Source organism: Rahnella victoriana, assembly GCF_004330295.1.
GTDB classification, from domain to species: domain Bacteria; phylum Pseudomonadota; class Gammaproteobacteria; order Enterobacterales; family Enterobacteriaceae; genus Rahnella; species Rahnella victoriana.
The window spans coordinates 56,221-171,563 of the sequence record NZ_SJOJ01000008.1 but is presented as its reverse complement, the minus strand read 5'-3'; the positions used below and the strand labels follow the sequence as shown (position 1 = coordinate 171,563).

Genomic DNA, 115,343 nt, shown 5'->3' with positions numbered 1-115,343 from the left:
CATTCACTGCGCTTGCCCGGCAAGCGGGTCAGTGCGTTGCTGTTCGCGTTATGCTGGCTGATCCTCAACTCGCAAATCGCCCTCGCCAGCCATCAGTGCGACATGCGCCCGCCGGTGGAAAACACCGCGATGGCGCATAACATGACCATGCAAATGCCTGATTCTCCTGAGCATATGCAGAGTCAGTCGCTGCTGTGTGAAAAACATTGCGTGCCGGAAAGAACCTCGTCTGACGGCGGTTCTGTCCCGCTGCTGGCGCTGCCCGTCGTGCCGACCCTGGCGATGATCACTGTCGATGCCAGTATCGCCGTCACCACTGCAGACTGGGTCGCGCCGCCGGTAACCGCCCCTCCCGCTGAAGTTCAGTTCTGCCGATACAGAGAATAGCCCCTCCTGTCCTGAGTGTTTTTCTGCACTCATTATTCAATGAAATGAATTAGCCATTTATTTTCTGAACAATGGCAATCTTTTATCTGATGACAGTATTGGAGTTATTCCCATGCGTGCTATTTTAAATTTAACTTTGTTTAGTCTTTTCTTTATTTCCGCTTATTCTTTTGCCGATGCCATGCCAATGGATCACGATCATAACGCGATGCAGCAAAATGCGCAGATCTATACCTCCGAAGGTGTGATCACCCAATGGCAGTCTGACCGTGTCGGTATTTCCCATCACGCCATTCCCGCGCTGAAATGGCCGGCCATGACCATGAATTTCCGTCTGCCGCCGGCGATCACCGCCAACGCCCTGCCCGCCGGGACACCGGTCGCTTTCAGCTTTGTCAAAACTGACACCGCGTATCAGTTACAGACACTGACACCGCTGAATCGCTGACAGGGAGCGCCATCATGTTTGATTTACCGCGTCACCGCCGGGTGACGTGGCAATGGCTGCTGGCTTTTATGCCGGTCAGCGCCTTTGCCACACCTGTTTCCCTGCCACAGGCACTGGTCGCCGCGCAGGATTATTCCGCAGAGCTTTCGGCCAGTCGTCATCAGATAAACGCGCTGGATAACCGCGCCGAATCGGCCATGCAGTTGCCCGATCCGAAGCTGAAATTTGGTATCGAAAACCTGCCGGTCAGCGGCGGCAATACCGACCGGTTCAGCCGCGAAGGCATGACCATGGAACGTATCGGCATCATGCAGGATTACGTCAGCAGCGATAAACGCCAGCGCAAAGCTGACACGCTGCGGGCGGAATCCCGTCAGGTGGCAGCCACCCGCCAGAGTATCCGGGCGCGATTGCAACGGGACACCGCGCTGGCGTGGATGGAACTGGCGACGGGAGAACAAACCGTCACGCAGTTACACACACTGGTGGATGAAAGTCAGCGGCAGATTGACGTACAGCGCGGCGCGGTCAGCAGCGGCAGTTCGCTGCCCGCCTCGGTGCTGGATGCCCGGCTGACGCTTGCCGGCATGCAGGACAAACTCACCGCCGCTGAACGGGATGTGCTGCTGGCGCGCACCCGTTTAAGCCAGCTGACCGGTATTGATCAGCCCGACATTCACGGGGCGATACCGGAAATCAGCGCGCTTCCGGCTCAGGCGACGGAAGCCGCCAGTGTCGAGCAGCATCCTGAAATTATTCAGGCGCGGCGGGAAGCCGATGTCGCGCAGGCAAAATCGTCACAGTCGGCCATTGCCGCCCTGCCGGATGTCGGCGTAGAAGTCTATTACGCCCACCGCGCCGACAGTTATGAGGATCTGGCGGGTGTGATGTTCACCGTCGATTTGCCTCTGTTCACCGCCTCACGCCAGGACAAAGATCATGCCGCCGATCAGTCGATGGCGATGGAAAGCAATGACCGGCTGGCGCAACTTGTCCGCGATCATCAGGCGCAGCTGACCACTTTGCTGGCGCAATATCGCGCGGCCAGCACAGTGTGGCAGCGGCAGAAAAACGACGTGCTGCCGTTACAGCAACAGCGCATCAGCGTCGTTCAGGCGCAGTATCGCGCCGGGAAAAGCAGCCTGAATGAGGTGCTCAGCGCCCGCCGTGACCTTATCGACAGCCAGATTGCCGAACGTAATGCCGCCCTTGAGGTCGCCCGCTATTGGGTCGCCCTGCGTTATCTTGCCCCTGTGGAGATGAATTAATGACTTCCGCTAAAACCTGCGGCCTGCTCGCCGCGTCCGTGCTTATCGCGCTTGCTGCCGGATTTACCGCCGGACGCCACAGCCAGCCCGACGCACCATCCGCTTCCGCCACGCCCGCAGAACGCAAAGTGCTTTACTGGTACGACCCGATGACGCCGGATCAGCGTTTCGATAAGCCCGGCAAATCACCGTTTATGGATATGGATCTGATGCCGCGCTACGCCGATGAGGTGGCCGACGACGGCGGTGTGACGGTCAGCGCCCGCCAGCAGCAAAATCTCGGTATGCGCAGTGAAAAGGTGCAGATGCGGATGATTTCCACGCCGCTGAATGTTTACGGCACGGTCAGCGCCGATGAACGCAGCCTGCGCACTGTCGCCGCGCGGGCGAACGGGCTGGTGGAAAAATTGTATGTGGCCGCCAGCCAGCAGCAGGTGAAAAAGGGTCAGAAACTGGCCACCCTGTGGATACCCGACTGGACTGCCGCGCAGCAGGAATATCTGGCGGTGCGCCAGCTGGGCGACCGCAGCCTGACCGCTGCCGCCCGTCAGCGTCTGGCGTTGCAGTTTATGCCGGAAGACGTTCTGCGCCGCGTCGATAAAACCGGCCAGCCGCAAACCCGCACCGATGTGCTCGCACCGGAAGACGGTTATCTCAGTCAGCTTTCCGTGCGCGAAGGGGCACAGGTCAGCGCCACGCAGCCGCTGTTCGAACTGACCAGCCTGAAACAGGTATGGATGGTGATGGATTATCCGCCTTCCGCCGCCAGCCAGATCCACACCGGCAGCAAAGTCACCGCCAGCACGGACAGCCAGCCGGGCGAGGTGTTTCACGGCACGGTCAGCGAATTACTGCCGGACGTGGATGCCGTCAGCCGCACGCTGAAAGCCCGCGTGGTGATGGATAATCCGCAGCAAAAACTGCGTCCCGGCATGTACCTGAATCTCTCGCCAGATATCAGTACGCAGAAACCGGTGCTGGCGATCCCGCAGGAAGCGCTGATCCAGACCGGCAGCCGCAATACCGTCCTGCTCAACGACGGCAACGGACATTTCACCCCGCAGGCGGTGATCACCGGCGCGACCCGCGATGGCTGGACGCAGGTACTTTCCGGTCTTGAGGAAGGTCAGTCTGTGGTCACCTCCGGCCAGTTCCTGATCGACTCGGAAGCCAGCCTGCGCAGTGCGCTTCCTGCCACCGAAGCTCAGCAACCGGACGCACATCAGCACGGAGGTGATTTATGATTGCCGCCGTGATCCGCTGGTCGCTGAAGAACCGGCTGCTGGTGTTACTCGCCGCGCTGATGATGGCGGGCTGGGGCATCTGGTCATTGCAAAAAGCCCCGCTGGATGCCCTGCCGGATCTCTCCGATGTGCAGGTGATCGTGCGCGTGAGTTACCCGGGCAAGGCGCCGCAAATCATTGAAGATCAGGTGACCTATCCGCTGACCACCACCTTGCTGTCGGTGCCGGGCGCAAAAACCGTGCGCGGCTTTTCTATGTTCGGCGATGCCTATGTTTACGTGCTGTTCGACGACGACACTGACCCGTACTGGGCGCGCTCACGGGTGCTGGAATACCTGAGTCAGGTGCAATCCTCATTGCCTGCCGGTGCCAAAGCCTCGCTGGGGCCGGATGCCACCGGTGTCGGCTGGATTTATGAATATGCGCTGACTGACAAAACCGGTAAACACAGTCTGGAGCAACTGCGCGCCCTGCAGGACTGGACGCTGCGTTATGACCTGAAAACCGTGCCAAATGTCTCCGAAGTAGCAAGTCTAGGCGGGATGGTGCGCCAGTATCAGGTGGTCGCCGATCCGCAGCGGATGCGCGCCCGTGGCGTGACGCATCAGCAGTTAGTCAGCGCCTTACAAAGCGCCAATCAGGAAAGCAGCGGTTCATTACTGGAAATGGGCGAAGCCGAATACATGGTGCGCACCTCCGGCTATCTCAGCAGTCTGGCGGATTTCAACAATGTGGTGGTGACGGTTAACAGCGGCATTCCGGTATTGCTGGCAGATGTGGCGACCGTGCGCACCGGCCCCGAACTGCGCCGTGGCGTGGCGGAACTGAACGGCGAAGGCGAAGTGGCGGGCGGCGTAATTGTGATGCGTTCCGGCAAAAATGCGCTGGAAACCCTGAAGGCGGTGAAAGCGCGGCTGAATGCCCTCGCCCGCACGCTGCCCGCAGGCGTGGAAATTGTGCCGGTTTACGATCGCCAGCCGCTGATTGAGAACGCGGTCGACACCCTGTCGCATAAACTGCTGGAAGAATTCGTGGTGGTGGCGGTGGTCTGCGCGCTGTTTCTGTTCCACTTCCGCTCGGCGCTGGTGGCCATCATCACCCTGCCGCTCGGTATTCTCGGGGCGTTTATCGTCATGCATTATCAAGGGGTCAGCGCCAATATCATGTCCCTCGGCGGTATCGCGATTGCCATCGGCGCAATGGTCGATGCGGCGATTGTGATGATCGAGAATATGCACAAAGTGCTGGAGCAATGGCGGCATGATCATCCCGGCCAGCAGCCTGCTTCAGCGGATTACTGGAAGGTGTCTGAGCGCGCCGCCACGGAAGTCGGTCCGGCGCTGTTTTGCAGCCTGCTGATCATCACCCTGTCGTTTATTCCGGTGTTTTCACTGGAAGCACAGGAAGGCCGGATGTTCTCACCGCTGGCATTCACCAAAACCTATGCGATGGCGGTGTCTGCCGGACTGGGTATCACGCTGGTACCGGTGCTGATAGGGTATTTTATTCGCGGCAAAATCCCTGACGAGAACGCCAGCCCGATCAACCGCTGGCTGATCGCCGCCTATCAGCCGGTGCTGTCCGCGGTCCTGAAACGCCCGAAAACCACGCTGGTGTTCAGCGGTCTGTTTCTGCTGGTGTCACTGTATCCGCTGGCGAAACTCGGCAGTGAATTTATGCCACCGCTGGATGAAGGCGACCTGCTGTATATGCCCTCGACGCTGCCCGGCATTTCCGCCCGTGAAGCCTCGCGGTTACTGCAACAGACGGACCGGCTGATCAAAACCGTGCCGGAAGTCGCCAGCGTGTTTGGCAAGGCCGGACGCGCCGACAGCGCCACCGACCCCGCGCCGCTGACCATGATCGAAACCACGATCCGTTTTAAACCCCGTGACCAGTGGCGGTCAGGCATGACGCCGGACAAACTGGTGACGGAGCTGGATAACGCGGTGAAATTACCGGGCATCGCCAACGTCTGGGTGCCACCGATCCGCAACCGTCTCGACATGCTGGCGACCGGCATCAAAAGCCCGGTCGGTATCAAGGTGAACGGTAATAACATTGCGCAGATCGGGCAGGTGGCGCAACAGATTGAGCACATCGTCAGGCAGGTTCCCGGCGTCACTTCGGCGCTGGCCGAAAGGCTGGAAGGCGGCCGTTATGTTGATATTGATATCAACCGGCGTGAAGCTGCACGTTACGGTGTCACGGTTGCTGAACTGCAATCATTGGTCTCGACGCTGGTCGGCGGGGAAAATATCGGCGAAACGCTGGAAGGCCGCGAGCGTTATCCGATCAACCTGCGCTATCCGCGTGAATTGCGTGACAACGTGCAGGCGCTGCGCGATTTACCGGTGCTGACCGCTTCCGGTGCGCAGGTGCCGCTGTCGGCGCTGGCTTCCGTCAACATCACTGACGGCCCGCCGATGCTGAAAAGCGAGAACGCCCGCCTTTCGGACTGGATCTATGTGGATTTGCGCGGCCGGGATTTGAAATCTGCCGTCGAAGACATGCAGCAGGCGGTGAATCAGCAGGTGACCTTGCCGGAAGGCGTCACGGTGAGCTGGTCCGGGCAATTCGAATATCTCGAACGCGCCACGGCAAAACTGAAAGTCGTGCTGCCGGTGACATTGATGATCATCTTCGTGCTGCTGTACGTCACATTCAGCAACGTGCGCGACGCATTGCTGATCATGGCGACCCTGCCGTTCGCCCTGACCGGCGGCGTCTGGCTGTTGTATTTACTCAGCTACAATCTGTCGGTCGCTGCCGCCGTCGGATTTATCGCCCTCGCCGGTGTCGCCGCCGAATTCGGGGTGATCATGGTGCTGTATCTGAATCAGGCCGTACAGCGCCAGCAGAAAACCGGTGATGCGCTGAGTGAAGCCGAACTGTGCGACGCCATACATCACGGCGCGGTGCTGCGCGTGCGTCCGAAAGCCATGACGGTCGCCACCATTATGGCGGGTTTGCTGCCAATCATGTGGGGCGGAGGAACCGGTTCGGAAGTGATGCAGCGCATCGCCGCACCGATGATCGGCGGCATGGTGAGCGCCCCGTTATTGTCGATGGTGGTGATCCCGGTGGTGTATTTGCTGATGCATCGGAGGCGAAGAAACAAAACGGGTTAAGGAAAAGCAGAATGGGGGTTGCTTTGCTCCTCCCCCTGCGAAGGGGGAGGACGGGAGGGGGTTTTAAGGGCTGACACCGGGTCAAAGCATACTTCAACCTATTGATTTTACTTTAATACCCCACCCCAACTCTCCCCTTCGCAGGGGAGGGAGCCGACCGGATCATTCTTTGGGTTTTACTCCGCTACCGGGCCCCCCCTCTCCCCCGGTTTCTCCAGAATCATCGTCTGTGTCTGGCTCAGACTGATCCCCGCTGCGCGCAGCATTTTGAGGATTTCGTACAGCAAGTCACTGCGCGTGGCGCTGACCATACGCGGGCTGTTGACGTAACCGGTGACGCTCAGCACGATCCCGGTCGGGCCGAGTTCTTTAAAACTGACCGACGGCGCAGGCGCTTCCAGAATGGATTCATGCAGGTTGTAGGCTTCCAGCAATAACGTGCGGACCTGCTCGGGGTCGATGTCCAGCGGGAACGTCAGGGTGATGGTCGCCACGCCCTGCGCATTCCCCATGGTGGCGTTGCGGACGTTCTGCGAAATCAGCTGTGAGTTCGGCACAATCACCGTCGATTTGTCACCCAGCTGAATTTCCGTTGCGCGGACGTTGATACGACGGATATCCCCTTCCACACCGCTGATGCTGATCAAGTCGCCCACTTTCACCGGACGCTCCGTCAGCAGGATCAGGCCGGAGATAAAGTTCTTCACAATCTCCTGCAAGCCGAAACCGATACCGACCGACAAGGCGCTGACGATCCACGCCAGTTTGTTCCACTCGATGCCCAGCGACGACAGCGTCAGCAGGATCACCAGCACGTAACCGACGTTGGTGAACAGCGTCACCAGCGAGGCGCGCATACCGCGATCCATCATGGTTTTTGGCAGGAAATCGTTATCCAGCCAGCGGCGTGCGGAACGTAAAATATACCAGCCGACCACCAGACACAGCACCGCATTCACGGCATGTGCCGGAATGATGTTCATGCTTTCGAGGCCCTTTCCGCCCCAGATGTCGATGATTTTTGCCAGCAGTTCCAGCGGCGTGGTGGTTCCGAAAGTGCCGTTGAGCAGCGCCACGGCAGCCATCAGTAACAGCGCGGTTTTACCGATCGCCGAGAATAGCGTCGCGGCCAGCGATAAATGGCGGTCATTGACGCTCAGCGTGCTTTTGAGGATTTTGCCACTGTGGGTCGCCGGCGCAAACACGCTTTCACACAGGTCAACGACGAAGTGAATCAGCAGATACAGGCAACTGACCACCAGTCCAATCCACAGCAGTTCGAAGGTCACAAAGCGCGCCAGCGGAATATAACCAATCAGCAGCGCCATCAGGATCACGAACGCCGTCAGGCTGATCACCAGGTGAATCAGCCCGGCCAGCGTGGAACGGGCTTCGGTCTGCTCGCCCTCCGCCTTCATTTTGCGGCGCATACGGTTTATCCGCACCGGTGCAATCAGGCAATTGAGCGCAACCAGCAGGGCCGCTAATCCGTTACCAAACAGGGTGGCGGAAACGCTGGCACCGACCAGATTGTTCAGCTGTTCGACAATACCGAACAGGAAAATAAAGCCCGCCAGCAGAACCGGGAAGGATGCCAGCGTTTTTGCCAGCGGATCGGCGATGCCCGGCAGACGCCATGACGGGTGATTATTGGAAAGCAAGGCGATACCGAGACCGGCAATCACTGCGCTGAAATAGGTCAGTTCAACCAGCTGTTCGGCAAATTCATTCACCCACGGCGAGGTGTCCGGCAGGCGGGTAAAAATGTAGCCCAGCAGCTGCACGCTGATGCCGAGCGTAAAGGTGGTGCTCAGCGTGGTGAAACAGGCCAGGAAGCTGCGGCGGAAACGTCCCTGCGGCAACCAGCGCGGCAGGATCCAGTTCATCGGTTTGTCCAGCACGCGGCGACCGAACAGACCAATCACCAGCGCCAGCAGCAGATAAATGCCGGTGCCGATGCGCCAGTCTTCGCTCCACGCCTGACTCCAGGCATCACTGACTTGTGAACCGAACTCCTCAAACCGCGCCGCGTCGTTGTCGTTTGGCGTGATCAGCGGCGACCAGAAATTACCGCCAAGAATGCTGCCGGTGTTCAGCGCAATCTGGGTTTTCAGCGCGTCACGGCGCAATCCGGAGATTTGCGACGACAGGTTTTGCGCGCCGACGGCGATGGCTTTGCTTTGCTCGATTTGCGTGGTGAGCAGCGTCTTGTTGTTGTTGAGCTTATTACGCTGGCTGATCACCTGCGGCGTTTCGGTCAGCGTGCCCGGCGCGGGGGCTGGCCCCAGCACATCAAGCTGCGCCTGAACCTGCGCAAGCTGAGGCGTCAGCGCGGCGGCCAGCTTGTCGGCTTCTTCCGACAGTTTCTGCGCGGCATCCGTCAGACCGGTAAATTTCTTGTCGGTTTTTGCCGAGGATACCTGCTGTTTTAGCTGGTCGAGACGTTTCTGCAATGCCGGTAAGGCCGTCGTGGCATTAACTTTAACCGGTTGTTCTGTCGTGTCAGGCTGACCTGTACTTTCATCCGCCTGACTCAGCGCAGGCGTTATCAGCAGACATGACAATAATGCCAGCAACAACGGCACTCTTAACATTTTTTGCATAGAAGGAGGTTTCCGGGAGTTCGGGAAATTAGTGTTTTAAAAATCCGGCTAAGAATACGCTTTCTCAGCCGGAAAAATAGCGTTTATCACTCCGAAAAGGGATCCGAATTCAGTTCTTCTGGCCAAGCATCATTCTGAGTATAGCCGCCGAATCCGCTGGCTGGAGCGCCAGAATGCCTGAGTACAGGCTGATGGAGATTTCGCACACTTTCTCGCGATCCACATCCGGTTTGGTCAGGTCACTGAACATCTGCAACTGCTCACCGTACATAGTGGCCAGCGCCTCACGCACCGGTGCCATCAGTTGCACCACTTTTTCGGTGCTGACCGGCGCGGGCTGAACGGTCTGGTTGCTGCCGGTCGCCAGCAGCAAATCGTTCATGGTGCTGAGGTCTTTCTGGAACAGCTGTGGCGGCAGCACTTCTGCGGTATTCACCCCGCCGCTGACCTGCGGATAGAGAAATTTAAAGCAACTGCCGTCTTTGCGCGCCTGCAAGGTTTGCATCTCTTCCAGATTGACCTGCATTGCCTCGTTCACATTGGCATCCGGCGCGTGCGTGATGCGCTGCGAAAGCAGCACCGACACCATCGGTTTCACGGTATCAATGGCTTCCTGCTGCGATTTACCCTCTTTCTTCATGTTCAGAATGTTGCTGCGGATCTGCGCATACAGCGCCGGTTCCTGCGCTTTGATGGTGTTGTACATCGGCAGCGCCGCCAGCGCCTGATCGATTTTCTGCTCTTCGCTGTTGCCTGCCAGACGCGGCTTGATCACGCCGCCCCACAGCAGGTTGCCGCCGATGATCACCACCAGAAATAAGATCACCGCCGGGATGCGGCCGATTTTGCCTTTTTTATGCAGCGCCGCGATCAGCGAGCCAGCCACCACGCCGATGACACCCCACACCATCACTTCAGTCCAGTTCATTTTCCAATGCCTTCCGTAAACAATTTAGTGACTTCCAATCTGTGCGACCGCATCGCGGCTGGCGTCAATGCGCGCCTGCCCGTGCAGTTCGTGTAATTTGCCCTGTCGCATTTCCAGCAGACGATCGGCGTGTTCAAAATAGTGATCATCGTGGCTGATTGCCAGCACGGTTTTGCCCATATCCCGCAATTGCGGCAACAGTTCGCGGTAGAAGGTACGGCGGAATTGCGGATCCTGATCGGCGGCCCATTCGTCGAGCAGCAGGAAATCGCGCCCCTCGGCGGCAGCCAGCAGCAGCGCCACACGCTTACGCTGCCCGGCGGACAGTTGCAGGTTGGTCACTTCGTTGCCGCTGAAGGTCAGTTTTTCTTTCATTTTCAGGCGTTGCAGCCAGTCTTCCACCAGCAGCGGATCCGGCTGTTGCCCTTGCGGCCCCATCAGCTGGCCGAACAGATGGAAATCGGTGAACACCGCCGAGAACATCTGCCGGTATTGTTCGGCAGTGTCAGCGGTGACCGGCACGCCGTCGAGCAGGATTTGCCCGGCGCGCGGCTGATACAGGCCGGTCAGCAGCATCGCCATGGTTGATTTGCCGCTGCCGTTGCCGCCAATCAGAAACACCAGTTCGCCACGGGTGATTGTCAGGTTAAGCGGACCGACGCCAAAACCGGCGTCCTCTTCTTTGCCCGCATAACTGAAGCTCAGGTCGCGCAGCTCAAGGGTTTGCCATTTTTTAGCGACAACCGCAGGCGTAAAGGCCTCGTGGTATTCCGCCAGTTTCAGGGCTTTCAGTTTGCCAAACGCCACCTGTGCGCTGAGCAATGTCGGCAGCGCCCCTACCGCCTGTAACATCGGCGTGCGCAGGAACAGCAACGTCAGGGAATAGGTCGCGGCGACGTCAGTATTCGACCAGCCGAGCGTATTCGCCATAAAGAACACCAGACCAATCGCGCCCAGCATCATGATATTCGACCAGTTCACGGCGCTCAGATGGAAGGTATCGGCGCGGATAATATGATGGCGATACTCTTCGGCATCTTTGCGGTAGACATCATCAAACAGATGGCGTGCGCGTTCGCGGTTCAGCGCCAGCTCCTTGCGCCCTTCGATCACTTTCTGATAATCGGTTTGCAGCTTGTCTTCCGCATCACGCACTTTCGCCAGATGGCGGTAAACATGCGACACCAGTTTGAAACCGCCGAATATGGTGATCAGCAGCCAGACAACCGTCACCAGCAGCATTTCCGGTGACAGCCATGCCAGATAACCCGCACAGCCAATGGTCAGGATAATCCCCTGCACCAGCTCCGGCAGGCGAACAAACGCCAGTGTGATGTTACGGATGTCGCTGCCGAGGCTGGCGAGCAGTTGCGCGTTACCGATTTGCTCGATGCGTTCGATGTCGGTATCGAGAATACGTTTGATGAACTGGCCGCGCAGGCGGTAAATGAAGTGGTGGCCGAGCACGGTCAGCGCCAGTTGCGAACCCAGCGTGACCGCCATCAGCAACAGCAGAAGCCCGAGGAATTGCGGCAGAACCATCAGGGAGCCTTGCGTGGTTTCAATCAGCTTAAGATTGATAAACGCGATCAGCCCGATACCCAGAACGGCGCTGAGCAAACTCAGCGCCATAACCCCTAAAAACGGCCAGCGATATTGCTTAAAGACAACGCGTAACAACTCCATGAATTTTTCTCGTTCTGAATGCAGGTAAATGATGCTGCACGCAGTTTAATGACACACATTGTCATATCAAGAACAATTCTCATTTTAGGCGCGTATCCGGACGGATCACCATGCGTTCGAACTTTCCGGCCACCACCAGATAGCCAAACATGCCCAGCAGGCCGTGCGCGCCGACAAACCACAGCGCGAGGTTAAAGGAGCCGGTGGCCGCCACGATATAACCGATCACCACCGGCGTGATGATCCCGGCGACATTCCCGAGGCAGTTAAACACCCCGCCGCTCAGGCCGATCATTTTCTCCGGCGCGGTATCCGACATCACCGCCCAGCCGATGGCCGACAGCCCTTTACCGAAGAACGCCAGCGTCATCAGCGCAATCACCGCCGCATCGGTGGAGACAAAGTTCGCCATCGCCAGCATCGCCGCAAAGAACATGCCCAGCACAAACGGCGTTTTACGCGCTTTCGACGGGCTGATCCCGCGGCGGATCATGTAATCGGACATCACGCCGCCGAGCACACCGCCGGAAAAACCGCAGATGGCGGGCAGCGCCACCACCCACCCGGCTTCCATGACCGTCATCCCGCGCCCTTTGATCAGGTAAATAGGAAACCAGGTCATGAAGAAGTAACTCATCGACGTGATGCAATATTGCCCGATATAAATGCCCCACAGCGTGCGGCTCTGGAACAGTTGCATCACTTCACGGAAGGTGAATTTCTGGCGCGAGGCGCGGCGGTTCAGCTCCAGATCGACCAGCGCACCGTTGGCGCGGATGTGCTCGAGTTCAGCGGGTTTGATGTGCGGGCTGCTGTGCGGTTCTTTGTAGAAGGCGAACCACAAAATCCCGGCGATCAGCCCGACGCCGCCCATCCACAGGAAAACATGCTCCCAGCCGAGCGCGTGGGTCAGCCACGCCATGATCGGCGTGAACACGCCAATCGCCATGTACTGCGCCGAGTTAAACAGCGAGGTTGCCGTGCCGCGCTCATGGGTCGGGAACCAGCAGGCGACGATGCGCGCATTGGCCGGAAACGCCGGAGACTCCACCAGACCGAGCATAAAGCGCAGAAAAAACAGCATGATGGCCGCCGACAGCCCGCTGACACCAAACCAGCCCACGGTGCCCTGCAACATGGTGAACACCGACCAGAGCACCAGACTGCACCCGTACACCCGCCGTGCGCCGAATTTATCCAGCAGCCAGCCGCCGGGGATTTGCCCGATCATATACGCCCAGGCAAACGCCGAAAAAACCATGCCCAGCATCACCGGATCCAGACTCAGCACCCGCGAGACTTCCGTACCGGCGATCGACAGCGTGGCGCGGTCGGCGTAGTTGATCACCGTGATGGCAAAAATCATCCCGAGCACCACGTAACGGAAGTGACCCGGTTTCGCCGCCTCTGCCGCTGTTTCACGACACTGCGGTTTCGCGTTATCTGACACATCTGTAGGGGACGTCATGTTTTCTCTCCAGACTTATGATTGCATTCCCTGCTTTTTGTGACCGGATGCACACTTTTTACCGTTCCGGCCACGCCATTGAGATCTAAAAAATCCAAATTAATTAACAGAGTAGAAACATTTAACGATACGGTCTAAGTTAAAAAGACAATGGAACAAGTCAAAAATTGAATGATTGAATTAAACCAGTTGCGCTGTTTTGTGGCGGTGGCAGAGGAATTACATTTTGGCCGGGCGGCCAAAAGATTGTTTATGACGCAGCCGCCGCTGAGCCGTCAGATCCAGCTCCTTGAGCACGCGCTGGGCGCCCGACTGTTCGAAAGAAGCAACCGGCATGTCAGCCTGACCGCCTCCGGCAAAACGTTTTTGCGCGATGCCAGGCTGATCCTCGAATTCACCGGGCAGGCGCAGGAAACGGTAAAACGGGTGGAGAAAGGGGAAATTGGCCGGCTGATGCTCGGATTTACGGCCGTCAGCGGATACTGGCAAATTCCGCAGATCATTGCGCTCGCCGCAAAGACCCTGCCGGAAATCACCCTGGTGATGAAAGAAATGGTGTCGTCGGCGCAGCTGCAGGCCCTGGCGGCGCGGACGCTGGATATCGGCTTTGTGCGTCAGCCGGTGGCGTTATTTCCGCTGGCTTATCATCGGGTGTTGCGCGAACCGTTGTGCGTCGCCCTGCCCGCCGCCTGCGCGCTGGCGGCCAAACCGCGACTCCGTCTGCGTGATTTTGCCGGGCAGCCCTTCATCATGTATTCCGCCACCGAGGGGAAATACTTTTACGACTGTATCGCCGGGCTGTTTGCGCAGGCCAACGTCGTGCCGCATTACGTGCAACATTGCAGCCAGACTCACACCATTCTCGGGCTGGTGCGTGCCGGTGTCGGGCTGGCGATTGTGCCGGACAGCGCCCGCCAGCTGGGCTTTCCCGATATTGAATTTCGTCCGCTCAGCCACCCCGACGCCTTTGCTGAAATCTACATGGCCTGGCGACAGGACGGCGAAACCCCTGCCCTCGCGGCTTTCCGGGAGATGGTCAGGGAACATTGTTCAGCGACCGGCGCGTCAGAAAGAAAAAAGCTGACAGGCCGCCGCACGCTTCCTAAACTGAGGTAATGGATAAAGAACAAGAACTTCGCCGAAGTAAACGTAACGCGCTGGGGCTGCTGCTGATTGCCGCCGCCCTGTTTGTCATCACCCTTTTCCTGCCGCCCAATTTTTGGGTGTCCGGGCTGAAAGCCATTTCTGAAGCCGCAATGGTCGGGGCAATGGCCGACTGGTTTGCCGTCGTGGCGCTGTTCCGCCGCGTGCCGGTGCCGTTTGTTGCCTCGCACACGGCGATCATCCCTAAAAACAAAGACAAAATTGCCGACAATCTGGCGGTGTTTGTGCAGGAAAAATTCCTCGCGCCTGCGACGCTGATCACCCTTATCCGCCAGCACGACCCGGCGCGGATGCTGACCGACTGGCTGAACGCACCGGATAATGCCCAGCGGTTCGCAAAATATGCCGTAAAGATGATCCGCGGATTTCTGGATGTCACCGACGATCAGCGCATCGCGCAGCTGATGCGGCGTGCGCTGTATCGCGTGATCGACAAGATTGATCTGTCGGCGTCCATTGCGACCCTGCTGGAAAGCCTGACCAAAAATGGCCGCCATCAGGAACTGCTGGATCAGGCGATGGATCAGCTGGAAATCCTGCTGGCGAAAGACAGCACGCGGCAGTTTATCTCCACCCAGATCGTCGGCTGGATGAAACGCGAACATCCGCTCACCGCCAAACTGTTACCCACCGGCTGGCTGGGACGTAACGGCGCGGATCTGGTGTCTAATGCGGTGAATTCTGTGCTGGATGATATGGGCAACGACAAAACCCACGCTTTCCGCAAAGGCTTCGATCAGTCTGTTCAGCGTTTTATCTGGAAACTGCAAAACGACCCCGCAACCGCGCAGAAAGCGGAAGAGATCAAGCAGTACCTGAAGGATGACGAGAAGCTGAATATTTACGTCTTACAGCTGTGGAGCGACATGCGCAACTGGCTGAAAGAGGATCTGGAAAGCGAGGATTCGCGGGTGTTTGCCAAAGTCACCGAATCCGGCCAATGGCTGGGCAACGCGCTGGCGCAGGATGAAAAGCTGCGTATCTCGCTCAATCAGCAGCTGGAAACTATTGCAGAAAGAGTCGCCCCGGAGTTCGCTGAATTCCTGACGCGCCACATCAGCGACACGGTAAAAGGCTGGGATGCGCGCGATATGTCACGGCAAATCGAGCTGAATATCGGCAAGGATTTACAGTTTATCCGCATCAACGGCACACTGGTCGGCGCCTTTATCGGCCTGATGCTGTACCTGCTTTCACAACTGCCGGTGGCGCTCCCCTGGATAATGGCGCGGATTTAATATTTTAGCGCCTCCCCCTTCACAGCGGGAGGCGCTAAAAGCGAAAGCCAAAATAAGCAGCCGCACTTTTTAATCGGATAACCTGATTGCCCGATGAATTCTAAAAGAATAGAATCACCCGGCTTAAATATAACAAAACACTTTTATTCAGATTTTTATTATCAGCAAGGATGCGGAAATATGATGTATTCATTCAGGAAAGCCTTCCTGTTTGTCGCGATTATATTATCGGGATGCAGCTCGCAACCCAATTTATCGCAGCAAAAAGCATTACAGCCTTCTGTCAGCACCTCGACATTACAGATGCAAAGACTGTCCACGCTGGAGGGGCAGGATGCGATCGCGATCGGTGCGGAGCAGCTTCAGCCGGGGGATATCCTGCTTTCCTCCGCGACCGGCGTGACGTCACTGGGTATCCGTTTATTCAGCCTGACCGGCGTCAGTCATGCCTCGGTCTATCTGGGCAAGGGCGAAGTTGCTGAGGCCGTCGGCAGCGGAGTGCAGATTATTTCTTTAGAAGAGGCATTAACCCACAGTAATTCGATGGTGAGTTTACGTAATCAGAAATTAACGGACTTGCAGGCGGAGAAATTAAGAATTTTCTCTCAGAATAATCAGGGTAAGAAATATAATTATAAAGGCATTGTGATTATTGCGCCTTATACATTGACGCGAAGAGTGTGTGATTTACCCCTGTTTTTCGGCAAAGGACGTAATACCTGCTTTGATACGCTGGCGACCGTTCAAATCGGTGATACGCCAGCGCCACAGGAAACGTTTTTCTGCTCCCAGTTTGTCATTGAGGCGTTCAATTTTGCCGGCAACCCAATTACCGCCTCGAATGCCCTGTGGATATCACCGGCCGACCTGTTGCATATGCGCGAAGGCGATGTGTCTTCTTTCGCTCCGGTTCAGCCGCTGCAATATGTCGGTCATCTCAAAAAGTGGAATTTATACGACGCGGTGTTTGGTTAAGCATGATGGCTCCCCTTGTCAGGGGGAGCCGTGACAACCCTTACTTCACGGTTTTACTGAACGCATCCACGGCCAGAATGGCGTTAGCCACGTCTTCGGCGGACAGATTTTGGTTCAGGTTACCCAGCGTATCGCCCTCACCGCCTGCCAGCGCACCGACTTTCACCAGGTTGGCGAAAGATTCGTTTTCCAGATGCATCTCTTTCAGCGTGGTCGGCATTTTGATGGCGCGGTAGAAACGCACGTATTTCGCGATTTCTTCGTCAGGGCGCTGTTCCAGTACCATTTGCGTCAGCGTGCCGTACGCCACTTTTTCACCGTGGGTCAGGTGATGGATATCACCGGAAATGGCGGTGAAACCGTTGTGGATCGCATGGGCGCCCGCCAGACCGGCGTTCTCAAAGCCAAGACCGGAAAGCAGCGTGTTGGCTTCCACCACGGCTTCGACCGCTGGCGTCACCAGTTTCTGCTCAACCGAGGTGTAGGCGCTGTAGCCGTAAGTCAGCAAGGTCTTCTCGCAGGCTTCGGCAATCGCCATCCCGGCAATGGTCGGCGCGCCGCCTACCATGGATTGCGAATGGGAACGCAATACCGCCTGCGCTTCGACAAAGGTCGCCAGACCGTCGGCGATACCGGAAGCGAACAGACGTACCGGTGCCTGCGCGCAGACATGGGTATCGACCAGCACCAGATCCGGGTTTTTGTTGTAGAAACGGTAGGATTCGAACACGCCTTCATCGGTGTAGATCACCGACAGTGCGCTGCATGGCGCATCGGTGGACGCGACGGTGGGCACGATCACCACATTCTGTTGCAGTTCATCGGCAATCGCCTTGACGGTATCGAGGGTCTTACCGCCCCCCAGACCGACCACCACCTGCGTGCCGGCTTCACGGGCGATACCTGCCAGACGGGTAATTTCGCTGGCGGAAGCCTCGCCGTTAAAGCGTTCGTAATGGAATTCTACATCGGCTTTTTTCAGTGACGTTTTTACGCGATCACCGATAATTCCCCAAACAACATCATCAGCAATCAGGAATGATTTTCCGCCCAGCGCAGGCAGATAATCCCCTAATTCATCCAGAACACCGCTGCCCTGAACGTATTTCCTTGGCGAAGAGAAGATAAATTTACTCATGATAAAAACCTCTTTTCGTTGATAATGCGAAAGTGAACTACTCATCCGAGGGTAACGCAGCACGACAGGAAGCCCAACCCCTTTCATTCACTTTAACAGCATGACGCGCAAAGAATTTTTTCAATCAGTGCGGAGGGTTAAAATAATATGGCCAGATATTTTCGTTCGATTTAATACCCCTTAATGATTATTAAAATCCGCATGATTCCAGCCTGATAGAAAATATCCAGACTGTTAGCTTTTAACTATTGAATACATCAATAAAAGCGACTTCCGCTTATCAGCGAAATCCGTAGAATTCATCGCATTGGCAGCACGTCGTAAGCAGTGGTCATTAGCCAGCTCGCTGTTAGCCATTCCATTAATATTTCTGAGATTAATAAGGAACAGCATGTACAACTTTCAGCGCTACAACGCCAAAGAACTGGCGCTTGCCTATATGAGCAGCAAACCACACGACTTTTCGCCACAAGAATTTTTACAACAGTTGAAAGAGGTCGAGAAATCTTTCGACGCGGCGCTGAGAAACCCTCAGCAGCAACCGCAGAACGGCATGCTGGTTAAGGCGTTTTGATTGCCATCTTGGTCTTAGCCAGTTGAGTACCGTGCGTTACCCTTGCTTTACCCATGGAAGCAATTTGCAAGATCCTGTGTCTGGTTCATCTGCAAAAATAAAATAGAAAAAAAGCAAAAGCCCCGAATATTCGGGGCTTTTTGTCTTTATTAATGACAACTCCGCTAAAGCATTCAGGTTGCAGAAGGCGGCAAACGAACGAATCCCGATGCGCTGACTAAAGTCAGTGATTCGGGTGAGCGAATGCAGCCAACGCACCTGCGGCTTGAAGGATGACGGGGACTACTTCGTCATCTGGCGGTCATCAACGTACTTGCGATTTTCCGGTGCCGGCGGGAAATACTGATACAGCCAGGTTTCAGACAGCGCGGTCTGGCCGGAGCGCAGGAACATCCGCAGTTCCACCGGCGCGACAGAATCGCTGTCCGGATACCAGTCGAACAGGATGCGGTACCCGTCGAACGGCTGCACATACAGAATTTCGATGTTTTTGATTTGTCCGTGAGAGACATTGATCACCGGCTCGATGCCTTTATCGGCAAAGGCTTTCAGCTCGCCGCCGACAAAATCAATGGCGAAACGACGCGCCCAGACCTGCGGATAATTCTCGCCCGGTGCCCAGCCTTCCGGGAAACCGCCCATGCCAGTGCGGGTCGCCAGCACATTAGCCAGCGGGCTGCGGTGCGGCGGTTCGGAACTCCAGTACAGTTTGTAGCTGAAGCTGAATTCTGCCCCCGATTTCACCGGTTTTTCCGGCTGCCAGAAGCACACCACGTTATCCAGCGTTTCACCCGTCGTCGGGATTTCCATCAGGTTAACGCTGCCCTTCCCCCAGTCGCCGACCGGTTCGACCCACAGGCTCGGACGCTTGTTGTACCAGCCAATCACGTCCTGATAATTATTGAACTCGTGATCGAGCTGCAACAGGCCAAACCCTTTCGGGCTGTTATCGCTGAAGGCATTGAACTGTAAACGTTGCGGATTGTTCAGCGGACGGCAGATCCATTCCCCCGTTCCGGTCCACATTTCCAGCCGGTCTGAGTCATGGATTTGCGGGTGAATGGTGTCGCAGCGGCCACGCTCGCTGGTGCCGCAGCTGAACATACTGGTCATCGGCGAAATGCCCAGCTGTTTGATGTCTTCACGGGCATGCAGATGGTTTTCGATTTCCATCACCACGCGGGTCGGCTCGCAGTGGATCACGAATTTATAGGCACCGGTGATGCTCATGCCATCCAGCAGGGCGTAAACCGTGAATGTGGTGTCGCCCGGTTTTGGCGTATCAAACCAGAACGCGGTGAAATCCGGGAATTCTTCCGGCTGATCGGTGAAGGTATCCACCGCCACGCCACGGGCTGACAGACCATACTGATAGGTGTCATCCACCGCACGGAAATAGCTGGCACCGAGGAAGGAAACCACATCGCGACGGGTCAGTTCAGGCGCTTTGTTCACCTTAAAACCGGCAAAGCCGAGATTAGAGAAGCCTTCCAGCTGTTTGGTGTCCACACCGGCATCGTGATAGTTAAACAATTCCGGGCGGAAGTGAATTTCGCGCGCCATGTGTTTCACCGGATCGACGGAATACATGCGCACACGGCGTTTAAAGCCCATGCCGACGTGGAACAGTTCCACATCCAGCTGACGTTCCGGCAGGCCATTCCACAGGGAATGTGCGTGATCGTACTGAATCGCGTTGTAAGCCTGCGGTGTCAGTTCAGCCAGCGTTTTAGGTAAGGGTTGTGGCGCGCCGCCGTAAGGGTTGTCGGCGAGATCTTTCGCCATCTTTTTCAGCGCGTTGAAATCAAATGACAGTTCGCCGCCGTCTGCCACATTCGCCTCTGCCGCCTCAGCGGAACGGGTGAACAGTGTGGACATAGCCGGCACACCACACCAGGCGGCGAGTGCCATTGATGCTTTAATAAATGCTCTTCGTTCCATGCCAGAATCGTTTCCTGTACTGGGCAAAAATCTGGAGACATCGTGCTGTGACGCCGTCCCCCGCGTATTCAGAGTTTTCGACCCTAAGGCTAACGTAAAATTCACAAGCCGAGTACAAGAAATTGAATGCATTCAGCTAATATTTTGCTTGAAAAAGTAAGCAAGCCTGACTGCGCTCATGCCCCGTATGACAGGGGCTGAGGCGGTTTTCAGAAACGAAGATTTTACCAGCAATTCCTGCCCCGTTTTGGGGCGCAACAGGCCGGAGACTTTAGGAGCATTCTGTTACCGGCAGGTTATTATTCTTCATAACCTGGCGTGTCATCTGCGCCGGGTTAACACGCCTTTGTGCCCGTCCTGCTATGCTGAAATCTTATTGTTTTATGCTTATTTATTTTACTGCATGGAGGTTTCTGCATGTCCGATGAACTGATTCAGGAGAAAGCGCGTGAGCTATACGCGCAGTTAACCGGCAAGCTTTCGCTTCCCTGCCTGCTGCATGTCAGCGGCGACGGCAACCTGCCTGCGTATTATCCGGTGACGCCGTTGATTGCGGCCTCGGTGGCGCTGGCCGGTGTGGCGCTTTCGCGTCTGGTTGCGCTGCAAAGCGGCGTGCATGATGCCGTTACGGTCGATCGCCGTCTGGCCTCGCTGTGGTGTAAAACCAGTATCCGTCCCGAAGGCTGGGAAATACCGCCTGCGTGGGACAGTCTGGCTGGCGATTACGCCACCGCCGACGGCTGGATCCGTCTGCATACCAATGCGCCAGCGCACCGCAAGGTGGTGGAGACTCTGCTGGGGAAAGCAGACAACCGCGAAGCACTGGCGCTGCGGGTGGTGATGTGGAAGAAGGCCGGGCTGGAACAGGCCGTAGTGCAGGCTGGCGGGTGCGCGGCGCAGATGCTGAGCGCCGCCGAATGGCAGAACCATGTGCAGGGAAAATCACTGCTGACGGAACCGCTTTTTCAGTCCTCGCTGTCTCCTGAGGCGGCGGCACCGCAGTGGAAATTATCCCCTGAACAACCGCTGGCGGGCGTGAAAGTCCTCGATCTGACGCGGATTATCGCCGGGCCGGTCGCGACCCGTTTTCTGGCCGGGCTGGGGGCGGATGTGCTGCGCATCGATCCTTTCGGTTGGGATGAAACCAGTCAGGAAGCGGATGTCACCCTGGGTAAACACTGTGCACGGCTCAACCTGCACAATCCGCAGGACCGCCACCGTTTTGAGGAACTGCTGCGTGACGCCGATGTGATCGTCCACGGTTACCGTGCCGGGGCGTTGCATAAACTGGGTTATGGCAGCGAACAACGCCGGTCGATTGCGCCGGGGCTGGTGGATGTGTGCCTTAATGCGTATGGCTGGAGCGGTCCGTGGCGCGAGCGGCGCGGTTTCGACAGTCTGGTGCAGATGAGCTGCGGTATTGCGGAACACGGGATGCAGAAATCCGGCAGCCAGAAACCCGTCCCGTTGCCGGTTCAGGCGCTGGATCACGTCACCGGTTATCTGATGGCGGCGGCCGTGCTTCAGGGGCTGGCGCAGCGCGTGGAAACCGGTCAGGGCAGCGAAACGCGGTTGTCGCTGGCGCGCACGGCCCGCGAGCTGACGGAAGATAACCCGCAGGCAGACAACGAACCGCCGATCGGTTCCGCCGGACAGGCCGATTATTCTGCTGAACCGGAACACACCGTCTGGGGAACCGGCTGGCGCTTACGGCCGCCGGTCTGGCTGGAGAACTCCCGGCTGGCGTGGGATCTCCCCGCCTCATCACTCGGTTCCTCGCCCGCGAACTGGCGTTAAGCCGTCAGCGAAAACGCCGCCTTGCGATATTGCAGCGGCGTTTTACCGATCAGCTTTTTAAAACGGGTAATGAAATACGGCGCATCGGCGAAGCCGCATTGCAGGCCGATCTCCTCCACCGACCGGTCGGTCGAGCGCAGTAATTCACAGGCCCGTTTCACCCGTCGGGTGGCGAGATAATCCTGGATCGAGCCGCCGGTTTCCTGCCCGAATACCCGCGAAATATAACTTTCCGATAAGCCGATGGCGGCCGCCAGTTCGGCCAGCGAAAATTTCTGCACGTAGTTTTCTTCAATCCACTGCATCACTTTTGAGGCCGTCGTGCGGCTGATGGTTTTGGTCTGCGCATTATCCGCAGGCATAAATGCCATCAGCTGCAAAATCAGCATGGCGATTTCTTCCCACTGATCGGCCAGCGGTTCGGGTAACTGATTGAATTGTTCCAGTATCACTTCAATGTGGCTGGCCTGTTCGCTGAGATCGAAAATGTGCGCGGCGCGGTCGGCATCCCACAGGCTGGCGAAACGGGCACGGCGCTGCGGAAAGGATTGCAGCCAGCCGTCGAGCAACTGGTGATCAAGATGAATGGTGGTGCGCAGGTAGAGATTTTTGTCGCCGGACTCAACAAACACTTTATGCAGTTTGAACGGCGGAAACACGAATAACCTTCCCGGCCGCAGCGTGTATTGCTGGTTATCGACAATCACAATGCCGTAGCCCTGACTGACAAACAGTAATTCCAGACACTGATGCCAGTGAAAATAATTGGCACTGCCGCGACTCATCCGGTTAAAAGAAACCTGACGTTCATTAAGGGCAATACGTTCAAGATAATCCGATACCGGCATTGCTGTTTTTCTCCGTTCATTTTTACGCCGCTGACAGCCAGGACAACAAAACACAATTTTCGGTCTGCTTTTTATAATTTAAGCCGTTTTGCCGCCCGTTTAATAATCACAATGTTGAAAATCAGCTCATTCTGTGAGGCACATAACAATCAGCGTTTTTCAGTTCTCTATATTTCCTTCGCGGCACAGAGAATTGAAATACTATTTCAAATTATTCATTCCTTATTTTACTGGTTCCCACTCACGTCACCGGGAGAACTTTTATGACGCTGAAAAAAGTGAACACCCATAATCCGTTGCGAACCCGCGACGATGTGCAGCAACTGTTGAACGACATGCTCGCGGCGGTGTCGCCTTATACGGAAGAAGGCAAAAGCGGAATCGATCTCGGCAATTCCACCACCCACTACGGGAAAGAGATTGCCAAAATGGAAGCACTGTCACGCATGCTGTGGGGGATTTTCCCGCTGCTGGCCGGTGGCGGTGACTGCCCGGATTTGCCTTTCTATCTGAATGCCATTCGTTACGGCACCGACCCTGAACATCCGCAGTACTGGGGCAACATCCGCGATTTCGATCAGCGTTGTGTGGAAATGGCCGCTTTTGGCGTCGGGCTGACGTTGCTAAATCACCGTCTGCTCAGCCATTTCAGCGAACAGGAACAGCAAAATCTCGTCCGCTGGCTGGATCAGGGACGTAACGCCACCATTCCGAATAACAACTGGAATTTCTTCCCGGTCATGGTGCAGATGGGCTTTAAGACCGCCGGTCTGGCGTGGGACAAAGATGCCGTTGAAGCGCGGTTTGCGCTGATGGAAGACTATTATCTGGGCGATGGCTGGTATTCCGACGGTCCGGGAAGACCACGTGATTACTATATTTCGATGGCCTTCCATTATTACGGATTGCTGTATGCGCAGAATATGGCCGATGTCGATGCCCCGCGGGCGGCCATGCTGCGTGAGCGGGCGCAGCGTTTCGCCCAGGACTTTATCACGATGTTTTCCACCGGTGGCGCTGCCGTGCCTTTCGGCCGCAGCCTGACCTACCGTTTCGCTGAAGCCGCTTTCTGGAGCGCCGCCGCGTACAGCAAGCTGGACGTCTTCACGCCGGGCATCATTAAAGGGCTGATCCTGCGCCATCTGCGCCACTGGCTGAAAGAGCCGATTTTCGACCGCGACGGCGTGCTGAGCATTGGCTATCACACGCCGAATCTGGTGATGGCCGAGGATTACAACGCGCCCGGTTCGCCTTACTGGGCGTGCAAACTGTTTCTGGTGCTGGCACTGCCGCAGGACGATGCGTTCTGGCAGGCCGAAGAAGCGCCGCTTCCGGTACTGCCCGCCGCGCACTGTATTCCTCATGCTAACCAGATCCTGACCCGCGATGCCGAAGGCCAGCATGTGGTGATGCTCACCTCCGGCCAGCTTGAGCTGAATAACTTCGTCAATACCGAAGCCAAATACACCAAATTCGCCTATTCCAGTCAGTTCGGTTTCACCTTAGATCGCGGACGTTACGGGCTGAACCACGCCGGTTGCGATTCGATGCTGATGTTCTCTGAAGGCGACGGTTATTTTCGCGGACGCCGCGACTGCGCCGACACCCGAATCACCGGCGAGATGATCTGTTCCCGCTGGCTGCCGTGGCATGACGTTGCCGTGCGTACCTGGCTGATCCCCTGCGGTGACTGGCATCTGCGGGTTCATCACATTGAGAATCAGCGTCCGCTGGATACCGCCGAAGGCGGATTTGCGGTGATGCAGGAACCGGCTACCCGGACGCAACACACCGCAGACAAGCGGGCAGTGACGGTAACGGCACGGAACGGCATCAGCCGGATTGTCAGTCTGGATGACAGTTCACCCCGCGAGGCCGCCACCGTTATCACGCCGCCAAACAGCAGCATCATGTTTGCTGAAACCGCATCCATTCCGCTGCTGAAGTCGTCACTGCCTGCCGGTTCTCACTGGCTGATAAGCGCCGTGTGTGCGTCTGCCACCCGTGATATCCGCGCGCTGGCCGTGCCGGAAGTCAGTCGTCAGGGGCAACAATTGCGCTGGCAATATCAGGGTAACAGCGGGCACATCACGTTAGGTTAATCCTCAGGATCCGTTTCAGGAGTCACTATGAAAGCCATAAAAACAGCCAGTAAAACGGCTTACTATAAAATGAGCAGCTTTATATTCCTGTATTTCTTCACCTGGTCATCGAGCTTCGGGCTTTACGCCTTGTGGCTCGGACAAAAAGCCGGGCTGGACAGCGTCAGCATTGGCACCGTGTTCGCCATTAATGGCGTATTTGCGGTGATCATGAAGCCGGTTTACGGCTATATCATGGACAAAATCGGCATGAGCAAATCACTGCTCTATTTTGTGGTGCTGGTTTCCGCCCTGATGGCGCCGTTCTTTATCTTCGTCTATCAGCCGCTGCTGGACAGCCATCTGATGGTCGGGATTGTGGTCGGGGCGCTGTATCTGAGTCTTGGCTGGTACGCCGGGGTCGCGGCATCAGAATCGTACGCCGACCGTTTCAGCCGTCTGTATCACATGGAATTTGGTCAGGTGCGCATGTGGGGATCGCTGGGCTGGGCGCTGGCCGCCTCGTTCTCAGGCGTGTTGTTTAATCTGTCTCCGGCCTGGAACTTCGGGCTAAGCAGCGCCACCTCGCTGGTGATGCTGGCGGTATTGCTGTCGCTGAAAATCGGCGATGAGCAACTGAGAAATAACGATGTGATCTCGCAACAAAAAATCGTCTTCAGCGATGTGATTTTGCTGCTCAAAAACCGCAAGTTCTGGATGTTCTCGCTGTATGTCGCCGGTGTGGCGTGGATGATGTTTGTTGCCGAACAGCAATTCTCACGCTACTTCGTCACCTTCTTCGCCACCAAAGAGCAAGGCAACGCCTGGTACGGCTATCTGAGCACCGTACAGTCCGGCCTTGAGTTTCTGATGATGATGGTGATCCCTTTCCTGGTGAACTATTTCGGTGCCAAGAAAAGCCTGTTGCTGGTCGGCGCGCTGGTGGGATTGCGGCTGATTGCGTCCGGGCTGACCAACGATCCGCTGCTGATTTCCATTATTAAGCCCTTCTACGGCCTGGAAATCGCGCTGCTGCTGGTGTCGGTGTTCAAGTACATCGCCGAGCATTTCAGTAAACGCGTCAACGCCACCATGTATCTGCTGGGCTATCAGGCGATGATTTACGTCGGCTCGATTGTCGTCGCGCCCCCAGCCGGTTATTTCTACGACCGCATCGGTTTTGAACACACGTATCTGATTATGGGCGGCATCGCGCTGTGCTTTACGCTGATTTCCGCCTTCACCTTATCTGCCTGTCACAGTTTGCGCTCCGGCGTCCCCGCACCGGCGGAACAGGTTGACCTTGAGACTATTGGAATGGAAAGGGAGAAAGTATGACTATCACCATCGCGAAAGAGACGTTACTGCCCGTGGAACTGAATCAGCTGGACAGGATCGCCTTTGCGCAAAAAATGCAGCGGGCGCGCCAGACGGTACTGAGCAAAATTTCCCGTAATCTGGAGAAGTTCGGTGATAAGTTTCCGGCGGAAACCTGCGTGAACGGCCATTATCCGCTGACGGAAAATGTCGAGTGGACCACCAGTTTCTGGACCGGACAACTGTGGCTGGCGTGGGAAATGACCGGCGACGACCGGTATTGTCACGCGGCGGAAAAACAGGTGACCTCTTTTGGTAACCGCATCGCCAACCGCATTGATACCGCGACGCATGATCTGGGTTTTCTCTACAGCCTGTCGTGTGTCAGCGCCTTCAAACTGACCGGCAACCGTCAGGCCCGTGGCTTCGCGCTGCTGGCCGCCGAGGCGCTGATGGAGCGTTTCAATACCACCGCGAAAATCATTCAGGCATGGGGAGATTTGCAGGATCCGGAACAGGCTGGACGGATGATTATCGACTGTAATATGAACCTGCCGCTGCTGTACTGGGCGAGTGAGCAAACCGGTGAACCGCGTTTTGCTCAGGCGGCACGCGCACACGCTGAACAGGCGGCGAAATATATTGTCCGTCCTGACGCCTCGACCTATCACACCTATTACATGGACACCGTCACCGGCGAACCGCGCTTTGGCAATACCCATCAGGGATATGCCGATGATTCCTGCTGGTCACGCGGACAGGCCTGGGGTATTTACGGCTTTCTGCTCAGTTACCGTTATACCGGCGATGCGGATCACGTCGAGTTGTCCCGCCGTCTGGCGCATTACTTCCTCAACCGCTTGCCGGAAGATGATGTCTGCCACTGGGATTTAGCCCTGCTCGGCACTGACGCGGTGCGCGACAGTTCAGCGGCAGCCATCGCCGTGTGCGGCTTGCTGAGTCTGGCCACCACCCTGCCCGCCACGGATGACAAACGTGCCTGTTACGAGGAAATGGCGCTGCGCATTATGGATTCGCTGACTGAGAACTATCTGACATCTGAGGAAGAAGATTGTGACGGTTTGCTTAAGCATTCGGTCTATCATATGGCCAGCGGCAAAGGCGTCGATGAGTGTTGCAGCTGGGGCGACTACTTTTATGTCGAAGCCCTGACACGCGTGACCCAGTGCTGGCAGTCTTACTGGTGATCGCTGTGACGCAGTGTTTACGCACTGCGTCCGTTTTTCCTGCCATTTTCATTCGTGAATTGTTTTTAAGGATAAGCAAGGTCATCATCGGAATGCTAAGTGTTCCAGCGTGTTACTGTAACATCCCACTCCATAAGCCTTTCTTCTATGTCCTTACATCCATTAAGAATAGTCTGAATTGTGGCGATTTCTTTGTACAGTCACAAAGTTAATCCTGACATAAACCAAATTAATCAAAATCCTCCATGCCCCGGAAGGGGTAAAAAAATCACTTCCAACCGGTCAATTTTCATGCAAAAAGTAGAGCCAGCACGCAGTTTGTGCTTTTTGTGCTGACACCTGAGAATCCAATCATTATGCAGAACAGGGACGTCCTATGGGGACTTACTATGCAAACGATAATCTTGGATCCATGCCGGTATACGCGTCTCGGCTTGCAACAATTTCTTGCCAGTGATCACGACGTCAGTTACGTCAACCATTTCGATCAGTTACTCAATGGTTGCGCCAGACTGAATCCTTCCATTGTTTTTATTAATGAGGATTGCATATTGTCCCATTCGGGCAATAAAGAACGACTGGGAGAACTGATCAACGAACACCCGGAAACACTGTTTTTTATCTTCATGTCGCGCACACGTATTCATTTCGAAGAGTATATTTTCGTTCGTAAGAACGTGATTATCACCTCGAAATCAATTAAGGCGGGCACACTGAAACTGTTGATGAATCATCCGCTACTGCCGCAGGCGCAGGATCCTGCCATCAGCGGAGTGCTCGATACCCGGCCCGTCATGCTGAGCCGCTCTGAATCGGCGATGCTCAGAATGTGGATGTCCGGCAACGGCACCATTGAAATATCTGACAAGCTACAAATTAAGACCAAAACGGTGTCCTCTTATAAGGGAAATATTAAAAGGAAAATAAAATCACCGAATAAGCACATTATTTATCACGTCGTCCGCTTATGTGATCAGCTCACGAACGGCATCTATGTGAATTAATCCTCTCCCTTTTTGGGTTCCCGCTACAGGCTATGCGATCGCGTGGCCTGTAGTGATCCGGATTAATCTCTGAAAATGAGATCTGCGCCACAAATATAAACTGAATCCCTCCGCCTGAATGCCGATGACACCTTATGGCGTTTTTTTCGTCACGGCCGGACTTGCCCGCTGGCAATGCCTTTATCGCTGTCACTGATCGCCCGGAACAGGCGGTCTACAGGATCACCAGAGCGGAACAAAATAAAATGGATACTCCTACACTTTTAAATACCAGAACCTCTTTTATCAGCAATATTCGCCTTATCACCCTGATCAGCCTGATCCTCACCGGGATACTTTTCCTCTTTGCGGTTTCCATCGGCACCTCCGGTTTCTTCTTAAAGCAAAGTAACGCCGCCCTGGCCAACGCGACGCAGGAACTGCAAATCCGCCTGGCGCTGTCCAACAGCTCTAACCATCTGCGCACCGCGCGGTTACTGCTTATTCAGGCCGCTGCCGCCGCGCGTATCGGCGATCAGGATGTGTTTAAACAGAACCTGACTGACGCCGCCAGCCGCATCAAACAGTCGCAATCGTCCTTTGATACCTACATCAACCGGCCCAATAAAACCGATAAAGACCGGGCGCTGGATGAGCCGCTGAAAGTGGCCTACAGCGCGTACCTGACCAAAGGTATGACGCCGATGCTGGATTCCGCACAACAGGCCCATTTCGAGGAAGTGATTTCTCAGGAAGCCGAAACGGTGCGCGGTCTGGATCTGGCCAATAACGTGCCGTTGCTGGCGGCGATTGCCTATCGCACCGAAACCGCCAATGCCATCAATGATAAAGCGCAGCGTAACGCCGTTCTCGGTTATACCCTGATGGGCGGCGGTTTCCTGCTGGCGCTGGTGCTGACCTTCATTACTTATCTGGTGATGCGCAAAGTCATTATTAATCCGCTGAACAAGCTGGTGACCCGCATCCAGAAAATTGCCGAAGGCGACCTGACACAACCGGCGCAGAGCAATGGCCGCAATGAAATCGGCGTACTGAGCAGTAACGTGGAGCAAATGCAGACGTCGCTGGCTTCCACCGTGCTGACCGTGCGTGAAGGCGCAGTGTCGATCTATCAGGGTTCGACGGAGATTGCGTCGGGCAATACCGATCTTTCTTCCCGTACCGAGCAGCAGGCCGCCGCGCTGGAAGAAACCGCTGCCAGCATGGAACAGCTGACGGCGACGGTGAAACAGAACTCCGAAAACGCCCATCACGCCAGCAAACTGGCCGCTGACGCCTCCGGTAAAGCGCAGAAAGGCGGCAATATTGTGGCGAACGTCGTCACGACTATGGATAAGATTTCGCGCAGTTCGACCAAAATCGCCGAAATCACCAATGTGATTAACAGCATTGCTTTCCAGACCAATATCCTGGCGCTGAACGCCGCCGTGGAAGCCGCCCGCGCCGGGGAACAGGGTCGCGGATTTGCCGTCGTTGCCAGTGAAGTACGCAATCTGGCGCAACGCAGTGCGCAGGCCGCGAAAGAGATCGAAGCGCTGATCGAGGAATCCGTCGATTACGTCGGCGAAGGCAGCATTCTGGTCGGTGATGCGGGCGATACGATGTCTGAAATCGTCACCGCCGTCGGCCATGTGACCGACATTATGGGCGAAATCGCCTCGGCGTCGGACGAACAAAGTCGCGGGATCAGTCAGGTCAGCCAGGCGGTCTCGGAGATGGATGGCGTGACGCAACAAAACGCCTCGCTGGTGCAGGAAGCGTCAGCGGCAGCCGCGTCGCTGGAAGAACAGGCCGCACGTCTGACGCAGGCCGTGGCGGTATTCCGTCTGGACAACAGTACGCGAAGCGCCGCGCCACAGCGTCCGGCGGCATCACGTACCCTACCCGCGCCGGCATCCCGCTCACCCAAAGGTGTCAGCGGGCACCCTGACTGGGAAACCTTCTGATCCTTCATCGCGCCTTTTTATCAGGTGACAGGCAAAAAAATACCGGTGGCAATCTGATTGCCCCGGTATTTTTTTATGCGCAGAGGGTGCGAAAACGTTACTCCGAACCTTCGCGCGGTTCGACGAAGGTGCCGTCTTTGGTGTCGCCTTCATTGAAGAACCAGATACCTGCCGGATAGTCTTCCAGCGACACCAGATACATGACGCCTTCGTAAAATTCCTCTACGGCTAAGACTTTACCTTCGCGGCGTGGTCCGCCGTCGGTTTTTACTGTCACAAGATCATTAACTTTCATCAGGTTATCCCATGGTTTTCAATTAGGTATAGTGTAGTACAGACCGCCGTACAAAGGCATGGCAGAAAGGAAAAGTTAACCCGAAAACCCTAAAATAACCCTGCGTGATGAATTTGCATTTTCTTAACACTTTGACGCCAGAATCCTGACTTTCATTTCTTTTATACTGACAGCGTGCTCACCCCCGAGGGAGTACAAAATGAATGTCATAAGAAATATTTTTGCCCGCCACTATGCGGGCTTTTTTTTGTCCTTTTGTCAGGTTCCGGGGGAAATCCGTCAGCCCCTCACAAAAGCACACCGGTCAGTTTGACAAACAACAGACGTAAAAAAACCCGCGCATGCGGGTTTTTGTCATCTTTACGTTTATCGCTGAAACAGCGGTAAAGCAAGATTAGATAGCGGTAACGTTAGCCGCAGACGGACCTTTAGCACCGTTCTCGATAGTGAACTGTACGTTCTGGCCTTCAGCCAGGGTCTTGAAACCTTGATCCTGGATAGCGGAGAAGTGTACGAACACATCTTTGCTGCCGTCAGCAGGAGTGATGAAGCCAAAGCCTTTAGACTCGTTAAACCACTTAACCTGACCTTTCATCATTGACATAGGAATTACCTTTTAAAAATAAATTTCGCCACCATGGGCATGTTATAGCCGGATTTCAGTCGTTACTTATGGAGGCACTAAGAAGGAAATTCGTCAGAGCAGGGTTATCATGGATAACGCTTTAAATTGGAACAACTTTACTCAGGATGTCGTGCATAAATAGGTCTGTACCACAGGCCGGTATGTATTTACTCATGACTGCCCTTTAATAGCAACTCTTTTTAACGCAAAGCCACGGTAAACACCAAAAATAGTCGAAATATGTACCAACCAGTACAATGAATGAGCAATTATCAGGCTATTTTTCAACAGGTTGGGAATTATCTGCCGCCAATACCGCGCCGCAATGCGCGCAAAATTTTGCATCTATTTCATGGCCGGAATGCAGACAAGTCTGACAAGAACGGGCAGCACGCCCTTTTTCTAACTCTTGTGACATATAAGCCGTCAAAATCCCGGTCGGTACCGCAATAATGGAATACCCCAGTAAAATGAGCACCGACGCCAGCATTCTCCCCAGCGCCGTATGCGGCGTAATATCGCCATAACCGACCGTGGTCAGTGTCACCACCGCCCAGTACACCGAGGCGCCCAGCGAGGTGAATCCGTCCTTGCCGCCTTCCACCGCAAACATCAGCCCGCCGAACAGACACAATATAATGGCCACAAAGCCGAAGAAGATGCCCAGTTTGCGCCGCGCACGCATCAGGCTGCGCCACAAAATCCCGGCGTCATTCATATAGCGCAGCAGCTTGAGCACCCGCAGTACGCGCAATACCCTCAGCAGACGCACCAGCACCACCAGGTCCGGCGACACGGCGACCGAAGGCAACAGCCAGATGATATACATCGGCAACACGGTACACAGGTCGATGATGCCGAAGAAACTCAGCGGATAGCGGATTTTTCGCGGCGAGGAAATAACCCGCAGCACATATTCCACCGTGAACAACACGGTGAAGGCCACTTCCATCAGGCCAAAGCGATACAGGATATCCGGTGTATCCGGGAAGAGATCGCTGGCGCTCGATTCGATGAACAAAAACAGCACGCTCAGCAGCGAGATCACAATCCAGAATGTTTCCATCCGGCGGCCGCTGCGGGTGCGGTGTTCAAATAAAAGGGCATAGCATTTGCGTCGTGCTGACGCGAAGAAGCGGTAATCCTGGGCCATATCCGGTACCGGCAGAAGAGAATACTGGCAAGAATAGACGCTTTTGGCCGCCACGCCTACGGGGAAAAAGTCCATAAAAAAACACCGGTCACAGGGTGTATTCTGATACACGATGTGACCGGTGTTCACTGGCCGGAAGTCAGACTGAGCGGCGCGTTAATCCATTAACTCAGACACGGCGTGACGGACATAGGCCGTGATTTGCGCCACGTCGTCAGCATCTGCGCTGCCGCCGCCAATCGACCGTACGGTATTTTCCAGATGGCCGATGTCCTGCTCAACTTTCTTCGCAATCTGCACTTTTACAATGGTGTCGACTGAAGAGATAAAAGCCCGCATGACAGCTTTCAGCGCGAAAATCTCGCCGAAAGAGTCGTACGCAGGTTTGTCAGCAGCCGTTGTCTGCGCTGCCCGTGGTGGCAAGTTTTTCAGGCTGTCCACATGTTCAATCATCAGATCCATGTCTCTGATGAGTTCATCAAAACTCTTAGCCACTGGTTTTCCTTCGCCCGGCGAAAGGCAGCAGGATACCACCGCGCTTTCAAGGGGAGAAGTCACAGAAACGTGTAAAGCACAAATTTCGGCTCAACACGCCCTGTCAGGCATTTTTCAGCGAAGCCATATCCACCACAAAGCGGTATTTCACGTCGCTTTTCAGCATACGTTCATACGCGCCGTTGATGTCCTGCATGTCGATCATTTCCACATCACAGGAAATGTCATGCTCAGCACAGAAATCCAGCATTTCCTGCGTTTCAGCGATACCGCCGATCAGGGAACCGGCAACGGTTTTACGGCCACCGACCAGTTTGCCACTGTGCAGCGCAGGTTCGATTGGCTCGATCAGACCGACCAGAATATGCGTACCGTCGCGTTTCAGGGTTTCCAGATACGGATTCAGGTCATGCGGATTTGGCACGGTGTCCAGAATAAAGTCGAAGTGGCTTTTCACGGCAGCCATTTGTTCCGGGTCGGTAGACAGCACAACGTGGTCAGCGCCCAGACGGTAAGCTTCCTGCTCTTTGCCTTTGGAACGGGTGAACAGTGTCACATCGGCGCCCAGTGCTTTCGCAAATTTCAGGCCCATGTGCCCTAACCCGCCCAGACCGACGATAGCCACTTTATGGCCTTTACCGACTTTCCAGTGTTTCAGCGGTGAGTACGTCGTGATACCGGCGCACAGCAGCGGTGCGGCAGATTTGATGTCCAGTTTTTCAGAAACGCGCAGCACGAATTTTTCAGAAACCACGATTTGTTCGGAATAACCGCCGTAGGTCATCATGTTGTCATGACGATCGTGGCTGTTATAGGTCATGGTCGCGCCTTCTTCACAGTACTGTTCCAGGTTTTCCGCGCAGGACTCACAGTGCTGACAAGAATCGACCATACAGCCGACACCCACGGTATCGCCGACGTTAAAGCCGGTCACTTTCGCGCCAACCTGTTTCACGCGGCCAATGATTTCATGCCCCGGAACCATCGGATAAATACTCTGATGCCATTCATTACGCGCCTGATGGATGTCGGAGTGACACACACCGCAGTACAAAATGTCGATCACAACGTCGGTATCACGCGGTTCACGGCGAACAAAATTATGAGGCGCAAGAGGCGCATCCGCTGAAAGGGCAGCGAAACCACGAACGTTAAGCGTCATTTTTATCTCCTGATTGGATTACGGAATACTTCATGCCCGCAAAAAGGCAGGCACCCGTAAAGTATGACGGCTTAAGATGACGAACAGATATAACGATTCTCGCGATTGCTTGCCTGAATCTGTTTTTTTCAGGATGTTTAAGGGAGATCGTACAGAGACCGGACAGTGGCGCCATGAACCTCACGGCGCCACATTTTCAGAAAGGATTAAATCAGACCTGCTTCTTTCAGTTCGCTTTTCAGATAGGCGTAATAGATAGGTGCAGCCACCACGCCAGGGATACCGAACGCCGCTTCAAAGACCAGCATCGCCAGCAAGACTTCCCAGGATTTCGCCTTGATACGGCTGCCGACAATCCGCGCATTGAGGAAGTATTCCACTTTATGAATGATGATCAGATAGGCCAGTACCAGCGCCCCGACCCACAGGGATAGCGACAAGCCGACAATGAAAATCAGCGTATTGGAAATCAGGTTGCCAATCACCGGTAACAGCCCGCAGACAAACGTCACCACCACCAGCGTTTTCGCCAGCGGCAGATGAATGCCGAACAGCGGTAAAATGCCGAACAGGAAAATGCCCGACAGCACCGTGTTGATTAATGAAATCTGGAACTGGGCGAAAACCACATTGCGGAAGGCTTCGCCCAGCAGATGCATCCGCTGCAACAGCTCTTTTTTCAGCGGCGCGTGCAGCTCGCCTTTTCGCGGTTGCTGAAGCGAAATGATCGCCCCGAGGATCATACCGATGATCATCGTGAGGAAAACATGCGCGGCGTTCTTGCCCACGGCCTGAATCATCACGATATGCTCACGCAGCCATTGCAGGAAACTGCGCTGCAACTCTTCAATATTGGCGGGCAGATAATGCAACAGCACCGGCGACAGGCGGCTTTGCGCATCCGTCAGTAACCGCGACACCATCGCATTAAAGGCCACCGGATTGCGCATATCTTCCATCAGGAAATCGGCAATACCGGCAATGGCCAGCGTCAGACAACTGATGACCAGCGTGCCGATAATCGCCACCACCAGCCAGCGGGCACGCTCGCCGCTGATAATTTTCTGAAAGTACGGTGTGAGCGCATTAATGAGTTCAAACACTAAAAAACCGGCGATAAAACATGCCAGTAAATGAAGAGGAAGAATCAGTAACAGCCCGCTCATCACAATCAAAACACTGAGCCAGCGAATTTGATTCGATCTCATAATCTGCATTGCCTGTATCCTTAAATCTCTGAGTACCAGGTCTTGCCCTGGCGCGGCTGACATCATAGCACCGAACCTCAGCGCGCAATCTCCCTGTCACCTAAACAGGTAAGAAAATTTTGACAGTGAGGCCGCGTCTTCTGACATCGCCGGTGAACAGCGGATAAAGAAAATCCGAGAGTGTGGAGAAGAGTCTGTCTGAATTAAGCCGCGAGAAACTGACGAGGACGAATAATCCGTCTTTGCTTATCTTTAATTGATCCGCTCAGATGGCCGGGTTATTTATTCTGATATTCCAGCCGCTGCCTGTCAGATTCACCACAGATATTTCCCGCACCAGTGAGATATATTGCCAGATTACGCCCCGCCAAATTTAAAGAATAATTTCCTGTGACCCGCCATGTGTTTGCGTCTTGCGTTCACCGTTTACGCTTGTTACTTTCCGCCTCACACTTTTATTTATACGCATCTGTTCTATGTAATAACCCGCAGTTATTACCCGCGTATAGATAAACGTGAAATCCATAAAAAAATAAGACAAACGCAACATTATTGAGGGACAGACTATGTGGGTTTTAATTGGTATTCCGATCGTCGTGCTGGGTTTTGCACTGCGGTTTAATCCATTATTAGTGGTCACCGTTGCCGGTATTTCTACCGGTCTGGCGGGCGGCATGCATACCATCGATATCATCAGTGCCTTCGGTAAAGCCTTTACCGATAACCGCTATATGGGGCTGATCTGGCTGACCCTGCCGGTGATCGCCATTCTCGAGCGCAGCGGCCTGAAAGAACAGGCGCGGCATCTGATCTCCAAAGTCCATGCCGCCACCACCGGCCGCGTGCTGATGCTGTATTTCTTCCTGCGTCAGATGACGGCAGCTCTGGGCCTCAACTCGCTGGGCGGTCACGCGCAAATGGTACGCCCGCTGATCGCGCCGATGGCGGAGGCGGCGGCGACCACCAAATACGGTGATTTGCCGAATGATGTGCGCCAGAAAATTCGTGCACATGCGGCTGCGGCAGATAACGTGGCGGTATTTTTCGGTGAAGATATTTTTATCGCCGTGCAATCCATTTTGCTGATTAAAGGTTTTCTGGAGCAATACGGTATTAATGTGGAGCCGCTGCACCTTTCTGTCTGGGCGATCCCGACCGCCATTGCCGCACTGATTATTCACTTTATTCGTCTGTGGTTGCTTGACCGCTCACTGGCTAAACGTTTTGACGTTCACCACGGGAGCACCGCGAAATGATCACCTTACAAACGGTCTATATTCTGGCGGGCCTGATGTTCTGCGCCTACGCGTTCTTTAATGTGCGCGATAAATCTAATTCACGCCGTTATGTTAACGCGCTGTTCTGGGGCATTTACGGGGTGACTTTCCTGTTCGGCGCTGAGCTGCCGCATTTTGTCACCGGCTGCATGGCGATTTTGCTGGCGATCATTGCCGGTACCGGAAAGCTGGGCAAAGGCAAAACCGACAGCGAACAGCCAGCGTTAGTGGAAAAACGTGAAGCGGGTGCCAAACGCTTTGGTAATAAGCTGTTTATTCCTGCGCTGATGATCCCGGTGGTCACCCTGATTGGCACCCTGACGCTGAAATACACGCCGCTGGTGGAAGCCAAAAACGTCACCCTGATTTCACTGGTTCTCGGCACGCTGGTCGCCTTCTTCGTGGCGCTGATTATGCTGCGCGATTCGCCGGTCAAAGCCGTCAAAGCGGGCGGACAAACCATGGATACCGTCGGCTGGGCAGCGATTTTGCCGCAGATGCTGGCCGCCCTCGGCGCATTGTTCGCGCTGGCAGGCGTCGGTGGCGTGGTGTCGGATCTGGTCAAAAACATCATTCCGCTCGGTTCGCCGCTGGCGATTGTGATCGCCTACACCTTCGGCATGGCGCTGTTCACCATGATCATGGGTAACGGTTTTGCCGCGTTCCCGGTGATGACCGCCGGTATCGGTCTGCCGCTGATCGTCAATCAGCTTGGCGGAAACCCGGCGATCATGGGCGCGATCGGCATGTTGTCCGGTTTCTGCGGCACATTAATGACCCCGATGGCGGCCAACTTCAACATCGTGCCCGCCGCATTGCTGGAGTTACAGGATAAAAATGGCGTGATCAAGGCGCAGTGGAAAACCGGCGTCCTGCTGTTACTGGTTAACACCGCCTTTATGTATTTCTTTGTGTTCCGTTTCTGATAAGGAAAGCCGATGACGACGCAACAGTGCACCACCCTGACGCCGGAAATGGCGTCACGTTTTGCCTCACTGGCGCTGAACCATTTAACGCGGGAGTTTCCGAACAAGCTGATGCATGCCATGAGCAGCGCGGCTGACGCCCGGACACCGCGCCAGCTGCACCCGATTTTTTATGGCAGCTACGACTGGCATTCCTGCGTGCACGGCTACTGGCTGCTGCTGCGCCTGCTGGATCGTTTTCCGCAACTGCCGGAGGCGGAAAAAATCATGGCGGTGATCGGTCAGCATTTCACCCCAGACAACGTCGCCGGAGAAATGGCCTATCTGCAACAGCCGCAGCATGCCGGATTTGAAAGGCCATACGGCTGGGCATGGTTTCTGGCGCTGACGCAGCAACTGCATGAAATGGCCTTGCCGCAGGCAGCGGAATGGGCGAAAACGCTGGCACCGATGAGCCGGTTCTTTGAAAAAAGCATGGCGGAATTTTTGCCCAAAGCCACGTATCCGCTGCGCGTCGGCAGCCACTTTAATACGGCCTTTGCGCTGGCGTTAACGCATGATTACGCCCGCAGCGTGAAGCATCACACACTGACCGCGCTGATTGAAGAAACGGCCCTGCGCTGGCATCTCGTGGATGTACATTGTCAGGCGTGGGAACCGGGCGGCGATGAGTTCCTTTCGCCGTCGCTGATGGAGGCCGAACTGATGCGCCGCGTGTTGCCGGGCGAGGCTTTTGTGACCTGGTTCGGGCGCTTCCTGCCGGATCTGGCGCACAGCCAGCCTGCCACGCTGTTCACCCCCGCCACGGTCACCGACCGCAGCGACGGCAAAATCGGCCATCTCGACGGGCTGAACCTCAGCCGCGCCTGGTGTCAGCGTTCGCTGGCTTCGGCGCTGCCGGCGGGTGATCCGCGCGTTGCGCTGCTGCGTCAGGCCGCCGAAGCCCATCTGCACAGCGCGCTGGACCATCTCGACAGCACGTATATGGGCGAACACTGGCTGGCGACCTTTGCGCTGCTGGCGCTCGACGCCTGACCGCCAGCCCTTCCTCCTTCCGTCAGCGCACAATCCCGCGCGCGGAATGGAGGAAGAATTCATTGAAGTGGCACAGTAACGGGTATTCCACGCTGAGCCGCTCAATTTCCGCTTTGACCTCCTCCACCGCCGCCTGCTGGTGATACAGCAAATCGTACAGATAGCGGATCACATTTTGCTGCGCGGCATCTGCCTGCCGGAAAGCGGCGGCCTGTTCATTGATGCCTTTCGGCACGGCATGGTTGCCGCCCGCCAGCACAAACGGCGGCACATCCTGCACGGCACAGGTGCCGGTCAGCAAATGTGAACCGGCCCCGACAATACAAAACTGATGCACCGCGCACATCGCGTCAATCCGGGCATCATCCCCCAGCATCACATGCCCGGCCAGACCGCTGTTTTCACCGATTACTGTCGCGTTCCCTACCTGACAGTCATGGCCGATATGTACGCCGCGTGCAAAGACATTGCCGTGACCGATGCGGGTCATGCCACCGCCCTGCGCGGTGCCGCGATGCAGTGTGGCGTGGCGACCAATGCGGTTGCCGTCGCCGATTTCCAGCCCGGTCGGTTCTCCGGCGTATTTCAGATCCTGACTGACTTCGCCAATCGACGATCCCATATCGATCTGGTTATCTGCCCCTATTTTGGTGTTGCCGTTGATGACGACATGGGAGGCAATGCAACTGCCTTCGCCGATATGCACACCGGCGGAAATGAAACAGAAAGGCCCGATCACAACGTGCGGGCCGATAATGACGCCGGGTTCAATGATACTGCTGGCCGCAATTGTGGCCGAAGATGAAATCAACGCAGACATCCTTCTGACAACCGGCAGGCTGTCAGTGGTGAATTAACCGGTCAGGATTAATCAGGGGAAGGTCAAAATGAGCGGAGAAAAACGCACTCAGAGAGGTATAAACGATTGATGGTTTTTTGTTCACGGTCATCGCTATGCCGCACAGCATAAGGCTTCCGGCCCGCAAACCCTGCCTCTTATATTTTATTTATTTTCTGAACCTTTTCAGAACGCCGTGAGCACGAATCGCTAAGGCCAGACGCACTAAGGCTTTCTTAAGCTTCAGTCACTAGGATACCCGACAATTCATTTACCCACGTTATGTTTACCTCTGCGTAACCCCGGTTATCGTCATCCTGTTGGGAGTCGTCATTGCGCTATTTATTCCCGAAAGTCAGCTACTTTAAGCTGACTTTGCTCCTTAGCCTGTATTTCACTTTCGTTGTTAACCTGCCAATTTTGTTACATTTTTACCGCATCCTGCATGCGTTACCGGCGTACAACCTGGCCTTTGCCATGACCATTCCGGTGGTGCTGTTTGCGGCACTGAACTTTGTCTTCACCCCGTTCAGTTTCCGCCCGCTGCTTAAGCCTTTCTTTATGATTGTATTACCGGTCAGTGCGCTGGCCAGTTTTGCGATGATGACTTTTCAGGTGGTCTTTGATCGCGGCATGATTGAAAACATTCTTGAGACGCAGTCTGCGGAAGCCGGTTCGTATCTGAATATGAAAGTGGTGTTGTGGTTGGTGTTCACCGGCATCCTGCCAGCGATTTTGCTGTTTTTAACCCCGGTCAGCTACGATAAAACACCTTTGCGCCGCCTCGGTGTGCGTCTGGTTTCGATGGTGATTTCGCTGCTGGTGGTCGCTTCGGTGGCCGGTATTTTCTACAAAGATTACGCCTCCGTCGGCCGTAATAACCGCACCCTGAATCTGGAAATCGTGCCGACCAACTATCTCTACAGCGCCTTCCAGTACATGAATCACCGGTATTTCACCGCTAAGATGCCGTTCCGCACCCTTGGCAACGATGCAAAGCAGGTGCAGCAACCAGGGCAGAAACCGAATCTGGTGTTTCTGGTGGTGGGTGAAACCGCGCGGGCGCAGAACCAGTCATCTGACGGCTATGCCAAACCGACCAATCAGTACACGCAGGCCATTCCCGATGTGGTGTTCTTCCATAAAATGACTTCGTGCGGCACGGCCACGGCGATTTCTGTGCCCTGTATGTTCTCCGACATGAAGCGCACGGATTACGATGCCAACCGGGCGCGTAACAGCGAAGGGTTGCTGGATATCCTGCAAAAGGCCGGGGTTTCTGTCTTCTGGAAAGACAATGATGAAGGCTGTAAGGGCGTTTGTGACCGCGTGCCGAAAGTGACGATTGATACCCAAAAAGACGGTAAATATTGCGATGGCGAGACCTGTTACGACATGGCGCTGATGCAACATATCGATGACGATATCAAGCCGGACGGCAAAAATACCCTGATCGCCCTGCACCTGATCGGCAGCCACGGCCCGACCTATTACAAACGTTATCCGCCGGCGTTCCGCAAGTTCACGCCGGATTGCCCGCGCAGCGACATCGAAAACTGCTCGCAGGAACAGCTGGTAAATACCTACGACAATACCCTGCTGTATACCGATTACATGGTGTCGCAGGTGATTGAGAAGGCGAAGCAGTATCAGGATAAGTACAACGTGGCGGTGATTTACCTGTCTGACCACGGTGAGTCGCTGGGTGAAAATGGCCTGTATCTGCACGGCACGCCTTACCGCGTGGCGCCGCCGCAGCAGACCCATGTGCCGATGCTGTTCTGGTTGTCCGAAGGGTATCTGAAGGCGCAGGGCATCGACCTGTCCTGCCTGAAAGCCAACGCCGCCACTAAGGATGTGTCGCAGGACAATCTGTTCCACACCGTTCTGAGCGCGATGAATGTGCAGACGTCGGCTCGCGATCCGCAACTGGATATTCTGGCGGGCTGTCGCGCTGCGCAAGAAAACCTGAACAATTAAAAAAAAGCTGTCCGTTTTTATTCCGCTTTTGCGGGCGTAAGTTAGTTTTACACCCGCTAACGCATGGAGAATAAAAATGGACAGTCTTGAAACAGACCTTAAAAACCTCGAAAAGATGTTTATCCGCAGCGATAAACAGGACAACACGCCAAAAACCGGTATACGCCGCTGGCTGTATATTCCGGTGGAAAAAAGGATGCAAATCCTCCGAGACCTGATGCAGCCTTATGCCCGCAAAAACTTATAAATGGGGTGTGCCGCACTCCGCCAGAATACTTTTTGACAGCGCGCTGACGGTTTTATCATACCGCTCTGATTCATTATCCATCACCATATACAGCGCCGTTTGCCTCACCGTCCGGGCTGATAATGCCAGACGGCTGAGCAAACCGCTCTTCAGCGCGTTTTCCACACTTTCCAGCGGGACCCAGCCGTAACCTACCCCGACCGCAATGGCTTCTGTCGTCGCGCCGACCGTGGTAAATGTCCAGCTGGCCATGGTGCCCGACGGGGGATTCTCACCGGGCGGGGAATGCCGGTCAGCCACGCTGATCAGCGGAAAACGCGCCAGATCCTCCACAGTCAGCGGCACAGGAAGGCTCATCAGCGGATGATCACTTTTCGCCACCGGCACAAAATCCACATCCAGCAGAAAGCGCCCGTGGATGGCGTTTTCCGGCGCCAGCGTAGTGATATACAAATCCGCCGACCGTTCCCTGAGTTGCTCAATACTTTCTCCGCGCAGAATTTCCGTCAGATGCACGCGGGTATCCGGAAACTGACTCTGGAAATTTTTCAGCGCGCGGAACAAACGGTTTTTCGGAAACACGCTGTCGACCACCAGACTCAGTTCGGTGCGCGTGCCGCCTTTCAGCCCGGCGGCGCGATGTTCCAGTTGCAGGAAAGCCGAGATCAGCGGCGCGGCCTGAGTCAGCAAAGCTCGCCCCTGTTCGGTGAGCGTGGCCTTGCGTCCGCTGATTTCCAGCAACGGCAGGCCGAGACGCGTCTGTAAGCTGCTCAGGGCATAACTGACCGAAGACTGACTGCGGTTCAGCACTGTCGCCGCCTGCGCGAAACTCCCCTCCTCAATCACCGTCTGTAATACGACCCATTGTTCCAGTGTGGTACGTGGCAGTGCCATAACGTCGGTTCTCCCGATAATTATCCCATCGGAATTTTAGATGATTTTCATCTGAAATCAGCGTTTTTTTATCCGTTTTTTAGCGCGTACTATTCTCTTTATCGAAACAACAGGTTTCACCCCACACTGAGTTAAGGAGAATAATAATGAGCAACTTTGATAAACATGACCTGAGCGGTTTCATCGGCAAACACGTGGTTTACACCTATGACAACGGCTGGAACTATGAAATCTACGTGAAAAACGCGCAGACCCTGGATTACCGTATTCACAGCGGCCTCGTCGGTAACCGCTGGGTGAAAGACCAGCAGGCGTATATCGTGCGTGTGGCCGCCGACGTCTACAAAATTTCGTGGACAGAACCGACCGGCACCGATGTCAGTCTGATTGTGAATCTGGGCGATAACGTCTTCCACGGCACCATCTTCTTCCCGCGCTGGATCATGAACAATCCGGAAAAAACCGTCTGCTTCCAGAACGATCACATTCCGCTGATGAATTCCTATCGCGATGCCGGACCGGCGTATCCGACCGAAGTGATCGACGAATTCGCCACCATCACTTTTGTGCGTGACTGCGGTGCGGATAACGACACCGTGATTGATTGCGCGGCCAGTGAGTTACCGGCTAATTTCCCGGACAACCTGCGTTAACCGTGTAAGCGCAGACATAAAAAAAACCGCAGTCCGACCAGGCTGCGGTTTGTTATGCTGCGGATTTCAGACAGAAAGGCGTTTCAGCGTGCCAGCGTTTTCAGCAGCACCGCATTGAATTTCTCCGTCTCTTCCATCTGCGGTGCGTGGCCGAGACCTTTAAATTCAATCAGTTTCGCATGAGGGATCAGTTTTGCGGCCTGTTTACCCAGCACCTGGTAATGGCCGATTTTGGCTTTTACTTCAGGCGGCGCAATGTCACTGCCAATCGCCGTGGTGTCTGACGTGCCAATCATCAGCGTGGTCGGCACACGCAGATTTTTGAATTCGTAGAAGACCGGCTGGGTGAAAATCATGTCGTAGATCAGCGCGGAGTTCCACGCCACCAGCTTATGCCCCGGCCCGTTATTCAGCCCCGCCAGCATATCCACCCAACGGTCATATTCCGGCTTCCACTTATTCACGTAATAGGTTTTCAGCTCGTATTGCTTAATGCTCTCCGCAGAGGTTTTCAGCTCACGGTCATACCACTGATCCACCGTGCGGTACGGCACGCCTTTGGCTTTCCAGTCTTCCAGCCCGATCGGGTTGACCAGCACCAGTTTTGAGACTTCCGGTGCGAACATCAGGCTGTAGCGCGTCGCCAGCATCCCGCCGGTGGAATGCCCGACAATCACGGCTTTGGTGATCTTCAGGCTTTTCAGCAAATCATGGGTATTGGTCGCCAGTTGCTGGAAGCTGTACTGGTAATGGGAAGGTTTAGTTGATGAACAAAACCCGACCTGATCCGGCGCGATCACGCGGTAACCGTGGCTGACCAGCGATTTGATGGTGCCCCCCCAGGTGGCGGCGCAGAAGTTTTTCCCGTGCATCAGCACCACCGTCTGGCCGTTTTTGCGACCGGCGGGTGACACATCGAGATAACCCATTTGCAGCGGCGCGCCCTGCGAGTTAAAGGAAAATTGCTTCAGCGGATACGGATAGTCAAAACCCTGTAACTGCGGCCCGTACGTCGGGGCATCGGCAGCCACAGCAGCCTGACTGGCGGAAAAGGATAAAACAGCGGCACAGAGAAGCAGTTTAAAACGGGGAAGCATCGGATTGTCCTGGTGGTGTTCACTGAACAGACGGCGTAAAGCCTTATGCTACAAACTTTACGCCGTCAGGAAAACCACTTAACGCTGTCTGCGTCAGTCTTTCGATTGCAGAATGTAACGGTAAATCAGTCCCCCCACGACGCCACCCACCAGCGGCATCAGCCAGAACATCCACAACTGCTGGATTGCCCAGGTGCCCTGGAACAGCGCCACCGCCGTACTGCGCGCCGGGTTAACGGACGTATTGGTCACAGGAATGCTGATGAGGTGGATCAGGGTTAACGCCAGACCGATCGCAACCGGCGCAAAACCGGCCGGTGCGCGTTTGTCTGTCGCACCGTGGATCACGATCAAGAACACGGCGGTCAGCACGCCTTCAATGGTCATCGCCGCCGCGAGGCTGTAGCCACCCGGAGAATGCTCGCCATAACCGTTTGAGGCAAAACCGCTGGCCGTGGCATCAAAACCGGCGTGACCGCTGGCGATCACATACAGCACAGCGGCCGCTGCGATACCGCCCAGCACCTGTGAAATGATGTAAGGCACCACATCCGCAGCAGGAATGCGTCCACCGGCGAATAAACCCAGCGTCACCGCCGGATTGAAATGACCACCGGAAATATGCCCGACCGCAAACGCCATGGTTAATACGGTCAGACCAAACGCCAGTGCCACACCGGCAAAACCGATGCCCAGCGCCGGGAATCCGGCAGCAAAAATCGCGCTACCGCACCCGCCAAAGACCAAAACGAACGTGCCGATGAACTCGGCAGATAATCTCTTCAACATAGTAAAACCCCTGCGTCATATATGGGAAATTTCCCTTTTAGCCACATTTAATTGCTATAGCAAAAGCTAAAAGCGGGATAATACGCCCACTATTTTTGATTAAAACCAAAAATAGTTGAACACTGAAATATTCATGATATGCATCAAAAATGAGATTATTTGAGGTGTGATTTTGGCCTTCTTATCGGGCTGTCGCAGTAGATAACTCTATTATAGGTTATATTAACTGGACGAAATTTCTTTCTCTCGCGCTCACTGGTGGATATCCCTTTGGCTTTAAACTGGTTAAACCGACCGCACATCCGGATTTGCCTCTCTGTACTGGCTTTCATTGTGGTCGCAGCCCTGGGGATATTGGCGATTTCGTGGCAAACCTCGCAGGGCCTGCGCCGTGACACCCGCGCGAGCCTGCAACAATCCGTCAGACTGGTTGATATGACGCTCGATAACGCGGCCATCGCCTCCGGCGCGGTCGAGCACCTGATCGGACAACCTTGCGACCCGGCCACCCTGCAGGCATTGCGCTGGCAGGTCGCCAGGGTACCAAACATCCGCACCGTCAATCTGTACCGCCAGCACACCATTTATTGCACCTCCTTATTCGGCCCGCGCTCGGACAATATCTCGAACGATCGCTACACCGGCGGCCAGCTGATGCTGATGAGCGGCAACAGCGTCACGCCGGACCATCCGCTGATCGCCTACCGCCATGATGTGAACGACAGCGGCATTCTGATCGGCGTCGATGGATATTTTCTGCATAACATTCTCCGGCTGCTCAGCACGCACGCGTATCTGATATTGCAGGTCGGCGATCAGTGGATGGACAGCCAGGGCAAAATTCATCAGGGGACTGACTGGCCGGACGGCGAGAGAATGGCGCTGACGTCGCAGCGTTATCCTTATGAAGTGCGGCTGGTGATCCGCAAAAGTGACCACTGGAATTATATCTTCGATTACGCCAGCCTGAGTCTGGTGCTGTTTCCGCTGGTCAGCATTTTCATCGCCTTTATGACCTACATCCTGCTGGGACGTTTTGGCAACCCGACCTCCGCGCTGAAAGCGGCGCTGGAGAAAAAACAGTTCATTCCGTATTTGCAGCCGGTGGTGGACGGCACCACTCATGAGATCACCGGTGCGGAAGTGCTGATGCGCTGGCAGCATCCGCAGTCGGGTCTGATCCCGCCTTACCAGTTTATTCCGCTGGCCGAAGAGAGCGGCCTGATTGTGCCGATGACCCGCTCGATCATGGCCCAGGTGCGGGAGCAGTTCGGTCCGATTGCCGCGCAGTTGCCTAAAAATTTCCATTTCGGCTTTAATATCTGCGCGGGACACTTCAAAGATCTGACGCTGGCGGAGGACTGCAAAGCCTTTATCGATGCGTTCCGGGAGAACCCGATCAATCTGGTTTTGGAACTGACTGAGCGGGAACTGATTGAACCCGGCGAGGTGACACACAGCCTGTTCCGCGCCCTGCGCAGAATGGGCGTGCTGATCGCCATGGATGACTTTGGCACCGGCCATTCCAGCCTGGCGTACCTGCAAAAATTCCATATCGACATATTAAAAATCGACCAGAGCTTTATTGGCCGTATCGGCACGGACGCGCTGGCCGGGCATATCGTCGATAACGTGATTGACCTCGCCAAGCGCCTGCAAATGATCATTGTGGCAGAAGGCATCGAGACCCAGACACAGGTCAATTATCTCGCGCCTTACCGGCTCGAATTCCTGCAAGGCTACTTTTTCGGAAAGCCGGTCGCTCCCAATGACTTCATCGACAAATGGCTGACATAACGCTGCGATGCGGACGCGGTAAATCCCGTCTGCGATCACAGTTCAGACGCCCGGTTCGCTGCACTATATTGTCACGACGGGCGGCGGTTAAATAAGCCCACAAAAACACCTGCAACTCTGTTTTCAATTATTCAGCTCAACCTCATGTTGTGAAGGATATCGATGATGAAAAACATTCCCCTTGAAGGTGAAAGCGTGCAGATTGGTTTTAAGAACGGACTTTATGTTTCTTTTTCAGACTGTTACCACGACGGAAAAGTAGAACATATTGACCGGGATGCCTTTATTGCCTTACTGGCAAAAGAATTCAAAACCACCTCAGAGAATATCGAGACCCAGGTCAGCAACTATTTATAGTCCCTGCCTGCACTGTGAATAATAACGGCATTTTCCGGTCGGATTTTTCATAGTCATCAGCATAAGGAGCCTGACGTGCCCGCGCATTTCTCCCGTTGCGGGCACGTTGCGGACTCTGTGACTAGACTAATAACGTGAGCTACGTCTTATAAGATGCGCGCGCTTTTTGCTTAAAATCCGCCGATGTGTAACATCCACACAGTTTCCGTCTGATAGCGAAGCTAACTTGTTGAAGTTACTTGTATTGGAGTACTCTGGCGGGGAACCCTGCTGATAATCCGAATGATCACTTTGCGAGCAAGATGATGATTAAGTGGCCGTGGAAAGCGAATGACCTGAAAATTGAGAAATCAGAGGCGTGGAATGACGCTCTGAATATTCCGCTTTTATCTTCCCTGAACGAGGACGAGCAACAGCGTCTGGTGCAGGTTGCCAGCCAGCTGCTGCAACAAAAACGGCTGGTGCCGTTACAGGGCATTGTGCTGACTGAGCAGATGCAGGCGCGGATCGCATTGCTGTTTGCGCTGCCGGTGATGGAACTCGGCGCATCCTGGCTCGACGGTTTTCATGAGATTTTGCTCTACCCTTCCCCGTTTGTGGTCGATTCCCCGTGGCAGGACGAAAACGGTCTGGTCCATGCCGGTTCGCAAATCCACGCCGGTCAAAGCTGGGATCAGGGGCCGATTGTGCTCAACTGGCAGGATATCGAGGACTCGTTTGATAACTCCGGTTTTAACCTGATCATCCACGAAGCCGCGCACAAACTGGATATGCGCAACGGCGGCGAAGTCAGCGGTATTCCCCCTATTCCGCTGCGTGAAGTGGTGTCATGGGAACACGATTTGCAGGCCGCCATGCAGAATTTGCAGGACGAGATCGACACCGTGGGTGAAGACGCCGCCAGCATGGATGCCTACGCCGCCACCGATCCGGCAGAATGTTTTGCCGTCCTCTCGGAATACTTCTTTAGTGCGCCAGAATTGCTTTCAGAACGATTTCCGCTGGTATACGGTCATTTCACCCGTTTTTATCAGCAGGACCCGCTGGCAAGGCAACTTCGCGGCCACCGCTGCGACTGTTAATCAGCACAATCCCGGGGAATTTTGGCACGTATGAGGGCCTTTTATGGCGACATTGCTTAGTTGCTGAGCAGTCGGCGGGTTTTAGTGATTTTAGCGTTGACACTCCGCAGCCCTCTGGATATCATGCGCCCCGTTCACACGATTCCTCTGTAGTTCAGTCGGTAGAACGGCGGACTGTTAATCCGTATGTCACTGGTTCGAGTCCAGTCAGAGGAGCCAAATTAGAGAAGCCCGCTTAAGGAAACTTAAGCGGGCTTTTTGTTTTGAAGATATTAAATATCTCACCGAAAGATTTTACCCATCAAATAACGACGCGCTTAGGATGCAGAACTGACGGCTTTGAGAATATAGCGTTTATCTTACTTAAGTGCTTTCAGCCAGGGAGCTATATAGTTCTCTTGTTGACCCTCACCAATGATTCCCAGGCCCTCCTCAAGAATGCCCTTCCCGGCGCACCATTCAACACTGTAAACTTCGCTTTCATTTCACGTTTACCCCCACTACAGTCAATTATCTCATGCAGCGCGGTAATGCTGAGTCCACATTACGTCGGTAGGATCAATTCAGGATGCTTTAACTTTATATGCCCAGCGTGTACCGTTGTCATTTACCACCTCATATTCAATTTCACCATTTATCGGTTTCTCTTTCGGTAGTTCAATACATTGGCCGGAAAATGGCTTCAGCATGAGCGTCGGCAGTTCAATCTGCCCTGACCTGAGCGATGACATTGTCATATGCCATGGCGTCGGATTTTGAATATGCAGTTTTTTAACACCCGCTTCTTCCCTGATACTGAACTGCAATTCCAGTGCATCACTTTCCTTCAGTTCGCCGACTTTCTCCGGCCGTACAAATACTTTCATCCTGATTTTTAACGGCAGCACGACTCTTTTATCACCTTTATGCTGCGCTTCGGTATTTGGCGGAATTTGATAAATATTCAGCCAGTATAGACTTTCGCGATCCTGTGGCAGACTTCCGGCTGAAACCATCAACAGCCGGATATTGCGCATTTCCCCCGGTTTCATTTTAAATACCGGCGGATTGATCACAACCGGCGTGTGGACCTTATCCGGGCTCACCGTCGGGTCACCGTTATCTGTCCAGACCTGTACCACTACCGGTTCTTTCTCGGAATTCACCAATGACAGTGATTCGGCGATACTTCCCGAGTTGAACACCACGCGGGTCTTTTCCGCATTAACCACCGCGCTGGCGTGAAACGCCGTGCAACAGAGCATAATCCCCGCCGCAACGGTGACTTTATTGAAAACTGACCACCACTTGTAATTGTGCATTGACGGTTCCCGCTGTCACTGTTTCGCCACTGATTGCCTCCAAAGACGCCGTAAAATTTCCGGTGTAGGTTGTTACACCATCCGTAGAGTCGCCCTGACTGGTAGTCAGATCTTTATAGGCGTACCAGCCGCCCGCATTTCCAGTCGCGGTAGTTGTTTTCGACAACAGATTCAATGCCGTGCCACTTTCGTTATAAATACGAATCCCCACACCGGATGCAACACCAGAGCTACCATAATTGGTATCAAGTAAATAAGTCACACCGTTAGTTGACGTCAGGCCTAAATTACTCGCGGCTGTAACCGCTGTAGCCTCATTAACTAAGAATCCCATCGCAACATTGGCTGATGTCGTTGTAGATGCACTCACACTGGATACGGCTGTATCTTCACAGCTTAAAGTTATACTAAATGACTGTTGGCTGACCTCACCATTAACTATTTCCGGGACACTGATTGAGGGCAATATAACTATGGTTGGATAATCTTTAACAGAACACATTGCTCCCCTGACAAATGTAACCCCCCGATAAAGTGAAAAGGCACCAGGCCAATTTGCATACCATCCGGAAGTTCCACTGCCGCCATCGGATGAGAGACCATCAGCAAGTGAAGCGCTAATCCCTGGCCCTTGAAATGCAATATATCCAGCCGGGCCAGCATAACTATAATAATACGCATTTCGGGAGTTAGTAGAATTCCTATAGTAAGTTGTATCGTTGATTTTAAATAGTTCAGCGTTTACATCACTGAAAGCACTGGCTGGAATATAAATATAAGTACTATCTTGCACCCAGTCGTCGGACGTCAACGTTCTTGACTGCCAATATTTTGAGAAGTAATTTCCAGTTTTAACGTTAGTCAGACGAATTGCAACATTTGCCATGGCTGTATAATAAGCCCCCTCAACTTCTTCCGTTTCGTATCGACCGCCAGTGTTATCATCACCATTCGTTGCGTAGAATTCCAGCAGGGAACCTGCATCGGCAAGTGCACAGCGATATAATATTTGGTTGGCAGCATATCCCGTACTGTAGCCACCGGTGAGGAACGTTGCCGTACTACTTGCGAGCAGTGTTCCGGAAGGCGTGAAGGATGAAGTACTTAAACTAATCGTTGCGGGGAATCCCAGATTACCTGAATTAGCATCTGATCCCCCGGACCAACTCGTGGCAGTATATCCCGCAGCAATAATTTCACTGGATAACCATGAGGTGCTTGTAACTCTGTAACAGGTAGCATTAGATGGAATGGATACCGTTAACAGCATAAGCATAAAAAAAATTTTTAATTTAAGCATAAGTTTATTCCAGAATCACATTTCACATGGCAAGGTTAACTGAACAAATTCATTATCTTCAGTTGCTGCTGGCAGCTGATAATTAATACGACATTGTTCTAAATCACTTTCCCCCCAGGAAACAAATAACACTCCTGAACGCTCGTTAATTCGTGCATAAATTTGCCCTGCCTGTCCGACCATGCCTAAATTCGTACCGTCCTTATCAGTTACATCTGCACCCATCGGGATCATTCGATTATTTTTCAGCGTTGAATTAATCAATACCTGCTGGCCAAACACGGTTTCAAAATTAATCTGCACGATGGCTCCGGCATAGGGTACAACACGCTGGCTTCCTCCCTGAATATCCACTTTGGAATCTAAGCCTTTAGGATCCAGACTTACCTGGTTATAACGGTAAGGGGATAAAGACGGCATAATGGCGTAGCCAAAACTGTCTATTTTTGCGCCCTGAGCGTTTTTAATCTCTGCCCCTTTGGCGCCTTTGGCTTTCACCAGCGCAAACGTATCACTGACATAAGGTCCGTAGGTTACTCCCCCCGGATGAATAAGCAGCGTACCCGATGAACCCAATCCATACTGTTTATAACCCGTGCCCTGCGAATAAGATCCACGGAACGTTCCTTTAGAGGTATTTTGTTGCAGTGAACCACCCCAGAGCATTTTATTACCGTTTTCCTGGTAATTTTCTACACCGCTGTATACAGAATAAGAAGAATTACTTTTCTCACCGAAGCTGCCCGATACGCTGGTAGTCGCGGACTCAGAGCTTTTATTTTTCGCCACGTTGAATGCTACATTCGAACGTGAATCCCCCCAGTCCAGCGGCATTGAGAAACCGATTGAAATGGTGTTCTCTGTATATTTCTGACGATTATCACTGTTATCCACTTCACTGTAGTAGTTGCTGCGGGTACTGTAACTGGTGCGCTGTCTGCCAATGTTGATGTTATAACTGATCTTTTTAAAGCTATTGCTGTAGCCCAGCTGCATCTGAGTAATACGTGAATTATTACTGTAATAATCTGAAGTGCTGGCATTCAGCGAAAGTGACCCGAATGTATTAAAACTTTGGGCGATGGTCGCGCTGAACTGATTTTTCTGATTCAACGTATCCGAATAGTAAGTGGTGGTATTTTCAGCGGCCCGCCTTACACCCAGCACATCCTGCAAATCACGGAAACCTTTAGTCGAGTAGCGGTATGCCGCCAGCGTCAGATTAGTGCCGGTTGTAAAGGTTTTGCTGTAACTGGCTTCCGCACGCCAGCCGGATTGGGTTTTATTATTTTCAGCGACGGCATATGAATAAGTGGTATTGAGTCCGATAGTCCCAAATTGTGTTGCCATGACGCCACCCAGCAAATATGCCTCGTAGTCTTTCGCCAGACGAATACCGGCATTACCCGTGAATCGATTGCTTATCCCCCGTTGCAGGACACCTTCGACAAATTCGTTATCCACACTGTAATACTGCCGCACTTTTCCAAGTGCAAGTTCATAGTTCCATGAGCCAGGGCGAATAGAATCTGGCACCGCAGAATAGGGAACGGTAAAAGAGGATGTCTGCCCGTTAGCTTCAATGACCGTGACCTGAAGATCGCCCTGGCCTTTGGTATTAGACAAATCGTCGATAACAAAGGGACCTGGCGAAACCACGGTTTCATAAATGGTTTTTCCGAGCTGGCTGACCACAACGCGCGCAGTGGTACTGGCAACGCCGCGAACTTCTGGCGCATAGCCGCGTTTACCCTGAGGCATCATTCGGGTATCACTGGCGAGTTTGACGCCATTGAAAGACAGGCTGCCAAACAGGCTGCTGTTGGTATAACTGTCACCCAGCGTCACCAGGGAATTAATTGATGGCAGAGGTCGCTGTGCATTGGTGCGCACGCTGGTCCATTTATGACTGGTGCGACCGTTATTATCGGTATAGCGCAGATTTGACTGATTTCTTAATTGCCAAAGACCAATATTGGTGCCGCTGTTCAGTCCGCTCCACAGGTTTTTAGTTTTATAACCACCGGTGCTACTGGTCTCATAATAGTTGGTATTGTGCTTAACAAATAACCCCAGGCCCCCGCTGTCCCACTGAGATACCGGAATATAACCGCGTGGCTGACGGTAAAGTAAGCTCTGCGGGATCAGCAGTTTCAGTTTCTGCGTTGACTGTTCCAGTTCCCATGATGAGGCTTTTGAGAGATCGGAAAACCACATACATTGTTTACCAACAGGTATTAAGCTGACTGCATCCACTTTCAGCTGAATCAGTTTTATATCTTCAGCATTCAGGCAAGGCTGAACAGCGACATTATCACCCTCAGATTTACGGCTAAAGGTGATCTCAGTATTTTCTTTAACGAGTTTATTATTGACATAGAGATCTACGCGATAGGTTCCCGCATCCGCCGAGACAATTTTTTCGTTAAGTTTATCCAGATTCACTGATACGCCAGAACCCTGCAGCAAGCTGGGATCAAAATAGAAATCTTCAGCTAACGCCATGGGAATGTAAGTAGAGAGAATACATAAAGTTAATAGCGATGGCGTCAGTATTTTATTATTAGTGACTAATCTCATATTCATGGCTTATCCTTGCGCCCTGGTCATTGAGATAATCGACAATAACTGTCGCTCCTTTAATATCCTGGTTTTTTTTGAACAGAACACTTCCTTTAGAAAATGGTGCAATCATTTCCGCTTTTTGTTTGTAAACCTGTTTTCCGTGTTTAATTCTCACATCAATCACTGATGCATAAAATGGGGAGTTATTTTCAATGTTGATAACTGTCCCACCATTTTGTAACTGAGAATTGACATTAATTTTATCAAAAAATGTTTTACTTCCGGAGGCAATGGCAACGGGTCTGTAAAAAACCTTCACACGGTTTTTTAACATGATTAGCATTTTATTCTTTTGCTGAGCACTTTCTTCACCCGCATTCACCGGGGGTATTTGCAGAAAATTAAAGTAAAAAACAGATTCCCGGTCCTGCGGCAAATTTCTGCTGCCATTAAAGGCAATACGGAGCACCTGCCCGCCGTTTGCTGCAATTCTAAAGAGTGCCGGCGAAGCATAAAACGGAGCCTTACCTGTTGTGGGTGTTGACTCAGTATCTCCATCATCCAGCCATGTTTGCACCGCATAAGGAATGATATCTTTATTACGAAATTCAACGTCTACTGAAGCGTTATCTGAGGGATAAATAATCCGGTTGCCAATCATAGTGACACTGGCAGATGCCATTACAGAGAGTAGTGATAATATTAACAACAGAAATAGACCAGTTGTTTTTCTAATCAGATTGCGATTATTAAACATATGAACATTAAACTCATAATTTTTTCAGATATCAGTGGCACGCCGCATGATATAAAATAAGATGGCAGCGTTCTGCCATCTTGCGATTATTTAACGCTTACTGATAAGTCACTGCATATTGCAGTGAAGCCGCAACAGTACCTGCTGTAGCAGCATCAGACGCATAATATTGAGCGGTATATGTCGCGGTCGAAGCAGTGTCACCTGCAGCTAAAGTCAGATCGCCTTCGGCCGTATAGGTTGAACTTAAGTTAATCTCAGTACCTTCTGTATCCAGAATTTGAACTGTTACGTTTTCTGCTGTACCAGTATTACCTAAAGTGCCATTGGTCGTTTCAACCAAATTGCCGACAAATACCGTGCTAATAGCTGTTGAGTCAGTACTACCTGTGCAACCGCTCACACCCATTTCGAACGTCGTCGCGCCCGCTACGTCACCTGACGCAGATAAATTAGACGTTGAGACAGTAGGTAATAAAATAATTGGCGCAGTGTCATTACCATTTACGGTCAATGAACAGGTTTCATCAGTGACTTCACCCTGAAACGAAATAGTGTTATCAGATACAGCAGACGCCGTCATTGAATAACCCGCTACCAGCAAACCACAAGCCACTAAAATTTTCTTATTCACGTCTTTTCTCCGTTAGATTAATTTCCTTCTGGCAGGTCCCATAGCGGGTTGCGCTGCCAGTGCCAGTCACTATAAAGTCACGAGCTTTTTCGGCAATCAATCTCGTCAAGAACGTATAAATTAGTGAATTATTCTTCTGATGTGAGTTATTTAAAACACTAACTCACTAAATTGATGTAGATCCGTTTTCCTGGCAGAGAAATAATCTGCAATTTTCATTAACATCTAGAAAACATTTCCCATCTTTACGATTTCCTAACTAGGAATATTCTAAATATAATTAAACGATTACCTATAAACTGCGTTATTAATATAATTAATAGATCGCAAAATAATCATTCTGCGTGTTATTTAAGCGGGAGATATTAATTACAACCAGATTGAATATTTTCAGAATGATATTTATGTCAGGGCTGAGTAAATATTGATGTCGCTCAAGAATCACTAAAAACGCTCAAAAGGCAAAACCATGGCGACATTGATGTCCTTTAGACAAGCAGATGCGAGATAGAAGATGGAAATCATGAGAGATGAAAATAAAGCGGATTGACCCGATGATGAAGGTAAAAAGAAGAAAGGGGCACAAGGCCCCTGTCTGACACACTCAGGAAGTGATTTTATCGATATCCACCGGCCTGCCGTAAAACCAGCCCTGTCCGACAATGCGGGGATATTCTTTCAGGAAGAAGTCCGCCTGATGCTGTTCTTCTATTCCTTCCACAATAATGGTCGCACCGGTCTGTGCGAGCATTTCCAGCATCATTTTCAACATTTTGAAACTAACTGACTGGCTGCCAATAGAATCAGTGAAGATCTTGTCAATCTTAATAAAATCAAACGATAACTTGCTCAGATAATCCAGATTGGAATAACCGGTACCGAAATCATCCAGCGCAATGCGGTAGCCGTAATCTCTCAGCCGGGCTAATGACTCTTTAAGCAGCCTATGGTCGGCTGTCGAACGTTCCGTGATTTCTAAGACGATTTGCTTACGGTGAAGCCTGCTTTTATCGACCTCTTCTTCGAGAAAAACCCTGAAATCCGTCTCAGTCACATCCGCAGTAGTGATATTAATACTCACAAATAAAGCTTTATTGTCACGCAGAAGTGGGGCGATTTCTGTCAGCGTCCGCGTGACGACAGACCGGGTAAGCGCCTTAATCTGGTGCGTCGATTCTGCCAGTTTAATGAACACATCCGGTGATATATTGTCGCCGTTTACCTCTTGCCAGCGGGCCAGCGCTTCGTACCCAATCAACCTGCCGGTGTCAATATCCACAAAGGGTTGATAGTTGATATAAATGTCATCCCGGCTGATCGCCATCCTGAGTTTATTCTGTAATGAACGGGTATTACTGATGTATTGGCGGAGTGCGAAGGTAAACATTCCACCGGCTGTGAATGCTGCCAGAATAATAAATACTCTCGCCGTGGCTGAAAGGGAAAAAAGTCCGATCTGAGTATTTCTTGCCATAACGCAAATATCATATCGTTTACTGCATTCCGTGAAGCGGGCTTGCTGCCACCACGCAAAACCTTGCATTTCGTTAACATCCCGCACCAGGCCGGCGGAGTCGCCAAACAGCCTGAAGATATGGTCGTGCCGGTGGTTGATCAGCACGGCACCGAAGCCATTGTATGGAACATAAATGTCACGAAATGCGGCCGGTGTCGGGAAAAGCAGAACGTTCTTTGATTCCATCATATCGGCGGTGATCCGCGGGTCGATAATGCCGCTGAATGATGTCCATATGCGCTGACCATAACGGGTGATGGTATCGGGAACCGACATCATCACCGGCTCCGGTAAACGGCCACGCATCGCCGTACATTTCAGCTGGTGATCACGGATGTAGCCAATATCTGAGATAAATATAGAGGTAAATGAGAGATAACGAATTTCATCGAGAAATTTATCACTGCATGTTTCATCGCGTATGGCATTCACTTTACTGACGATTTTACCGGACTCATCAGCAACTTCCAGTCCGCGCGTCATGATGTGTCGGGCATAGGAAGCCAGATAGTCGCGATCATACGTCGCGATGACGAGATGTGTGACAATCAGGATAAATGTGGCTACCAGCAAGGTACCTGACAGAAATAATAAAGGCCGGCCAACAGATTTTGCGGTTTTCATGGTTTGCCTGAAATGAAAGTATTGATGCAATATTATTTTAAAGAAACCGGCGGATAGTCGCCAAACTTGCTTCCGCCAAGTGCCATTAACTGACTGAATGCCACATTATTACTCACTTTCAGTTTATGCATAATGATGTGCTTCACCCGGCTGATGCGTCGATATTGGGTTTTCATTTTCGTCGCAATTTCAGTAATGCTCATTTGCTGGCTGAACATAATCAGCACTTCCCATTCATAGTCGCTCAGCATTTCGAAATCGTAACGAAGTTTTCTGTCTTCGTAAAAGAGTACGCTCACCATGCTCGTTGCATTAAGGATTTGCGCTGCAGAAGCGCGGCAGCCTTCAACACCTAATTGTTTCATATAGATAGCATCTGCATTACTCTGAATCAGTAAAGCAGGAATTTCAATTTCAGTATGAATAATCATATCAATGGCGGGGAATTGCGCTTTTAGTTTTCTTAAGAAATCCAGGCCTTCAATAATAGACGTATTGGCATCATAAACCTCACTGAAAACCACATCTAACTTTCGTAATTCCAGCAAAGACTTGAGGGATATGAAATTAGAAAGTGCGCCTTCAATAATAATATCACTCTCCTCTCTCAGGATCTGCGACATTACATCGCTGACCATCGAAAGTGGCTCCATAATTGCCACTTTCTCTCTTCTTTTCCACGCCATTAATTATTCCTTACTTTGATTAATTCCTCGCTTTATTTTATCAAGTCACTTTTGGAATTTTGATCTGGGAATAAATTTTAAGATTAGGTTAATAATTTCGAAAAAACCAGCGAGCGCGGAAAATATTCCAAATAATGTCAGTTGTTTGTATTATTTCAGGACAAAAATCTGCCGGGATCCTGACAAAACAAATTTTAAACAAGATAGCAATAGATTTGTAACTAAGAATATTCTTATTGAATTTAAACCAATAAACAAAAAAAACCACCGGCTGTAATGGCCTCAACATTCGCAGTAACTGACACTCCTGAGGCCATTCAGGTGGAAATCTTGATACTGAGCAGGTCTGCCAAAACCTCTGCCTGTCAACTCAGAACAACTCCCTGTGCCTTGTGGACGACTCTGTCGCACATTGATCAATCATGGCTGACCAGAATCATTATCAATTCACTCAGGGACTTAAGGTCGATAACGCAGCAAGTTTTTGCGTTATCGTGAACATCCCGCCGGATGATTATTTCTGTCAGACGCTGCCGTCCCGGCAAAAACTGCGTTCCTAAAGATTTGCGCCGCTCCGCTTTGCAGCTTATACGACAGCACTCCGTGGATGTTGATCCCAGACAGGCTGCTGAGAAGCTGCTGGTGGTTTTTCCGTTTCAGGTTGTTCCAGAGTCATTAGGCAGTCATGGACTATGCTCAGTAATTTGCCTACGATAATTCCCATAAAAAACCTCCAGAAATTCTGTCACCTGTGACAATGAAGAATTCACGGATACCGCATTCTTCAATCCTCAGATTGGATGCAAAAAAAGTTTTTATCACCACTTCGGCAAATCGATCTTCAGGGTCTCCATTAAATACGCCACAAACACCCGCACTTTGCTGTTCGCCATTTGCCTGGTCGCAAAGACCGCGCTCACCGGCATCGCACCTCTCGTAAACTCCCGCAACAGGGGAACCAATGCCCCAGACGCTAAATCGGGTCCAGCCAGCCATGCGGGTAATTGCGCGATGCCCATTCCGGAAAGGGCGGCGGCGCGTTGCTGTTCGCCATCGTTGCTGCGAAAACGCCCCTGCGGAATATGAATTATCGGCTTACCTTGTTCATCGAGGAAGTGCCACGGGTGGACGCCACGGCCGCCATTAAACACAATGCACTGGTGATTGCCCAGTTCGGCAGGTGAGCTTGGAGCACCGTGCCTGGCCAGATAGCCCGGACTGCCTACGGTGATCAGAGGACTTTCCGCAAGCTTGCGTTGTGTTAAGGCAGAATCTTGCAGTTCACCGTGGCGGATTGCGATGTCGATATTCTCCTCAATCAAATCAATATGTCGTTCGGAGACGCGCAGTTCAATGTTTAGCGCCGGATAGCGCTCAAACAGTGCAGGCAGGCGTGGAACGATATAGAAACGGCCAAAAACCGGTGCGACAGATATTCTCAACGTGCCCGCCGCTTCATCCGCGCCATATTTAACGCTGGATTCCAACTGGTCGTACTCATCAAGTAAACGCAATGCGCCGTCATAAAACTCTTTACCCGCGTCGGTCAATGCAATTCCGCGCGATGAACGTTTCAGCAACTGATGGTTGAACTGGTTCTCCAGCGCGGCGATTTGTTTGCTGACGGCAGATTGCCCAATGCCTGCTTCTTTGGCCGCTGCGGAGAAACTCTCGCACTCCACTACGCGCATAAACAGCCGGATGGCATCAAGTCGATCCATTAGGTAGTCCAAAATAGAATAGATGGTATTCCATTAAGCCATCTGGTTGCTGAAATTGGAATGGTTTAACGTCTTCTCACACCCCCTATATGTGAGAACATCATGAACAAAACACATCATCCATTAACCGGGCATGACCGTCTGCATGTCGTGCAATTCCTGGCTGAACAACAAGACCTCCGAAACAATTTTGCCGGGACAATGCGCGAGTTTTATGACGCTATGTGCGAGCAAACGCCGCTGGCAGAAGGTGTGCGCTGCGAACAAAACGATGCCTCGGGATATTGGCTGCACCCGCAAGCCACCCGCAGCGAATGCGTCATTGTCTTTATTCATGGCGGTGCCTATATGCTCGGAAGTGCGCGGGCGTATCGTGGATTAGCCAGCCAGTTAGCGGTGCGTACCGGCTATTCAACCTTTGTATTGGATTATCCACTGGCACCGGAACATCCCTTCCCTGCTGCACCGGATAAGGTGAACGAAGTGCTGATGGAGTTGATAAACAGCGGTGTTAACCAAATTGCGTTGGTTGGTGATTCGGCTGGCGGAGCGCTCTCGCTGGTGGCTATGCAAAATCCGCAGCTGGCGGAGAAGGTCCGGTCAGCGGTGGTGTTTTCGCCCTGGACCGATCTGACATTTAGCGGCGCATCTTTCAATGATCCCTCGATGCGTGACCCTATTTTCCAGCCGTCAATTTTGCAAGATGCTGCGCTTGAGTACCTGCAGGGCGGTATGGTTAAGGATGAACGTGCATCGCCACTGTTCGCCCGGTTCGACACACTGCCGCCGCTGGCGATTCAGGTAGGTAGCGAGGAGCTATTGCTTGATGACGCAATTCGCTTTGCGGAAAAAGCGGCAGAATTGGGGGGTGTGGTGCAACTGGATATCTATGAAGGAATGCATCACGTGTTCCAACGTGATATTCGTTTGGATGCATCGCGCCATGCATTGGATGCGGCAGCAGAATTTATTTGCCAGCACCGTTAAATTGTGTGATTCAGATGGTCCCCAAATGAACATCATACTTAGCACTAAGGTCTGACATCAGGCAGGCTTTAGTGCCAGGCAGTGTTAGCTTTTTTATCAAGCAATAGAGGCCAGATTTGTCTACGGGCTCGGGGGGAACTCCTGAGTTCTGTGGACACAATCTCGCAAAGAACCGAATTTATGATGCTCTTTCTGGCTGCCTGATCAGGCCCGGGTAGCGCATGGCATTACTGGCGGCATGCGCTGACTCTGTAAATCTCAGCAACGACCTGCCTGGTTGCCTCTTCGATCGTTCCTTCGTTACGGCACATAAACCAGCCGTGCTCCGCGATTTCCCGCCCGAACGCCCCGCTACAGGCGACATGCTCTTCCAGCTGATGAATCACCGTACTACCCAACCCACGCGATCGGGCTGCGGCCCTTGCCCACGAAATTTCAGGCGCAGTCACGACCCCGACATGCAGGTCTGGCGTTCGTACGTTTCGCTCAATGTTAATCTGTAAAATCTCTGCAAACGGCACCATCCGGCGAAACGCGGCATCAGACGGGTACCAGCGGTCCATCAGGATAATGCTGTCCGCGGGCTGTTTAGTCAGCACGTGCCGGGAAATCCAGGCACGGCTGTCAGCAAAGCGTTCACACACTTCACGTTCCAGATCCAGCGTGGGATTTCTGGCGAGTTGATTCACGAGAACCATGGTTTCCCCCCTGAAGGGATCGCTTTTTTTCTCGCTAAGCCGGACCACCTTTTTGTTGTCGGCCCTGAGTACTTTCGTAATGGCCTCCAGCAAGGTGGTTTTACCGGCGCCCTTGGGCCCGTCCAGAGTAATAAACAGCTGACGACTCATTCGTGAAATGACGAGTGACAGTCTGTTTTTGTATTGCTCAAATCTGGCAAAAGCATCTTACTTCCTTCGAATTAGGGTCATTGCCCATGTTTACCGGGCTGTGCGGCGTAGTTTAAGGCATCCGACGGGAAAACGGAAAACGCCCGCGTTAAGGCTGTTATTTAAGCGGGCAAGTGCTGACGGGTAGTTATGATCGGTGAAATCAGCGTGTCGATGTACCGCTACCCTGCTTTACATAAAATCAGACGCCTTCAATTAATACAAAGGTTCCGGTTACAGCACCTGAGCGGATTGCTCTGGCAGCCTGATAGCCGGGACTCTCATAAAAACGCTTTGCCCCGGCAAAGGAGGCAAACTCAAAAACGACGTGCCTTTCATACGATTCGCCCTCCAGATTTTCAGACTGACCGGTGCCGGCAATCAGCTCAGGACTGAATTCCTGCATTGCCTCTCCGGCGGCTTTGGCATATTCCGCATAAACAACGGGATCCGTGACATTAACATGAGCGATTAAATAACCTTTTTTCATTTTTATTTATCCTTCGTAAACGGGGGTGTATTTGAGGGTGAAGCACCTAAACAGGGTGTGAAGACAGTCTATTGCGTATTACATTAGGCATAAATACCCCAATAATGAACGCACTGTTATCCGGATGAGTAACAATGAAAAATCTTGATGCACTGACTATTTTCGTGCGCGTGGCAGAAATGAAAAGCTTTACGCTGGCAGCCGAAAGCCTGGGAATTCAGAAAGGACGCGCTTCAATGGTGGTGCGGGAGCTTGAGCAAGAGGTAGGCGCGACGCTTTTGCACCGCACCACGCGAAACGTGCAACTGACCGAAGATGGCCGCATTTTTTATTCGCGCGCACGCGACCTGCTGGCGGAAGCAGAGGAATTGCAGTCCATGTTTTCCCATGGCGGCGTGTTACTGCGCGGGCGTTTACGTGTTGATATGCCTGCTATTCTGGCGCAAAGCGTCATTATCCCCGCACTACCACAACTGCTGAATGCTCACCCGGAATTCGAACTTGAGCTTTCCAGTACTGACCGCCGTGTTGATCTGGTTCTGGAAGGATTTGATTGCGTAATTCGTCTGGGTCCCCTTGTGGATGAGACGCTGATTGCCCGGCCGCTGGGGCAACTCCGCATGATCAATGCGGCGAGTCCGGACTATCTGGAACGATTCGGTGTACCGCAGACGCTTGATGACCTTGTTCATCAGGGACACAAGATGGTGCATTACCTGCGCAATTTCGGTTCGAAACCTGAAGGATGGGAATATCCGTCAGCTGAGGGTTACAAATCGCTGATGTTACCCGGCACGATGACAGTCAACAGCGTACCCGCCTACCATGAAGCAGGGCTTGCGGGGTTGGGCTTAATTCAGGGAGGTTATTCCGCACTCCTCCCCCATATAAAACGTGGAACATTGGTTGAAGTCCTTCCCCATCTGCGGCCCCGGCCGCTGAATGCCTCTTTCGTCGTTGCGCACCGGCGCAATCTGTCGCAACGCGTGAGAGCCTTTATGAGCTGGACGGAAGAAGTACTGAAACCTTACTTTGACTCGTGTCAGTGAGGATGCGGGCAGGAACAAGGTGATACTGCACATCACTCACCTTCTCTATCCCTATAGCGTAATTATTTCACTTAATTACGCGAATTATCATCCAAAACCGGGCCGATAATATCGAACTCCGCATACGCGGCGTTGTATTCCTTGCAGCAGCCCGACAACTGGACATAAGTGAAATTATGATCCGCACTGGACGGCACACTGATAATTAATAACGATGTCAGTAAGTTAACCGCTAAAAAGGCACTCATTCGTCTTGATTTTATTGAGGTTTCCTTGCATCTTTACACTGTTGTTATTAATAACAGTAAACTCAGCAAGGAAATAAAATGAGTGCCTCAATTCATAAAGTCATTGGCTACAATATTATGCAGTTTTTCAATGACGCTTTCAGCAATTCAACGCTCGTTGATATTAACGACGTTGATCGTTTCAGCAGCATTTGCTATCAGGAATTATCTCTGGAAAATGGCTGTTCGATCCGCTTTACCCGCTGGCGGGCCGATGCCATGCCCTTTTACATCATACTTTTTAATGAAAAGGGGCGTTATATATTTGAGTTAGATTTATCCATGTTGCTCTTCCGCAATGATCAATACACATGGCATTTAAAATCCCCGCAACACAAAACCACACTCAGCGCGTTGATTGAACATTTAGGCGAAACCGGCAGATTCCCTGTGGAATATATCGAATCCATAAGGCAGCAAAAAGAACGGCTACAGTCGGGAATTAATACCCCCAAAAATGGTTTTACCTTCCTCGATGAGGTCAGCTGGAATATCTTAACCCCCCGGCTCCTGCATCTGGTCAGCAGCGTTTTCACCCACCACGGCATTAACAACATTTCTTATAATGCCCCTGTTCTGCCAGAAGCTCGTGATGATGAAGAAGAGTACGAAGAATATCGCCGTCGCGTCCGCCGTGGACAAAATGCCCTCAAACTGAAACTTTTTGAGCTTTATGATAGCCAGTGCGCTATCACCGGCTGTCCTGCTGTAGAAGTCCTTGAAGCCGCCCATATCGTCGGCCATGCCGAATCCGGCATTAACCATTCTGCCAATGGCTTACTGCTGCGGGCTGACATCCATATTCTGTTTGATAAACGGCTGTTAAAGATAGACCCGACAACATTCAAAGTCGTTTTAAATGAATCCCTGAAAGGGACCGGTTACTGGACGTTAAATGGCAAAAAGCTTCGCAAACGCAATGACGGGTCACACCCGTCTGCGGAATATCTGGCACAGCATTTCTCTTTTGGTACTTCTGTGGAATAAGTCCGCCGGATAATGACCTGTCAATAATAAAGCCCGCACACTGGCGGGCTATATTATTTTTATCACCTCATCACCTGTCAGGCATGGGCGATTTTTTTCGCATCCAGCGCTTTATGGATGGCGGCTTCCAGTTCGTTGATTTCAAACTTCGCCACGTAACCGTCGGCACCGACTTTGCGTACGTGATCTTCGTTGGCGCTGCCGGATAATGAGGAGTGAATAATCACCGGAATATTTTTCAGGAATTCATCGCGCTTGATATTCAGCGTCAGGGTGAAGCCGTCCATTTCCGGCATTTCCAGATCGGTTAATACGAAGGAGATTTTATCGGCAATCGGTACCCCTTCGGCTTTGCATTCTTCGGCCAGTTTGCGGATTTTATTCCAGGCTTCCAGACCCGTCACATGCATCTGCGCCGGGATCTCCATCATGTTCAGACCTTTTTCCAGCATCTGACGGGCAACTTTCGAATCCTCGGCGACAATCGCCACCGTGCCCGGTTTCAGTTTAAATGCGCTGGTCCGCTTTTTATCCATGTCGATATTGCTGTTCGGAATAATGTCATGGAGGATTTGTTCCACGTCCAGCACCAGCGCCAGACGGGTGCTGGATTTATCGGTATCCAGACGCGCAATACTGGTGATGTTACGGCTTTTCACCCCGGCTTCGGCGGCCAGAACCTGGCTCCATTCCAGACGCACGATGTCGTCAACGGATTCCACAGCAAACGCCTGAGTGCTACGCGCGTACTCCGTCACCAGCAGGATATTCAGACCGGTTTTCGGCACACAGCCGACGACGGCAGGCAGGTCGATGACCGGAATAATTTCGCCACGAATGTTCGCCATGCCCATCATCGGCGAGGCCATTCCGGCAGCCTTGGTCAGGGTTGGCATCGGCACGATTTCGCGCAATTTAAAGACGTTGATACCAAAAAGTTCAGACTGCTCGTCGTCAGGCGATGTCCCCAGACGGAACAGCAAAAGTTCAAACCGGTTTGATGAAGTGAGATTAGTTCTCTCATCAATTTCTTTCTGAAAATTATCCATACTTTCCCCATGGCTTTTGTTATTTGTTTTTGACTGTGTTTGCGCTGTACGTCATTCGGAAAATAAGGAATTCCATTCTCTTTTTTCTCAGAGGGACTGTTTATTTATCGGCTGGTCAGGGGAAATTCTTTATAGCGGGGGAAAAATTGAACGGGAAAAGATCCCGGTATCGCCAGGGATACCGGGTGAAACAGGTCAGCCGCCGATTTTCACCAGCGTGCGCCCCTGAATTTTGTTACTGAGGAAATCCGCCGCAACGGCCGGAGCCTGTTCCAGCGTAATTTCCGTTGCTGCCTGCTGATAGAAACTTTCCGGCAGCGTGTTCTGCAGACGCTCCCAGACCGCCGCACGGCGCTCCGCAGGCACGGAAACGGAATCCACGCCCTGCAGCCGGACATTACGCAGGATAAACGGCATCACGGTGGTCGGCAGGTTGAAGCCCCCCGCCAGACCGCAGGCCGCCACGCAGCCGCCGTAGTTGGTTTGTGCCAGCACTTTCGCCAGCACTTTATCCCCGACGGTATCCACCGCCCCCGCCCAGAGTTGTTTTTCCAGCGGACGGGTTTCGGCAAAATCATCCCGTGAGAGGATCTCGCTGGCACCGAGTTTACGCAGGTAATCATGAGTCGATTCGCGACCCGTCACCGCCGCCACGGTATAGCCGAGCGTATGCAATAACGCGACTGCCGTGCTGCCGACGCCGCCGCTGGCACCGGTGACCAGCACCGTGCCGCTTTCCGGCGTGACGCCCGCCTCTTCCAGCGCCATCACGCACAGCATGGCGGTGAAACCGGCTGTGCCGATAATCATCGCGTTACGTGCAGCCAGCCCTTCCGGCAATGCCACCAGCCAGTCGCCTTTAACACAGGCCTGCTCAGCCAGACCGCCCCAGTGCGTTTCGCCCACACCCCAGCCGGTCAGAATGACAGATTGCCCGACGGAAAAACGCGGGTCATTGCTGTGGCTCACGTGGCCGGCGAAATCAATGCCCGGCACCATCGGGAACTGGCGGATGATTTTGCCCTGACCGGTGATTGCCAGCGCATCTTTATAATTCAGACCTGACCAGCTGATATCCACCAGCACGTCGCCTTCCGCCATCTGCGGCAGTGCGATGTCTTTCACGGCGGCCAGGGTGGCCTTATCTTGTTGCTCGAGAACCAATGCTTTCATTTTTGTCCCTTTATGATTTCAGGCGTTTGACGTTTTTGTCGTGAGTGATGCGATGACTCACGTCATGATTGCAGGTGCTGTTTTTCGAATTTATGCGTAAGAAATTACTGAATGCTGTGGCGGAAATACGCCCAGAACTGATTAAGCGGGTCGGCAGAACGGAACAGTTTTGCGCGCATCACCGCCCCCTCCCAGCCGGACCAGAATATCTGCGCCAGTTGCGCGGTCTGAGTGGTGCTGGTGATATCTCCCGTCTGCCGGGCTTCCTCCAGGCACGCGGCGATGCGGATTTCCCACTCGCCTAAAATGGCTTTCAGCGTTTGCGGAAAATCGTCCGGCAGCAGCGGGGACTCCTGCAATAAATTGCCGACCAGACAGCCGCGTCTGAATTCAAACTTCGCCATTCCCTGCCCGGCATGCGCCACAAAATCATCGATGCGTTGCAGCGGCGGCAGCTCAGTATTGAGCAGAAATTTATCGAGTTTATGGGCGAAAAACGATCCGTAAGCCATCAGCACGGCCATGCCGAAATCCTGCTTACTTTTGAAATAGTGATAAAACGAGCCTTTCGGCACCGCGATATTTTTGATCACCGTGTCAATGCCCGCCGACAGGTAACCCGTTTCTGTGATGACTTCCAGACCCGAACGGATCAATGCCTCACGGGTATCCGTGAACTCGCGTTCCGTTCTTGGCGGACGCCCGCGACGGGGCCTGATATCAGTTGTAAGGGTCTCACTCATCATTTAGACCGATCGTTTTTTAATTGCGGAAAGCGTACGCCCAATTGTTCAGACAGGCAACCCCGCCGCGGTGTCTGCCGATAAAAACCTGCAAAACAAAAAGCCCGCACCGGGTCACCGGAGCGGGCTGAGACAAAAGCTAAAGTATGTTGTAACTATTTTATGCTCACCGCCTCGCGAACGGATCCCTGCACGCTGTAACGGTTGGTTTTGAACGGAATATCTAAACGCTCGCGTAGCGTCGTGGCTTCCGACGGATGCCAGTAGCCGCGTGCTGCCAGCACCGGTAACACCAGCCGGGTAATGTCGTCCAGCGCCTCGGTCAGCACCGGGCCACTGATGATGAATCCGCTGGCACCGCCCTCTTCCACCCAGCGGATCAGCCGGTCGGCCACCTGCTCCGGCGTGCCGAAGAATTCGCCGCGCGGCAACGTGGCCTGATACGCCACTTCCCGCAGCGTGAGGTGCTCTTCCCGCGCCCGTTTCTTGATGCTGTCGGTGGTGGAGCGGAAGGTGTTCTGCCCCAGATCACCCAGATCCGGGAACGGGCCGTCGGGCGGATACTGGCTGAAATCGTGGTGGTCGAAGAAACGGCCGAGATACGCCAGCGCATCGTCCAGTGACAACAGCGACAGCAGATACTGATATTTCGCCTCGGCTTCTTGTTCGGTTTTGCCAACAATCGGGCTGATACCGGGGAAGATGCCCACCGGATGACGGCCATTTTTGCTGACCTGTGCCTGTAATTTTGCCGCGTATTCCTGCGCTTCTTCCAGGGAACGGGCATTAGTAAACACCGCATCGGCGGATTTACCTGCCAGCGCGATCCCGGCATCTGAAGCGCCTGCCTGGAAAATCACCGGCTGTCCCTGCGGCGAACGCTGGATATTCAGCGGCCCTTCCACCGAGAAAAACTGTCCCTGATGATTGAGTTTATGCAGCTTTGCGGCATCGAAGAACACGCCGCTTTCGCGATCCCGCACAAAGGCGCCGTCTTCCCACGAATCCCACAGCCCCTGCACCACGTTGATGTACTCCTCGGCAATCTGATAGCGCAGTGCGTGTTCAGGGTGATCTTTACCGAAGTTTTTCGCTGAACCGGCCAGCGGCGATGTCACCACATTCCAGCCAGCCCTTCCCTGACTGATGTTGTCGATGGATGCCAGCTGACGCGCCACGGTAAAGGGATCGCTGTAGGAGGTCGAAATGGTGCCCGCCAGCCCGATGCTGTGCGTCGCTGACGCCAGCGCCGACAGCAACGCCACCGGCTCGAAACGGTTGAGAAAATGCGGCAGCGATTTTTCATTGATATGCAGACCGTCGGCCACAAACAGGAAATCAAAACCGGCGGCTTCCGCGCGCAGCGCCAGATCGCGGAAATACGGGAAATTAACACTGGCATCCGCAGGCGCTTTTTCGTGACGCCACGAATTCATGTGGCCGCCGGCACCGTGCAACATCAGACCCAGCTTGATACTTTTTGAATGGCTCATGAAATCTCCTTACAGCTGGCCAGCCAGCAATTCGATGGATTTGAGACGCACATCGGCCTCGGTCAGTGGGGTATGAATGATAAATTCGTTCACGCACAGGCGGCGCTGGATATCGCGCAGTTGCTGATGGATATCGCCCGGCGTGCCGTGCAGCACGCTGATTTGCTGTTGTTCGATATGGTATTGCGTCGCGCCGGACTGCCGCACAAAGGCTTCCGCCTGTTCGCGGGAGCCGACGGTGACATGGCGGTCGCCCACCGTGACGCGGAAATTATGTCGTCCGGCCACCTTTTCAGCGGCCAGCTCGCGGGTTTCAGCCGCCAGCACCGCCAGACTGACCAGCGCCTGCCCTTGTCCGGCGGAATATTCGTGGAAGGCCAGCACCGATTCGGTCATCGCTTCGGCGGAGGCATTGATAAAACCGGCGAACACAAAGTTCCAGCCCAGCGACGCCGCCAGACGGGCGCTTTCTTTGCTGGCACCGAGCAGAAATCGCTGCGGCGCAACCGGCGGACGCGGCAATGCACGGGCTTCGGTGCCCGCCAGATGATCATCAAGATGCGTCAGATAATGCGTCAGTTGCTGTAACTGCGCCGGGAAACCGGGCGCTGATTCGGCCGGTGCATGGGCGCGTAACGCTTTGGTCGACAGCGGTAAACCGCCGGGCGCTTTGCCGATGCCGATATCCACGCGATCCGGAGCCAGTGATGACAGCAGGTGGAAATTTTCCGCCACTTTATACGGGCTGTAATGTTGCAGCATCACCCCGCCGGAACCGATGCGCAGCCGGGAGGTGTGCGCCAGCAGCCAGGCAATCAGCACTTCCGGCGAACTGCCCGCCAGTTTTTCAGCGTCGTGATGTTCCGATACCCATAAACGGTGATAGCCCAGCCGTTCGGCGGCCTGCGCAAAGGTCAGCGTGGCATTCAGTGCCTGCGCCGCCGTCTGCCCTTCATTAATCGGGCTTTGGTCTAATAAACTCAGTCGGTAATTCACCTGGGTATTCCTTTTTATCCGTCGTGATAAAAAGAGTTCCATGAAATAAGGGTAAAGCTAAATAATAAAAACACGTTTCTATAGTCAGTATTTTGCTATGCACCGCGCTGTGCAAAATGACTATAAATTATAGCGACTGAGTATTTAGTTATTCTCACCGTGCTGACTAGCATGAAATGACCTGCTACCTCTCCTGAGCACGCATTATCAGACAATAGGGTTATTTCGCTATGAGCATTTCACTTGCAGAAGACACGAAAAATATCACCTCCGGCACCCCGTCAGGATTAGAAGAAACACTTATCGCTTATCGCCGTGAATTACATCAGCACCCTGAATTATCCAATCAGGAATTTGTGACCACGCAAAAAATAACGGAGTGGCTGAATGCCGCCGGGATCCGCATTTTATCACTTGGCCTGAAAACCGGCGTCGTTGCAGAAATCGGCCCGCAGACCGGACCGGTGGTGGCGTTGCGCGGTGACATCGATGCCCTGCCGATTGAAGAAGCCTCCGGCGTGCCGTTCAGTTCGCAACAGCCCGGCGTGATGCACGCCTGCGGCCATGATTTCCACACCTCGGTGATTCTCGGCGCGGCTTATTTACTTAAAGCACGCGAAGACCAGCTCCCCGGCCGCGTGCGGCTGTTTTTCCAGCCTGCCGAGGAACGGTTTGGCGGCGCATCGCAACTGATCAAAGCCGGTGCGCTGGTCAACGTCGATGCGATTTTCGGCCTGCACAATGCGCCGGAACTGCCGGTCGGAACCTTTGAAACCAAAGGCGGCGCATTTTATGCCAACGTTGACCGCTTCCAGATCACCGTCACCGGCAAAGGCGCGCACGCCGCTCATCCCGAAGAAGGCACTGACAGTATTGTCACCGCCAGCCATATCGTGACCGCGCTGCAAACCGTGGTCAGCCGCAACGTCAGTGCGCAGGATGCGGCGGTGGTCAGCGTCACCCGCATCGAAGGCGGCAATACCTGGAATGTGTTGCCGCAAACGGTCGAACTGGAAGGAACGGTGCGCACCTACAGCAGCGTTATCCGCGAACAGATCCCGCAGCGGATCCGCAAGGTGATCACCGGCGTGGCTGAGGCCCTGGGCGCGAAAGCGGAACTGCACTGGTTCGGCGGGCCGCCTGCTGTGGTGAATACGCCACGCTGGGCGGATTTTGCCTTACAGGCGGCCGCTGATTTTGGGTATAACGCGCAAGTGGCGCAGGCGCAGATGGGCGGTGAAGACTTTGCTTTTTATCTGCATCATGTGCCTGGGGCGTTTGTCAGCATCGGCTCGGCCAGCGATTTCGGATTGCATCATCCGCAATTTAATCCGGATGAATCGGCCATTTATCCGGCGGCCAATTATTTTCAGCAGTTAGCGGAAAAAGCACTGCGGGAATTAAGCGAAAAATAACCTTTTCATTCCTGATCTTATTCTCTCATGCCCGGTTATTCCGGGCATTTTTCGTGGTTATTTTATGCCGTCATGTATTTCTACTTTATCTCTTTGATTATTTAATTTTGTTGTTTTACATCCCTGTAACACTCGGGAATAGTGAAAACGTCACCACACGATAATCACCATAAACAATAAGAATGCAGGGTAAACAGAATAATGATGAAACATAGCGCCACTTTCACCGCGACCACCATCGCCGCATTATTGAGTTTTTCTGCGGTGGCACAGGCCGCGCCGGGAATAGATCTGATTGCCAATGAAACGCCAATTCATACGCCGAAAAGCGCTGAAGCCGCAGCCAAAATTCCGGCCAATTTTAAGTTTGTTGAACCGGGCACGCTGACTGTGGCGCTGGCGGTTCTCGGCAGCGCACCGCCGTTCGGCCTGTATGCCCGCGACAATAAAACCGTGATCGGCAGCGAAGCGGATATCGCCCGTCTGGTCGCCGACGGTTTGGGCCTGAAACTCAAAGTGGTGCCCGCCTCGTGGGAAGACTGGCCGCTCGGCGTCACCTCCGGAAAATACGATGCGGCGATCTATAACATCACCGTCACCAAAGACCGCAAAACTAAGTTTGATTTCGCGACCTATCGTCAGGACACGCTGGGCTTTTACGTGAAAAGTGACAGCAAAATCACGTCCATTACTTCTGCGCCGGACATCGCCGGTAAACGCATTATCGTCGGCTCCGGCACCAATCAGGAAGCGGTGTTGCTGGCCTGGGACAAAGAGAATCAGGCCAAAGGATTACCGGCGCTCAAGCCGCAATATGTCACCGATGACGCCGCTGCGACGCTGGCGATCCAGTCCGGTCGTGCCGATGCCACCTTCGGCCCTAACGTCACCGGTGCGTATAAAGCACTGCTGACCGGCAAAACCAAACTGGTCGGCACCGTACCCGGCGGCTGGCCGAAAACGGCCAATATCGCTGTCACCCTGAAAAAAGGTAACGGACTGGTGGATGCCGTACAGGCATCGCTGAACAGTGCCATCGCCAGCGGCGCTTATATCAAAGTGCTGGATCGCTGGGGTGAAAGTGTCGAGAAAATTGACCATTCAGAAATTAACCCGCCGGGACTGGGCGACTGATCAGGAGCACGAACAATGAGCGAAGACGTTTTTATTCAGATTGCGCCGGAAGACCCGCTGATTGCGCCGGTGATCGAAGGATTATTCGGTGAATATCGCGACCGCTACGGCGATTTTTTCTCAAGCCAGCCACCGGAAGATAACAGTGTGTTCTCTGCGCCCGATGGCACGTTCATTGTTCTGCTGAGAAACGGCGCGCCCATTGCGATGGGCGCATACAAACGCTACGACGAGCAGACCGCCGAGCTGAAGCGTATCTGGACTCACCGGTCGCTGCGCCGTCAGGGACTGGCGCAAAAAATCCTGCATGAACTGGAACGCCGTGCCGCTGCGTACGGTTACCGGCAGGTGTTTCTGACCACCGGTTTCCGTCAGCCGGAAGCCGTCGGACTGTATTTATCCCACGGCTATCAGCCACAGTTTGATACCCGTCTGGATCCGGAAGTGTTTTCCCGTCCGCCGTATGACGGACGCCTGCCGTTTACCAAGGCGCTGACAGCTGACGTTCCCGTCACCTGAACTGCAACCTGACAGAAAGAGAACGTTATGAGCGAAAATGCCCCTTCATCTGTACGTCATCCCCCGCTGAAAGTGGTGCCCGCGCGTTATCCGTGGCGGCTGGCCGGTGCGGTGTTTTCCGTGTTCATTCTGCTGGGGATTATCCAGTCGATTGCGACGAATTCCCGCTGGGAATGGGGCGTGTTTCGTCAGTGGTTTTTTGATCCGGTGATTTTATCAGGGCTGGGTAAAACGCTGTTGCTGACGCTGCTCGGCACGGTGTTTGGCGTGATTTTTGGCACCGTGCTGGCCCTCGCCCGCCTGTCGAAATCGTACCTGCTCAACGCCCTGGCCTGGGGGTATATCTGGCTGTTCCGTTCTCTGCCTCTGCTGCTGGTGCTGATCATCCTCTATAACTTTTCCTATCTGTACGACAACCTTTCCCTCGGCATTCCGTTCACCACGATTTCCTTTTTCAGCACGCCGACCGTCAATTTGCTGGATCAGTTTTCTGTCGCGGTACTCGGCTTGTCGCTGGTGCAGTCGGCCTATACCGCAGAAATCATTCGCGGCGGCATTTTGGGCGTAGAACACGGTCAGCATGAAGCGGCGGCGGCTTTAGGGTTACCGGCTTACCGCCGCACCTTCCGCATTATTTTGCCGCAGGCGCTGCGCTCCATTCTGCCGACCGGCTTTAACGAGGTGATCAGTCTGGCGAAAGGCACGTCGATCGTTTACGTGCTGTCGATGCCGGAGCTGTTTTACACCGTGCAGGTAATTTACAACCGCACGCAACAGGTCATTCCGTTGCTGATGGTCGCCACCATCTGGTATCTGCTGATCACCACCGTGCTATCGGTATTGCAGTACTACGTCGAACGCTATTTCGCGCGTGGCACGGTGCGGCAGGTCGCGCCAACGCCTTTGCAACGCCTGCGTCTGTGGCGTACCGCCCGTTCTTAATAAAGGGAAAACCGTATGTCTGAAGCCTTTGATTTATTCGTTAACCGCCCGGCAGACGCCCCCGCAGAACGCCTGTTTTTGCATAAGCCGCAGGCCGCCACCGTCGGGCGTATCGATATCCATAATCTGAGCAAATACTACGGCGCACACAAAGCGCTGGATAATGTCAGCCTGAGCATTGAGCCCGGCACCGTGACCGTGATCCTCGGCCCTTCCGGCTCGGGGAAATCCACGCTGCTGCGCACTATTAACCATCTGGAGCGGGTTGATGAAGGCTTTATCCAGATTGACGGCGATTACATTGGCTACCGCCGCAAAGGCGATACGCTGTATGAACTCAAGGAACGCGCCATTCTGAAACAGCGTACGCACGTCGGTTACGTGTTCCAGAATTTTAATCTTTTTCCGCACATGACCGTGCTGGATAACATCATTGAAGCGCCGGTGGTTCACGGTTTATTCCCGCGCAAACAGGCCATCGCCCGCGCCTATGAACTGCTCGATACCGTCGGATTGCGCGAAAAAGCCCATGCCTGGCCGCGCCACCTTTCCGGCGGCCAGCAGCAGCGAATCGCCATCGCCCGCGCACTGGCGCTCAACCCGAAAGTGATGTTGTTCGATGAACCCACTTCCGCGCTGGATCCGGAACTGGTGGGCGAGGTGCTGGATGTGATTAAAAAGCTGGCGCAGTCCGGCGTGACGCTGGTGGTGGTCACGCACGAAATCGGCTTCGCGCGGCAGGTAGCAGATCAGGTGGTGTTTATGGTCGATGGCGCCATCGTCGAAAGCGGAAGTGCTGAACAGGTGCTGGACCGGCCGCGCCATGAACGCACGCGGCGGTTTCTGGAGAAAGTGCTTTGACAGCACTCTTAAGGTGAATACGGTTTTGCTCCTCCCCCTGCGAAGGGGGAGGCGGGAGGGGGTTTTAAAGACAACACAAAAGCCAAAGCACACTTTAACTCATTGAATTGTCATTAATACCCCACCCCAACCCTCCCCTTCGCAGGGGAGGGAGTTGTCCTGCATATACCTTCCGGGTTAATGCCTCTTGCCCAACTAAAACCGTTATTTCACACTTGCCATCGGCGGATCCATCGCCACTTTGCCTTTCACCGCTTTGCTCTTCACTCTTCTTGACCACATGGCTGTCAGGATCGGCACCAGGATGGATGTCACAATCACCGAGGTGGCGACCAGCGCCGTGGCGGCCGGAGCAATCGGTTTGAACTGCGGCACCATTTCTGCAATCAGTACCGGCGTGGCGACCGCCGCACCGGCGGAACTGGAGGCGGCAATGCCTGCCGTACCGTCGCCGCCACCGATGAATTTATCGGCAAGGATCAGCGGGATACCGGTGATGACGATCACCGCCACACCCAGCATGACACCTAACAGACCCGTTTGTGCGATCACGCTCAGGTTGATGGTGTTACCCAGCGCGAAGGCGAAGAACGGGATCAGCGTTTGTACCGCTTTGCTGAAGAACTCGCGCAGTTCCGGATCAAGATTACCTAAGCCAAAACCGACCAGGAACGGCAACACCGCACCGACAAAAACGTGTGGCTCGAATGACGCGATACCTGCCGTGCCGAGGATCACCATGGTCATCAGCGGGCCGGATTCCAGCGACATCAGCACAAATGCACCGGCTTCTTCTTTGGTGCCGTATTGCTGCATCACAGAGGCGTACAGACCGCCGTTGGTCATGTCCATTGAGGCGACCAGCGCCAGCACGGAAAGCCCGGCAAAGAATCCGAACTCCACGCCATTCTCCGGCATAAACCGGGATGCTACCGCCGCCACAATCCACGCGACCGCAATTTTGGTGACCACTAAGGTGCCGGATTTACGCAACACCGTACCGGTCGCGCTGAGTTTGATGGAAGCGCCCATGCAGAAAAACCACACCGCCAGAATCGGTACGGTGCCGGTCATCAGTCCGTTGGTAAAGGAGCCAAAATATTTGCCCGAATCAGGCGCGAAGGTATGGCACAGCGCACCTAGGAAGAGAGGCACTAACATCATCCCACCAGGGATTTTTTCTATCGCTCGTTTAATGTGCATATTTTTTCACCTGATTTAAAAGTAACGGACTACCGAATGCCGCTACGTTATCCATTTATCAGAGTGATAAAAGTGATTCACTTCATAAATTGAAACGATGTTTCTATTTTTTAGATCGCTAGTTTTATAAATTTAATTCGTCAATATTTGATTGCGGAGGGAAATCACATTTTCGACTATTAATACGAAAATTCTTAACCCGCAGACGTAAAAAAACCCGCAACAGAGGTCTGTGCGGGTAGGTTCATGCGCCGGACAATTAACTCAGCGTGGTGGTGCCAAACGCCTGCTGCCAGTCGGCTTCAAATTTTTCCACCGCTGCCTGTACCGCAGGCGCGTTGAGCAGTTGTTCGGCCACATCCACCGGCAAGGTGATGGACTGACATCCCGCCAGCAGACAATCCATTGCCTGGCGCGGCGTTCTGAAGCTGGCAGCCAGCACTTTTGACTGCGGCGCGTGCAGACTGAGCAATGTCTGCAATTCTTTCACCATCGCGATGCCGTCACCGCCCTGCGCATCCAGACGGTTCACATACGGCGCGACATATTCCGCCCCGGCCAGCGCCGAGAGCAACCCCTGACCGGCGCCGTACACCGCCGTGCCGAGCGTCGGGATGTTCATGCTTTTCAGTTTCTTAATGGCCGCCAGACCTTCACGGGTAACCGGCACTTTCACCACCAAACCGGAGACACGTTGCGACAATAACAGCGCTTCGGCAACCATCTGTTCGGCGTCGGATGCCATGACCTGCGCGAACAATTTGCCGTTACCGCCCAGAGCATCACGCAACGCGGGCAACACTTCCCACAGCGATTTTCCTTCTTTCGCCACGATGCTCGGATTGGTGGTAACCCCCTGCAACGGCAGGATGCGCGACAAACGTTTTACCGCAGTGACATCGGCAGTATCGAGATACAGCTCCATAACTTTCTCCCTGAAACTTGTGAGTGAATGCAAAGTTCAGAGAGTGTACGCCTGCAAGCAGAAGGTTTGTTGATCGTCATCAAAATCACTTTCGAATGAAAGCCTGTAAATTACGAAAGAAGAAAACAGAACTCAGAGAGCGTCGAGATGATTTTCAATGTACAGCGTTATTCCACACACGATGGTCCGGGGATCCGCACGGTCATTTTTCTGAAAGGCTGTTCACTGAGCTGCACCTGGTGCCAAAACCCGGAAAGCCGTTCCGCCGTACCGGATGTGCTGTTCGATTCACGTCTGTGCAGCGCAGGTTGCCAGCACTGTGCGACGGTCTTTCCTCATGCCATCCGCGTGGAAAAAGGTGACATTGCCGTACGGCGTGAACAGTTTCAGGCTGACGATTTGAGCCAGATCGCTGACGTCTGCCCTTCCGGCGCGTTGAGCGTCTGCGGGGAAGAGGCGGCTATTGATGCCCTGATGCAGCAGATCCTGCGCGATAAACCTTTTTATACCCGCACCGGTGGCGGCGTCACGCTTTCCGGCGGTGAGCCTTTTATGCAGCCACAGACTGCGCTGACACTGCTGCAACGCTGCCGCCATGAAGGGCTGCACACCGCCGTGGAAAGCTGCCTGCATGTGCCGTGGAAATATATCGAGCCTTCACTGGGCGCGCTGGATCTGCTGCTGGCCGATCTCAAACATGTCGCCGACGAGCCTTTCCGGCGTCTGACCGGCGGGTCTGCCCGACGGGTGAAAGATAATTTCCGTCGGCTGGCGGCGGCCGGACAAAAACTGATCGTCCGGGTGCCGTTAATTCCTGATTTTAATGCTGACCGGGCATCCGTTCGCCAGATCGTTGATTTTGCTGCGGAAGAAACCGGCTGCGACGCCATCCACTTTTTGCCCTACCACACCCTCGGCATCAACAAATATGCCCTGCTGGGACAACCCTATCTGGCGCCACGCCAGCCGTTAAATGACCCTGACCTGCTGACGTTCGCTGAGCAATACGCCGCAGAAAAAGGGCTTTGTGCACAGTTAAGAGGATAAGAAAAATGACCCAACTGAATCTGAACACCCTTTCCGGCCGTATCCGCGCGCATAAAGACGCCCTGATCCACATCGTGAAGCCGCCGGTGTGTACCGAGCGCGCGCAACATTACACGCAGGTTTATCAGCAACATGCCGACAAACCGCTGGCGGTCCGTCGCGCACTGGCGCTGGCGGAACATCTGCGCCAGCGCACTATCTGGATCAAACACGACGAGCTGATCGTGGGGAATCAGGCCAGCGAAGTGCGCGCCGCACCGATTTTCCCGGAATACACCGTAGGCTGGATCGAAAGCGAAATTGACGCGCTGGCAGAACGCCCCGGCGCGGGTTTTGCGGTCAGTGAAGCCAACAAAAAAATTCTGCATGATATCTGCCCGTGGTGGCGCGGTCAGACCGTGCAGGACCGTTGCTATGGCATGTTTACTGATGAACAGAAAGCCCTGCTTGACAGCGGCATCGTGAAAGCCGAGGGCAATATGACTTCCGGCGATGCCCATCTGGCGGTGAATTTCCCGCTGCTGCTGGAACGGGGTCTGGACGGGTTGCGCAGTAAAGTGGACGAGCGCCGCAGCCGTATTCAGCTGACCGACTGGGAAGACCTGCATAAAGAACAACTGCTGAAAGCCATTGATATCACGCTGGCTGCGGTCAGCGATCACGTCGTGCGTTTCGCGCAACAGGCACGGGACATGGCCGCCACCGAAACCCGCGAGGCGCGCCGCAACGAGTTGCTGACGATCGCCGCTAACTGCGACGTCATCGCTCATCAGCCGCCGCAAAATTTCTGGCAGGCACTGCAACTGTGCTATTTCATTCAGCTGATTTTGCAGATCGAATCCAACGGCCATTCCGTGTCATTCGGTCGTATGGATCAGTATCTTTATCCGTTCTATCGCCGCGATGTTGAGCTGGAACAGACGCTGGCGCGCGATCAGGCCATCGAATTGCTGCAAAGCTGCTGGCTGAAATTGCTGGAGGTGAACAAAATCCGTTCCGGTACGCACTCCAAAGCGTCAGCGGGCAGTCCGCTGTATCAGAATGTCACCATCGGCGGACAGAATCTGCATAACGGCGTGGCCTCTGATGCGGTTAATCCGCTGTCATACGCGGTGCTGGAATCCTGCGGTCAGCTGCGCTCCACCCAGCCGAATCTCAGCGTACGCTATCACGCAGGCATGAGCAGTGATTTCCTCGATGCCTGTGTACAGGTGATCCGCTGCGGATTCGGGATGCCAGCCTTTAATAATGACGAAATTGTCATTCCGGAATTCATTAAGCTGGGCGTCGAAAAACAGGATGCATACGATTATGCCGCCATCGGCTGTATCGAAACGGCCGTCGGCGGCAAATGGGGCTATCGTTGCACCGGCATGAGTTTCATCAACTTTGCCCGCGTGATGCTCGCCGCGATGGAACAGGGTCACGACGCGAAAAGTCATACCTGCTTCCTGCCGCAGGAACGCGGTTTGTCGCAGGGCAATTTTGATAACTTCGAACAGGTGTTTGCGCAGTGGGATCAGCAGATCCGTTATTACACCCGTAAATCCATCGAAATCGAATGTGTGGTCGATACGGTTCTGGAAGAGAACGCACAGGATATTCTGTGTTCGGCGCTGGTGGATGACTGCATCGAACGCGGAAAAACCATCAAGCAAGGCGGCGCAAAATACGACTGGGTGTCCGGTTTGCAGGTCGGGATCGCCAATCTGGGCAACAGCCTGGCCGCCGTGAAAAAACTGGTGTTTGATCAGGGCGTGATCGGCCAGCAGGAGCTGGCACAGGCGCTGGCCTCCGATTATGAAGGGCTGGACGGCGAGCGGCTGCGTCAGCGTCTGATTAACGGCGCAGAGAAATATGGCAACGATCATGACGAGGTGGATCAGCTGCTGGTGCGCGCGTATCAGTGCTATATCGATGAACTGTCGAATTATCACAATACCCGTTTCGGACGCGGCCCGGTCGGCGGCACCTATTACGCGGGTACGTCGTCCATTTCGGCAAACGTGCCCTTTGGTGCGGCAACCACCGCCACACCGGATGGCCGCAAAGCCTTTACCCCGCTGGCAGAAGGCGCCAGCCCGGCCTCCGGCACCGACCATCTCGGGCCGACGGCGGTGTTTAACTCGCTGGGTAAATTGCCGACAGAAGCCATTCTCGGCGGTGTGTTACTCAATCAAAAACTGAATCCGGCATCGCTGGAAAATGAAACTGACCGCCAGACGTTGATGCTGATGCTGCGGACATTCTTTGAGGAACATCGCGGCTGGCATGTGCAGTACAACATCGTGTCTCGCGAGACATTGCTGAAGGCGCGCGAGGAGCCGCAGAATTATCGCGACCTGGTGGTGCGCGTGGCGGGTTACTCCGCGTTCTTCACGGCCTTATCGCCGGAGGCTCAGGATGATATTATCGCCCGCACAGAACATTCACTTTAACGTTCTCCTCTGAATTTTACTTTTTCCGGGCGGCGCAGGTCGCCCGTATTTTGGGCGGCTATGAACGACAGACAGCAAGTTATTTTGCAATGGGTAAACGACAAGCAACGCATCAGCGTCGGTGAGTTGTCACAGATTTGTCAGGTGTCGGAAGTCACTATCCGCCATGACCTCACCTTGCTGGAACAGCGTCATTATCTGCGCCGCGCACACGGTTATGCGGTGGCGATCCAGACCGATGACGTTGATACCCGCATGATGTCGAATTTTGCCCAGAAGCAGAAGCTGGCGAAGTTCGCGGCGTCGCTTATTCAGGACGGTGAAACGGTCTTTTTCGAAAGTGGCAGCAGCATTGCCCTGTTGGCGCAATATCTGGCCGATAAGAAGAACCTGACGGTGATCACCGTCAGCAGTTATGTGGCCTCGTTACTGAAAAGCATGCCGTGTGAAGTGGTGTTGCTCGGCGGAATGTATCAGAAAACCAGTCAGACCGTGGTCGGCCCGCTGACCCGGCTCTGTCTGCAACAAATGAATTTCAGCAAAGCGTTTATGGGCATCGACGGCTTTACCGATACCACCGGTTTTACCGGCCGCGACATGCTGCGTGCTGACGTGGTGAATGCCGTGGTGGCGAAAGGCGCGGAAAATATCGTGCTGACCGATTCCTCGAAATTCGGCCAAATCAATCTCAACCCGCTGGGGCCGGTCAGCGCCTTCAGCCGGGTGATCACCGACGATAAACTGTCCGCTGAATATCAACAGCAGCTTTCTGCCGCAGGGATTAAGGTCAGCCTTGTCAGCTGACCCATCATTACTTATCCCCAAAATAAATTCGAGTTGCAGCAAGGCGGCAGGTGAAGGAATCCCGATGAGCTTACACAAGTAAGTGATTCGGGTGACGATGCGCAGCCCACGCATCTGCAATTCGACGTATGACGGGGATTACTGACCGTAGTAGGCGTTTTTACCGTGCTTACGCAGGTAATGCTTATCCAGCAACTGCGGCTGCATATCTGGCAATTGCGGGGTGAGCTGGCGGGAGAAAATGCCCATATAGGCCACCTCTTCCAGCACTACCGCATTGTGCACGGCATTATCCGCATCTTTCCCCCAGGTAAACGGCCCGTGGGAATGAACCAGCACCGCAGGAATATCTGCCGGTGAAAGATTTCTTTCCGCGAAGGTTTTGACTATCACTTCACCGGTTTCCCATTCATAACGCCCGGCGATTTCTTCTTCCGTCATCAGACGGGTGCAGGGAATGTTGCCGTAGAAATAATCCGCGTGCGTGGTGCCCCAGGCTGGAATGTCTAAACCGGCCTGCGCCCAGATGGTGGCGTGACGTGAATGGGTATGCACAATGCCGCCCGCTTCCGGGAAATTCAGGTACAGCACGCGGTGCGTGTCGGTGTCCGACGACGGTTTTTTGCTGCCTTCGACGATTTTACCGGTCTCGAGTTCCACCACCACCATGTCGTCCACACCCATATGATCGTATTCCACACCCGACGGTTTGATCACCACCAGCCCCTGCTGGCGATCCACCGCGCTGACATTTCCCCAGGTAAAGGTCACCAGATGGTGGCGCGGCAGTGCCAGATTGGCTTCCAGTACCTGCTCTTTCAGTTGTTTAAGCATCTTGGTTCCCTCTTATTACGATGCTTTATTGTCTGGTTGACGGCAAAACGCAGGTATGGGGCAAATCGCTAAAGAGTGCGTACAGATCTGCTGCAAACGTAAAAGTGCCTGCCAGGCGGGATTTGGATGAGAAGTGTGCGGGCTTTAGTCTTTTGTGCTCCGGTGAAGCGGTAAGCTGGTGAATTAAGATTATTCACCTAGTGAATGAATGGTAATTTCACTATTTTAATTCAACGGATGCAAAAGTGCGTCCGGATGATACGAATTATAAATAAAGGTTCGGAACAGCCAGAAAATTTGTAAGTACTGTGAAGGAATACAGGGTGAATTTCGGTGAGAACGCTGCCATTTACCTATACTTATAAATGATGCTGAACGTTAATCCTTTGAGGAAGATAACTATGATGCTCTTAAATAAACGCGTTGCCAGTATTGCACTGGTTCTGACTCTTGCGATGTCTGTTACCGCCTGCGGTAACTGGTCTAAACGTGACCGCAACACGGCAATTGGTGCCGGTGCCGGTGCACTGGGTGGTGCGGTTCTGACTGATGGCAGTACCTTAGGCACATTAGGTGGCGCAGCAGTCGGTGGTATTGTGGGGCATCAGGTCAGCAAATAAAGACAGCGCCAAAAAATTGAAAGATGCTGCGCTGTTAACAGGCGCAGCATCTTGTTCACATCAGCCGCCCGCCAGTTTCACTTTCATCCCTTTCGCTTCCAGCAGTTGTTTGAGCAGGTCACGTTTATCGCCCTGGATCTCAATCACGCCCTCTTTCACTGCACCGCCGCAGCCACATTTCTTTTTCAGCTCCGCCGCGAGTTTTTCCAGTGCCGCATCATCAAGATCCACGCCGGTGATCAGGCATACGCCTTTCCCTTTACGGCCACTGGTCTGACGCTGAATGCGCACGATGCCGTCACCTTTCGGACGCTCAGCCACCGCTTTCGGCTCATCGATTCTGCCGCTGTCGGTCGAATAGACTAAACGGCTGTTGCTGTCGTTGTTCATGCTTCTTCCTTCTTAAATCAGTGACGCGCGGATTTCACGTAAGGTGTGGGCCGGATCGGCAGACTGCGTGATCGGACGGCCAATCACCATGTAATCCACCCCTGCCGCCAGCGCTTCCTGCGGAGTCATCACGCGGCGCTGATCGTCGGCTTTGCTGCCTGCCGGGCGGATACCCGGTGTCACCAGTTTAAAGGCCTGCCCTAATGCCGATTTAAAGCGCGTCGCTTCCTGCGCGGAACACACGACGCCATCGAGGCCGCAATCGCGGGTCAGGCGGGCCAGACGCTCGGCGTAATCCGCCGGAGAAAGGTCGATGCCCAGATCCGCCAGATCGCTGCCTTCCATGCTGGTCAGCACCGTCACGGCAATCAGCAGCGGCGCATCTTTACCAAAGGGAGCCAGTGCTTCTTTCGCGGCGGTCATCATGCGCGCCCCGCCACTGGCATGGACATTCACCATCCACACGCCCAGATCCGCTGCAGCAGCCACTGCGCGCGCGGTGGTGTTTGGAATATCGTGGAATTTCAGATCCAGAAATACGTCGAAACCGCGGGTTTGCAAATCTTTGACCATTTGCGGGCCAAAATGGGTAAACATCTCTTTGCCAATTTTCAGACGGCAATCACGGGGATCAATTTTATCGGCAAACGCCAGCGCGGCGGCCTTATCGGCATAGTCAAGTGCGACAACAATAGGTGATGTATTTAAGTCGTTGTTGTTAATGTTATTTTCGGACTTCATATCGTCAGCCTCTTGTTAATGTTCAAATCAGGAAGGGAAACTATTCATTTTGCCGCCAGCATTTTACATGGCAAGTCGCTGAATTCACAGCTACACATAATGTGACAGTTTTATTAAATTTTTGTTAAGCACTAGACGATGCAACAAGGCTGGCATAGCTTGTTATTTTTACTCTAAGGAAAGGCTGAAAAATGAGTGAGATAACGACCCTGACTGTGAAAATTCCGGTCGAATTAAAAGAACTGATTAAAAACGCCGCTGCTCAGGCAGAACATTCATTAAGTGCAGAAGTGGCAGCACGCCTGGAAGAGAGTTTTAGCCCCGCCGCGCCGAAAGGCAAGAAAGCCGCAAAAGCCACCGAACATGACATTGATAACCAGCATCTCGCTGAAGAGACTGAACCCGCGCTGACCGCCAAAGAAATCAAGAAATTACGCACGTTGCTTAACGCACGTAAGACCAGCAGTAAGAAGAAGTAACACTAAGAATCAGCACGCGATAGCCGGAAGGACAGCGAGTCAAACGATCACTGTCCGTCCAGTCCCCGGATCGGTTTTATTGTCGCCCAGCCCCGGCAAGACGGGCAATGCCAGTAGAGTGAATGCGCGGTAAAGCCGCATTTATGGCAACGGTAACGGGGCTTCGTGCGGATCTGCTCACCCACCATATCCCGCAGTAAGACCAGACTTTCCTTCGCACGCCCTTCTTCCGCATCGGCCAGATGGTAATCCATCAGGTGATGGAACACGCGCATGGTCGGATGGCGCTGAAGCTGACGGTTGATATAGTTCTGCGCCGTCTCACGCCCTTCTTCATCATGGATGATTTCTGCCAGCATCAGTTCCGCAGTGGCACCGGTATTTTCATCGACGCAACGTTTGAGGAATTCCGCCCAGGCCAGCGTATCGCCAAGGTTCTGATAGCATTCTTGCAGCATCGGCAGCGCTTCGCTGACCAGCTCTTTGTCTTGCTCCAGCACCCGCTGTAACGCTTCGGTCGCCTTGCGATATTCGCCCTGCGCCAGCAAAATCCGCCCCTGCATGATCGACACGCGGGCGCAGAGTTTATCCGCCGACGCGGCTTTTTTCAGTAAGCCGGTCGCCTTGTCAAAATCATCTGACACCACAGCCTGCAGCGCCAGCTCACACCAGAAATGGGCAATTTCTTTACGGCGGTTTTCTTTGCCGAGTTTGACCAGACGTTCAGCCACATCGATGGCGTTCTGCCAGTCGCTGGTCGCCTGATGAATGATTAACAGTTGCTCAAGGGCAAACAGCTGGAAATCCTGCTCTTTCACCAGCTGATTAAACATGTCTTCCGCACGGTCATAGAAACCGGCCGCCATGTAATCCCGGCCCAGTTGCTGTACGGCAAGCAGGCGCTGTTCGAAGGTCAGCGAGGCGCTTTCCATCAGGGACTGGTGAATGCGGATCGCGCGATCGACTTCACCACGGGAGCGGAAAAGGTTACCCAGAGTCAGGTGCGCTTCGACCGTACTGCTGTCCTCTTTCAACATTTCGAGGAACAGGTCGACCGCTTTGTCCTGCTGATTGGAAAGCAGGAAGTTAACGCCCGCAACGTATTCACGCGACAGGCGGTTAGCATTTTCCTGTTTGTCCTGCTGAGAACTTCTGCGCCCCATGTACCAGCCATAGGCGGCCGCAACGGGCAACAACAGAAACAGCAGTTCTAACATAGAGGGTTATTCCTTGCTGACATCGTAGGATGCTGCGGGCGGCGTAACGACAGCCGCGGGTTCAATTTGTTGTTCAAGACGTTTGATTTTACGCTGTGCGCGGCCCAGTGACAGGCGGACACGGAGGTAGAACAAACCACAGATCACCCAGCCAAGAATAAAACCGGTCGCGAACAGTACGGCAAGCAGTGTGGAAACGCGATAGTCACCCTGCGCCAGCAAATAATTGAAGGTCACAGTCTGATCGTTATGGGCACCCAGGGTGATAGAAATCACCACGATGACCAGTAAAAATAAAAAAATCAGCAGATATTTCACATTCATTCCTGTAATGCCGGATGTACCGGATGAATTATGCCAAAAACTCTCGTCCCGACCTAATAAGTTAGCATTTCCGAACAAAGCAGGGAAACATTGCGCGGGGTTTAAATGCCGTCTGGATAAACTTCATGCGACTTTTGTGGGATGCAGCAAACACCACGGCAATTTGACCTATGGAGAAGATATGGGGATTAAAAGCGTGGAATTAAAGGGGGAATTTGCAAAGCCCCCCTTTCCGTAAACAGAACTACGAGGGATCGCGTTCTTCGATTTCGCGGTTTTCCGCCGGTGGCGGTGTCAGCGGACCGATGTAACGTTGCGTCAGCCAGCAGGCGACCGTGACCAGAAGCCAGCTGATCCCGACCGACGCTACCAGATCACGCGGCCAGTGCATTCCGAGCATCAGACGACTGCCCATCACCACCACGCCCCAGATCATCAGCACCGTCACCGTTTTATAGTGCTTACGCCGCCATAACAGACCAACGCCCAGCAGTGCCCAGGTGGCGGCGAACATAGTGTGCCCGGAAGGGAACGCGTAACCGGTATCCTTCTGCCAGCTTTTGTTCAGCCAGTGCGGGACCTGCACGTTATCGCCGAGAATTTCCTTCACCTGCGCGCTGCGCGCTTTTCGCTTTTGCGCGTAAAATTCATCCACGTTCATCTGGTGATCGGTGCCCAGCCAGGCGACATACGGGCGCGGCTCGCGGACTTCACTCTTGATGTAATCTTTGGCGTACTGGCCGATCAGTAACGCCGCAATGATGATGGCCACCAGCCCGCTCGCGGCTTTAAGGCGAAAACGCAGACACCACAGAAACCAGCCACACAGCACCACGGTTGTGATAATGCCCCACGGCTGGCTCACGGTTTCCGTCACCCAGTAAAGCGGGCGCAACACGGCGGGATTGCCCCCCGGTGTCCATAACCAGCCGCTGATCCAAACCGCTGCGGGCATCACTAATAACATCACAGCCCCGATGGCGGTGCGTTTGGCGATATCATACATAGTCGTTCCTTCTGTCATGCGTAAAAAGAGTGGGAGTGTATCAACCTTGTCAACGCTTCACCTTCCTTTCGCTTCAGTTGTTGAGTAAGCGGTTATAATTCATAAGTTATGAACGAATCGTTCAAATATTCCCGCTAAAATGTGACCCGAAGTGTGGCAAAATAGCGCCCTGTTAGGATGGAAAGGCACCGATTCCCTATCCAGAGGCCGCATCAGAACGTAGGATGCGCATCAACAAGTAAAATACTCACTGTAAATAAAGACTATTTGTGGTTTTTTTGGAGCGTAAAATGCAGCTGAAACGGGTGGCAGAAGCCAATCTGCCAACACCTTGGGGCGATTTCCTGATGGTGGGTTTTGAAGAATTGGCCACCGGGCACGACCACCTGGCGTTAGTTTTTGGCGACATCAGCGGTGAAACGCCTGTCCTTGCGCGTGTTCACTCCGAATGCCTGACCGGTGATGCCTTATTCAGCCTGCGCTGTGACTGCGGATTCCAGCTCGAAGCCGCCCTCAATCATATCGCTGAAGAAGGCCGCGGCATTCTGATGTATCACCGTCAGGAAGGCCGTAACATCGGTTTACTGAATAAGATCCGCGCTTACGCCTTGCAGGATAAAGGCTACGATACCGTCGAAGCCAACCATCAGCTCGGATTCGCCGCCGACGAACGTGACTTCACGCTGTGCGCCGATATGTTCAAATTACTTGGCGTTGATTCCGTCCGCCTGCTGACCAACAATCCGAAGAAAGTCGAAATCCTCACCGAAGCCGGTATCCATATTACCGAGCGCGTTCCGCTGATTGTTGGCCGCAATCCGGAAAACGAACGTTACCTGTCGACCAAAGCCGCCAAAATGGGCCATCTGCTCGATAAGTAAGGGTTTATAGTCCGATGAAAATATTAAGGGCACCTTAAGAAGGTGCCCTTTTTTTATTGGCAGGGATCCGGATTACAGCATTTTGCGGATCACGTAATGCAGAATACCGCCGTGACGGAAGTACGTCAGCTCATTGCCGGTATCAATACGACAGCGCGCATCGATAGTTTCAGTATGGCCGTCCGCGAACGTAATATGCACCGCAACGTCCTGCCCCGGCGTCAGGTTTTGCAGCCCGCTGATGCTCAGTTGTTCGTCACCTGTCAGTTTCAGCGTTTTGCGCGTTACCCCCTGCGGGAATTCGAGCGGTAAAATCCCCATCCCGATCAGATTCGAGCGGTGAATACGTTCGAATGATTCGGCGATAACCACACGCACGCCCAGAAGACGCGGCCCTTTCGCTGCCCAGTCACGACTGGAACCGGAACCGTATTCTTTACCGGCAATGACCGCCGTCGGCACACTCTCATGCTGATAACGCATGGCCGCATCGTAAATCGCCAGCTGATCCTGCGACGGAATATGGCGCGTATAGCCGCCTTCCACGCCCGGCACCATTTCGTTTTTGATGCGGATATTGGCGAACGTCCCGCGCATCATCACTTCGTGGTTACCACGCCGCGAACCGTAGGAGTTAAACGCTTTCGGCTCAACCCCATGATGGGTCAGATAAAGCCCGGCCGGACTGTCAGCCTTGATGTTCCCTGCGGGCGAAATGTGGTCGGTGGTCACCGAGTCGGCCAGGATCGCCAGAATACGCGCGTCTTTGATGTCTTCCAGCGCGTCCGGTTCGACCTTCATATCACTGAAGAACGGCGGATGGCGGATATAGGTGGACTCTTCCTGCCAGGTATAGGTCGGCGTACCTTCCACCTTAATGGACTGCCAGCTGGCATCGCCGTTGAACACTTCGGCGTACTCTTTGTGGAACATGTCCGTCGTCACCTGCCCGACAGCATTGGCAATATCATTGGCCGACGGCCAGATATCTTTCAGGTAAACCGGTTTACCATCACTGCCCTCGCCCAGCGGATCGGTGGTCAGATCGACGTTCATATTTCCGGCCAGCGCATACGCCACAACCAGCGGCGGCGAGGCCAGCCAGTTGGTTTTGATCAGCGGATGGATGCGCCCTTCAAAGTTTCGGTTACCGGAAAGCACCGCACCGACGGTTAAATCACCGGCCTTGATCGCGGATTCAATCGGTTCCGGCAACGGCCCCGAGTTACCGATACAGGTGGTGCAGCCGTAGCCGACCAGATTGAAGCCCAGCTTTTCCAGATGCGGCATCAGTCCGGCGGCGTTCAGATAGTCGGTCACCACCTTGGAACCCGGCGCCAGCGAGGTTTTCACCCAGGGTTTGCTGGTCAGCCCTTTTTCAGCGGCATTCTTCGCCAGCAAACCTGCGGCCATCAGCACGCTCGGGTTTGAGGTGTTGGTACATGACGTGATCGCGGCAATGACCACCGCGCCGGTGGTCAGCGAATAATGCTGGCCTTCCAGCGTGAAACTCTCTTTATCGCTGCGCCCCGGCTTGCTGTTACCCAGCTCCAGCTCGGTCGCGGCCTGAAAGGCTTTCGGCACATTGGGCAGCGCCACGCGGTCCTGAGGGCGTTTCGGCCCTGCCAGACTGGGTTCCACATCGCCCATATCCAGCGACAGCGTACTGGTGAATACCGGCTCATCACCGGCATGACGCCATAACCCCTGCGCCTGCGAATAGGCTTTCACCAGTTCGATTTGATCATCGCTGCGGCCACTGAGTTTCATGTAGCTCAGCGTCACATCATCCACCGGGAAGAAGCCGCAGGTCGCGCCAAATTCCGGCGACATATTGGCGATGGTCGCGCGGTCGGCCAGCGGCAAATCGGCCAGCCCGTCACCGTAGAATTCAACAAATTTGCCCACCACGCCATGTTTGCGCAGCATCTGGGTAACGGTTAATACCAGATCCGTTGCGGTAATGCCTTCGCGCAATTTTCCGGTCAGTTTGAAACCGACAACGTCCGGGATCAGCATGGAAACCGGCTGGCCGAGCATCGCGGCCTCGGCTTCAATACCGCCGCAGCCCCAGCCTAAAATCCCCAGACCGTTGATCATCGTGGTATGTGAATCCGTGCCGACCAGCGTGTCGGGATAGGCCACTGTTTTGCCATCCTGCTCTTCGTACCAGACGGTTTGTCCGAGGTATTCCAGATTGACCTGATGACAAATCCCGGTGCCCGGCGGCACCACGCGGAAGCGGTTAAAGGCTTTTTGCCCCCAGCGCAGGAACTGGTAGCGTTCGTTATTACGCTCCATTTCCAGACGCACGTTTTCATCGAAGGCCTGGTCATCCCCAAATTCATCCACCGTCACCGAATGGTCAATCACCAGATCGACCGGCGACAACGGGTTCACCTGTTCGACATTCCCGCCGAGGCGTTTTACCGCCTGACGCATAGCAGCCAGATCCACGACCGCGGGTACACCCGTGAAATCTTGCATCAGCACGCGCGCCGGACGGTAAGCAATTTCCCGATCGGCATGACCGGTTTTTTGCCAGCTGACCAGCTCTTGCAGGTCGCTTTCCGTGACAGTGTCACCATCTACGTGGCGCAGTAAATTTTCGAGTAAAACTTTGAGGGATTTTGGCAGGCGCTGAAGTTCACCCAGCGTTTTGGCAGCGAGCGGCAGGCTGTAGTAGTAAAATTCCTTCTCCCGGACTGCCAGCTTATCCAGACTGTTCTTGCGAATAGACGACATAGCTTCTCCTTTAGCGCTCAGCGTGGCCTTGAGGAATAACCCGCTGGCTTATAAGTGCATAGTTAAAGATAACACAAAATGCCGTTAACATTTTGATAACAGCTCAAACTGTTCATCAGGCAAAAAAAAATCCCGCCGCATCTTGTGAGGAGGCGGCGGGATCGCAAAGGAGAGTGAGCGTGACGACTTACTTGGTCGGCAACTTAATGTCTTTGAACATCTCTTCAATGTCTTCGTTCGAACGCAGGGAAATCGCGGTATCCACCACATCACGCGTCAGATGCGGCGCAAATCGCTGAATGAAATCGTACATGTAACTGCGCAGGAAGGTGCTGCGGCGGAAGCCGATTTTCGTGGTGCTGTAGGTGAAAATATCTCGCGCATCCACGGTCACTAAATCCGGATCCTGAACCGGGTCAACCGCCATGCTGGCGATAACCCCTACCCCTAACCCAAGGCGCACGTAGGTTTTGATGACGTCAGCATCCGTCGCGGTAAAGACAATGCGTGGCGTCAGACCGGCGCGGTTAAACGCGGTGTCCAGCTCCGAGCGGCCGGTAAAGCCGAAGGTATAGGTGACTATCGGATACGCCGCCAGCTCTTCGATGGTGACTTTTTCTTTCCCTGCCAGCGGATGATCCGGCTGTACCACCACTGCACGGTTCCAGTGATAGCAAGGCAGCATGATCAGATCGTCGTACAGATGCAGTGCTTCGGTGGCAATGGCGAAATCCGCATTGCCTTTTGAAACCGCTTCAGCAATCTGTGTCGGCGATCCCTGATGCATATGCAGCGAAACGCGCGGGTAACGCTCGATAAAGCCTTTAATCACATTAGGCAGGGCATAACGCGCCTGAGTGTGCGTGGTCGCCACATACAGCGATCCTTTGTCGGGATAGGTATGTTCACCGGCGACGGCTTTGATGGCATCGACTTTCGACAACACTTCACGGGCGATACGGATGATTTCCTGTCCGGCCGGTGTCACCTGTGTGAGATGTTTACCACTGCGGGAAAAAATCTGGATCCCAAGTTCATCTTCCAGCATACGGACTTGTTTGCTGATCCCCGGCTGCGACGTGTACAGGCCTTCTGCCGTCGAACTGACGTTCAGATTGTGATTAACAACCTCTACGATGTAGCGCAGTTGCTGCAATTTCATATCTCATACCACCCTGGTTTCAAACCCTGTCGCCATCCCTGTTCATCCAAAGGCTGAACAGTCTGGAAATGATTTTTTATCGAATACCGGAAGTCTGTGAACGCACCGTTTTATGCCCCAGACGCATTAGCTTATTACTTAAGTGCATAAGAATAAATTCTATATAACAATTATATCAATTATTAACGTCATGTATAGCCGGAGAACATAACGAAAATGGCAGGCAAACCTGCCCTGATAAGAAAAACAGCAAGAACCGGTCGATGATAGATCTTAATGCAATAAAAAAACCAGCCCAAAGGACTGGTTTTTTACAACTGCGCAACAGGATGCAGTGTTCCGGTTTTCGCCTGAATAATTCAGGTTGCAGGAAGGCGGCGAAAATTACTTTTTGCCTTCGACCCACTTACCATCAACAAAGAACGCCGTCCAGCCAGTGGCTTTGCCGTCTTTTTCCGAAGACACGTATTGCTGTTTGGTCTTACGGCTGAAACGCACCATGGCTTTATTGCCTTCCGGATCGGTTACCGGCGCATCGGCCAGATAACTCAGTTTTTCCGGCAGGCGATCTTTGAAGCGCTTGAGTTCTTCCACCAGCGGCGCACGGGTTTCGCGCGATTTAGGGAACGTATTGGCCGCCAGGAAGACACCTGCCGCACCGTCACGCAGAACGAAATAGGCGTCTGATTTCTCACACGGCAGTTCTGGCAATGGAACCGGATCTTCTTTCGGCGGCGCAACATCACCGTTACGCAAAATCTTACGGGTGTTTTTGCACTCGTCGTTGGTACAGCCCATGTACTTACCGAAACGTCCCATTTTCAGGTGCATTTCAGAACCACATTTCTCGCACTCAACAATCGGGCCGTCATAGCCTTTGATGCGGAATTCACCCTGCTCGATTTCATAGCCATCACATTCCGGGTTGTTACCACAGACATGCAATTTGCGCTGGTTATCGATGAGATAGCTGTCCATCGCCGTGCCGCATTTACCGCAACGACGTTTGGCACGCAGCGCGTTGGCTTCGGCTTCGTCACCTTCCAGAATGTTCAGCACTTCGGCGTCAGCAATCAGGTTGATGGTGGTTTTGCAGCGTTCTTTCGGCGGCAGGGCATAGCCTGAACAGCCGAGGAACACGCCGGTGCTGGCGGTACGGATCCCCATCGGGCGGCCACAGGTCGGGCACTCGATGCTGGTCAGCACCATCTGATTCGGGCGCATACCGCCTTCTTCAGGGTCTTTCTCGGCGGTTTCCAGTTGCTTGCTGAACTCGGTGAAGAATTCATCCAGCACGGCTTTCCATTCCGCCTTGTTGTTGGCGACCTGATCCAGACCGTCTTCCATGCGCGCGGTGAAATCGTAGTTCATCAGTTCGCGGAAATTATCTTCCAGACGATCCGTGACGATCTCGCCCATTTTCTCGGCGTAGAAACGACGGTTTTCCACGTGAACATAGCCGCGATCCTGAATGGTCGAAATGATCGACGCATAGGTAGACGGACGGCCAATGCCACGTTTTTCCAGTTCTTTCACCAGTGACGCTTCGCTGAAACGCGCAGGCGGCTTGGTGAAGTGCTGGGTTGGCAGCAACTGTTGCAGTTCGAGATCGGTACCCACTTCAATCACCGGCAAGGTGCGGTCTTCGTCGCCCTTACGCAACGCAGGCATCACTTTGGTCCAGCCATCGAAACGCAGCGTACGGCCTTTGGCGCGCAGGGAATAATCGCCCGCTTTCACCGTCAGTGTAGTGGAATCGTACTGGGCCGGTGTCATCTGACAGGCCACGAACTGACGCCAGATCAGCTGATACAAACGCTGCGCATCCGCTTCCATGTCTTTCAGTTGTTCGGACACCACCGCCACATCAGAAGGACGGATCGCTTCGTGCGCTTCCTGTGAATTCTCTTTGTTGCTGTATTGCAGCGGGGCTTTCGGCAGGTATTTATCACCGAAATTCTCACCAATATAGCCACGCACCATTTCCACCGCATCCTGACTCAGGTTGGTGGAGTCAGTACGCATATAGGTGATGTGACCGGCTTCATACAGACGTTGCGCCATCATCATGGTTTTCTTCACACCGAAGCTCAGACGCGTACTGGCCGCCTGTTGCAGGGTGGACGTAATGAAAGGCGCGCCCGGCTTGCTGCTGGTCGGTTTATCTTCACGATCCACCACGGTGTAGCGCGCTTTCTCAAGCAGCGACACGGCCGCGTGAGTTTGTTCTTTATTGACCGGCTTGAACGGTTTTTCGAGATGATGCGTGACTTCCATTTGCAGCGCGGTGTCTTTCTTCGCCAGCAAATCTGCATGCAATTCCCAGTATTCTTCCGGCACGAACGCTTTGATTTCTTTCTCGCGTTCCACCACCAGACGCACCGCCACGGACTGAACACGGCCAGCGGATAAACCACGGGCAATCTTCTTCCACAACAGCGGAGACACCATGTAACCCACCACGCGGTCCATGAAACGACGCGCCTGCTGAGCATTCACACGATCAATATTCAGTTCGCCGGGTTCTTTAAAGGCATTCTGAATCGCGTTCTTGGTAATTTCGTTAAATACCACGCGGCTGAAACGTTTTTCATCGCCGCCAATCACTTCCCGCAAATGCCAGGCAATCGCCTCTCCTTCGCGGTCAAGGTCGGTTGCGAGATAGATGTGGTCAGCTTTTTCCGCTAACGCTTTTAACTCAGCAACCACTTTTTCTTTACCCGGAAGTATTTCGTATTGCGCTTCCCAACCATGATACGGGTCGACGCCCATGCGATTTACCAGCGCGGTTTTCTCATCCTTTTTTACTTTTTTCTTTGTTTTTTCTTCGGTTGAGTTGGCGGTCTTTTTCGCAGCGGATCCACTGGTCGGTAAATCACGGATATGACCGACGCTGGACTTCACCACGTAGTCATTTCCTAAATATTTATTAATCGTTTTGGCTTTTGCCGGGGACTCAACTATTACGAGAGCTTTGCCCATAATTACCTTTACCTGAATGATTCTTCATAACCTGAAGAAGATTTTGTCTTGTTATGCCGCGGCACAATATCACGTCTTTTTTTATATTGCGGCAGTGAGTCAGAACGTCAACTTATTTCTTTCAAAGAAGGCGAGAACTGACTTCCAGAGGTTCAAAACACTGATTCTGCGAGGGATTAACCAGACAGGGCTCAGCAGAATGCGCCCGTTTTTATGTCAAATAATGACCAAGCGTAAACAAAACATTCCACCTGAAGCCACAAAATCCCACACTCTACCTGATAAAAATCGCCACGCAAACTAATTAACACCTAAACGCTCTTTTCGCCAACGTGCTCAGGGTTTTTAAAGAAACGCTCAATTTATGACCTGAACATTCCCCGATTACCCCCAGCCGATTTGCGGTTTTATCCACGTCAGGATTACAATAACGTCAGCAATTATAGTGGGGAGTAAATATCATGCACGAAAATACATCGGCAATTAGTCGCGAAGCTTTACTGATCGAAGCGAATAAGGTTATCCGTGAGCACGAAGATTACATGCACGGGATGCTGGCGACAGAGGTTGAGCAGAAAGGCAATGTGCTGGTTTTCCGCGGAGAGTTTTTCATGGATGACGACGGTTTACCGACCAGAAAAACCACTGCGGTATTTAATATGTTTAAACACCTGGCTCATCTTTTTTCAGAAAAATACCATCTCGAAGATTGAGATAAAAGAATCGCTAATAAAGGTGCACGCAACCGATAAACTTCAGTGATAGGTTAGCGTGATAAAAAAAGGGACGTACGTCCCTTTTTCTTTGCTTGTTATTTACCGTCACGCTGACTGAAACAGCCTTACAGCAGCGGTTTCTGGCTGCGCTGCAACCAGTGCAGGAACAGGCGATCGGCGCTTTCTGCCGCACTGCCGGTAAAACGATCCATCATGCGTTTGCGACGGCTGTAACGCACCGCAATCACCTCGTGATTTTTCATCTCGGCGATCAGTAAATCATCACTGGTACCAATGGCATCAATCAGACCATTTTCACGCGCCTGGGTCCCGAACCAGTGTTCACCGGTGGCGACCGCATTAATATCGAGCGACGGACGATTCTGGTGCACGAACTCCTTGAACAGAACGTGGGTTTCATTCAGATCTTCGCGGAATTTCTCACGCCCTTCCTCGGTATTTTCCCCCAGCAGGGTCAGCGTGCGTTTGAACTCGCCCGCCGTGTGCAGCTCGATATCAATGTCATTGCGTTTCAGCAGACGGTTGAAGTTCGGGATCTGCGCCACGACGCCGATGGAACCGATGATGGCAAACGGCGCGGCGACAATGCGATCTGCCACACACGCCATCATGTAACCGCCGCTGGCAGCCACTTTATCCACTGCCACGGTCAGACGAATGCCAGCCTGACGCAGACGCACCAGTTGTGACGCCGCCAGACCATAACCGTGTACCACCCCGCCCGGACTTTCCAGGCGCAGCAGCACTTCATCTTGCGGCGTAGCCACCGCCAGTACCGCCGAGATTTCTTCCCGCAACGACGTGACTTCATGGGCGTCCATGCTGCCTTTAAAGTCGAGCACATACAGGCAAGGTTTAGTTGCCGAACCGCCGGTTTTGGCCTGCAGTTTTTTCTGTTTTGCTTCAGCTTTATTTTTTCGCTTCAGCTCCTTGCCGTGAATCTTCAGTTCAGCCGGGTTCATACGCGCGCTGCGCATTTCCCGCTGCATGTCGCGGTACTGCTCACCCAAATCGATCAGTTGCAACTCACCTTTGCTGTGAGCTTTACGATGGCGCAGGCCCGCCACCAATACCACCAGCGCCCCGATGGCGATCACTACGGTCACGACTTTGGCCAAAAACAGCCCATAAAGAGAAAGTAAATCCACAAACCCGCCTTTTCACTGTGGTCAGAAAGATGCTGAACATTCTAGACAATCGCCACGGCGGCGTCTTGTTTGAATATGACATTGTCAACCGTACGTAAAACTGAGTGCGCCAGTGTTCCAATTTTGTTACAAAAGAGCTGTCCGTTTTTCGGTTAATCATTGAAACTCATGCGCATTTGAGGCATATAACCGGTGATCTAACCCGAAACGCCCAAAAATTTCGCCAAAATGCCGGATGTTGGTTGAGCCACTGTCTCCCGTTCCCGGCGTTTTGATTTTAAGAGCGCCCGATGTGATGACGGCCTTTTGCCGCCACATTGCTGAAAAAATATGAGGACAGACCGTGCATTATCATCCTAAATCCGACCTGCTGAATAACCGCATTATCCTGGTGACCGGCGCTGGCGATGGCATTGGCCGTGAAGCCGCCCTGACCTATGCCCGTTTCGGCGCGCAGGTGATTCTGCTGGGCCGCACGGAGAGCAAACTGGCCAACGTGCAGCAGGAAATCGCCGCGCGTAACCTGCGTCCGGCGTTCATTTATGCTCTGGATTTACTGACGGCCAGTCAGCAGGATTGCCAGCGCGTTGCCGGTCAGATTGCACAATGGGTGCCGCATCTGGACGGCGTATTGCATAACGCCGGTTTGCTGACGGACATCACGCCAATGGCTGAGATTAAGTTGCAGGACTGGATGAACGTCATGCAGGTTAACGTCAATGCGACCTTTATGCTGACCCAGGCATTACTGCCGCTGATGCTGAAATCCGCCAGTGCGTCACTGGTGTTCACCACTTCCAGCGTAGGACGCGAAGGCCGCAGCGGCTGGGGCGCGTACGCCGTGTCGAAATTCGCCACCGAAGGCATGATGCAGGTGCTGGCCGAAGAACATAAACATACCGGTCTGCGCGTGAACTGTATTAATCCGGGCGGCACGCGCACCAGCATGCGTGCCTCGGCCTTCCCTGATGAAAATAAAGACAAACTCAAAACACCGGCTGACATTATGCCGCTGTATCTGTACCTGATGGGCGACGACAGCCGCCGCAAAACCGGGATCAGTTTTGATGCCCAGCCGGGCCGTAAAGCCGGACCGGCAGAATAATCACGGAGTCACTGATGACCGAAGATCGCCACAAGCAACGCCAGCAAAAACTGAAAGAACAGGTTGATGCACGTATTGATGCCGCCAAAGAACAGCGCGGCATTCTGATTGTGTTTACCGGCAACGGTAAGGGCAAAACCACGGCGGCCTTTGGTACCGTCACCCGCGTCGTCGGGCATGGCATGCGCGCCGCGGTGATCCAGTTTATTAAGGGTGAATGGCCGAACGGCGAGAAGAATCTGCTCGAACCGCACGGCGTGGAATTTCAGGTGATGGCGACCGGCTTTACCTGGGAAACGCAGAATAAAGAAACCGATACTGCGGCCTGTCAGGCAGTCTGGCAGCACGGAAAACGCATGCTGGCGGATGCCTCATTAGATCTGGTGGTACTCGATGAACTGACCTACATGGTCAGTTTTGGTTATCTGGATTTGCAGGACGTGGTGGATGCGCTGAATACCCGTCCGGCGCATCAGACGGTGATCATTACCGGCCGTGGCTGCCATCGTGACCTGCTGGAAATGGCCGATACGGTCAGCGAACTGCGCCCGGTAAAACATGCCTTTGACGCCGGTATTATGGCGCAGCAGGGCATCGACTGGTAACGCCCGCCTTCATTTATCAAAGTTCTATCTGACATTCCGCCAGCGTCGCCATTTCATTGTGGATGGCGCAGGCGGCATCAATCAGCGGTATCGCCAGCACCGCACCACTGCCCTCGCCCAGTCGCAGATTCAGATCAAAATAGGGTTGCAGCCCCAGCGCTTCCAGCGCCAGCGTCGCGCCCTGCTCTGCTGAAAGGTGCGAAGGGATCAGATAGGGTTTCAGCGCGGGGGCGATCTGACAGGCCGCCAGCGCCGAGGCATAAGACAGAAAACCGTCCAGCACCAGCGGAATACCCGCCGCCGCTGCGCCAATCATCGCGCCCGCCATCGCCACCAGTTCGAAGCCGCCCACTTTCGCCATCACATCCAGCGCATCGGCCGGATCGGGCTTATTCACCGCGATGGCTTTTTCCACCACGCGGATTTTATGCGCCAGACGGTCTGGCGGAAGATTCGCCCCCAGCCCGACGGTTTTCGCAGGCTGAGCACCGGTCAGCACCGCCACCATTGCCGCCGCCGGTGTGGTGTTCGCCATACCCAGTTCGCCCACTGCCAGCAGAGACAAACCGCTTTCGGCTTTGGCAATCACCCTTTCCGCACTCCACACCAGCAAGGCTTGCGCCTGTTCGCGGGTCATCGCCGGGCCGGTGGCAATGTTACCCGTGCCCTGCGCGATTTTATGGCTGAGGGTACCGGGAATATCCGGGCCGATAATACCGCAGTCAATCAACGTCACCTGTGCGCCCGCCGCCCTTGCCAGTACCGAAACTCCGGCTTTGCCCTGCACAATATTCACTGCCTGAATGGCCGTGACGACCTGCGGAGAGGGCGTGACGCCCTCCTGCCAGACCCCGTGATCGGCGGCCATCACCAGCACTTCTTTGGCCGGAAAATGCAACGGCTGATCACCACGAATGGAGGCCAGCTGGATCGCCAGTTGTTCCAGACGGCCAAGGCTGCCTAAAGGTTTTACCAGACTGTCGAGCCGGGCCGCAGCCGTTTGTGCGGCCTGGGCATCGGGTTCAGCAATCTGACGGAGGATATTTTCCAGCGAAGCCATCGGTTGTCCTTACGGGTTTAAAAAGTTAAATACCGCTGTCGTTAAACCGCTGGATCACACAAGCGCCGTGACTCAGATCGATTTCACACAGGCAGCCCTGCTTAAACGGGAAACGCCACATGTCGGCAGGCGCCAGTTTAAGCATCATCGCCAGCAGCAGGCTGAGCGACCCCTGATGCGCGACGATTGCCAGCCTGCTTTCCTGCGGACGTAAATGCAGCTGCTGCAAAGCCTGACGGATACGCTGGGTAAACGCCGTAAACGATTCGCCCTGCGGAACATCGGCTTTCTGCCAGTCCTGACACCACGCCTGATAACCTTCGGCCTGAGTGGCCTCCAGTTCTTTATGATGGCGCATTTCCCAGTCGCCGAACGCCATCTCCTGCAACAGCGGCTGGGTTTCCATCGCCAGCTGGCGGCCTTGCGCAATGATGCTGGCGGTTTCGTGACTGCGGCGCATACCGGTGTGGATCAGCGCATCAAGCGGCGTTGACGCCAGCTGGCGGCCAACATGTTGAGCCTGACGCTGGCCTTCGGCGGTCAGCGCGATATCGCTGCTGCCACAAAATACCCCGTTGACGTTAGCCTGAGTTTGTCCGTGCCTTATCAGATACAGTTTCATGATGTTGTCCTTTATCTCAGTGCCATAACAGAAAGAACAGCATGGCCAGCTCGCTTAACTCGCAGGCCGCACCCAGCGTATCGCCGGTTTGTCCACCGATACGGTTGGCGATAAAACGCCGCAAGCCCAGCACACATAACAGCGTGATCAGCAGCGCAGGCAGTGACGATATCCCGCCAATCGCCAGCGTCAGCGCCGCCATCAGCAGCAGGGTGAAACAGAAACGTCCCTCGCTGATTTTGCCGATAAACAAATTTCCCATGCCAGACTCACGGGCATAGGCCTGATGAAACATCATCACCGCCATCATGCCCCGTCCGACCACCGGCGTGATGATAAGAAACGCCAGCACCGGTAATCCTTCAATACTGATCTGGTAAATCAGCGCCGGCCGCAGCACAACAGCCACGATCAATGCCAGCGCGCCGTTGGTGCCAATCCGGCTGTCGCGCATAATCTCGAGGATGCGTTCCCGGCTGCGCACTGAAAATAAGCCGTCACAACTGTCGGCCAGCCCGTCGAGATGCAGACCGCCGGTCAGCATAATGTGCGTGGCCACCACGGCAATCGCCGCCACCAGCACGCCGACATGGGGCATCAGAATCTGCCAGACCAGTGCGGTGAGTAAACCGATGACCAGCCCGACCAGCGGGAAGCAGACAATACCGCGGGGATAATCTTTCAGTCCGATGCCGTCACACCAGCGTTCCTTCACCGGAATGCGGGTGAGAAACTGTAACGTCGCCAGAAACAGACGCCATGTCGTCATACCCATGCCCTTTCTGAGTCGTGTTATTCGGAGGTTTTCACCGGCACCGGGATCCCGGAGACGATCAGATAAACATCGTCTGCCGCCGCGGCCAGTTGCTGATTCACCCGACCGGCAATATCACGAAACCGCCGCGCCAGCAGGTTATCCGGCACAATCCCCATGCCCACTTCGTTGGTGACGATAATCACTTCTGATTCAGGATGTTGTGCCGCCGCCAGCAACTGCGCGGTTTGCGCAAAGATATGCTGTTCAATGGCGTCAAAATCCATCTCTTCCGGTTGGGATTCACCGGCTATATCAAACAACAGATTAGTCATCATCGTCGTGATGCATTCGATAATAATGGTCGGAAACTGTTCCTGATGCGCAAGCACCACTTCACCCAGATCACGCCAGCTTTCAAACGTATGCCAGTGAGCCGGACGTTGCTGCTGGTGATAACGGATGCGGTCCGCCATTTCGGCATCAGTCACCACGGACGTGGCGATATACAGCACGTCACCGCCACGGTTTTGTGCCACCTGTTCGGCAAAACGGCTCTTGCCGCTGCGGGCACCGCCGGTAATCAGCATCATAATCGGCTCCTTACTTTCTGTATGTTCATTTAACAGGGGTCAGTAATGACGTTATGCCCTGAAATTTGAGCAAAAAAAACCGCAGTCACTGACTGCGGCTTATGAGCATAGTGGGAAGTCCGTCGCTTGTCAGCGATTAACCCCGTTTTGCGGGTCCGGTGGTACGACGTGCCGGTGCAACCTGCGTATGGCGCTTAACCGCGCGACGGATCTGGTTGGCCTTCACGCGACGACGGTCACGCTCAACCGGCAGTTTGCTGACGGTTTCTTCGGTCATATCGACCAGCGTGCGCAGATAGTTGATATCCGGCAGATCCAGCTCTTTATAGCCGCCGCGAGGCAGACCTTTAGGCAGGTTCAGATCACCGTAACGGACGCGGATCAGACGGCTGACCTGCACGCCAACGGCTTCCCACAGACGACGAACTTCACGGTTACGCCCTTCTGTCAGGGTCACGTTGTACCACTGGTTCAGGCCTTCGCCGCCCTGGAATTTGATCGAGCGGAATGCCGCAGGACCGTCTTCCAGCTGCACGCCACGGCTCAGCTGTTTGATTTTTTCATCATCAACCTGACCGAAAACGCGCACGGCATATTCGCGCTCAACTTCACGGCTCGGGTGCATCAGGCGGTTAGCCAGTTCACCGTCGGTCGTGAATAACAGCAGGCCCGAGGTGTTGACGTCGAGACGACCGACGGCGATCCAGCGGGAACCGCGCATTTTTGGCAGACGGTCAAAGACGGTCGGACGGCCTTCCGGATCGCTGCGGGTACACAACTCGCCTTCCGGCTTGTAGTACGCCAGCACGCGGCAGACGGTGTCCTGCGACTCCATCACCGACAGGATGTGGCCGTCGAGACGGATTTTAGTGCCGCCGGTGACTTCCACGCGATCGCCCAGTGTTGAGATTTTACCGTCAACACTGACGCGGCCAGCCTGAATCATCGCTTCGACTTCGCGACGTGAACCGTGACCAGCGCGCGCCAGGACTTTTTGCAGCTTTTCGCTTTGTCCTTCGGTGCTGTCCAGTGCGTTCTTAGGCTTCTGGTATTTCACTTCTTCTTCATCACCGTTTTCATCAAACAGTGCTTCCGCTTTCGGTTTGGTGCCACGCGGTTTCAGCGGCGCACGTGGTTTTTCAGCGCGGGCATTTTCCGGACGACCCGGTTTGCCACTGCGCGGTTTTTCGATACGTGAATTTTCAATGCGTGAATCGCCGCGACCTGCATCAGAACGTGGTTTGTCTGAACGTGGCTTGTCGCTGCGTGGTTTGTCAGTACGTGGCTTTTCGCCGCGCTTTTCAGCCCGTGACAGTTCCGGACGGCCTTTTGCAGCGCCGGAATTTCTGCCGCTTTTTGGCTTGTCACCAGACGAACGTGCCGGTTTGGACTTGTCGCTGGAGTGCTTCTGGGAATTATACTTCTCGCTCATTGAGCAGCCTCATTTGTCGCCTTCACAGGCGTCGGGGGGAGCCGGCAGCACGACGTGATTGTCGTCTGCCCGCCAAAATTCAGTTATTACGTAGTAATACAACGACTTACAAAAAAGTCAGCCCGCCATTATACACAGTTATCTGCAATTTGTATCCTGCAAAGGCGATGACGGACTGATTATTTTTCAGGCAATGTTAACGGAACGGCGCCGGATCGCCCGCCCCTTCGCGCACCACTTCCGGCGTCGCTTCGGTCAGGTCAATCACCGTGGTCGGTTGCTGACCGAGTGATCCGCCGTCAATCACCAGATCCACCACTTTGCCCAGATGATCTTTGATGTCCTCCGGATCCGATTCCGCGAAATCATTGCCCGGCAGCATCAGCGTGGTCGACATCAGCGGTTCACCCAGCGTTTCCAGCAGCGCGACCGCAATCGGGTTCGACGGCACACGCAGGCCGATGGTTTTACGTTTTTCACTCATCAGGCGGCGGGGGACTTCTTTAGTCGCTTTGAGAATGAACGTGTAGTTACCCGGCGTGTTATTTTTGATCAGCCGGAACGCCGAGTTATCCACATAAGCGTAAGTGGACAGCTCAGAGAGATCCCGGCACATCAGCGTAAAGTTGTGGTTCCCGTCCAGTTGACGGATGCGGCAAATGCGCTCCATGGCGTTCTTTTCTTCCAGACGGCAACCCAGCGCGTAGCCTGAGTCGGTCGGATACACAATCACATTGCCCTTGCGCAGCAATTCGACGGCCTGATTAATCAGACGTGGCTGCGGGTTTTCAGGGTGAATATAAAAATATTGACTCATTGTTCCCTCTTAATTCTTCTTCTGCGGTCGGGCTTCAGACCGGTTCAATTTCAGGCTGTTTTCCGGCGACCGGCCAGTGTTGCCACACCGGTTCCACGCCTGCGGGCAGCCAAAGTTTGCGCCCCAGTTCGATCCACGAGCAGGGTTGATGAAAATCAGAACCCTGCGAGGCCAGCAAATGGTAATCACGGGCATAAGCCGCCAGTTGTGCGCGCTCGTTCGGTGCCTGCTGGCACTGCGCGACTTCCATGGCATCCCCGCCCTGTTCAGCAAAGAAAGCCAGTAAGCGTTTCAGCCATTTTGTGGACAGGTCATAACGTCCCGGATGGGCGACAACCGCCTGTCCGCCAGACTGATGAATCGCATCAATCGCTTGTTCTATTGTACACCACTGTGGCGGAACGTAGCCGGTCTTGCCCTTGGCAAGGTACTTTTTGAACACCTGAGCGATGTTGTCGGCCGCGCCAAATTCCACCAGAAAACGGGCAAAATGCGCCCGCGTCACCGCGCCACCGTCGGCCAGACGCAGTGCGCCTTCCCATGCACCTTCGATGCGCGCTTTTGCCAGGCGACGGCCCATTTCCTGTGCCCGCTGCTGGCGTAAATCTGCCTGCACTTTCAGTAATTCCACCATGGCCGGATGGGCCGGGTCGATGCCCAGCCCGACGATGTGGATCTCATGATTTTCCCACAGCGTGGAAATTTCGACGCCGTTCACCAGTTGCAGCGGCAGCTGTTGGTCCGCAATCGCCTGCGCCGCGCGCGCCAGCCCTTCCGTGCTGTCGTGATCGGTGATCGCCAGCACGCCGACACGCATGTCCACGGCCCGTGCCACCAGGGCTTCCGGCGTTAAATAGCCGTCAGATGCGGTTGTGTGGCTGTGAAGATCGTAGAGAGTGAAGGCGGTGCTGGAAGTCTGGTCGTCTGCTGAAGGCGAAGTGTTTGTTGGCAAAGTCATCGTCACGTGGGGAATTAACCTGTTTCTGAATGCAGTCCCCATCATAACGCGTCAGGGAGGCACGCGTCAGGAATGATTTCACCCGGCCGCTACGCACTGTTACGGTGCGATAACACTTTCTGCACAATGCAGCCGCACTAAAGGTGGGATTTGCAGGAAAAAGAGGGTTGACATTACATCCATGAACTAGTTTACTAGTACGCAAGTTCACGGGACAGTTCAGAAATGAACAACGTGACAAACCGATTCAGAAAGCTTACGTTTTAAAGACGTTAGCTTCATAAACAAACAAGAGTGTCTGATGATGAAAACTTACATGATGGCGGTTCTCAGCTGGTGGCGTACTTCCCCTTGGCGGGCGGAGTAATCACGCATAGCTGTCATCAGACGCTGCAAGATTCCCGAAGCCCGCATAACGCGGGCTTTTTTGTGGCCGTCTCTTTGTCATCCGTTTAATACAAACGTTGAGAAAATTTCAGGAAGCACAATGACTATTCAGAAACCACGTTTAGAATTGCTGACCGCAGAAGGATGTTACCGCGGCGACCCGACGGCCATTTTCCACCAGCTGTGCGGCGCCCGTCCGGCGACCCTGTTGCTGGAATCCTCTGAAGTCACCAGCAAAGAAAACCTGAAGAGCCTGTTGATTGTCGACAGCGCCCTGCGCATCACCGCGCTGGGTTCCCGGGTGTCGGTTCAGGCACTGACGCCAAACGGCGCCTCTTTACTGCCACTGATTGATGCCGCGTTACCGGCTGAAATTCGCAATGATGTGCGTCCGAATGGCCGTGAACTGAGCTTCCCGGCCATCGACCAGATGCAGGACGAAGACGCGCGTCTGCGCTCCCGCTCCGTTTTTGATGCGCTGCGCAGCATCCTGACCTGCGTTGAAGCCCCTGCCGATGAGCGCGAAGCGATGTTCCTCGGCGGTCTGTTTGCTTACGATCTGGTCGCCGGTTTTGAAAATTTACCGGCATTAGATTCTGACCAGCGTTGCCCGGATTTCTGCTTCTATCTGGCAGAAACCCTGCTGGTGCTCGACCACCAGAACCGCACCTGCCGTTTGCAGGCCAGCCTGTTTACGCCTTCCGCTGAAGAAAAACAGCGCCTGCACGAGCGTCTGGAACAACTGCAACATCAGTTACAACTGCCGCCACACGCCATTCCGCACCAGAGCGTGCCGGAGATGCAACTGAGCGTGAACCAGAGCGATGAAGTATTTGGTGCGGTGGTGGAGAAAATGAAAGTGGCGATCCGCGCCGGTGAAATTTTCCAGGTGGTGCCGTCACGCCGTTTCTCACTGCCATGCCCTGCGCCGCTGGCCGCGTATGAAACGCTGAAAAACAACAACCCAAGCCCGTATATGTTCTTTATGCAGGATAACGATTTCACCCTGTTCGGCGCATCACCGGAAAGCGCACTGAAATATGACGCGACCAATCGCCAGATTGAAATCTATCCGATTGCCGGTACCCGTCCGCGCGGCCGCCGTGCTGACGGCTCGCTGGATTTGGATCTCGACAGCCGTATCGAACTGGAAATGCGTACCGACCATAAAGAGCTGGCCGAGCACCTGATGCTGGTGGATTTAGCGCGTAACGATCTGGCGCGTATCTGCGAGCCGGGTAGCCGTTACGTCGCCGACCTGACCAAAGTTGACCGTTACTCTTTCGTGATGCATCTGGTGTCCCGCGTGGTCGGCACGCTGCGTCATGACCTCGACGTGCTGCATGCCTATCAGGCGGTGATGAACATGGGCACGCTGACCGGCGCACCGAAAGTGCGCGCCATGCAGCTGATTTCCGCCTCCGAGCAAACCCGTCGCGGCAGCTACGGCGGCGCAGTGGGTTACTTCACCGCTCACGGTGATTTAGATACCTGCATCGTGATCCGTTCGGCGTATGTCGAAGACGGCATTGCCACCGTGCAGGCAGGCGGCGGCGTGGTGCTGGACTCCGTGCCGCAAGCCGAAGCCGACGAAACCCGTAACAAAGCCCGTGCCGTGCTGCGTGCCATCGCCACCGCCCACAATGCGAAAGAGGTATTTTAAGATGGCCGATATCTTACTTATCGATAACGTCGATTCCTTTACTTACAACCTTGTCGATCAGCTGCGTTCCAGCGGCCACAACGTGGTGATTTACCGCAATCAGATCCCGGCTGACGTGATAATCGAAAAACTCAGCCAGCTGGAAAAACCGGTACTGGTGCTTTCGCCGGGACCGGGTACGCCGTCCGAAGCGGGTTGCATGCCGGAGCTGCTGAAACGTCTGCGCGGTCAGTTGCCGATTATCGGTATCTGTCTCGGCCATCAGGCGATTGTGGAAACGTATGGCGGTTTCGTCGGCCAGGCCGGTGAAATCCTGCACGGTAAAGCCTCATCTGTTACCCATGACAACCAAGCGATGTTTGCCGGTATGAACAATCCGCTGCCGGTGGCGCGTTATCACTCGCTGGTGGGCAGCCAGATCCCTGACGGGCTGACCGTTAACGCCCGTTTCGGTGACATGGTCATGGCAGTGCGTCACGAAGAAGATCGCGTCTGCGGTTTCCAGTTCCATCCGGAATCCATTTTAACTTCACAGGGCGCCCGTCTGCTTGAGCAGACACTGGCCTGGGCTTTGGCGTAAGGAGAACTGTCATGCAAACGCAAACTATTCCCGGCATTCTCGAAAATCTGTTCCGCGCTCAGACGATGACACAGGAAGAAAGCCAGCAATTATTTACCGCCATCGTGAATGGCGAACTGGAACCGGCGCAACTGGCCGGTGCATTAATCAGCATGAAAGTGCGTGGCGAGCAACCGGCTGAAATCGCCGGAGCGGCCAAAGCGTTACTGGCACACGCCGAGCCGTTCCCGCGCCCCGATTATCCGTTCGCGGACATTGTCGGCACCGGCGGCGACGGCACCAACAGCATCAACATTTCTACCGCCAGCGCCTTTGTGGCGGCGGCCTGTGGCGCACGGGTGGCAAAACACGGCAACCGCAGCGTGTCCAGCCGTTCGGGCTCGTCGGATTTACTGGCCGCGTTTGGCATCCGTCTGGATATGCCTGCGGAACAATCCCGTGCGGCGCTTGATGATCTGGGCGCGTGTTTCCTGTTCGCCCCGCAATACCACACCGGTTTTCGTCATGCGATGCCGGTACGTAAATCCCTGAAAACCCGCACGCTGTTTAACGTGCTGGGTCCGCTGATTAATCCGGCACGTCCGCCGCTGGCGCTGATTGGCGTATACAGCCCGGAACTGGTGCAGCCGATTGCCGAAACATTGCGTGCGCTGGGTTATGAGCGTGCGGCAGTGGTTCACGGCGGCGGAATGGATGAAGTGGCAATCCACGCAGCCACGCTGGTGGCCGAGCTGAAAGACGGCAAAATTACCACTTATGAACTGACCCCGCAGGACTTCGGTCTGGATAATTATCCGATTGAATCCTTGCTGGGCGGCGAGCCGGAAGAAAACCGTGACATTCTGGCACGCTTATTACAAGGTAAAGGAGATCCGGCCCATGAAGCCGCGGTAGCCGTCAATGTGGCGATGTTACTGCGTCTGTTCGGTCAGGAAGACGTAAAGCAAAACGCACAACAGGCTTTGGCCGTCATGCGCAGCGGTGAACCTTACCAGCGCGTGCTGGCATTGGCAGCAAGAGGATAAGTGATGCAGCAGGAAACCGTGCTCCACAAAATTGTTCGCGATAAGGAAGTTTGGGTCGCGGCACGCAAAGAACAACAACCGCTGGCCAGCTTTCAGAACGAAATAACTCAGAGCCAGCGCAGTTTCTACCATGCCCTGCAAGGGGCCAGAACGGCCTTCATTCTGGAGTGCAAACAAGCGTCTCCGTCGAAAGGCAAGATCCGCGAGAACTTCGATCCGGTAGAAATCGCCAGCGTTTATAAAGACTACGCTTCCGCTATTTCGGTATTAACCGATGAGAAATATTTCCAGGGCAGTTTTGATTTCCTGCCGCTGGTGAGCAAAACCGTCACGCAGCCGGTGCTGTGCAAAGATTTTATTATCGACCCGTATCAGATCCATCTGGCCCGTTTTTATCAGGCAGATGCGATTTTGCTGATGCTTTCCGTACTCGATGATGACCAGTACGTTCAGCTGGCCGCCGTCGCTCACAGCCTGAATATGGGCGTGCTCACCGAAGCCAGTAATGAAGAAGAACTGGATCGCGCCGTGAAGCTGAAAGCGAAAGTGGTCGGTATCAATAACCGCGATCTGCGCGATTTGTCCATCGATATGAACCGCACCCGCGAGCTGGCACCGCGTGTGCCGCATGGTGTCACAGTCATCAGCGAATCGGGCATTAACACCTACGGACAAATCCGCGAACTCAGCCGCTTCGCCAATGGTTTCCTGATTGGCAGCGCACTGATGTCAGAACAAGACCTCAGCAGCGCCGTCCGTCGCGTGTTGCTGGGTGATAATAAAGTGTGCGGTCTGACCCGCCCGCAGGATGCCAAAGCCGCGCACGACGCAGGGGCTATTTATGGCGGACTGATTTTCGTCGACACCTCGCCGCGCTTTGTGACCCACACGCTGGCGAAAGAAGTACAAAACGGCGCACCGCTGAAGTATGTCGGCGTGTTCCGGGATGAAGACCTGAATACCGTGGCAGAAACAGCGAAAGCATTAGCCCTGACTGCCGTGCAGCTTCACGGCGATGAAAATCAGGCGTACATCGACGCGTTACGCAGCGCATTACCGCAGTCCGTTCAGATCTGGAAGGCGCTGAGTGTGAAAGACACGATGCCGGCACGCGATCTGAATCATGTCGACCGCTATGTGCTCGACAACGGTAAAGGCGGCACCGGTTATCGTTTCGACTGGAGCAAGCTGGCCGGGCAGGATCTGAGCAACGTACTGCTGGCTGGCGGACTGAGTGCCGACAATTGTGTCGAAGCTGCACAGCTCGGTTGTGCAGGGCTGGATTTCAACTCCGGTGTTGAAAGTGAGCCGGGCATCAAAGATGCCGAAAAAATTACCGCCGTATTCCAGACATTGCGGGCGTATTAAGCCGCACGCAATGACGCAAAAATTGACAGACAGGACGGAATAACATGACTTTACTTAATCCCTACTTCGGCGAATTTGGCGGCCAGTATGTACCGCAAATTCTGATGCCTGCGCTGGCCCAGCTGGAAGAAGCTTTTGTCAGCGCGCAGCGCGACCCGGAGTTTCAGGCTGAATTCATTGATCTGCTGAAAAACTATGCCGGTCGCCCGACAGCACTGACGCTGTGCAAAAATCTGACCGCCGGAACCAAAACCAGGCTGTATCTCAAGCGTGAAGATTTACTGCACGGCGGCGCACACAAAACTAACCAGGTGTTGGGTCAGGCATTACTGGCTAAACGCATGGGTAAAACTGAAATTATCGCCGAGACCGGTGCCGGTCAGCACGGCGTGGCCTCAGCACTGGCCTGTGCCCTGCTCGGCCTGAAATGCCGTATTTATATGGGCGCGAAAGACATTGAGCGTCAGTCGCCAAACGTGTTCCGTATGCGTCTGATGGGGGCGGAAGTGATCCCGGTACACAGCGGTTCTTCCACGCTGAAAGATGCCTGTAATGAGGCGCTGCGCGACTGGTCCGGCAGCTACGAAAAATCCCACTACATGCTGGGGACGGCGGCGGGTCCGCACCCTTATCCGACCATTGTGCGTGAATTCCAGCGCATGATCGGTGAGGAAACCAAAGCACAAATGCAGGAACGCGAAGGCTGTCTGCCGGATGCGGTGATCGCCTGCGTGGGCGGCGGTTCCAACGCCATCGGCATGTTTGCTGATTTCATTGACGAGACCAGCGTGAAGCTGATCGGTGTCGAACCTGCCGGTCTCGGCATTGAAACCGGACAGCACGGCGCGCCGCTGAAACACGGTCACGTCGGTATTTATTTCGGTATGAAAGCGCCGATGATGCAAACCTCCGAAGGCCAGATTGAGGAATCCTACTCTATCTCTGCCGGTCTGGATTTCCCGTCGGTTGGCCCGCAGCACGCCTTCCTCAACAGCACCGGCCGCGCGGAATACGTGTCGATTACCGATGATGAAGCCCTGGAAGCCTTTAAAGAACTGTCCCGTCACGAAGGGATCATTCCTGCGCTGGAATCGTCACATGCGCTGGCTTACGCGCTGAAACTGATCAAGGAAACCCCGGAGAAAGAACAAATTCTGGTGGTGAACCTGTCCGGCCGCGGCGACAAAGATATTTTCACCGTACATGACATCCTGACTGCCCGGGGAGAAATTTAATGGAACGTTATCAGCAATTATTCAAGCGTCTGGAAAGCAAAAAAGAAGGCGCATTTGTTCCTTTCGTTACGCTGGGCGATCCGGGCGTTGAGCTGTCACTGTCCATTATCGACACGCTGATTGAAGCCGGTGCCGATGCGCTGGAACTGGGCATTCCGTTCTCTGATCCGCTGGCGGATGGCCCGACAATCCAGAACGCCAACCTGCGCGCTTTCGCCGCCGGTGTGACGCCGACGCAGTGTTTCAACATGCTGGCGCGCATCCGCGAAAAGCATCCTGATATTCCGATTGGTCTGCTGATGTACGCCAATCTGGTCTTCCACAACGGCATCGAAACCTTCTATCAGCGTTGCGCCGAAGTGGGTGTGGATTCCGTGCTGGTTGCCGACGTGCCATTTGAAGAATCCGCGCCGTTCCGTGCAGCCGCATTGCGCCACGGTATCGCGCCAATCTTCATCTGCCCGCCGAATGCATCCGATGATTTGCTGCGTGAGATTTCCTCTCATGGCCGGGGTTATACCTATCTGCTGTCCCGCGCAGGCGTAACGGGGACGGAAAAACGTGCGCTGACTCCGCTGAATCATCTGGTTGATAAGCTTCGTGAATATAACGCTGCACCGCCATTGCAGGGCTTTGGGATTTCCGAACCTTCACAGGTGAAGGAAACCCTGGCTGCCGGTGCGGCGGGCGCGATTTCCGGCTCGGCGACCGTGCGTATTATCGAAAACAATCAACATCAGCCTTCAGAAATGCTGGCACAGCTTTCCCGTTTCGTCAGTGAAATGAAAGCCGCCACCCGCGCATAACCTCCCCTGAACAGAACGTTCGTGGCTGAACCCGCTAACGTTCTGTTTCTTTTTAAATTCTTACGCTTTTTTACTTCGATTTATTTGTATTAACGCCATCAATAAACCAAACTCAAACTACTCATCAGGCCTATGATAATACGGCCATTGCGGCTATCGCCTGTCTGAGTGTCTGCAGGTCGTTTCTTTTGGTTTTATAACAAAGCGTGGAGAGTTATTTATGAAGCTATTCAAAACATTGTCCGCATTCTGCATGGCAGCTGTTGTGGTCATGGCCGTTGCAGCCTGTGCGCCTACTAAAAAATCAGAAGGAACCGGTGGCTACATTGATGACACCGTGGTCACCACCAAAGTGAAATCCGCGCTGCTGGCAGATAAGACCATCAAATCCACGGAAATCAGCGTCGAGACCTTTAAAGGCCGTGTTCAGCTGAGTGGTTTTGTCACCTCGACAGCAGATGCGAACCGTGCGGTAGAAGTGACGCGCGGCGTGGCCGGGGTTCGTTCGATTGAGAATGACATGCGGGTGAAGTAGCCTGAAACAGAACGGGTGACACAGCGAAGAGGCGCAGAAGCGCCTCTTTTTTTATGCGCGGGCTGAAGACTCAGAAACGATAGCCGACGCCAAACATAAAGACCCAGGGATCGATCCGGGTGTTGATGTTTTGCTGCTCACCACCGGCTTTGAATTTCACCTCGGTATCAATATCCATCCACCAGACGGACATGTTGATTAACCAGTTGTCGTCCAGGTTGTAATCGAGACCGGCCTGGGTGGCCACACCCCAGGAATCTTTGACGCTTAAATCAGACAGCCCGGCATCGCGCCCGGTCTGGTTGAAATCTGTGTCGAAGAACGTGGTGTAGTTGATGCCCACACCGAGGTACGGACGCAATTTGTCCTGCCTGTCACCGAAGTAATACTGCGCCATCAGGGACGGAGGTAACTGTTTCACTTCCGCAATGGTGCCGGTGCTTTTCAGTCCGACTTTATGCTGGAACGGCGTGGCGGCCAGTAACTCCATCCCGATATTGTCGGTAAACATGTACCCCAGCGTTAACCCCATCTGAGTATTATTATTGATATTAAACGATCCCAGCCCCAGCACGTTGTCTGACCCTTCGGTTGGACGAACGGTCGCTGTCCCTACACGAAAAATCACATCCCCTGCCTGATGTGCACTCGCGACTGCCGGAAATGCCGCTGCTGCGACTAATGCCCAATATGCTGCTTTCATTATCCCTTTCCTTTGTGTGGATTATTTATCAACCGCGCGAATGATACCTACTCTTTGGTATGGTTTGATCAATGCCGGATCACATCTTTAAAACAAAAAGTCAGAAAATGCATCTTCCGCAAAGCGATCTAAATCTATAAAAACAAAGGAATTGATCTGCATCAAAAATGAGGAGATTTTGTTGTTTTGTTAACAGGTGATATTTCAGTTGCTAAAAAAAATGACGCTGCGTACTTTGCTTGTTCACTGTTGGTTTTGGTTTGGTGCCGTAAGGAGTCGGTGGCTTCCCAGGATGAGCGAAATTAACAATCCCTGTATGACCTGTGGCGCGTGCTGCGCCTATTTCCGCGTTTCATTTTATTGGGCTGAATCTGAAGAGGCCGGCGGCGTGGTTCCGCAAGCTTTGACCGAGCAGGTCACTCCTTTTATGAGTTGTATGCAGGGCACGAACAGTAAACGCCCGCGCTGCATCGCCCTGAAAGGTGAAGTGGGACAGTCGGTTTCCTGCTCCGTTTACCTTAACCGCCCGTCACCGTGCCGGGAGTTCAATCAGTCTGGATTGAATGGCGTCGCCAATTCCGCCTGTGACCGCGCGCGCGCACAATATGGTCTGCCGCCGCTGGAGATGGATGCCACACCGTCAGACCTGTGGCATGTCACCTGCGTATAAGCAGAGATTCATCAGGCAGATTGACAGGAAGTCAGCGCAAAACTATCGGCGGGGGCCATTTAAAGGGTACAATCGCCGCCTTATTGATTTTTGCTTTTTGCCAAGGAGCGTCCATGTCTATCACGGCCAGTACGTTGTACCGTGACAGTTATAATTTTATGCGTAATCAGTTGGGTAGCGTTTTCGCGCTGTCCGTTCTGGCCGCATTAATTACCGTCATTTTGAGCTGGATATTGAGTCCTTCCGCAGAGCAGGTCGACGCTATCGGGCAACTGATGAGCAATATCACGGGGATGAGCGTCGGCGATATGATGGGGTATCTTGAACAGCAGATCACGCCTGAGCAGCAAAGCGCGATTTTCCGTTACAGCCTGGCGGCGCTGTTTTCCACACTGGCCGGGAATGTCATTCTGGTCGGGGGCGTACTAACGCTGGTTCAGCTGGTGTCTCAGGGCGTTCGGGCCAGTGTTGTTCAGGTCATGACCGCGTCGCTGCCGGTGCTGCCGCGTCTGATCATCCTGCTGTTTATTTGCAGCATTATGTTCCGCTTCGGTCTTGCGCTGTTGCTGGTGCCTGCTTTCCTGGTGGCCATCGCCTGGGCGATGTCGCCGGTGATTGCCTGTAAAGAGAATGTCGGCGTCTTTCGCGCGCTGGGCATGAGTACCCGGTTATCCTTCAGTAATGTGCGTCTGGTTGCGCCGGCGGTGATGCTGTGGATCGTGGCTCAGGTGGTTCTGATGCTGTTTGTTGGCGTACTGAGCGCGTTAAATCCGATGCTCGGTGCGGTGATCCTCGGCGCATTAAGCAACATGATCAGCGCCTTTATGCTGATTTATATGTTCCGTCTTTACATGAAATTACAAGCATAATATAGACATACGTTTTTCAGGGGCGCTCCGGCGCCCTTTTCTTTTGTCCGCGATTTGAATCCGGTATAGTCATCACATACATAAAACATGGAATGAAGTATGAAGCAGCTCCTCGATTTTCTTCCCCTGATTGTCTTTTTTGTGGTTTATAAGCTTTACGACATTTTTGTCGCATCGGGCGCGTTGATCGCAGCCACCGCGTTAGCGTTAATCTTTACCTGGGTTCTGTACCGCAAAATTGAGAAGATGACGCTGATCACCTTCGCAATGGTGGCGGTTTTCGGCACCCTGACACTGGTATTCCATAATGATGAATTCATTAAATGGAAAGTGACCGTCATTTATGTGCTTTTCTCCGGCGCATTGCTGATCAGTCAGCTGGTGCTGAAAAAGCCGTTAATCCAGCGTATGCTCGGCAAAGAACTGACGTTGCCGGATCATGTCTGGAATAAACTGAACATCAGCTGGGCGATCTTTTTCCTGCTGTGCGGTCTGGCCAATATTTATGTGGCGTTCTGGTTGCCGCAAAACATCTGGGTCAATTTCAAGGTGTTTGGTCTGACCGCGCTGACGCTGGTCTTCACTTTGTTAAGCGGCGTCTATATTTACCGGCATATGCCGGATGATGAAAAAAAATAAGCATTCTTCTGCACGGGCCTTTCTTTGAAAGGCCTTACTTTTTCAGTTTGTTGAGCACTGTGAATTTTATCGTATGAACGAAAAACATAGCTTACCCAATGGTGAAATGGTTCTGCGTACGCTGGCAATGCCGGCTGACACCAATGCAAACGGTGATATCTTCGGCGGCTGGCTGATGTCGCAAATGGATATGGGCGGCGCGATCCAGGCGAAGGAAATCGCCAAGGGTCGCGTGGTGACTGTGCGTGTTGACGGGATGACCTTCCTCAAGCCGGTGGCCGTCGGTGATGTGGTGTGCTGTTACGCACGCTGCATCCGTACCGGCAACAGCTCGATTACCATCAATGTTGAGGTGTGGGTGAAGAAAGTCTCTTCCGAGCCGATAGGACAGCGTTACAGAGCCACTGAGGCGGTGTTTACCTATGTCGCCGTCGATGACGAAGGCAAATCGCGCCAGTTACCTGACGGACGCAGCAATTTCAGTGTCGACTCGGAAGGCGTTTCTCAGGACTGAGTGACGAACCGGCTCTTCAGAAAGTAAAAAGGTCGCCTTCAGAGGCGACCTTTTTTATTGGGGCAAACACCGCGGTGTCGGCTTACTCGACAGAAGTGCCGCCTTTAATTTTGAACACCAGATTCACGATTAAGTTGCTGGCCGCTTTAGGTTCATAGCGCCACTTGTTCATCGCCTGTTTTACCTCACGCTCAAACATATTGCGCGGTTCGGCTGACAGCACCCGGATATTCTGCACGCGGCCATCGCTGTCCACATCGAACTGCACGCGTACACGGCCTTCAATGCGTAACGCCAGCG

General features: G+C 53.7%; 103 protein-coding genes, 1 tRNA gene, 1 pseudogene and 1 other annotated feature (2 of these 106 only partly in view). Of the genes and pseudogenes, 52 read left to right on the top strand and 53 right to left on the bottom strand.

Annotated features, from left to right (window positions below):
* The 5 genes from EYY67_RS09135 to EYY67_RS09115 all read left to right on the top strand — a co-directional run.
* A protein-coding gene (locus EYY67_RS09135; RefSeq protein WP_131693362.1) for a hypothetical protein crosses the window boundary here: on the top strand, nucleotides 1-387 show its 3' portion. It extends 33 nt beyond the left edge of the window; 387 of the gene's 420 nt are visible here — the last part of the coding sequence; its start codon lies beyond the left edge, outside the window; the stop codon is at nucleotides 385-387.
* 187 nt (nucleotides 388-574) lie between these two features.
* Nucleotides 575-835, top strand: a complete 261-nt coding sequence (locus tag EYY67_RS09130) for a copper-binding protein (RefSeq protein WP_242675594.1) — start codon at nucleotides 575-577, stop codon at nucleotides 833-835.
* A 14-nt stretch (nucleotides 836-849) separates the two neighbouring features.
* A complete protein-coding gene (locus tag EYY67_RS09125) occupies nucleotides 850-2,103 on the top strand; it encodes a TolC family protein (RefSeq protein ID WP_131693360.1) in 1,254 nt (417 codons plus the stop codon).
* Complete coding sequence (locus EYY67_RS09120; RefSeq protein WP_131693359.1) at nucleotides 2,103-3,347, top strand: efflux RND transporter periplasmic adaptor subunit; 1,245 nt, start codon at nucleotides 2,103-2,105, stop codon at nucleotides 3,345-3,347. Before EYY67_RS09125 ends, EYY67_RS09120 begins: the two co-directional genes overlap by 1 nt.
* Complete coding sequence (locus EYY67_RS09115; protein ID WP_131693358.1) at nucleotides 3,344-6,478, top strand: efflux RND transporter permease subunit; 3,135 nt, start codon at nucleotides 3,344-3,346, stop codon at nucleotides 6,476-6,478. The genes EYY67_RS09120 and EYY67_RS09115 overlap by 4 nt, the downstream gene beginning before the upstream one ends.
* Nucleotides 6,479-6,654: 176 nt before the next feature.
* On the opposite strand, the gene EYY67_RS09110 is transcribed toward EYY67_RS09115, so the two are convergent.
* The 4 genes from EYY67_RS09110 to EYY67_RS09095 form a co-directional block, all read right to left on the bottom strand.
* A complete protein-coding gene (locus tag EYY67_RS09110) occupies nucleotides 6,655-9,081 on the bottom strand; it encodes a DUF3772 domain-containing protein (protein ID WP_095921757.1) in 2,427 nt (808 codons plus the stop codon).
* Nucleotides 9,082-9,190: 109 nt separating this feature from the next.
* Nucleotides 9,191-10,009, bottom strand: coding sequence for a hypothetical protein (locus EYY67_RS09105; protein ID WP_095921756.1), 819 nt, complete (start codon nucleotides 10,007-10,009; stop codon nucleotides 9,191-9,193).
* A 24-nt stretch (nucleotides 10,010-10,033) separates the two neighbouring features.
* Nucleotides 10,034-11,695: a multidrug ABC transporter permease/ATP-binding protein gene (locus EYY67_RS09100; protein ID WP_119827259.1), complete on the bottom strand. Its 1,662-nt coding sequence runs from the start codon at nucleotides 11,693-11,695 to the stop codon at nucleotides 10,034-10,036.
* A 79-nt stretch (nucleotides 11,696-11,774) separates the two neighbouring features.
* Nucleotides 11,775-13,163 (bottom strand): MFS transporter, encoded by a 1,389-nt coding sequence (locus EYY67_RS09095; RefSeq protein WP_095921754.1) that lies wholly within the window; start codon nucleotides 13,161-13,163, stop codon nucleotides 11,775-11,777.
* A gap of 171 nt (nucleotides 13,164-13,334) precedes the next feature.
* Here EYY67_RS09095 and EYY67_RS09090 point away from each other — a divergent pair, with 171 nt between their 5' ends.
* The 3 genes from EYY67_RS09090 to EYY67_RS09080 all read left to right on the top strand — a co-directional run bounded on the left by EYY67_RS09090 (nucleotide 13,335) and on the right by EYY67_RS09080 (nucleotide 16,540).
* On the top strand, nucleotides 13,335-14,279 hold the full coding sequence (locus EYY67_RS09090; protein WP_119827263.1) for a LysR family transcriptional regulator: 945 nt from the start codon (nucleotides 13,335-13,337) through the stop codon (nucleotides 14,277-14,279).
* Nucleotides 14,279-15,565, top strand: a complete 1,287-nt coding sequence (locus EYY67_RS09085; protein WP_131693357.1) for a DUF445 domain-containing protein — start codon at nucleotides 14,279-14,281, stop codon at nucleotides 15,563-15,565. Before EYY67_RS09090 ends, EYY67_RS09085 begins: the two co-directional genes overlap by 1 nt.
* 180 nt (nucleotides 15,566-15,745) lie before the next feature.
* Nucleotides 15,746-16,540 carry a YaeF family permuted papain-like enzyme gene (locus EYY67_RS09080; RefSeq protein WP_229920958.1) on the top strand — a complete coding sequence of 265 codons (795 nt, stop codon included), beginning with the start codon at nucleotides 15,746-15,748 and terminating at the stop codon, nucleotides 16,538-16,540.
* A 40-nt stretch (nucleotides 16,541-16,580) separates the two neighbouring features.
* Here the strand turns inward: EYY67_RS09080 and EYY67_RS09075 are convergent, their stop codons facing one another.
* Complete coding sequence (locus EYY67_RS09075) at nucleotides 16,581-17,678, bottom strand: glycerol dehydrogenase (RefSeq protein ID WP_131693356.1); 1,098 nt, start codon at nucleotides 17,676-17,678, stop codon at nucleotides 16,581-16,583.
* A 391-nt stretch (nucleotides 17,679-18,069) separates the two neighbouring features.
* Between EYY67_RS09075 and EYY67_RS09070 the strand changes: the two genes are divergently transcribed.
* Nucleotides 18,070-18,252 (top strand): hypothetical protein, encoded by a 183-nt coding sequence (locus EYY67_RS09070; protein ID WP_131693355.1) that lies wholly within the window; start codon nucleotides 18,070-18,072, stop codon nucleotides 18,250-18,252.
* A gap of 282 nt (nucleotides 18,253-18,534) precedes the next feature.
* Here EYY67_RS09070 and EYY67_RS09065 read toward each other — a convergent pair whose 3' ends face one another.
* A complete protein-coding gene (locus EYY67_RS09065; protein WP_131693354.1) occupies nucleotides 18,535-20,193 on the bottom strand; it encodes a glucan biosynthesis protein D in 1,659 nt (552 codons plus the stop codon).
* Between the two features lie 417 nt (nucleotides 20,194-20,610).
* On the opposite strand from EYY67_RS09065, the gene EYY67_RS09060 reads away from it, so the two are divergent.
* Nucleotides 20,611-21,990, top strand: a complete 1,380-nt coding sequence (locus tag EYY67_RS09060; protein ID WP_131693353.1) for a CoA transferase — start codon at nucleotides 20,611-20,613, stop codon at nucleotides 21,988-21,990.
* On the opposite strand, the gene EYY67_RS09055 is transcribed toward EYY67_RS09060, so the two are convergent.
* The gene (locus EYY67_RS09055; protein ID WP_131693352.1) at nucleotides 21,987-22,838 is read right to left on the bottom strand and encodes an AraC family transcriptional regulator; all 852 of its coding nucleotides are present in this window, start codon (nucleotides 22,836-22,838) and stop codon (nucleotides 21,987-21,989) included. The two genes, EYY67_RS09060 and EYY67_RS09055, sit on opposite strands and share 4 nt — an antisense overlap.
* Nucleotides 22,839-23,101: 263 nt before the next feature.
* Between EYY67_RS09055 and EYY67_RS09050 the strand changes: the two genes are divergently transcribed.
* The 5 genes from EYY67_RS09050 to EYY67_RS09030 all read left to right on the top strand — a co-directional run bounded on the left by EYY67_RS09050 (nucleotide 23,102) and on the right by EYY67_RS09030 (nucleotide 30,394).
* Nucleotides 23,102-24,940, top strand: a complete 1,839-nt coding sequence (locus EYY67_RS09050; protein ID WP_131693351.1) for a DUF2264 domain-containing protein — start codon at nucleotides 23,102-23,104, stop codon at nucleotides 24,938-24,940.
* Nucleotides 24,941-24,967: 27 nt separating this feature from the next.
* Complete coding sequence (locus EYY67_RS09045) at nucleotides 24,968-26,257, top strand: oligosaccharide MFS transporter (RefSeq protein WP_095921745.1); 1,290 nt, start codon at nucleotides 24,968-24,970, stop codon at nucleotides 26,255-26,257.
* On the top strand, nucleotides 26,254-27,444 hold the full coding sequence (locus EYY67_RS09040; protein ID WP_131693350.1) for a glycoside hydrolase family 88 protein: 1,191 nt from the start codon (nucleotides 26,254-26,256) through the stop codon (nucleotides 27,442-27,444). The genes EYY67_RS09045 and EYY67_RS09040 overlap by 4 nt, the downstream gene beginning before the upstream one ends.
* 389 nt (nucleotides 27,445-27,833) lie before the next feature.
* Nucleotides 27,834-28,448, top strand: a complete 615-nt coding sequence (gene rcsA, locus EYY67_RS09035; protein ID WP_131693349.1) for a transcriptional regulator RcsA — start codon at nucleotides 27,834-27,836, stop codon at nucleotides 28,446-28,448.
* Between the two features lie 245 nt (nucleotides 28,449-28,693).
* Nucleotides 28,694-30,394: a methyl-accepting chemotaxis protein gene (locus EYY67_RS09030; protein WP_131693348.1), complete on the top strand. Its 1,701-nt coding sequence runs from the start codon at nucleotides 28,694-28,696 to the stop codon at nucleotides 30,392-30,394.
* 97 nt (nucleotides 30,395-30,491) lie between these two features.
* Here the strand turns inward: EYY67_RS09030 and dsrB are convergent, their stop codons facing one another.
* The 6 genes from dsrB to EYY67_RS09000 form a co-directional block, all read right to left on the bottom strand.
* Entirely contained in the window at nucleotides 30,492-30,689 is a 198-nt protein-coding gene (dsrB, locus tag EYY67_RS09025) for a protein DsrB (RefSeq protein ID WP_015697634.1), read from the bottom strand.
* 394 nt (nucleotides 30,690-31,083) lie between these two features.
* On the bottom strand, nucleotides 31,084-31,293 hold the full coding sequence (cspE, locus tag EYY67_RS09020; RefSeq protein ID WP_013575246.1) for a transcription antiterminator/RNA stability regulator CspE: 210 nt from the start codon (nucleotides 31,291-31,293) through the stop codon (nucleotides 31,084-31,086).
* A 298-nt stretch (nucleotides 31,294-31,591) separates the two neighbouring features.
* A complete protein-coding gene (locus EYY67_RS09015; RefSeq protein ID WP_095921741.1) occupies nucleotides 31,592-32,542 on the bottom strand; it encodes an ion transporter in 951 nt (316 codons plus the stop codon).
* 81 nt (nucleotides 32,543-32,623) lie between these two features.
* Nucleotides 32,624-32,962: a hypothetical protein gene (locus tag EYY67_RS09010; protein ID WP_095921740.1), complete on the bottom strand. Its 339-nt coding sequence runs from the start codon at nucleotides 32,960-32,962 to the stop codon at nucleotides 32,624-32,626.
* Between the two features lie 103 nt (nucleotides 32,963-33,065).
* The gene (locus EYY67_RS09005; RefSeq protein ID WP_131693347.1) at nucleotides 33,066-34,124 is read right to left on the bottom strand and encodes an NAD(P)-dependent alcohol dehydrogenase; all 1,059 of its coding nucleotides are present in this window, start codon (nucleotides 34,122-34,124) and stop codon (nucleotides 33,066-33,068) included.
* A gap of 206 nt (nucleotides 34,125-34,330) precedes the next feature.
* On the bottom strand, nucleotides 34,331-35,341 hold the full coding sequence (locus tag EYY67_RS09000; RefSeq protein WP_095921738.1) for an AI-2E family transporter: 1,011 nt from the start codon (nucleotides 35,339-35,341) through the stop codon (nucleotides 34,331-34,333).
* Between the two features lie 557 nt (nucleotides 35,342-35,898).
* Between EYY67_RS09000 and EYY67_RS08995 the strand changes: the two genes are divergently transcribed.
* The 3 genes from EYY67_RS08995 to EYY67_RS08985 are packed head-to-tail and all read left to right on the top strand — an operon-like array spanning nucleotide 35,899 to nucleotide 38,570.
* Nucleotides 35,899-36,588, top strand: coding sequence for a DUF969 domain-containing protein (locus EYY67_RS08995; protein WP_015689851.1), 690 nt, complete (start codon nucleotides 35,899-35,901; stop codon nucleotides 36,586-36,588).
* Complete coding sequence (locus tag EYY67_RS08990) at nucleotides 36,585-37,535, top strand: DUF979 domain-containing protein (protein WP_095921736.1); 951 nt, start codon at nucleotides 36,585-36,587, stop codon at nucleotides 37,533-37,535. The genes EYY67_RS08995 and EYY67_RS08990 overlap by 4 nt, the downstream gene beginning before the upstream one ends.
* 12 nt (nucleotides 37,536-37,547) lie before the next feature.
* Nucleotides 37,548-38,570: a DUF2891 domain-containing protein gene (locus EYY67_RS08985; protein WP_131693346.1), complete on the top strand. Its 1,023-nt coding sequence runs from the start codon at nucleotides 37,548-37,550 to the stop codon at nucleotides 38,568-38,570.
* A gap of 22 nt (nucleotides 38,571-38,592) precedes the next feature.
* Here EYY67_RS08985 and lpxA read toward each other — a convergent pair whose 3' ends face one another.
* Nucleotides 38,593-39,381: an acyl-ACP--UDP-N-acetylglucosamine O-acyltransferase gene (gene lpxA / locus EYY67_RS08980; RefSeq protein WP_242675593.1), complete on the bottom strand. Its 789-nt coding sequence runs from the start codon at nucleotides 39,379-39,381 to the stop codon at nucleotides 38,593-38,595.
* Between the two features lie 360 nt (nucleotides 39,382-39,741).
* Between lpxA and EYY67_RS08975 the strand changes: the two genes are divergently transcribed.
* Both EYY67_RS08975 and EYY67_RS24495 read left to right on the top strand, forming a co-directional pair.
* The gene (locus EYY67_RS08975; protein WP_131693344.1) at nucleotides 39,742-41,388 is read left to right on the top strand and encodes a phosphoethanolamine transferase; all 1,647 of its coding nucleotides are present in this window, start codon (nucleotides 39,742-39,744) and stop codon (nucleotides 41,386-41,388) included.
* 76 nt (nucleotides 41,389-41,464) lie between these two features.
* On the top strand, nucleotides 41,465-41,635 hold the full coding sequence (locus tag EYY67_RS24495) for a hypothetical protein (protein WP_162928684.1): 171 nt from the start codon (nucleotides 41,465-41,467) through the stop codon (nucleotides 41,633-41,635).
* Here the strand turns inward: EYY67_RS24495 and EYY67_RS08970 are convergent.
* Complete coding sequence (locus EYY67_RS08970; RefSeq protein WP_131693343.1) at nucleotides 41,630-42,529, bottom strand: LysR family transcriptional regulator; 900 nt, start codon at nucleotides 42,527-42,529, stop codon at nucleotides 41,630-41,632. The genes EYY67_RS24495 and EYY67_RS08970 overlap by 6 nt on opposite strands.
* 143 nt (nucleotides 42,530-42,672) lie before the next feature.
* Between EYY67_RS08970 and EYY67_RS08965 the strand changes: the two genes are divergently transcribed.
* Nucleotides 42,673-43,182, top strand: a complete 510-nt coding sequence (locus EYY67_RS08965; RefSeq protein WP_162928704.1) for a phenolic acid decarboxylase — start codon at nucleotides 42,673-42,675, stop codon at nucleotides 43,180-43,182.
* 83 nt (nucleotides 43,183-43,265) lie between these two features.
* Here EYY67_RS08965 and EYY67_RS08960 read toward each other — a convergent pair whose 3' ends face one another.
* Entirely contained in the window at nucleotides 43,266-44,279 is a 1,014-nt protein-coding gene (locus EYY67_RS08960) for an alpha/beta fold hydrolase (protein WP_131693342.1), read from the bottom strand.
* A gap of 93 nt (nucleotides 44,280-44,372) precedes the next feature.
* Nucleotides 44,373-45,068: an aquaporin Z gene (aqpZ, locus tag EYY67_RS08955; protein ID WP_119827290.1), complete on the bottom strand. Its 696-nt coding sequence runs from the start codon at nucleotides 45,066-45,068 to the stop codon at nucleotides 44,373-44,375.
* Nucleotides 45,069-45,401: 333 nt separating this feature from the next.
* Here aqpZ and EYY67_RS08950 point away from each other — a divergent pair, with 333 nt between their 5' ends.
* From EYY67_RS08950 to EYY67_RS08935, 4 genes are all read left to right on the top strand, one after another.
* Entirely contained in the window at nucleotides 45,402-46,865 is a 1,464-nt protein-coding gene (locus tag EYY67_RS08950; RefSeq protein WP_242675592.1) for an EAL domain-containing protein, read from the top strand.
* A gap of 162 nt (nucleotides 46,866-47,027) precedes the next feature.
* Complete coding sequence (locus EYY67_RS08945) at nucleotides 47,028-47,222, top strand: hypothetical protein (protein WP_123902718.1); 195 nt, start codon at nucleotides 47,028-47,030, stop codon at nucleotides 47,220-47,222.
* Between the two features lie 305 nt (nucleotides 47,223-47,527).
* Nucleotides 47,528-48,304: a DgsA anti-repressor MtfA gene (gene mtfA, locus EYY67_RS08940; protein WP_095921726.1), complete on the top strand. Its 777-nt coding sequence runs from the start codon at nucleotides 47,528-47,530 to the stop codon at nucleotides 48,302-48,304.
* Nucleotides 48,305-48,447: 143 nt separating this feature from the next.
* Nucleotides 48,448-48,523 (top strand) — tRNA-Asn (locus EYY67_RS08935).
* Nucleotides 48,524-48,867: 344 nt separating this feature from the next.
* Here EYY67_RS08935 and EYY67_RS08925 read toward each other — a convergent pair.
* The 8 genes from EYY67_RS08925 to EYY67_RS08890 all read right to left on the bottom strand — a co-directional run bounded on the left by EYY67_RS08925 (nucleotide 48,868) and on the right by EYY67_RS08890 (nucleotide 59,408).
* Entirely contained in the window at nucleotides 48,868-49,548 is a 681-nt protein-coding gene (locus tag EYY67_RS08925) for a fimbria/pilus periplasmic chaperone (protein WP_229921033.1), read from the bottom strand.
* Nucleotides 49,549-49,570: 22 nt separating this feature from the next.
* The gene (stbD, locus tag EYY67_RS08920; RefSeq protein WP_095921707.1) at nucleotides 49,571-50,905 is read right to left on the bottom strand and encodes a fimbrial usher protein StbD; all 1,335 of its coding nucleotides are present in this window, start codon (nucleotides 50,903-50,905) and stop codon (nucleotides 49,571-49,573) included.
* Nucleotides 50,906-50,920: 15 nt separating this feature from the next.
* Nucleotides 50,921-53,491, bottom strand: coding sequence for a fimbrial outer membrane usher protein (locus tag EYY67_RS08915; RefSeq protein WP_095921706.1), 2,571 nt, complete (start codon nucleotides 53,489-53,491; stop codon nucleotides 50,921-50,923).
* Nucleotides 53,469-54,227 carry a fimbria/pilus periplasmic chaperone gene (locus EYY67_RS08910; protein ID WP_131693339.1) on the bottom strand — a complete coding sequence of 253 codons (759 nt, stop codon included), beginning with the start codon at nucleotides 54,225-54,227 and terminating at the stop codon, nucleotides 53,469-53,471. Before EYY67_RS08910 ends, EYY67_RS08915 begins: the two co-directional genes overlap by 23 nt.
* Nucleotides 54,228-54,324: 97 nt before the next feature.
* Nucleotides 54,325-54,810: a fimbrial protein gene (locus EYY67_RS08905; RefSeq protein ID WP_131693370.1), complete on the bottom strand. Its 486-nt coding sequence runs from the start codon at nucleotides 54,808-54,810 to the stop codon at nucleotides 54,325-54,327.
* Nucleotides 54,811-55,465: 655 nt separating this feature from the next.
* A complete protein-coding gene (locus tag EYY67_RS08900; protein WP_131693338.1) occupies nucleotides 55,466-57,001 on the bottom strand; it encodes an EAL domain-containing protein in 1,536 nt (511 codons plus the stop codon).
* A 32-nt stretch (nucleotides 57,002-57,033) separates the two neighbouring features.
* The gene (locus EYY67_RS08895) at nucleotides 57,034-57,687 is read right to left on the bottom strand and encodes a helix-turn-helix domain-containing protein (RefSeq protein WP_095921703.1); all 654 of its coding nucleotides are present in this window, start codon (nucleotides 57,685-57,687) and stop codon (nucleotides 57,034-57,036) included.
* Between the two features lie 818 nt (nucleotides 57,688-58,505).
* Nucleotides 58,506-59,408: a LysR family transcriptional regulator gene (locus EYY67_RS08890; protein WP_119827303.1), complete on the bottom strand. Its 903-nt coding sequence runs from the start codon at nucleotides 59,406-59,408 to the stop codon at nucleotides 58,506-58,508.
* A 102-nt stretch (nucleotides 59,409-59,510) separates the two neighbouring features.
* On the opposite strand from EYY67_RS08890, the gene EYY67_RS08885 reads away from it, so the two are divergent.
* Nucleotides 59,511-60,395 carry an alpha/beta hydrolase gene (locus EYY67_RS08885; protein WP_131693337.1) on the top strand — a complete coding sequence of 295 codons (885 nt, stop codon included), beginning with the start codon at nucleotides 59,511-59,513 and terminating at the stop codon, nucleotides 60,393-60,395.
* 227 nt (nucleotides 60,396-60,622) lie between these two features.
* On the opposite strand, the gene EYY67_RS08880 is transcribed toward EYY67_RS08885, so the two are convergent.
* Both EYY67_RS08880 and EYY67_RS08875 read right to left on the bottom strand, forming a co-directional pair.
* On the bottom strand, nucleotides 60,623-61,243 hold the full coding sequence (locus EYY67_RS08880; RefSeq protein ID WP_131693336.1) for a dTMP kinase: 621 nt from the start codon (nucleotides 61,241-61,243) through the stop codon (nucleotides 60,623-60,625).
* Nucleotides 61,244-61,484: 241 nt separating this feature from the next.
* On the bottom strand, nucleotides 61,485-61,772 hold the full coding sequence (locus EYY67_RS08875; protein WP_131693335.1) for a DUF1330 domain-containing protein: 288 nt from the start codon (nucleotides 61,770-61,772) through the stop codon (nucleotides 61,485-61,487).
* 134 nt (nucleotides 61,773-61,906) lie between these two features.
* Here EYY67_RS08875 and EYY67_RS08870 point away from each other — a divergent pair, with 134 nt between their 5' ends.
* Together EYY67_RS08870 and EYY67_RS08865 are read left to right on the top strand one after the other, a co-directional pair.
* On the top strand, nucleotides 61,907-62,821 hold the full coding sequence (locus tag EYY67_RS08870; protein ID WP_131693334.1) for a LysR family transcriptional regulator: 915 nt from the start codon (nucleotides 61,907-61,909) through the stop codon (nucleotides 62,819-62,821).
* A 326-nt stretch (nucleotides 62,822-63,147) separates the two neighbouring features.
* Complete coding sequence (locus tag EYY67_RS08865) at nucleotides 63,148-64,095, top strand: HNH endonuclease (protein WP_095921698.1); 948 nt, start codon at nucleotides 63,148-63,150, stop codon at nucleotides 64,093-64,095.
* Nucleotides 64,096-64,172: 77 nt separating this feature from the next.
* On the opposite strand, the gene EYY67_RS08860 is transcribed toward EYY67_RS08865, so the two are convergent.
* The 5 genes from EYY67_RS08860 to EYY67_RS08840 all read right to left on the bottom strand — a co-directional run bounded on the left by EYY67_RS08860 (nucleotide 64,173) and on the right by EYY67_RS08840 (nucleotide 69,549).
* The gene (locus tag EYY67_RS08860) at nucleotides 64,173-65,144 is read right to left on the bottom strand and encodes a chemotaxis protein (protein WP_095921697.1); all 972 of its coding nucleotides are present in this window, start codon (nucleotides 65,142-65,144) and stop codon (nucleotides 64,173-64,175) included.
* 195 nt (nucleotides 65,145-65,339) lie between these two features.
* Nucleotides 65,340-66,317 (bottom strand): acrylyl-CoA reductase (NADPH), encoded by a 978-nt coding sequence (acuI, locus tag EYY67_RS08855; protein ID WP_131693333.1) that lies wholly within the window; start codon nucleotides 66,315-66,317, stop codon nucleotides 65,340-65,342.
* Nucleotides 66,318-66,421: 104 nt separating this feature from the next.
* Nucleotides 66,422-67,060, bottom strand: coding sequence for an acrylate utilization transcriptional regulator AcuR (acuR, locus tag EYY67_RS08850; RefSeq protein WP_229920955.1), 639 nt, complete (start codon nucleotides 67,058-67,060; stop codon nucleotides 66,422-66,424).
* Between the two features lie 155 nt (nucleotides 67,061-67,215).
* A complete protein-coding gene (locus tag EYY67_RS08845) occupies nucleotides 67,216-68,553 on the bottom strand; it encodes an LLM class flavin-dependent oxidoreductase (RefSeq protein ID WP_119827318.1) in 1,338 nt (445 codons plus the stop codon).
* Between the two features lie 9 nt (nucleotides 68,554-68,562).
* A complete protein-coding gene (locus EYY67_RS08840; protein ID WP_131693332.1) occupies nucleotides 68,563-69,549 on the bottom strand; it encodes an MsnO8 family LLM class oxidoreductase in 987 nt (328 codons plus the stop codon).
* A gap of 230 nt (nucleotides 69,550-69,779) precedes the next feature.
* Between EYY67_RS08840 and EYY67_RS08835 the strand changes: the two genes are divergently transcribed.
* The 5 genes from EYY67_RS08835 to EYY67_RS24590 all read left to right on the top strand — a co-directional run bounded on the left by EYY67_RS08835 (nucleotide 69,780) and on the right by EYY67_RS24590 (nucleotide 74,420).
* A complete protein-coding gene (locus tag EYY67_RS08835) occupies nucleotides 69,780-70,964 on the top strand; it encodes a M20 peptidase aminoacylase family protein (protein WP_095921692.1) in 1,185 nt (394 codons plus the stop codon).
* Between the two features lie 204 nt (nucleotides 70,965-71,168).
* Nucleotides 71,169-72,098: an ABC transporter substrate-binding protein gene (locus EYY67_RS08830; RefSeq protein ID WP_195817031.1), complete on the top strand. Its 930-nt coding sequence runs from the start codon at nucleotides 71,169-71,171 to the stop codon at nucleotides 72,096-72,098.
* A gap of 15 nt (nucleotides 72,099-72,113) precedes the next feature.
* Nucleotides 72,114-72,617, top strand: coding sequence for a GNAT family N-acetyltransferase (locus EYY67_RS08825; protein WP_095921690.1), 504 nt, complete (start codon nucleotides 72,114-72,116; stop codon nucleotides 72,615-72,617).
* Between the two features lie 27 nt (nucleotides 72,618-72,644).
* On the top strand, nucleotides 72,645-73,559 hold the full coding sequence (locus tag EYY67_RS24595) for an amino acid ABC transporter permease (protein WP_095921689.1): 915 nt from the start codon (nucleotides 72,645-72,647) through the stop codon (nucleotides 73,557-73,559).
* Between the two features lie 15 nt (nucleotides 73,560-73,574).
* Nucleotides 73,575-74,420: an amino acid ABC transporter ATP-binding protein gene (locus EYY67_RS24590; RefSeq protein WP_229920953.1), complete on the top strand. Its 846-nt coding sequence runs from the start codon at nucleotides 73,575-73,577 to the stop codon at nucleotides 74,418-74,420.
* A 204-nt stretch (nucleotides 74,421-74,624) separates the two neighbouring features.
* Here EYY67_RS24590 and kdgT read toward each other — a convergent pair whose 3' ends face one another.
* Nucleotides 74,625-75,623: a 2-keto-3-deoxygluconate transporter gene (kdgT, locus tag EYY67_RS08810; protein WP_095921688.1), complete on the bottom strand. Its 999-nt coding sequence runs from the start codon at nucleotides 75,621-75,623 to the stop codon at nucleotides 74,625-74,627.
* Between the two features lie 259 nt (nucleotides 75,624-75,882).
* Nucleotides 75,883-76,548, bottom strand: a complete 666-nt coding sequence (gene fsa, locus EYY67_RS08805) for a fructose-6-phosphate aldolase (RefSeq protein ID WP_095921687.1) — start codon at nucleotides 76,546-76,548, stop codon at nucleotides 75,883-75,885.
* A 147-nt stretch (nucleotides 76,549-76,695) separates the two neighbouring features.
* On the opposite strand from fsa, the gene EYY67_RS08800 reads away from it, so the two are divergent.
* From EYY67_RS08800 to EYY67_RS08790, 3 genes are read left to right on the top strand one after another with little or no spacing between them, the layout of a single operon-like run.
* Nucleotides 76,696-77,595 carry a glycyl-radical enzyme activating protein gene (locus tag EYY67_RS08800; protein ID WP_095921686.1) on the top strand — a complete coding sequence of 300 codons (900 nt, stop codon included), beginning with the start codon at nucleotides 76,696-76,698 and terminating at the stop codon, nucleotides 77,593-77,595.
* Nucleotides 77,596-77,600: 5 nt separating this feature from the next.
* Complete coding sequence (locus tag EYY67_RS08795) at nucleotides 77,601-80,033, top strand: formate C-acetyltransferase/glycerol dehydratase family glycyl radical enzyme (protein ID WP_131693331.1); 2,433 nt, start codon at nucleotides 77,601-77,603, stop codon at nucleotides 80,031-80,033.
* A 60-nt stretch (nucleotides 80,034-80,093) separates the two neighbouring features.
* Nucleotides 80,094-80,837, top strand: coding sequence for a DeoR/GlpR family DNA-binding transcription regulator (locus EYY67_RS08790; RefSeq protein WP_131693330.1), 744 nt, complete (start codon nucleotides 80,094-80,096; stop codon nucleotides 80,835-80,837).
* 138 nt (nucleotides 80,838-80,975) lie between these two features.
* Here EYY67_RS08790 and araD read toward each other — a convergent pair whose 3' ends face one another.
* The gene (gene araD / locus EYY67_RS08785; protein WP_095921683.1) at nucleotides 80,976-81,671 is read right to left on the bottom strand and encodes an L-ribulose-5-phosphate 4-epimerase; all 696 of its coding nucleotides are present in this window, start codon (nucleotides 81,669-81,671) and stop codon (nucleotides 80,976-80,978) included.
* 401 nt (nucleotides 81,672-82,072) lie between these two features.
* Here araD and osmB point away from each other — a divergent pair, with 401 nt between their 5' ends.
* Complete coding sequence (osmB, locus tag EYY67_RS08780; protein ID WP_095921682.1) at nucleotides 82,073-82,291, top strand: osmotically-inducible lipoprotein OsmB; 219 nt, start codon at nucleotides 82,073-82,075, stop codon at nucleotides 82,289-82,291.
* 60 nt (nucleotides 82,292-82,351) lie between these two features.
* Here the strand turns inward: osmB and yciH are convergent, their stop codons facing one another.
* Together yciH and pyrF are read right to left on the bottom strand one after the other, a co-directional pair.
* Nucleotides 82,352-82,681, bottom strand: coding sequence for a stress response translation initiation inhibitor YciH (gene yciH / locus EYY67_RS08775; protein ID WP_095921681.1), 330 nt, complete (start codon nucleotides 82,679-82,681; stop codon nucleotides 82,352-82,354).
* A gap of 12 nt (nucleotides 82,682-82,693) precedes the next feature.
* On the bottom strand, nucleotides 82,694-83,422 hold the full coding sequence (pyrF, locus tag EYY67_RS08770) for an orotidine-5'-phosphate decarboxylase (protein ID WP_119827330.1): 729 nt from the start codon (nucleotides 83,420-83,422) through the stop codon (nucleotides 82,694-82,696).
* Between the two features lie 191 nt (nucleotides 83,423-83,613).
* Here pyrF and EYY67_RS08765 point away from each other — a divergent pair, with 191 nt between their 5' ends.
* The gene (locus EYY67_RS08765; RefSeq protein WP_095921679.1) at nucleotides 83,614-83,901 is read left to right on the top strand and encodes an Arc family DNA-binding protein; all 288 of its coding nucleotides are present in this window, start codon (nucleotides 83,614-83,616) and stop codon (nucleotides 83,899-83,901) included.
* 47 nt (nucleotides 83,902-83,948) lie between these two features.
* Here the strand turns inward: EYY67_RS08765 and lapB are convergent, their stop codons facing one another.
* The 3 genes from lapB to pgpB all read right to left on the bottom strand — a co-directional run bounded on the left by lapB (nucleotide 83,949) and on the right by pgpB (nucleotide 86,448).
* The gene (gene lapB, locus EYY67_RS08760; protein ID WP_095921678.1) at nucleotides 83,949-85,118 is read right to left on the bottom strand and encodes a lipopolysaccharide assembly protein LapB; all 1,170 of its coding nucleotides are present in this window, start codon (nucleotides 85,116-85,118) and stop codon (nucleotides 83,949-83,951) included.
* A gap of 6 nt (nucleotides 85,119-85,124) precedes the next feature.
* Entirely contained in the window at nucleotides 85,125-85,436 is a 312-nt protein-coding gene (locus tag EYY67_RS08755; RefSeq protein WP_095925116.1) for a LapA family protein, read from the bottom strand.
* A 250-nt stretch (nucleotides 85,437-85,686) separates the two neighbouring features.
* Nucleotides 85,687-86,448 (bottom strand): phosphatidylglycerophosphatase B, encoded by a 762-nt coding sequence (pgpB, locus tag EYY67_RS08750; protein WP_131693329.1) that lies wholly within the window; start codon nucleotides 86,446-86,448, stop codon nucleotides 85,687-85,689.
* Nucleotides 86,449-86,738: 290 nt separating this feature from the next.
* Here pgpB and ribA point away from each other — a divergent pair, with 290 nt between their 5' ends.
* Nucleotides 86,739-87,329: a GTP cyclohydrolase II gene (gene ribA, locus EYY67_RS08745; RefSeq protein ID WP_095921676.1), complete on the top strand. Its 591-nt coding sequence runs from the start codon at nucleotides 86,739-86,741 to the stop codon at nucleotides 87,327-87,329.
* A gap of 72 nt (nucleotides 87,330-87,401) precedes the next feature.
* On the opposite strand, the gene acnA is transcribed toward ribA, so the two are convergent.
* The 3 genes from acnA to topA form a co-directional block, all read right to left on the bottom strand.
* Complete coding sequence (gene acnA, locus EYY67_RS08740; protein ID WP_131693328.1) at nucleotides 87,402-90,074, bottom strand: aconitate hydratase AcnA; 2,673 nt, start codon at nucleotides 90,072-90,074, stop codon at nucleotides 87,402-87,404.
* Nucleotides 90,075-90,261: 187 nt separating this feature from the next.
* Nucleotides 90,262-91,236, bottom strand: coding sequence for an HTH-type transcriptional regulator CysB (cysB, locus tag EYY67_RS08735; protein ID WP_095921674.1), 975 nt, complete (start codon nucleotides 91,234-91,236; stop codon nucleotides 90,262-90,264).
* Between the two features lie 384 nt (nucleotides 91,237-91,620).
* Entirely contained in the window at nucleotides 91,621-94,218 is a 2,598-nt protein-coding gene (gene topA / locus EYY67_RS08730) for a type I DNA topoisomerase (protein ID WP_131693327.1), read from the bottom strand.
* 461 nt (nucleotides 94,219-94,679) lie between these two features.
* Here topA and EYY67_RS08725 point away from each other — a divergent pair, with 461 nt between their 5' ends.
* Complete coding sequence (locus EYY67_RS08725) at nucleotides 94,680-94,931, top strand: YciN family protein (RefSeq protein WP_095921671.1); 252 nt, start codon at nucleotides 94,680-94,682, stop codon at nucleotides 94,929-94,931.
* Nucleotides 94,932-95,059: 128 nt separating this feature from the next.
* Here EYY67_RS08725 and sohB read toward each other — a convergent pair whose 3' ends face one another.
* A complete protein-coding gene (sohB, locus tag EYY67_RS08720; protein WP_131693326.1) occupies nucleotides 95,060-96,103 on the bottom strand; it encodes a protease SohB in 1,044 nt (347 codons plus the stop codon).
* Nucleotides 96,104-96,446: 343 nt separating this feature from the next.
* On the opposite strand from sohB, the gene EYY67_RS08715 reads away from it, so the two are divergent.
* Together EYY67_RS08715 and cobO are read left to right on the top strand one after the other, a co-directional pair.
* Nucleotides 96,447-97,208: a YciK family oxidoreductase gene (locus EYY67_RS08715; protein WP_131693325.1), complete on the top strand. Its 762-nt coding sequence runs from the start codon at nucleotides 96,447-96,449 to the stop codon at nucleotides 97,206-97,208.
* Between the two features lie 14 nt (nucleotides 97,209-97,222).
* A complete protein-coding gene (cobO, locus tag EYY67_RS08710; RefSeq protein WP_131693324.1) occupies nucleotides 97,223-97,813 on the top strand; it encodes a cob(I)yrinic acid a,c-diamide adenosyltransferase in 591 nt (196 codons plus the stop codon).
* A gap of 16 nt (nucleotides 97,814-97,829) precedes the next feature.
* On the opposite strand, the gene cobT is transcribed toward cobO, so the two are convergent.
* The 7 genes from cobT to rnm form a co-directional block, all read right to left on the bottom strand.
* Nucleotides 97,830-98,873, bottom strand: coding sequence for a nicotinate-nucleotide--dimethylbenzimidazole phosphoribosyltransferase (gene cobT, locus EYY67_RS08705; protein ID WP_131693323.1), 1,044 nt, complete (start codon nucleotides 98,871-98,873; stop codon nucleotides 97,830-97,832).
* A 25-nt stretch (nucleotides 98,874-98,898) separates the two neighbouring features.
* Entirely contained in the window at nucleotides 98,899-99,495 is a 597-nt protein-coding gene (gene cobC, locus EYY67_RS08700) for an alpha-ribazole phosphatase (protein ID WP_119827348.1), read from the bottom strand.
* A 16-nt stretch (nucleotides 99,496-99,511) separates the two neighbouring features.
* Nucleotides 99,512-100,264, bottom strand: a complete 753-nt coding sequence (gene cobS, locus EYY67_RS08695) for an adenosylcobinamide-GDP ribazoletransferase (RefSeq protein WP_131693322.1) — start codon at nucleotides 100,262-100,264, stop codon at nucleotides 99,512-99,514.
* Between the two features lie 23 nt (nucleotides 100,265-100,287).
* A complete protein-coding gene (gene cobU, locus EYY67_RS08690; RefSeq protein WP_095921665.1) occupies nucleotides 100,288-100,842 on the bottom strand; it encodes a bifunctional adenosylcobinamide kinase/adenosylcobinamide-phosphate guanylyltransferase in 555 nt (184 codons plus the stop codon).
* Between the two features lie 136 nt (nucleotides 100,843-100,978).
* Entirely contained in the window at nucleotides 100,979-101,899 is a 921-nt protein-coding gene (rluB, locus tag EYY67_RS08685) for a 23S rRNA pseudouridine(2605) synthase RluB (protein ID WP_232770494.1), read from the bottom strand.
* A gap of 571 nt (nucleotides 101,900-102,470) precedes the next feature.
* Nucleotides 102,471-103,091 carry an L-threonylcarbamoyladenylate synthase gene (locus EYY67_RS08680; RefSeq protein WP_095921663.1) on the bottom strand — a complete coding sequence of 207 codons (621 nt, stop codon included), beginning with the start codon at nucleotides 103,089-103,091 and terminating at the stop codon, nucleotides 102,471-102,473.
* Between the two features lie 34 nt (nucleotides 103,092-103,125).
* A complete protein-coding gene (rnm, locus tag EYY67_RS08675) occupies nucleotides 103,126-104,049 on the bottom strand; it encodes an RNase RNM (RefSeq protein ID WP_095921662.1) in 924 nt (307 codons plus the stop codon).
* 328 nt (nucleotides 104,050-104,377) lie between these two features.
* Nucleotides 104,378-104,480 (top strand) — a sequence feature (Trp leader region).
* Between the two features lie 56 nt (nucleotides 104,481-104,536).
* Between rnm and EYY67_RS08670 the strand changes: the two genes are divergently transcribed.
* The 6 genes and pseudogenes from EYY67_RS08670 to EYY67_RS08640 all read left to right on the top strand — a co-directional run bounded on the left by EYY67_RS08670 (nucleotide 104,537) and on the right by EYY67_RS08640 (nucleotide 111,648).
* Nucleotides 104,537-106,099: an anthranilate synthase component 1 gene (locus EYY67_RS08670; protein WP_131693321.1), complete on the top strand. Its 1,563-nt coding sequence runs from the start codon at nucleotides 104,537-104,539 to the stop codon at nucleotides 106,097-106,099.
* A gap of 1 nt (nucleotide 106,100) precedes the next feature.
* Nucleotides 106,101-107,704 (top strand): annotated as a pseudogene (trpD, locus tag EYY67_RS24705) (bifunctional anthranilate synthase glutamate amidotransferase component TrpG/anthranilate phosphoribosyltransferase TrpD).
* 3 nt (nucleotides 107,705-107,707) lie between these two features.
* Entirely contained in the window at nucleotides 107,708-109,072 is a 1,365-nt protein-coding gene (gene trpCF, locus EYY67_RS08655) for a bifunctional indole-3-glycerol-phosphate synthase TrpC/phosphoribosylanthranilate isomerase TrpF (protein ID WP_131693319.1), read from the top strand.
* Nucleotides 109,073-109,116: 44 nt separating this feature from the next.
* The gene (gene trpB / locus EYY67_RS08650) at nucleotides 109,117-110,307 is read left to right on the top strand and encodes a tryptophan synthase subunit beta (RefSeq protein WP_095921657.1); all 1,191 of its coding nucleotides are present in this window, start codon (nucleotides 109,117-109,119) and stop codon (nucleotides 110,305-110,307) included.
* Nucleotides 110,307-111,113: a tryptophan synthase subunit alpha gene (gene trpA, locus EYY67_RS08645; RefSeq protein ID WP_095921656.1), complete on the top strand. Its 807-nt coding sequence runs from the start codon at nucleotides 110,307-110,309 to the stop codon at nucleotides 111,111-111,113. Before trpB ends, trpA begins: the two co-directional genes overlap by 1 nt.
* A gap of 220 nt (nucleotides 111,114-111,333) precedes the next feature.
* A complete protein-coding gene (locus EYY67_RS08640; RefSeq protein WP_095921655.1) occupies nucleotides 111,334-111,648 on the top strand; it encodes a BON domain-containing protein in 315 nt (104 codons plus the stop codon).
* A gap of 70 nt (nucleotides 111,649-111,718) precedes the next feature.
* Here the strand turns inward: EYY67_RS08640 and ompW are convergent, their stop codons facing one another.
* Nucleotides 111,719-112,351: an outer membrane protein OmpW gene (gene ompW, locus EYY67_RS08635; protein WP_095921654.1), complete on the bottom strand. Its 633-nt coding sequence runs from the start codon at nucleotides 112,349-112,351 to the stop codon at nucleotides 111,719-111,721.
* 292 nt (nucleotides 112,352-112,643) lie between these two features.
* Between ompW and EYY67_RS08630 the strand changes: the two genes are divergently transcribed.
* The 4 genes from EYY67_RS08630 to yciA all read left to right on the top strand — a co-directional run bounded on the left by EYY67_RS08630 (nucleotide 112,644) and on the right by yciA (nucleotide 115,043).
* Nucleotides 112,644-113,021 carry a YkgJ family cysteine cluster protein gene (locus tag EYY67_RS08630; protein WP_095921653.1) on the top strand — a complete coding sequence of 126 codons (378 nt, stop codon included), beginning with the start codon at nucleotides 112,644-112,646 and terminating at the stop codon, nucleotides 113,019-113,021.
* Nucleotides 113,022-113,134: 113 nt separating this feature from the next.
* A complete protein-coding gene (locus EYY67_RS08625; RefSeq protein WP_095921652.1) occupies nucleotides 113,135-113,890 on the top strand; it encodes a YciC family protein in 756 nt (251 codons plus the stop codon).
* Between the two features lie 99 nt (nucleotides 113,891-113,989).
* Nucleotides 113,990-114,529, top strand: coding sequence for a septation protein A (locus EYY67_RS08620; RefSeq protein WP_131693318.1), 540 nt, complete (start codon nucleotides 113,990-113,992; stop codon nucleotides 114,527-114,529).
* A 73-nt stretch (nucleotides 114,530-114,602) separates the two neighbouring features.
* Nucleotides 114,603-115,043, top strand: coding sequence for an acyl-CoA thioester hydrolase YciA (yciA, locus tag EYY67_RS08615; RefSeq protein WP_095921650.1), 441 nt, complete (start codon nucleotides 114,603-114,605; stop codon nucleotides 115,041-115,043).
* Between the two features lie 82 nt (nucleotides 115,044-115,125).
* On the opposite strand, the gene EYY67_RS08610 is transcribed toward yciA, so the two are convergent.
* On the bottom strand, nucleotides 115,126-115,343 hold the 3' portion of the coding sequence (locus EYY67_RS08610) for an energy transducer TonB (RefSeq protein ID WP_131693317.1). The gene runs 508 nt beyond the window's last position; the window shows 218 of its 726 coding nt (coding positions 509-726); its start codon lies beyond the right edge, outside the window; its stop codon occupies nucleotides 115,126-115,128.

Excerpts from the sequence above, each read along its gene's own strand:
- EYY67_RS09130 (WP_242675594.1), top strand. The coding sequence starts at position 575 with ATGGATCACGATCATAACGCGATGCAGCAAAATGCGCAGATCTATACC.
- EYY67_RS09125 (WP_131693360.1), top strand. The coding sequence starts at position 850 with ATGTTTGATTTACCGCGTCACCGCCGGGTGACGTGGCAATGGCTGCTG.
- EYY67_RS09120 (WP_131693359.1), top strand. The coding sequence starts at position 2,103 with ATGACTTCCGCTAAAACCTGCGGCCTGCTCGCCGCGTCCGTGCTTATC.
- EYY67_RS09115 (WP_131693358.1), top strand. The coding sequence starts at position 3,344 with ATGATTGCCGCCGTGATCCGCTGGTCGCTGAAGAACCGGCTGCTGGTG.
- EYY67_RS09110 (WP_095921757.1), bottom strand. The coding sequence starts at position 9,081 with ATGCAAAAAATGTTAAGAGTGCCGTTGTTGCTGGCATTATTGTCATGT.
- EYY67_RS09105 (WP_095921756.1), bottom strand. The coding sequence starts at position 10,009 with ATGAACTGGACTGAAGTGATGGTGTGGGGTGTCATCGGCGTGGTGGCT.
- EYY67_RS09100 (WP_119827259.1), bottom strand. The coding sequence starts at position 11,695 with ATGGAGTTGTTACGCGTTGTCTTTAAGCAATATCGCTGGCCGTTTTTA.
- EYY67_RS09095 (WP_095921754.1), bottom strand. The coding sequence starts at position 13,163 with ATGACGTCCCCTACAGATGTGTCAGATAACGCGAAACCGCAGTGTCGT.
- EYY67_RS09090 (WP_119827263.1), top strand. The coding sequence starts at position 13,335 with ATGATTGAATTAAACCAGTTGCGCTGTTTTGTGGCGGTGGCAGAGGAA.
- EYY67_RS09085 (WP_131693357.1), top strand. The coding sequence starts at position 14,279 with ATGGATAAAGAACAAGAACTTCGCCGAAGTAAACGTAACGCGCTGGGG.
- EYY67_RS09080 (WP_229920958.1), top strand. The coding sequence starts at position 15,746 with ATGATGTATTCATTCAGGAAAGCCTTCCTGTTTGTCGCGATTATATTA.
- EYY67_RS09075 (WP_131693356.1), bottom strand. The coding sequence starts at position 17,678 with ATGAGTAAATTTATCTTCTCTTCGCCAAGGAAATACGTTCAGGGCAGC.
- EYY67_RS09070 (WP_131693355.1), top strand. The coding sequence starts at position 18,070 with ATGTACAACTTTCAGCGCTACAACGCCAAAGAACTGGCGCTTGCCTAT.
- EYY67_RS09065 (WP_131693354.1), bottom strand. The coding sequence starts at position 20,193 with ATGGAACGAAGAGCATTTATTAAAGCATCAATGGCACTCGCCGCCTGG.
- EYY67_RS09060 (WP_131693353.1), top strand. The coding sequence starts at position 20,611 with ATGTCCGATGAACTGATTCAGGAGAAAGCGCGTGAGCTATACGCGCAG.
- EYY67_RS09055 (WP_131693352.1), bottom strand. The coding sequence starts at position 22,838 with ATGCCGGTATCGGATTATCTTGAACGTATTGCCCTTAATGAACGTCAG.
- EYY67_RS09050 (WP_131693351.1), top strand. The coding sequence starts at position 23,102 with ATGACGCTGAAAAAAGTGAACACCCATAATCCGTTGCGAACCCGCGAC.
- EYY67_RS09045 (WP_095921745.1), top strand. The coding sequence starts at position 24,968 with ATGAAAGCCATAAAAACAGCCAGTAAAACGGCTTACTATAAAATGAGC.
- EYY67_RS09040 (WP_131693350.1), top strand. The coding sequence starts at position 26,254 with ATGACTATCACCATCGCGAAAGAGACGTTACTGCCCGTGGAACTGAAT.
- rcsA (WP_131693349.1), top strand. The coding sequence starts at position 27,834 with ATGCAAACGATAATCTTGGATCCATGCCGGTATACGCGTCTCGGCTTG.
- EYY67_RS09030 (WP_131693348.1), top strand. The coding sequence starts at position 28,694 with ATGGATACTCCTACACTTTTAAATACCAGAACCTCTTTTATCAGCAAT.
- dsrB (WP_015697634.1), bottom strand. The coding sequence starts at position 30,689 with ATGAAAGTTAATGATCTTGTGACAGTAAAAACCGACGGCGGACCACGC.
- cspE (WP_013575246.1), bottom strand. The coding sequence starts at position 31,293 with ATGTCAATGATGAAAGGTCAGGTTAAGTGGTTTAACGAGTCTAAAGGC.
- EYY67_RS09015 (WP_095921741.1), bottom strand. The coding sequence starts at position 32,542 with ATGGACTTTTTCCCCGTAGGCGTGGCGGCCAAAAGCGTCTATTCTTGC.
- EYY67_RS09005 (WP_131693347.1), bottom strand. The coding sequence starts at position 34,124 with ATGACGCTTAACGTTCGTGGTTTCGCTGCCCTTTCAGCGGATGCGCCT.
- EYY67_RS09000 (WP_095921738.1), bottom strand. The coding sequence starts at position 35,341 with ATGCAGATTATGAGATCGAATCAAATTCGCTGGCTCAGTGTTTTGATT.
- EYY67_RS08995 (WP_015689851.1), top strand. The coding sequence starts at position 35,899 with ATGTGGGTTTTAATTGGTATTCCGATCGTCGTGCTGGGTTTTGCACTG.
- EYY67_RS08990 (WP_095921736.1), top strand. The coding sequence starts at position 36,585 with ATGATCACCTTACAAACGGTCTATATTCTGGCGGGCCTGATGTTCTGC.
- EYY67_RS08985 (WP_131693346.1), top strand. The coding sequence starts at position 37,548 with ATGACGACGCAACAGTGCACCACCCTGACGCCGGAAATGGCGTCACGT.
- EYY67_RS24495 (WP_162928684.1), top strand. The coding sequence starts at position 41,465 with ATGGACAGTCTTGAAACAGACCTTAAAAACCTCGAAAAGATGTTTATC.
- EYY67_RS08970 (WP_131693343.1), bottom strand. The coding sequence starts at position 42,529 with ATGGCACTGCCACGTACCACACTGGAACAATGGGTCGTATTACAGACG.
- EYY67_RS08960 (WP_131693342.1), bottom strand. The coding sequence starts at position 44,279 with ATGCTTCCCCGTTTTAAACTGCTTCTCTGTGCCGCTGTTTTATCCTTT.
- aqpZ (WP_119827290.1), bottom strand. The coding sequence starts at position 45,068 with ATGTTGAAGAGATTATCTGCCGAGTTCATCGGCACGTTCGTTTTGGTC.
- EYY67_RS08945 (WP_123902718.1), top strand. The coding sequence starts at position 47,028 with ATGATGAAAAACATTCCCCTTGAAGGTGAAAGCGTGCAGATTGGTTTT.
- mtfA (WP_095921726.1), top strand. The coding sequence starts at position 47,528 with ATGATTAAGTGGCCGTGGAAAGCGAATGACCTGAAAATTGAGAAATCA.
- EYY67_RS08925 (WP_229921033.1), bottom strand. The coding sequence starts at position 49,548 with ATGCTCTGTTGCACGGCGTTTCACGCCAGCGCGGTGGTTAATGCGGAA.
- stbD (WP_095921707.1), bottom strand. The coding sequence starts at position 50,905 with ATGCTTAAATTAAAAATTTTTTTTATGCTTATGCTGTTAACGGTATCC.
- EYY67_RS08915 (WP_095921706.1), bottom strand. The coding sequence starts at position 53,491 with ATGAATATGAGATTAGTCACTAATAATAAAATACTGACGCCATCGCTA.
- EYY67_RS08910 (WP_131693339.1), bottom strand. The coding sequence starts at position 54,227 with ATGTTTAATAATCGCAATCTGATTAGAAAAACAACTGGTCTATTTCTG.
- EYY67_RS08905 (WP_131693370.1), bottom strand. The coding sequence starts at position 54,810 with ATGACGGCGTCTGCTGTATCTGATAACACTATTTCGTTTCAGGGTGAA.
- EYY67_RS08900 (WP_131693338.1), bottom strand. The coding sequence starts at position 57,001 with ATGAAAACCGCAAAATCTGTTGGCCGGCCTTTATTATTTCTGTCAGGT.
- EYY67_RS08895 (WP_095921703.1), bottom strand. The coding sequence starts at position 57,687 with ATGGCGTGGAAAAGAAGAGAGAAAGTGGCAATTATGGAGCCACTTTCG.
- EYY67_RS08890 (WP_119827303.1), bottom strand. The coding sequence starts at position 59,408 with ATGGATCGACTTGATGCCATCCGGCTGTTTATGCGCGTAGTGGAGTGC.
- EYY67_RS08885 (WP_131693337.1), top strand. The coding sequence starts at position 59,511 with ATGAACAAAACACATCATCCATTAACCGGGCATGACCGTCTGCATGTC.
- EYY67_RS08880 (WP_131693336.1), bottom strand. The coding sequence starts at position 61,243 with ATGAGTCGTCAGCTGTTTATTACTCTGGACGGGCCCAAGGGCGCCGGT.
- EYY67_RS08875 (WP_131693335.1), bottom strand. The coding sequence starts at position 61,772 with ATGAAAAAAGGTTATTTAATCGCTCATGTTAATGTCACGGATCCCGTT.
- EYY67_RS08870 (WP_131693334.1), top strand. The coding sequence starts at position 61,907 with ATGAAAAATCTTGATGCACTGACTATTTTCGTGCGCGTGGCAGAAATG.
- EYY67_RS08865 (WP_095921698.1), top strand. The coding sequence starts at position 63,148 with ATGAGTGCCTCAATTCATAAAGTCATTGGCTACAATATTATGCAGTTT.
- EYY67_RS08860 (WP_095921697.1), bottom strand. The coding sequence starts at position 65,144 with ATGGATAATTTTCAGAAAGAAATTGATGAGAGAACTAATCTCACTTCA.
- acuI (WP_131693333.1), bottom strand. The coding sequence starts at position 66,317 with ATGAAAGCATTGGTTCTCGAGCAACAAGATAAGGCCACCCTGGCCGCC.
- acuR (WP_229920955.1), bottom strand. The coding sequence starts at position 67,060 with ATGAGTGAGACCCTTACAACTGATATCAGGCCCCGTCGCGGGCGTCCG.
- EYY67_RS08845 (WP_119827318.1), bottom strand. The coding sequence starts at position 68,553 with ATGAGCCATTCAAAAAGTATCAAGCTGGGTCTGATGTTGCACGGTGCC.
- EYY67_RS08835 (WP_095921692.1), top strand. The coding sequence starts at position 69,780 with ATGAGCATTTCACTTGCAGAAGACACGAAAAATATCACCTCCGGCACC.
- EYY67_RS08830 (WP_195817031.1), top strand. The coding sequence starts at position 71,169 with ATGAAACATAGCGCCACTTTCACCGCGACCACCATCGCCGCATTATTG.
- EYY67_RS08825 (WP_095921690.1), top strand. The coding sequence starts at position 72,114 with ATGAGCGAAGACGTTTTTATTCAGATTGCGCCGGAAGACCCGCTGATT.
- EYY67_RS24595 (WP_095921689.1), top strand. The coding sequence starts at position 72,645 with ATGAGCGAAAATGCCCCTTCATCTGTACGTCATCCCCCGCTGAAAGTG.
- EYY67_RS24590 (WP_229920953.1), top strand. The coding sequence starts at position 73,575 with ATGTCTGAAGCCTTTGATTTATTCGTTAACCGCCCGGCAGACGCCCCC.
- kdgT (WP_095921688.1), bottom strand. The coding sequence starts at position 75,623 with ATGCACATTAAACGAGCGATAGAAAAAATCCCTGGTGGGATGATGTTA.
- fsa (WP_095921687.1), bottom strand. The coding sequence starts at position 76,548 with ATGGAGCTGTATCTCGATACTGCCGATGTCACTGCGGTAAAACGTTTG.
- EYY67_RS08800 (WP_095921686.1), top strand. The coding sequence starts at position 76,696 with ATGATTTTCAATGTACAGCGTTATTCCACACACGATGGTCCGGGGATC.
- EYY67_RS08795 (WP_131693331.1), top strand. The coding sequence starts at position 77,601 with ATGACCCAACTGAATCTGAACACCCTTTCCGGCCGTATCCGCGCGCAT.
- EYY67_RS08790 (WP_131693330.1), top strand. The coding sequence starts at position 80,094 with ATGAACGACAGACAGCAAGTTATTTTGCAATGGGTAAACGACAAGCAA.
- araD (WP_095921683.1), bottom strand. The coding sequence starts at position 81,671 with ATGCTTAAACAACTGAAAGAGCAGGTACTGGAAGCCAATCTGGCACTG.
- osmB (WP_095921682.1), top strand. The coding sequence starts at position 82,073 with ATGATGCTCTTAAATAAACGCGTTGCCAGTATTGCACTGGTTCTGACT.
- yciH (WP_095921681.1), bottom strand. The coding sequence starts at position 82,681 with ATGAACAACGACAGCAACAGCCGTTTAGTCTATTCGACCGACAGCGGC.
- pyrF (WP_119827330.1), bottom strand. The coding sequence starts at position 83,422 with ATGAAGTCCGAAAATAACATTAACAACAACGACTTAAATACATCACCT.
- EYY67_RS08765 (WP_095921679.1), top strand. The coding sequence starts at position 83,614 with ATGAGTGAGATAACGACCCTGACTGTGAAAATTCCGGTCGAATTAAAA.
- lapB (WP_095921678.1), bottom strand. The coding sequence starts at position 85,118 with ATGTTAGAACTGCTGTTTCTGTTGTTGCCCGTTGCGGCCGCCTATGGC.
- pgpB (WP_131693329.1), bottom strand. The coding sequence starts at position 86,448 with ATGTATGATATCGCCAAACGCACCGCCATCGGGGCTGTGATGTTATTA.
- ribA (WP_095921676.1), top strand. The coding sequence starts at position 86,739 with ATGCAGCTGAAACGGGTGGCAGAAGCCAATCTGCCAACACCTTGGGGC.
- acnA (WP_131693328.1), bottom strand. The coding sequence starts at position 90,074 with ATGTCGTCTATTCGCAAGAACAGTCTGGATAAGCTGGCAGTCCGGGAG.
- cysB (WP_095921674.1), bottom strand. The coding sequence starts at position 91,236 with ATGAAATTGCAGCAACTGCGCTACATCGTAGAGGTTGTTAATCACAAT.
- topA (WP_131693327.1), bottom strand. The coding sequence starts at position 94,218 with ATGGGCAAAGCTCTCGTAATAGTTGAGTCCCCGGCAAAAGCCAAAACG.
- EYY67_RS08725 (WP_095921671.1), top strand. The coding sequence starts at position 94,680 with ATGCACGAAAATACATCGGCAATTAGTCGCGAAGCTTTACTGATCGAA.
- cobO (WP_131693324.1), top strand. The coding sequence starts at position 97,223 with ATGACCGAAGATCGCCACAAGCAACGCCAGCAAAAACTGAAAGAACAG.
- cobT (WP_131693323.1), bottom strand. The coding sequence starts at position 98,873 with ATGGCTTCGCTGGAAAATATCCTCCGTCAGATTGCTGAACCCGATGCC.
- cobC (WP_119827348.1), bottom strand. The coding sequence starts at position 99,495 with ATGAAACTGTATCTGATAAGGCACGGACAAACTCAGGCTAACGTCAAC.
- cobS (WP_131693322.1), bottom strand. The coding sequence starts at position 100,264 with ATGACGACATGGCGTCTGTTTCTGGCGACGTTACAGTTTCTCACCCGC.
- cobU (WP_095921665.1), bottom strand. The coding sequence starts at position 100,842 with ATGATGCTGATTACCGGCGGTGCCCGCAGCGGCAAGAGCCGTTTTGCC.
- EYY67_RS08680 (WP_095921663.1), bottom strand. The coding sequence starts at position 103,091 with ATGAGTCAATATTTTTATATTCACCCTGAAAACCCGCAGCCACGTCTG.
- rnm (WP_095921662.1), bottom strand. The coding sequence starts at position 104,049 with ATGACTTTGCCAACAAACACTTCGCCTTCAGCAGACGACCAGACTTCC.
- EYY67_RS08670 (WP_131693321.1), top strand. The coding sequence starts at position 104,537 with ATGACTATTCAGAAACCACGTTTAGAATTGCTGACCGCAGAAGGATGT.
- trpCF (WP_131693319.1), top strand. The coding sequence starts at position 107,708 with ATGCAGCAGGAAACCGTGCTCCACAAAATTGTTCGCGATAAGGAAGTT.
- trpB (WP_095921657.1), top strand. The coding sequence starts at position 109,117 with ATGACTTTACTTAATCCCTACTTCGGCGAATTTGGCGGCCAGTATGTA.
- trpA (WP_095921656.1), top strand. The coding sequence starts at position 110,307 with ATGGAACGTTATCAGCAATTATTCAAGCGTCTGGAAAGCAAAAAAGAA.
- EYY67_RS08640 (WP_095921655.1), top strand. The coding sequence starts at position 111,334 with ATGAAGCTATTCAAAACATTGTCCGCATTCTGCATGGCAGCTGTTGTG.
- ompW (WP_095921654.1), bottom strand. The coding sequence starts at position 112,351 with ATGAAAGCAGCATATTGGGCATTAGTCGCAGCAGCGGCATTTCCGGCA.
- EYY67_RS08630 (WP_095921653.1), top strand. The coding sequence starts at position 112,644 with ATGAGCGAAATTAACAATCCCTGTATGACCTGTGGCGCGTGCTGCGCC.
- EYY67_RS08625 (WP_095921652.1), top strand. The coding sequence starts at position 113,135 with ATGTCTATCACGGCCAGTACGTTGTACCGTGACAGTTATAATTTTATG.
- EYY67_RS08620 (WP_131693318.1), top strand. The coding sequence starts at position 113,990 with ATGAAGCAGCTCCTCGATTTTCTTCCCCTGATTGTCTTTTTTGTGGTT.
- yciA (WP_095921650.1), top strand. The coding sequence starts at position 114,603 with ATGAACGAAAAACATAGCTTACCCAATGGTGAAATGGTTCTGCGTACG.